At 69.5% G+C, this 110,543-nt stretch carries 110 protein-coding genes and 1 tRNA gene (1 of these 111 cut by a window edge); 49 read left to right on the top strand and 62 right to left on the bottom strand.

From position 1 onward, the window contains the following. A protein-coding gene (locus tag GV015_RS19060; RefSeq protein WP_162852301.1) for a hypothetical protein crosses the window boundary here: on the top strand, nucleotides 1–57 show its 3' portion. 99 nt of this gene lie to the left of the window's left edge; the window shows 57 of its 156 coding nt (coding positions 100–156); the start codon falls outside the window, past its left edge; its stop codon occupies nucleotides 55–57. Nucleotides 58–80: 23 nt separating this feature from the next. After that, nucleotides 81–551: a RidA family protein gene (locus GV015_RS17415; RefSeq protein ID WP_079706877.1), complete on the top strand. Its 471-nt coding sequence runs from the start codon at nucleotides 81–83 to the stop codon at nucleotides 549–551. A 76-nt stretch (nucleotides 552–627) separates the two neighbouring features. Here the strand turns inward: GV015_RS17415 and acs are convergent, their stop codons facing one another. Next, nucleotides 628–2,619: an acetate--CoA ligase gene (gene acs, locus GV015_RS17410; RefSeq protein WP_159879661.1), complete on the bottom strand. Its 1,992-nt coding sequence runs from the start codon at nucleotides 2,617–2,619 to the stop codon at nucleotides 628–630. Between the two features lie 411 nt (nucleotides 2,620–3,030). Here acs and GV015_RS17405 point away from each other — a divergent pair, with 411 nt between their 5' ends. Both GV015_RS17405 and GV015_RS17400 read left to right on the top strand, forming a co-directional pair. Further along, nucleotides 3,031–3,675, top strand: a complete 645-nt coding sequence (locus GV015_RS17405; protein WP_159879659.1) for a SatD family protein — start codon at nucleotides 3,031–3,033, stop codon at nucleotides 3,673–3,675. Continuing rightward, nucleotides 3,672–4,469, top strand: a complete 798-nt coding sequence (locus tag GV015_RS17400) for a hypothetical protein (RefSeq protein ID WP_159879657.1) — start codon at nucleotides 3,672–3,674, stop codon at nucleotides 4,467–4,469. The genes GV015_RS17405 and GV015_RS17400 overlap by 4 nt, the downstream gene beginning before the upstream one ends. 43 nt (nucleotides 4,470–4,512) lie before the next feature. Here GV015_RS17400 and GV015_RS17395 read toward each other — a convergent pair whose 3' ends face one another. From GV015_RS17395 to GV015_RS17385, 3 genes are read right to left on the bottom strand one after another with little or no spacing between them, the layout of a single operon-like run. Beyond that, a complete protein-coding gene (locus tag GV015_RS17395) occupies nucleotides 4,513–5,436 on the bottom strand; it encodes a ribokinase (protein WP_159879655.1) in 924 nt (307 codons plus the stop codon). Nucleotides 5,437–5,446: 10 nt separating this feature from the next. Beyond that, nucleotides 5,447–6,883 carry an MFS transporter gene (locus tag GV015_RS17390; RefSeq protein WP_371416578.1) on the bottom strand — a complete coding sequence of 479 codons (1,437 nt, stop codon included), beginning with the start codon at nucleotides 6,881–6,883 and terminating at the stop codon, nucleotides 5,447–5,449. Continuing rightward, the gene (locus GV015_RS17385) at nucleotides 6,880–7,827 is read right to left on the bottom strand and encodes a nucleoside hydrolase (protein WP_159879653.1); all 948 of its coding nucleotides are present in this window, start codon (nucleotides 7,825–7,827) and stop codon (nucleotides 6,880–6,882) included. Before GV015_RS17385 ends, GV015_RS17390 begins: the two co-directional genes overlap by 4 nt. Before the next feature lie 151 nt (nucleotides 7,828–7,978). Between GV015_RS17385 and GV015_RS17380 the strand changes: the two genes are divergently transcribed. The 3 genes from GV015_RS17380 (at nucleotide 7,979) to GV015_RS17370 (ending at nucleotide 11,265) form a co-directional block, all read left to right on the top strand. After that, complete coding sequence (locus GV015_RS17380; protein ID WP_371416577.1) at nucleotides 7,979–9,058, top strand: LacI family DNA-binding transcriptional regulator; 1,080 nt, start codon at nucleotides 7,979–7,981, stop codon at nucleotides 9,056–9,058. Nucleotides 9,059–9,169: 111 nt separating this feature from the next. Next, nucleotides 9,170–10,204: a TadA family conjugal transfer-associated ATPase gene (locus GV015_RS17375; RefSeq protein ID WP_159879651.1), complete on the top strand. Its 1,035-nt coding sequence runs from the start codon at nucleotides 9,170–9,172 to the stop codon at nucleotides 10,202–10,204. After that, nucleotides 10,201–11,265: a type II secretion system F family protein gene (locus GV015_RS17370; protein ID WP_159879649.1), complete on the top strand. Its 1,065-nt coding sequence runs from the start codon at nucleotides 10,201–10,203 to the stop codon at nucleotides 11,263–11,265. Before GV015_RS17375 ends, GV015_RS17370 begins: the two co-directional genes overlap by 4 nt. Before the next feature lie 46 nt (nucleotides 11,266–11,311). Here GV015_RS17370 and GV015_RS17365 read toward each other — a convergent pair whose 3' ends face one another. Next, nucleotides 11,312–11,875, bottom strand: a complete 564-nt coding sequence (locus tag GV015_RS17365; protein ID WP_236555521.1) for a hypothetical protein — start codon at nucleotides 11,873–11,875, stop codon at nucleotides 11,312–11,314. Further along, nucleotides 11,872–12,222 carry a PadR family transcriptional regulator gene (locus tag GV015_RS17360; protein WP_079706884.1) on the bottom strand — a complete coding sequence of 117 codons (351 nt, stop codon included), beginning with the start codon at nucleotides 12,220–12,222 and terminating at the stop codon, nucleotides 11,872–11,874. The genes GV015_RS17365 and GV015_RS17360 overlap by 4 nt, the downstream gene beginning before the upstream one ends. 175 nt (nucleotides 12,223–12,397) lie before the next feature. Here GV015_RS17360 and GV015_RS17355 point away from each other — a divergent pair, with 175 nt between their 5' ends. From GV015_RS17355 to GV015_RS17345, 3 genes are read left to right on the top strand one after another with little or no spacing between them, the layout of a single operon-like run. Then, nucleotides 12,398–12,610, top strand: coding sequence for a DUF4244 domain-containing protein (locus GV015_RS17355; protein WP_079706885.1), 213 nt, complete (start codon nucleotides 12,398–12,400; stop codon nucleotides 12,608–12,610). 45 nt (nucleotides 12,611–12,655) lie between these two features. Further along, on the top strand, nucleotides 12,656–12,967 hold the full coding sequence (locus GV015_RS17350) for a TadE family type IV pilus minor pilin (RefSeq protein ID WP_159879647.1): 312 nt from the start codon (nucleotides 12,656–12,658) through the stop codon (nucleotides 12,965–12,967). Continuing rightward, nucleotides 12,964–13,386 (top strand): Rv3654c family TadE-like protein, encoded by a 423-nt coding sequence (locus GV015_RS17345; protein ID WP_159879645.1) that lies wholly within the window; start codon nucleotides 12,964–12,966, stop codon nucleotides 13,384–13,386. Before GV015_RS17350 ends, GV015_RS17345 begins: the two co-directional genes overlap by 4 nt. Before the next feature lie 19 nt (nucleotides 13,387–13,405). Here the strand turns inward: GV015_RS17345 and GV015_RS17340 are convergent, their stop codons facing one another. Continuing rightward, nucleotides 13,406–13,651, bottom strand: coding sequence for a hypothetical protein (locus GV015_RS17340; RefSeq protein ID WP_064294660.1), 246 nt, complete (start codon nucleotides 13,649–13,651; stop codon nucleotides 13,406–13,408). 161 nt (nucleotides 13,652–13,812) lie between these two features. Here GV015_RS17340 and topA point away from each other — a divergent pair, with 161 nt between their 5' ends. From topA to GV015_RS17305, 7 genes are all read left to right on the top strand, one after another. Next, the gene (gene topA / locus GV015_RS17335; protein WP_159880371.1) at nucleotides 13,813–16,668 is read left to right on the top strand and encodes a type I DNA topoisomerase; all 2,856 of its coding nucleotides are present in this window, start codon (nucleotides 13,813–13,815) and stop codon (nucleotides 16,666–16,668) included. Continuing rightward, nucleotides 16,665–17,300, top strand: a complete 636-nt coding sequence (tmk, locus tag GV015_RS17330) for a dTMP kinase (protein ID WP_159879643.1) — start codon at nucleotides 16,665–16,667, stop codon at nucleotides 17,298–17,300. The genes topA and tmk overlap by 4 nt, the downstream gene beginning before the upstream one ends. A gap of 177 nt (nucleotides 17,301–17,477) precedes the next feature. After that, a complete protein-coding gene (locus tag GV015_RS17325) occupies nucleotides 17,478–18,611 on the top strand; it encodes a DNA polymerase III subunit delta' (RefSeq protein ID WP_079706890.1) in 1,134 nt (377 codons plus the stop codon). A gap of 9 nt (nucleotides 18,612–18,620) precedes the next feature. Next, nucleotides 18,621–20,243 (top strand): alpha/beta hydrolase, encoded by a 1,623-nt coding sequence (locus tag GV015_RS17320; protein WP_159879641.1) that lies wholly within the window; start codon nucleotides 18,621–18,623, stop codon nucleotides 20,241–20,243. 19 nt (nucleotides 20,244–20,262) lie between these two features. Beyond that, nucleotides 20,263–20,898, top strand: a complete 636-nt coding sequence (locus tag GV015_RS17315) for a TetR/AcrR family transcriptional regulator (RefSeq protein ID WP_175117477.1) — start codon at nucleotides 20,263–20,265, stop codon at nucleotides 20,896–20,898. Nucleotides 20,899–20,933: 35 nt separating this feature from the next. Beyond that, a tRNA-Thr gene (locus tag GV015_RS17310) sits at nucleotides 20,934–21,009 on the top strand. A gap of 114 nt (nucleotides 21,010–21,123) precedes the next feature. Beyond that, the gene (locus GV015_RS17305; RefSeq protein WP_159879639.1) at nucleotides 21,124–21,630 is read left to right on the top strand and encodes a DUF6301 family protein; all 507 of its coding nucleotides are present in this window, start codon (nucleotides 21,124–21,126) and stop codon (nucleotides 21,628–21,630) included. 22 nt (nucleotides 21,631–21,652) lie between these two features. Here GV015_RS17305 and GV015_RS17300 read toward each other — a convergent pair whose 3' ends face one another. Further along, nucleotides 21,653–23,077: an MFS transporter gene (locus GV015_RS17300; protein WP_159879637.1), complete on the bottom strand. Its 1,425-nt coding sequence runs from the start codon at nucleotides 23,075–23,077 to the stop codon at nucleotides 21,653–21,655. Between the two features lie 173 nt (nucleotides 23,078–23,250). Here GV015_RS17300 and GV015_RS17295 point away from each other — a divergent pair, with 173 nt between their 5' ends. Further along, nucleotides 23,251–24,120, top strand: coding sequence for a helix-turn-helix transcriptional regulator (locus GV015_RS17295; protein ID WP_371416576.1), 870 nt, complete (start codon nucleotides 23,251–23,253; stop codon nucleotides 24,118–24,120). A gap of 17 nt (nucleotides 24,121–24,137) precedes the next feature. After that, complete coding sequence (locus tag GV015_RS17290; protein WP_159879633.1) at nucleotides 24,138–25,106, top strand: aldo/keto reductase; 969 nt, start codon at nucleotides 24,138–24,140, stop codon at nucleotides 25,104–25,106. 68 nt (nucleotides 25,107–25,174) lie between these two features. On the opposite strand, the gene GV015_RS17285 is transcribed toward GV015_RS17290, so the two are convergent. The 4 genes from GV015_RS17285 to GV015_RS17270 form a co-directional block, all read right to left on the bottom strand. Next, nucleotides 25,175–26,182 (bottom strand): hypothetical protein, encoded by a 1,008-nt coding sequence (locus GV015_RS17285; RefSeq protein WP_159879631.1) that lies wholly within the window; start codon nucleotides 26,180–26,182, stop codon nucleotides 25,175–25,177. Nucleotides 26,183–26,368: 186 nt separating this feature from the next. Beyond that, on the bottom strand, nucleotides 26,369–28,006 hold the full coding sequence (locus tag GV015_RS17280; RefSeq protein ID WP_159879629.1) for a PAS domain-containing sensor histidine kinase: 1,638 nt from the start codon (nucleotides 28,004–28,006) through the stop codon (nucleotides 26,369–26,371). 282 nt (nucleotides 28,007–28,288) lie between these two features. Then, nucleotides 28,289–29,356, bottom strand: a complete 1,068-nt coding sequence (locus tag GV015_RS17275) for a hypothetical protein (RefSeq protein WP_159879627.1) — start codon at nucleotides 29,354–29,356, stop codon at nucleotides 28,289–28,291. A 263-nt stretch (nucleotides 29,357–29,619) separates the two neighbouring features. Beyond that, complete coding sequence (locus tag GV015_RS17270) at nucleotides 29,620–30,162, bottom strand: hypothetical protein (RefSeq protein WP_159879625.1); 543 nt, start codon at nucleotides 30,160–30,162, stop codon at nucleotides 29,620–29,622. A 186-nt stretch (nucleotides 30,163–30,348) separates the two neighbouring features. Between GV015_RS17270 and GV015_RS17265 the strand changes: the two genes are divergently transcribed. Continuing rightward, nucleotides 30,349–31,032, top strand: a complete 684-nt coding sequence (locus GV015_RS17265; protein ID WP_159879623.1) for a suppressor of fused domain protein — start codon at nucleotides 30,349–30,351, stop codon at nucleotides 31,030–31,032. Between the two features lie 61 nt (nucleotides 31,033–31,093). Here GV015_RS17265 and GV015_RS17260 read toward each other — a convergent pair whose 3' ends face one another. The 6 genes from GV015_RS17260 to GV015_RS17235 all read right to left on the bottom strand — a co-directional run bounded on the left by GV015_RS17260 (nucleotide 31,094) and on the right by GV015_RS17235 (nucleotide 38,331). Continuing rightward, nucleotides 31,094–32,479: a glycoside hydrolase family 32 protein gene (locus GV015_RS17260; protein ID WP_159879621.1), complete on the bottom strand. Its 1,386-nt coding sequence runs from the start codon at nucleotides 32,477–32,479 to the stop codon at nucleotides 31,094–31,096. A 92-nt stretch (nucleotides 32,480–32,571) separates the two neighbouring features. Further along, nucleotides 32,572–34,185: an ABC transporter substrate-binding protein gene (locus GV015_RS17255; protein ID WP_159879619.1), complete on the bottom strand. Its 1,614-nt coding sequence runs from the start codon at nucleotides 34,183–34,185 to the stop codon at nucleotides 32,572–32,574. Nucleotides 34,186–34,256: 71 nt separating this feature from the next. Further along, nucleotides 34,257–35,234, bottom strand: coding sequence for a carbohydrate ABC transporter permease (locus tag GV015_RS17250; RefSeq protein ID WP_159879617.1), 978 nt, complete (start codon nucleotides 35,232–35,234; stop codon nucleotides 34,257–34,259). Between the two features lie 7 nt (nucleotides 35,235–35,241). Then, nucleotides 35,242–36,210, bottom strand: coding sequence for a sugar ABC transporter permease (locus tag GV015_RS17245; RefSeq protein ID WP_159879615.1), 969 nt, complete (start codon nucleotides 36,208–36,210; stop codon nucleotides 35,242–35,244). Further along, nucleotides 36,207–37,244: a LacI family DNA-binding transcriptional regulator gene (locus GV015_RS17240; protein ID WP_159879613.1), complete on the bottom strand. Its 1,038-nt coding sequence runs from the start codon at nucleotides 37,242–37,244 to the stop codon at nucleotides 36,207–36,209. The genes GV015_RS17245 and GV015_RS17240 overlap by 4 nt, the downstream gene beginning before the upstream one ends. Before the next feature lie 94 nt (nucleotides 37,245–37,338). After that, nucleotides 37,339–38,331, bottom strand: coding sequence for a hypothetical protein (locus GV015_RS17235; protein ID WP_159879611.1), 993 nt, complete (start codon nucleotides 38,329–38,331; stop codon nucleotides 37,339–37,341). A 128-nt stretch (nucleotides 38,332–38,459) separates the two neighbouring features. Between GV015_RS17235 and GV015_RS17230 the strand changes: the two genes are divergently transcribed. Beyond that, nucleotides 38,460–38,978, top strand: a complete 519-nt coding sequence (locus GV015_RS17230) for a hypothetical protein (RefSeq protein ID WP_159879609.1) — start codon at nucleotides 38,460–38,462, stop codon at nucleotides 38,976–38,978. 83 nt (nucleotides 38,979–39,061) lie between these two features. Here GV015_RS17230 and GV015_RS17225 read toward each other — a convergent pair whose 3' ends face one another. After that, on the bottom strand, nucleotides 39,062–39,424 hold the full coding sequence (locus GV015_RS17225) for a MerR family transcriptional regulator (protein WP_159879607.1): 363 nt from the start codon (nucleotides 39,422–39,424) through the stop codon (nucleotides 39,062–39,064). Nucleotides 39,425–39,507: 83 nt separating this feature from the next. On the opposite strand from GV015_RS17225, the gene GV015_RS17220 reads away from it, so the two are divergent. Next, nucleotides 39,508–40,119, top strand: a complete 612-nt coding sequence (locus tag GV015_RS17220; protein WP_159879605.1) for a DUF998 domain-containing protein — start codon at nucleotides 39,508–39,510, stop codon at nucleotides 40,117–40,119. On the opposite strand, the gene GV015_RS17215 is transcribed toward GV015_RS17220, so the two are convergent. Further along, complete coding sequence (locus tag GV015_RS17215; RefSeq protein ID WP_159879603.1) at nucleotides 40,100–41,215, bottom strand: hypothetical protein; 1,116 nt, start codon at nucleotides 41,213–41,215, stop codon at nucleotides 40,100–40,102. The genes GV015_RS17220 and GV015_RS17215 overlap by 20 nt on opposite strands. Before the next feature lie 93 nt (nucleotides 41,216–41,308). Between GV015_RS17215 and GV015_RS17210 the strand changes: the two genes are divergently transcribed. After that, nucleotides 41,309–41,938: an isochorismatase family protein gene (locus tag GV015_RS17210; RefSeq protein WP_159879601.1), complete on the top strand. Its 630-nt coding sequence runs from the start codon at nucleotides 41,309–41,311 to the stop codon at nucleotides 41,936–41,938. Between the two features lie 14 nt (nucleotides 41,939–41,952). On the opposite strand, the gene GV015_RS17205 is transcribed toward GV015_RS17210, so the two are convergent. Genes GV015_RS17205 through GV015_RS17175 form a run of 7 tightly spaced genes read right to left on the bottom strand, consistent with a single transcriptional unit; the run spans nucleotide 41,953 to nucleotide 48,685 of the window. Beyond that, nucleotides 41,953–43,461 (bottom strand): ABC transporter substrate-binding protein, encoded by a 1,509-nt coding sequence (locus GV015_RS17205; protein ID WP_159879599.1) that lies wholly within the window; start codon nucleotides 43,459–43,461, stop codon nucleotides 41,953–41,955. 55 nt (nucleotides 43,462–43,516) lie between these two features. Next, nucleotides 43,517–44,389: a MurR/RpiR family transcriptional regulator gene (locus GV015_RS17200; RefSeq protein ID WP_159879597.1), complete on the bottom strand. Its 873-nt coding sequence runs from the start codon at nucleotides 44,387–44,389 to the stop codon at nucleotides 43,517–43,519. Continuing rightward, the gene (gene phnE / locus GV015_RS17195; RefSeq protein ID WP_159879595.1) at nucleotides 44,370–45,245 is read right to left on the bottom strand and encodes a phosphonate ABC transporter, permease protein PhnE; all 876 of its coding nucleotides are present in this window, start codon (nucleotides 45,243–45,245) and stop codon (nucleotides 44,370–44,372) included. Before phnE (GV015_RS17195) ends, GV015_RS17200 begins: the two co-directional genes overlap by 20 nt. Continuing rightward, nucleotides 45,242–46,075, bottom strand: coding sequence for a phosphonate ABC transporter, permease protein PhnE (gene phnE / locus GV015_RS17190; protein ID WP_159879593.1), 834 nt, complete (start codon nucleotides 46,073–46,075; stop codon nucleotides 45,242–45,244). Before phnE (GV015_RS17190) ends, phnE (GV015_RS17195) begins: the two co-directional genes overlap by 4 nt. After that, a complete protein-coding gene (gene phnC / locus GV015_RS17185) occupies nucleotides 46,072–46,896 on the bottom strand; it encodes a phosphonate ABC transporter ATP-binding protein (protein WP_159879591.1) in 825 nt (274 codons plus the stop codon). Before phnC ends, phnE (GV015_RS17190) begins: the two co-directional genes overlap by 4 nt. A 39-nt stretch (nucleotides 46,897–46,935) precedes the next feature. Next, nucleotides 46,936–47,946, bottom strand: coding sequence for a phosphate/phosphite/phosphonate ABC transporter substrate-binding protein (gene phnD / locus GV015_RS17180; RefSeq protein ID WP_086474191.1), 1,011 nt, complete (start codon nucleotides 47,944–47,946; stop codon nucleotides 46,936–46,938). A gap of 31 nt (nucleotides 47,947–47,977) precedes the next feature. Beyond that, nucleotides 47,978–48,685 (bottom strand): HAD family hydrolase, encoded by a 708-nt coding sequence (locus tag GV015_RS17175; protein ID WP_201299408.1) that lies wholly within the window; start codon nucleotides 48,683–48,685, stop codon nucleotides 47,978–47,980. Between the two features lie 150 nt (nucleotides 48,686–48,835). Between GV015_RS17175 and GV015_RS17170 the strand changes: the two genes are divergently transcribed. Further along, nucleotides 48,836–49,453 (top strand): amino acid deaminase, encoded by a 618-nt coding sequence (locus GV015_RS17170; protein ID WP_201299407.1) that lies wholly within the window; start codon nucleotides 48,836–48,838, stop codon nucleotides 49,451–49,453. Between the two features lie 6 nt (nucleotides 49,454–49,459). Here the strand turns inward: GV015_RS17170 and GV015_RS17165 are convergent, their stop codons facing one another. Both GV015_RS17165 and GV015_RS17160 read right to left on the bottom strand, forming a co-directional pair. Continuing rightward, nucleotides 49,460–50,020, bottom strand: coding sequence for a hypothetical protein (locus GV015_RS17165; protein WP_159879589.1), 561 nt, complete (start codon nucleotides 50,018–50,020; stop codon nucleotides 49,460–49,462). Nucleotides 50,021–50,103: 83 nt separating this feature from the next. Beyond that, nucleotides 50,104–53,223: a DUF11 domain-containing protein gene (locus GV015_RS17160; protein ID WP_159879587.1), complete on the bottom strand. Its 3,120-nt coding sequence runs from the start codon at nucleotides 53,221–53,223 to the stop codon at nucleotides 50,104–50,106. Nucleotides 53,224–53,398: 175 nt separating this feature from the next. On the opposite strand from GV015_RS17160, the gene GV015_RS17155 reads away from it, so the two are divergent. Together GV015_RS17155 and GV015_RS17150 are read left to right on the top strand one after the other, a co-directional pair. Further along, nucleotides 53,399–55,030, top strand: coding sequence for a LuxR C-terminal-related transcriptional regulator (locus tag GV015_RS17155; RefSeq protein WP_159879585.1), 1,632 nt, complete (start codon nucleotides 53,399–53,401; stop codon nucleotides 55,028–55,030). Between the two features lie 138 nt (nucleotides 55,031–55,168). Beyond that, nucleotides 55,169–56,005 (top strand): alpha/beta fold hydrolase, encoded by an 837-nt coding sequence (locus GV015_RS17150; protein ID WP_159879583.1) that lies wholly within the window; start codon nucleotides 55,169–55,171, stop codon nucleotides 56,003–56,005. Between the two features lie 63 nt (nucleotides 56,006–56,068). On the opposite strand, the gene GV015_RS17145 is transcribed toward GV015_RS17150, so the two are convergent. The 4 genes from GV015_RS17145 to GV015_RS17130 are packed head-to-tail and all read right to left on the bottom strand — an operon-like array spanning nucleotide 56,069 to nucleotide 60,634. Further along, nucleotides 56,069–57,406, bottom strand: a complete 1,338-nt coding sequence (locus GV015_RS17145; protein ID WP_159879581.1) for a glycoside hydrolase family 32 protein — start codon at nucleotides 57,404–57,406, stop codon at nucleotides 56,069–56,071. A gap of 53 nt (nucleotides 57,407–57,459) precedes the next feature. Beyond that, nucleotides 57,460–58,293 carry a carbohydrate ABC transporter permease gene (locus GV015_RS17140; protein ID WP_064294695.1) on the bottom strand — a complete coding sequence of 278 codons (834 nt, stop codon included), beginning with the start codon at nucleotides 58,291–58,293 and terminating at the stop codon, nucleotides 57,460–57,462. 8 nt (nucleotides 58,294–58,301) lie between these two features. Next, the gene (locus GV015_RS17135; protein WP_159879579.1) at nucleotides 58,302–59,252 is read right to left on the bottom strand and encodes a carbohydrate ABC transporter permease; all 951 of its coding nucleotides are present in this window, start codon (nucleotides 59,250–59,252) and stop codon (nucleotides 58,302–58,304) included. Continuing rightward, a complete protein-coding gene (locus GV015_RS17130) occupies nucleotides 59,252–60,634 on the bottom strand; it encodes an extracellular solute-binding protein (RefSeq protein ID WP_085512355.1) in 1,383 nt (460 codons plus the stop codon). Before GV015_RS17130 ends, GV015_RS17135 begins: the two co-directional genes overlap by 1 nt. Before the next feature lie 150 nt (nucleotides 60,635–60,784). On the opposite strand from GV015_RS17130, the gene GV015_RS17125 reads away from it, so the two are divergent. Together GV015_RS17125 and GV015_RS17120 are read left to right on the top strand one after the other, a co-directional pair. Then, nucleotides 60,785–61,825: a LacI family DNA-binding transcriptional regulator gene (locus tag GV015_RS17125; protein ID WP_159879577.1), complete on the top strand. Its 1,041-nt coding sequence runs from the start codon at nucleotides 60,785–60,787 to the stop codon at nucleotides 61,823–61,825. Between the two features lie 37 nt (nucleotides 61,826–61,862). Beyond that, nucleotides 61,863–62,780 carry a carbohydrate kinase gene (locus tag GV015_RS17120; protein WP_159879575.1) on the top strand — a complete coding sequence of 306 codons (918 nt, stop codon included), beginning with the start codon at nucleotides 61,863–61,865 and terminating at the stop codon, nucleotides 62,778–62,780. A gap of 19 nt (nucleotides 62,781–62,799) precedes the next feature. Here GV015_RS17120 and GV015_RS17115 read toward each other — a convergent pair whose 3' ends face one another. Next, on the bottom strand, nucleotides 62,800–63,432 hold the full coding sequence (locus GV015_RS17115) for a MerR family transcriptional regulator (protein ID WP_159879573.1): 633 nt from the start codon (nucleotides 63,430–63,432) through the stop codon (nucleotides 62,800–62,802). 69 nt (nucleotides 63,433–63,501) lie between these two features. Between GV015_RS17115 and GV015_RS17110 the strand changes: the two genes are divergently transcribed. Beyond that, complete coding sequence (locus GV015_RS17110) at nucleotides 63,502–64,002, top strand: DUF4188 domain-containing protein (protein ID WP_159879571.1); 501 nt, start codon at nucleotides 63,502–63,504, stop codon at nucleotides 64,000–64,002. 24 nt (nucleotides 64,003–64,026) lie between these two features. Then, complete coding sequence (locus GV015_RS17105) at nucleotides 64,027–64,545, top strand: DUF3592 domain-containing protein (RefSeq protein WP_079002951.1); 519 nt, start codon at nucleotides 64,027–64,029, stop codon at nucleotides 64,543–64,545. Here GV015_RS17105 and GV015_RS17100 read toward each other — a convergent pair. Together GV015_RS17100 and GV015_RS17095 are read right to left on the bottom strand one after the other, a co-directional pair. Beyond that, the gene (locus GV015_RS17100) at nucleotides 64,536–65,159 is read right to left on the bottom strand and encodes a hypothetical protein (protein ID WP_159879569.1); all 624 of its coding nucleotides are present in this window, start codon (nucleotides 65,157–65,159) and stop codon (nucleotides 64,536–64,538) included. The genes GV015_RS17105 and GV015_RS17100 overlap by 10 nt on opposite strands. A gap of 46 nt (nucleotides 65,160–65,205) precedes the next feature. Beyond that, entirely contained in the window at nucleotides 65,206–66,474 is a 1,269-nt protein-coding gene (locus GV015_RS17095; RefSeq protein ID WP_064294702.1) for an ammonium transporter, read from the bottom strand. A 178-nt stretch (nucleotides 66,475–66,652) separates the two neighbouring features. Between GV015_RS17095 and GV015_RS17090 the strand changes: the two genes are divergently transcribed. Beyond that, nucleotides 66,653–66,964, top strand: a complete 312-nt coding sequence (locus GV015_RS17090; protein ID WP_159879567.1) for a GNAT family N-acetyltransferase — start codon at nucleotides 66,653–66,655, stop codon at nucleotides 66,962–66,964. Nucleotides 66,965–66,971: 7 nt separating this feature from the next. On the opposite strand, the gene GV015_RS17085 is transcribed toward GV015_RS17090, so the two are convergent. Together GV015_RS17085 and GV015_RS17080 are read right to left on the bottom strand one after the other, a co-directional pair. Then, nucleotides 66,972–68,315: a BNR-4 repeat-containing protein gene (locus GV015_RS17085; RefSeq protein WP_159879565.1), complete on the bottom strand. Its 1,344-nt coding sequence runs from the start codon at nucleotides 68,313–68,315 to the stop codon at nucleotides 66,972–66,974. A gap of 469 nt (nucleotides 68,316–68,784) precedes the next feature. Next, the gene (locus GV015_RS17080) at nucleotides 68,785–70,056 is read right to left on the bottom strand and encodes an HNH endonuclease signature motif containing protein (protein WP_159879563.1); all 1,272 of its coding nucleotides are present in this window, start codon (nucleotides 70,054–70,056) and stop codon (nucleotides 68,785–68,787) included. 356 nt (nucleotides 70,057–70,412) lie between these two features. Here GV015_RS17080 and GV015_RS17075 point away from each other — a divergent pair, with 356 nt between their 5' ends. Next, complete coding sequence (locus tag GV015_RS17075) at nucleotides 70,413–71,003, top strand: DUF805 domain-containing protein (RefSeq protein WP_159879561.1); 591 nt, start codon at nucleotides 70,413–70,415, stop codon at nucleotides 71,001–71,003. Nucleotides 71,004–71,092: 89 nt separating this feature from the next. Here GV015_RS17075 and GV015_RS17070 read toward each other — a convergent pair whose 3' ends face one another. Beyond that, complete coding sequence (locus GV015_RS17070; protein ID WP_159879559.1) at nucleotides 71,093–71,551, bottom strand: VOC family protein; 459 nt, start codon at nucleotides 71,549–71,551, stop codon at nucleotides 71,093–71,095. Between the two features lie 98 nt (nucleotides 71,552–71,649). Between GV015_RS17070 and GV015_RS17065 the strand changes: the two genes are divergently transcribed. Beyond that, nucleotides 71,650–72,657, top strand: coding sequence for a YafY family protein (locus GV015_RS17065; protein ID WP_159879557.1), 1,008 nt, complete (start codon nucleotides 71,650–71,652; stop codon nucleotides 72,655–72,657). Here the strand turns inward: GV015_RS17065 and GV015_RS17060 are convergent. The 9 genes from GV015_RS17060 to GV015_RS17020 form a co-directional block, all read right to left on the bottom strand. Then, nucleotides 72,611–73,198 (bottom strand): DUF1349 domain-containing protein, encoded by a 588-nt coding sequence (locus GV015_RS17060; RefSeq protein ID WP_159879555.1) that lies wholly within the window; start codon nucleotides 73,196–73,198, stop codon nucleotides 72,611–72,613. The genes GV015_RS17065 and GV015_RS17060 overlap by 47 nt on opposite strands. A gap of 56 nt (nucleotides 73,199–73,254) precedes the next feature. Next, nucleotides 73,255–73,737: a hypothetical protein gene (locus tag GV015_RS17055; protein WP_159879553.1), complete on the bottom strand. Its 483-nt coding sequence runs from the start codon at nucleotides 73,735–73,737 to the stop codon at nucleotides 73,255–73,257. A 111-nt stretch (nucleotides 73,738–73,848) separates the two neighbouring features. Further along, the gene (locus GV015_RS17050; RefSeq protein WP_159879551.1) at nucleotides 73,849–75,426 is read right to left on the bottom strand and encodes a glycoside hydrolase family 32 protein; all 1,578 of its coding nucleotides are present in this window, start codon (nucleotides 75,424–75,426) and stop codon (nucleotides 73,849–73,851) included. A gap of 82 nt (nucleotides 75,427–75,508) precedes the next feature. Next, nucleotides 75,509–76,951, bottom strand: coding sequence for a glycoside hydrolase family 32 protein (locus tag GV015_RS17045; RefSeq protein WP_159879549.1), 1,443 nt, complete (start codon nucleotides 76,949–76,951; stop codon nucleotides 75,509–75,511). Between the two features lie 10 nt (nucleotides 76,952–76,961). Then, a complete protein-coding gene (locus GV015_RS17040; protein ID WP_159879547.1) occupies nucleotides 76,962–78,002 on the bottom strand; it encodes a LacI family DNA-binding transcriptional regulator in 1,041 nt (346 codons plus the stop codon). Next, a complete protein-coding gene (locus GV015_RS17035) occupies nucleotides 77,999–78,913 on the bottom strand; it encodes a carbohydrate ABC transporter permease (RefSeq protein ID WP_159879545.1) in 915 nt (304 codons plus the stop codon). Before GV015_RS17035 ends, GV015_RS17040 begins: the two co-directional genes overlap by 4 nt. Continuing rightward, complete coding sequence (locus GV015_RS17030; protein WP_056013507.1) at nucleotides 78,910–79,791, bottom strand: carbohydrate ABC transporter permease; 882 nt, start codon at nucleotides 79,789–79,791, stop codon at nucleotides 78,910–78,912. Before GV015_RS17030 ends, GV015_RS17035 begins: the two co-directional genes overlap by 4 nt. Before the next feature lie 70 nt (nucleotides 79,792–79,861). Then, nucleotides 79,862–81,223 (bottom strand): ABC transporter substrate-binding protein, encoded by a 1,362-nt coding sequence (locus tag GV015_RS17025; RefSeq protein WP_236555520.1) that lies wholly within the window; start codon nucleotides 81,221–81,223, stop codon nucleotides 79,862–79,864. A gap of 81 nt (nucleotides 81,224–81,304) precedes the next feature. After that, nucleotides 81,305–82,795 carry a glycoside hydrolase family 32 protein gene (locus GV015_RS17020; protein ID WP_159879543.1) on the bottom strand — a complete coding sequence of 497 codons (1,491 nt, stop codon included), beginning with the start codon at nucleotides 82,793–82,795 and terminating at the stop codon, nucleotides 81,305–81,307. A gap of 139 nt (nucleotides 82,796–82,934) precedes the next feature. Here GV015_RS17020 and GV015_RS17015 point away from each other — a divergent pair, with 139 nt between their 5' ends. From GV015_RS17015 to GV015_RS17000, 4 genes are all read left to right on the top strand, one after another. After that, nucleotides 82,935–83,210 carry a hypothetical protein gene (locus GV015_RS17015; protein ID WP_159879541.1) on the top strand — a complete coding sequence of 92 codons (276 nt, stop codon included), beginning with the start codon at nucleotides 82,935–82,937 and terminating at the stop codon, nucleotides 83,208–83,210. 135 nt (nucleotides 83,211–83,345) lie between these two features. After that, on the top strand, nucleotides 83,346–84,329 hold the full coding sequence (locus GV015_RS17010) for an intradiol ring-cleavage dioxygenase (RefSeq protein ID WP_159879539.1): 984 nt from the start codon (nucleotides 83,346–83,348) through the stop codon (nucleotides 84,327–84,329). Between the two features lie 56 nt (nucleotides 84,330–84,385). Continuing rightward, nucleotides 84,386–84,577, top strand: a complete 192-nt coding sequence (locus GV015_RS17005; RefSeq protein WP_079706953.1) for a twin-arginine translocase TatA/TatE family subunit — start codon at nucleotides 84,386–84,388, stop codon at nucleotides 84,575–84,577. 15 nt (nucleotides 84,578–84,592) lie between these two features. After that, a complete protein-coding gene (locus GV015_RS17000) occupies nucleotides 84,593–85,048 on the top strand; it encodes a Sec-independent protein translocase TatB (RefSeq protein WP_201299406.1) in 456 nt (151 codons plus the stop codon). Here the strand turns inward: GV015_RS17000 and GV015_RS16995 are convergent. Next, entirely contained in the window at nucleotides 85,029–86,615 is a 1,587-nt protein-coding gene (locus GV015_RS16995) for an MFS transporter (RefSeq protein WP_236555519.1), read from the bottom strand. The two genes, GV015_RS17000 and GV015_RS16995, sit on opposite strands and share 20 nt — an antisense overlap. A gap of 236 nt (nucleotides 86,616–86,851) precedes the next feature. Here GV015_RS16995 and mmuM point away from each other — a divergent pair, with 236 nt between their 5' ends. Next, nucleotides 86,852–87,751 carry a homocysteine S-methyltransferase gene (gene mmuM / locus GV015_RS16990; protein ID WP_236555518.1) on the top strand — a complete coding sequence of 300 codons (900 nt, stop codon included), beginning with the start codon at nucleotides 86,852–86,854 and terminating at the stop codon, nucleotides 87,749–87,751. Here the strand turns inward: mmuM and GV015_RS16985 are convergent. Together GV015_RS16985 and GV015_RS16980 are read right to left on the bottom strand one after the other, a co-directional pair. Then, complete coding sequence (locus GV015_RS16985) at nucleotides 87,748–88,557, bottom strand: SDR family oxidoreductase (RefSeq protein ID WP_159879536.1); 810 nt, start codon at nucleotides 88,555–88,557, stop codon at nucleotides 87,748–87,750. The two genes, mmuM and GV015_RS16985, sit on opposite strands and share 4 nt — an antisense overlap. A 54-nt stretch (nucleotides 88,558–88,611) precedes the next feature. Continuing rightward, a complete protein-coding gene (locus tag GV015_RS16980; protein WP_159879534.1) occupies nucleotides 88,612–89,199 on the bottom strand; it encodes a TetR/AcrR family transcriptional regulator in 588 nt (195 codons plus the stop codon). 32 nt (nucleotides 89,200–89,231) lie between these two features. On the opposite strand from GV015_RS16980, the gene GV015_RS16975 reads away from it, so the two are divergent. Continuing rightward, on the top strand, nucleotides 89,232–90,257 hold the full coding sequence (locus tag GV015_RS16975) for a DMT family transporter (protein WP_159879532.1): 1,026 nt from the start codon (nucleotides 89,232–89,234) through the stop codon (nucleotides 90,255–90,257). Here the strand turns inward: GV015_RS16975 and GV015_RS16970 are convergent. Both GV015_RS16970 and GV015_RS16965 read right to left on the bottom strand, forming a co-directional pair. After that, on the bottom strand, nucleotides 90,175–90,792 hold the full coding sequence (locus tag GV015_RS16970; protein WP_159879530.1) for an FMN-binding negative transcriptional regulator: 618 nt from the start codon (nucleotides 90,790–90,792) through the stop codon (nucleotides 90,175–90,177). The genes GV015_RS16975 and GV015_RS16970 overlap by 83 nt on opposite strands. Before the next feature lie 7 nt (nucleotides 90,793–90,799). Next, nucleotides 90,800–91,714, bottom strand: a complete 915-nt coding sequence (locus GV015_RS16965; RefSeq protein ID WP_159879528.1) for a DMT family transporter — start codon at nucleotides 91,712–91,714, stop codon at nucleotides 90,800–90,802. Here GV015_RS16965 and GV015_RS16960 point away from each other — a divergent pair. Beyond that, entirely contained in the window at nucleotides 91,713–93,125 is a 1,413-nt protein-coding gene (locus GV015_RS16960; RefSeq protein ID WP_159879526.1) for a PLP-dependent aminotransferase family protein, read from the top strand. The genes GV015_RS16965 and GV015_RS16960 overlap by 2 nt on opposite strands. A gap of 21 nt (nucleotides 93,126–93,146) precedes the next feature. Here the strand turns inward: GV015_RS16960 and GV015_RS16955 are convergent, their stop codons facing one another. Continuing rightward, nucleotides 93,147–93,632 carry a pyridoxamine 5'-phosphate oxidase family protein gene (locus GV015_RS16955; protein ID WP_064294726.1) on the bottom strand — a complete coding sequence of 162 codons (486 nt, stop codon included), beginning with the start codon at nucleotides 93,630–93,632 and terminating at the stop codon, nucleotides 93,147–93,149. A gap of 283 nt (nucleotides 93,633–93,915) precedes the next feature. Here GV015_RS16955 and GV015_RS16950 point away from each other — a divergent pair, with 283 nt between their 5' ends. The 4 genes from GV015_RS16950 to GV015_RS16935 all read left to right on the top strand — a co-directional run bounded on the left by GV015_RS16950 (nucleotide 93,916) and on the right by GV015_RS16935 (nucleotide 95,628). Then, on the top strand, nucleotides 93,916–94,224 hold the full coding sequence (locus GV015_RS16950; protein ID WP_079706962.1) for a hypothetical protein: 309 nt from the start codon (nucleotides 93,916–93,918) through the stop codon (nucleotides 94,222–94,224). An 81-nt stretch (nucleotides 94,225–94,305) separates the two neighbouring features. Beyond that, the gene (locus GV015_RS16945; protein ID WP_201299405.1) at nucleotides 94,306–94,638 is read left to right on the top strand and encodes a biopolymer transporter Tol; all 333 of its coding nucleotides are present in this window, start codon (nucleotides 94,306–94,308) and stop codon (nucleotides 94,636–94,638) included. A 100-nt stretch (nucleotides 94,639–94,738) separates the two neighbouring features. Beyond that, the gene (locus tag GV015_RS16940) at nucleotides 94,739–95,389 is read left to right on the top strand and encodes a DUF2975 domain-containing protein (RefSeq protein ID WP_159879524.1); all 651 of its coding nucleotides are present in this window, start codon (nucleotides 94,739–94,741) and stop codon (nucleotides 95,387–95,389) included. Continuing rightward, a complete protein-coding gene (locus GV015_RS16935) occupies nucleotides 95,389–95,628 on the top strand; it encodes a helix-turn-helix transcriptional regulator (protein ID WP_159879522.1) in 240 nt (79 codons plus the stop codon). Before GV015_RS16940 ends, GV015_RS16935 begins: the two co-directional genes overlap by 1 nt. 18 nt (nucleotides 95,629–95,646) lie before the next feature. On the opposite strand, the gene GV015_RS16930 is transcribed toward GV015_RS16935, so the two are convergent. Genes GV015_RS16930 through GV015_RS16910 form a run of 5 tightly spaced genes read right to left on the bottom strand, consistent with a single transcriptional unit; the run spans nucleotide 95,647 to nucleotide 100,814 of the window. After that, a complete protein-coding gene (locus GV015_RS16930) occupies nucleotides 95,647–96,675 on the bottom strand; it encodes an iron chelate uptake ABC transporter family permease subunit (protein WP_236555517.1) in 1,029 nt (342 codons plus the stop codon). Next, a complete protein-coding gene (locus GV015_RS16925; protein ID WP_236555516.1) occupies nucleotides 96,672–97,727 on the bottom strand; it encodes an iron ABC transporter permease in 1,056 nt (351 codons plus the stop codon). The genes GV015_RS16930 and GV015_RS16925 overlap by 4 nt, the downstream gene beginning before the upstream one ends. Next, on the bottom strand, nucleotides 97,724–98,659 hold the full coding sequence (locus GV015_RS16920) for an iron-siderophore ABC transporter substrate-binding protein (protein ID WP_159879520.1): 936 nt from the start codon (nucleotides 98,657–98,659) through the stop codon (nucleotides 97,724–97,726). Before GV015_RS16920 ends, GV015_RS16925 begins: the two co-directional genes overlap by 4 nt. 56 nt (nucleotides 98,660–98,715) lie before the next feature. Further along, a complete protein-coding gene (locus GV015_RS16915; protein WP_159879518.1) occupies nucleotides 98,716–99,567 on the bottom strand; it encodes a siderophore-interacting protein in 852 nt (283 codons plus the stop codon). A gap of 50 nt (nucleotides 99,568–99,617) precedes the next feature. After that, on the bottom strand, nucleotides 99,618–100,814 hold the full coding sequence (locus GV015_RS16910) for an MFS transporter (protein WP_159879517.1): 1,197 nt from the start codon (nucleotides 100,812–100,814) through the stop codon (nucleotides 99,618–99,620). Nucleotides 100,815–100,935: 121 nt separating this feature from the next. Between GV015_RS16910 and GV015_RS16905 the strand changes: the two genes are divergently transcribed. From GV015_RS16905 to GV015_RS16895, 3 genes are all read left to right on the top strand, one after another. Beyond that, on the top strand, nucleotides 100,936–101,301 hold the full coding sequence (locus GV015_RS16905; RefSeq protein ID WP_159879516.1) for a MerR family transcriptional regulator: 366 nt from the start codon (nucleotides 100,936–100,938) through the stop codon (nucleotides 101,299–101,301). 40 nt (nucleotides 101,302–101,341) lie between these two features. After that, nucleotides 101,342–102,295, top strand: a complete 954-nt coding sequence (locus GV015_RS16900; RefSeq protein ID WP_159879515.1) for an alpha/beta hydrolase fold domain-containing protein — start codon at nucleotides 101,342–101,344, stop codon at nucleotides 102,293–102,295. A gap of 136 nt (nucleotides 102,296–102,431) precedes the next feature. After that, nucleotides 102,432–104,204, top strand: coding sequence for a glycoside hydrolase family 3 protein (locus tag GV015_RS16895; RefSeq protein ID WP_159879514.1), 1,773 nt, complete (start codon nucleotides 102,432–102,434; stop codon nucleotides 104,202–104,204). Between the two features lie 451 nt (nucleotides 104,205–104,655). Here GV015_RS16895 and GV015_RS16890 read toward each other — a convergent pair whose 3' ends face one another. Together GV015_RS16890 and GV015_RS16885 are read right to left on the bottom strand one after the other, a co-directional pair. After that, nucleotides 104,656–105,678, bottom strand: a complete 1,023-nt coding sequence (locus GV015_RS16890) for a LacI family DNA-binding transcriptional regulator (protein ID WP_159879513.1) — start codon at nucleotides 105,676–105,678, stop codon at nucleotides 104,656–104,658. Nucleotides 105,679–105,703: 25 nt separating this feature from the next. After that, on the bottom strand, nucleotides 105,704–106,780 hold the full coding sequence (locus tag GV015_RS16885) for a carbohydrate kinase family protein (protein WP_159879512.1): 1,077 nt from the start codon (nucleotides 106,778–106,780) through the stop codon (nucleotides 105,704–105,706). A 125-nt stretch (nucleotides 106,781–106,905) separates the two neighbouring features. Here GV015_RS16885 and GV015_RS16880 point away from each other — a divergent pair, with 125 nt between their 5' ends. Both GV015_RS16880 and GV015_RS16875 read left to right on the top strand, forming a co-directional pair. Further along, complete coding sequence (locus GV015_RS16880; protein ID WP_159879511.1) at nucleotides 106,906–107,748, top strand: class I fructose-bisphosphate aldolase; 843 nt, start codon at nucleotides 106,906–106,908, stop codon at nucleotides 107,746–107,748. Further along, nucleotides 107,745–108,923 (top strand): Gfo/Idh/MocA family protein, encoded by a 1,179-nt coding sequence (locus tag GV015_RS16875; protein ID WP_124769758.1) that lies wholly within the window; start codon nucleotides 107,745–107,747, stop codon nucleotides 108,921–108,923. Before GV015_RS16880 ends, GV015_RS16875 begins: the two co-directional genes overlap by 4 nt. A gap of 888 nt (nucleotides 108,924–109,811) precedes the next feature. Here the strand turns inward: GV015_RS16875 and GV015_RS16870 are convergent. Further along, nucleotides 109,812–110,138 carry a GIY-YIG nuclease family protein gene (locus GV015_RS16870; RefSeq protein ID WP_159879510.1) on the bottom strand — a complete coding sequence of 109 codons (327 nt, stop codon included), beginning with the start codon at nucleotides 110,136–110,138 and terminating at the stop codon, nucleotides 109,812–109,814. Between the last annotated feature and the right edge of the window lie 405 nt (nucleotides 110,139–110,543).

The raw sequence follows: 110,543 nt of genomic DNA, 5'->3' as shown, positions 1-110,543 counted from the left end.
GTCACCGGTCCGGAGGGCGGGCTCGTCGCCTACCTCAAGCGCCCCATCGCTGACTGACCCGACGTCCCGGAGGAACCCCCATGTCCCAGATCGCCGACCGACTCGCCGAGCTCGGTATCACCCTGCCAACCGTCGTCCCGCCCGTCGCCGCCTACATCCCCGCGGTGGTCTCCGGCGAGCACGTCTTCACCTCGGGCCAGCTGCCCATGACCGACGGCAAGCTCCCCGCCACCGGCAAGGTGGGTGAGGGCGACGGACTCGTCTCGCCTGCGGACGCCAAGACATACGCCCGGACGTGCGCCCTCAACGCGCTCGCCGCGGTGGAGAGCCAGATCGGTTCGCTCGACCGCGTCACCCGCATCGTGAAGGTCGTCGGCTTCGTCGCCTCCGACCCGGCGTTCACCGGCCAGCCCGGCGTCATCAACGGTGCGTCAGAGGTCCTCGGCGAGATCTTCGGCGACCTCGGCGTGCACGCCAGATCCGCCGTCGGCGTCGCCGTGCTCCCGCTCGACTCGCCCGTCGAGGTGGAGCTCATCGTCGAGTTCGCGTAGCGCCTCCCCGCGCCACATGCACGAGAGCCGGACGGAATGACTGATTCCGTCCGGCTCTCGTGCTTGGAGCATCGGGTTACGTGCTCTTCACCATCTTGTCGGTGATGATCTGCATGACCGTGGTGTCGGCGAGCGTCGTGGTGTCGCCCACCTCGCGGCCCTCGGCCACGTCGCGCAGGAGACGGCGCATGATCTTGCCCGAGCGCGTCTTCGGCAGTTCGTTCACGAGGTAGACCTCGCGTGGGCGGGCGATCGGACCGATCTGTTCGCCGACCCAGCTGCGGAGTGCCCCGGTGATGTCCGCGAGTCCGGACGCCTGCTCGAGGTGGGACTCCTTGATGATGACGAAGGCGACGACCGCCTGCCCGGTGGTCTCGTCGGCCGCACCGACCACGGCGGACTCGGCCACCATCTCGTTGGCGACGAGCGCCGACTCGATCTCAGCGGTCGAGAGTCGGTGCCCGGAGACGTTCATGACGTCGTCGACGCGGCCGAGCAGCCAGACGTCGCGGTCCGAGTCGAGTCGGGCGCCGTCGCCGGCGAAGTAGAACGGGCCGCCCTCGACGTCCCAGAACTTCTCCCAGTAGGTCTCCTTGAACCGCTCGGGGTCGCCCCAGATGCCGCGGAGCATCGACGGCCAGGGCTCGGTCACGACGAGGAGTCCGCCGCCGCCGGCGCCGACCGCGTCACCGGCGTCGTCGACGACGTCGATGGCGATGCCCGGGATCGGGACCTGCGCGCTACCGGGCTTCGTCGACGTGACACCGGGAAGGGCCGACACCATGATCGCCCCGGTCTCCGTCTGCCACCAGGTGTCGACGATCGGCGCGAGCTTGTTGCCGATGATCTTGCGGTACCACATCCACGCCTCGGGGTTGATGGGCTCACCCACCGAGCCGAGCAGGCGGAGTGACGACAGGTCGAACTGCTTCGGGATCTTCCGCCCGAGCTTCATGAAGGAGCGGATCGCCGTCGGAGCCGTGTAGAAGATGCTCACGCCGTACTTCTCGATGATCTCCCACCAGCGTCCCGGGTGCGGGGCGTCCGGCGTGCCCTCGTAGAGCACCTGCGTCGCGCCGTTCGCGAGGGGTCCGTACGTGACGTAGCTGTGACCGGTGATCCAGCCGATGTCGGCCGTGCACCAGTACACGTCGGTCTCGGGGTGCAGGTCGAAGACGTTCTTGTGGGTGAACGCCGTCTGCGTCAGGTAGCCACCCGAGGTGTGCAGGATGCCCTTCGGCTTCCCGGTGGTGCCGGAGGTGTAGAGGATGAAGAGCGGCTGCTCGGCGGGGAACGGCTGCGCGTCGTGCTCGGGTTCGGCGTCGGCGATGGCCTCGTGCCACCAGAGGTCGCGCCCGGCCGTCCAGTCGACCTCGTTCTCGCCGCGACGGACGACGAGCACGTGGTCAACGGTCGCCTGCTCGGGCAGCTCGCCGCGGCTCGCGAGCGCCGCGTCGACGGCGGGCTTGAGTGCGGAGACCTTGCCCTTGCGGTAGCCGCCGTCGGCGGTGATGACGAGCTTGGCCTCCGCGTCGTCGATGCGGGAACGCAGGCTGTCCGCGCTGAACCCGCCGAAGACGACCGAGTGGACCGCGCCGATGCGCGCGACGGCGAGCATCGAGACGATCGCCTCCGGGATCATCGGCAGGTAGATGGCGACCCGGTCGCCGGCTTCGACGCCGAGGCTGGTGAACAGGTTGGCCGCGCGCTTGACCTCTGCCGTGAGCTCGGCGTAGGTGATCGTGCGGGTGTCGCCGGGCTCGCCCTCCCAGTGGAGGGCGACGCGGTCGCCGTTGCCGGCCTCGACGTGCCGGTCGAGGCAGTTGTAGGCGACGTTCAGCTCGCCGTCGTCGAACCAGGTCGCGAAGGGTGGGTTCGACCAGTCGAGGGTCTTCGTGAACGGCTTGCTCCACGTGAGCAGTTCGCGGGACTGCTCGGCCCAGAAGGCGAGCCGGTCACTCGACGCCCGCTCGTAGAGCTCGGCGCTGGCGATCGCCTGCGCGGCGAACTCCTCCGACGGTGGGAATCGTCGGTCTTCGTGCAGCAGGCTGTCGATCTGAGTGCTCATCGTGTGTGTCTCGCTCCCTTGCGAATCCGCGTTCCTGACTCGACCTGCCGAGGCGGGTCGAGTCCGTGCCATGCACGAGCGTAGCGCGTTCTCGGTTGCGGGTTTGTCACTCATCCGAACAAATTCACGGGCCCAGTCTGTGAATGATCTGGGCATGGTAGGGAAACCACTCGATCTGGGGTCGTCTGAGTGCTTGTGTTCCCCGTTCACTGGCGTACACTTGGACCCGGCCGAATACACATTCGTGCATGCAGTGCCAGCGATTCCCCCCAATCCGGCACTGTAGAGGCGGCACCCATTCCCCCCAATGGGTGCCGCCTTCTTCTGTCTCCGATGTCGGCCGCAGGCGGCCGCTGGTGAGTATTCGAACATTGCTTATAGTTCTGCCACTATCAGCTCTATGCTTCTGGGATGACCGATCTCTTCTTGGCCGTCGTCGTCGACATCGTCGGTTCCCGCCGTCTCGACGATCGCACCCGCGCTCAGCGTGCGATCCAGGACGTCTTCCTCCAGGTGGAGGCCACCTGGCCCGCCGAGCAGCCGCTGCGTCCCACGGTCGGCGACGAGTTCCAGGTCGTGTACGCGGACGTCGCGACCGCACTGCGGGCCACCACCCTCGCGCGGCTCCTGTTCCCCGCGGAGGTCGACTGTCGGTTCGGCCTCGGCTGGGGCGAGGTCACGGACATCGACGCCGGGCAGGACGTGCTCATCCAGGACGGTTCCGCCTGGTGGCGGGCCCGAGCCGCCATCGACGAGGCGCATCGGCGGGAGGACAAACGTCAGCCGTACCTGCGATCGTGGTTCGAGGGCGAATCGCCCCAGGACGGAGACGCCATCGTGAACGCACTCCTCACCCTGCGCGACCACACGATCGATCAGATGCGGAACCCCCGACAGCGACAGCTCGCCGCGGGTGCACTCCTCGGCCGGTCGCAGGAGTCGATGGCGGCCGACGTCGGCATCTCGCAGTCCGCGGTGTCGCAGAACCTGCAACGATCAGGCGGCGCCGCGCTCGTCTCGGCCCTCGACCTGCTCGCCGGAGCGCCGATTCGATGATCACGGCCGTCCTGCTGCTCATGATCGGGGTCGCCGACATCTGTCGTGGACTGATCCGGGGCCCGCGCTGGTCGCCGGCCATCGGGCTGATGGCGGTCTGGCTGTTCGCCGTGTTGGGGCTCGGGCTCGACTGGTGGTGGCCGACACTGACCGGCCTCGTCGCCCTCGGGTGGATGGTGACCATGCCGTCCTCGGACACCTCGCGACCGCGCGGACTCTGGCCCGTGCTGCTGCTCGGTCTCCTCGTCGTCGCCGCCACACTCGTGTTCGGGGCGGGAGGGACGGCCGACAGCCCCGCTGCACAGGTCTACGCGGGCTTCCACCTCGGCGTGCTGCAGGAGGTGCCCCTTGCCCTCGCCGTCGCAGGCGGGTCGACGCTCGTCTTCCTCATGCGGAGCAGCAACCTCATCGTGCGGGCGTCGCTGCGCCGCGCGCGTGAGGACGATGAGCCGCAGCCGACCGCGACGCCCGCCTCCGCCTGGACGGTCAAGATCCGCGGTCGAGAGTTGGGGAGCGTCGAGCAGGGCGGCACGCCGCTGCGTCCGACGACGCAGCTGCTCGGCGGCCGACTCATCGGCCCGCTCGAACGCGTCTTCATCGTCGTCCTCGCGCTGAGTGGCACCGGCATGGTGATCGCCGCCCTCGTCGCGGCCAAGGGCATCGTGCGCTTCCCGGAGATCTCCGAGGACCGTGGTGTCGGCGGCAAGGCGGAGGAATTCCTCGTCGGCAGCTTCACGAGCTGGGCGATCGCCGCTGCTGCGGTGCTCTACCTCTGGGTGATCGCGGCCGGGTGAGACGCCACGGGGTCCCGCGTCGATCGACGCGGGACCCCGTGTCTCATCGCTGCTCGAGGAACGCTGCGAGCTGCTCCTGGTCGGGGTACGACGCCTGGGCGCCGGCCCCGGTCGCCGCGTAGCTGCCGACGGTCGAGGCGAATCGAGCCGCGTCGACGAGCTCGTCGCCGGCAGCGAGTCGCAGCGCGAGGGCGCCCATGAACGCGTCGCCGCAGCCGGTGGTGTCGACGGCGTCCACCGTCGGCGACGGCACCGACGTCGGGGCGGCCTCGCCGTCGATCACGACACTGCCCGCGGCCCCGGTCGTGACGACGGCTCGTCGGATGCCGTGGCTGCGCAGCGCCGTGGCGGTCACCTCCCACCCGGCCTCCTCCGGGTCGACACCAGCGAGGTCGGCCGCCTCGTGCTCGTTCACGAGGAGGACACCGGTCGCCTGGAGGAGCTCCTCCGGCACCGGACCGTAGGGGGAGAGGTTGAGGAGCACGAGCGCGCCGGCCGCAGCGCCCCGCCGGGCCGTCTCGAGCACGGTGTCGATCGGCACCTCGAGGCACAGGCAGACGACGCCGGCACCGTCGAGCGCCGTCCACGCCTCGCCGATCAGATCCGGCGTGAGGGTGCCGTTCGCCCCAGGCGACACGATGATCGTGTTCTCCCCGGCGTCGTCGACGGTGATGACCGCGGTGCCCGTCGCGACGTCGTCACGTCGGGCGATCCGGGTGACGTCGACCCCGGAGCTCGACAGCGACTCGAGCAGGAGGGACCCGTGCGCGTCGTCGCCGACCGCGCCGACCATGGTGACGTCGCCGCCCAGTCTGCCCGCGGCGACCGCCTGGTTGGCGCCCTTGCCGCCGGGGATGACGGCGAGTTCGGATCCCGTGAGTGTCTCCCCGGGCTGCGGGAAGCGTGCCGTGCGGACGACGAGGTCCGCGTTCAAGGACCCGACGACGACGATGCGTGGACTCTGCATGGTGACCTTCCTAGGCTGCCGAGGCGGTCTCGGCCGGGCGGACCTCGGCGCCCGCGGGCTTCGGGATGAGGAACGACACCAGCAGGGCGACCGCGGTGATGCCCGCGCCGACCAGCATGGCACTCGTGTACCCGGCCGTCGACGTCCCTCCGGCGGGTGCGACGGCGATCTGGACGGCGGGGAGGACGACGAAGCTGAGCCCGGCGCCCAGGTTGAAGGCGCCCGCGTTCAGTCCGGGCAGGAAGCCCGGGTTCTCCTTCGGCGACAGGACGATGCCCAGCCCGTTCAGCATGATGTTGCCGATGCCCGCGTAGGTCGCACCGATGAGGACGGTCGTCGCGATGAGGACGGGGAGCGAGTGCACGCCGACGAGCGCCATGACGACGATCGAGACGATGCTGCCGATGAGGCCGATGCGGAGCACGTTCAGGTAGCCGAGCGTAGGCGCGAGACGACCGGCGAACGGGCCGACGAGCCAGCCGACGAGGGCGTACGGCGTCAGGAACGCGAGGGAGGCGAGGTCGGCCTCCATGCTGAATCCCGCGTCGGCGTTCTGGGCGATCGAGGTGACGAGGCCGTTGGCGACGGCGAAGACACCGGTCATCGTGAGCAGCGTCGTGAGCAGGAGTGCCCAGGTGCTCCGCTGGCGGAGGTACTTCGTGGCGACCAGCGGTTCGGCGACGCGGTTCTCGACGGTCCAGAAGATCGCGAACGCGACGAGGGCGAGGACGATGAACCCGCCGACGAGCAGCCAGTTCGCCGCTGCGAGCTTGCCGGCCTCGTTGAACGCGGTGAGCAGGGCGGCGATCGACACGACGAGCGGGAGCACGCCCCACCAGTCCATCCTCGTGCCCTTCGAGGGCTGCGAGTTCGCGGCCCACAGGACGACGAAGACGATCGCGACGGCTGCGACGACGGCCATGGTCCAGAAGACGGACCGGAAGCCGTGGTTCGTGACGAGCCAGCCGCCGGCGAGGGCGTCGATCCCGGCGATGCCGCCGTTGACCGCGGTGATGAGGCCCATCATGGCGCCGTACCGCTTCGGGTCGGTGACCTCGGCGCGCAGCATGAGCAGGGTGATGGGCACGACCGGCCCGGACACGCCCTGGATGATGCGGCCGGCGAACAGCATCTCGACGTTCACGGCGAGGGCTGCGACGACGGTGCCGACGAGCATGATGACGAGCATCCCGGCCAGGACACGCTTCCGGCCGATGATGTCGCTGAGGCGGGGGAGGAAGACGGAGAACAGTGCGGCGGTGGTGAAGAACATCGTCTGCGAGAGGCCGATGGTGGCGTCGTCGGTCTGCAGCTCACGCGCCATGCTCACGAGCGCGGGGCTCAGCATGCTGGCGTTCAACTGGAAGGCGACGCAGGCGGCGAGCAACGCCGTCATGAGGGCGCCGATGCGGACGGCGGGCTTCGTGGAGTTCAGGAGGTCGCTCACAGCTCGATCTCCCCGATGTTCTCGAGGGCGTCGGTGACGAGGCCCCAGAAGCGTGCGTGGTCGAGTTCGGTCGCGGCCCAGGTGCTGCAGTCGTCCGGAGCCGGGCTGCGGAAGTCGGCGACCGTCATGCCGAGGGTGAGCGTGCCCGTGAGTTCGATGTCGATCGGCACTTTGACGGTCCGCACGATCGTCGGGTCGATCACGTAGGCGACCGCGCACGGGTCGTGCACGGGCGGACTGTCGAAGCCCTGCGCGTCCTTGTAGGTGGTGCCGAAGAACTCGAGCAGCTCCTCGACGAAGCGTGCCGGGCCGGTGCCGATCGCAGCGATCCGCTCGACGACCTCCGGGGTGGCGAGGGCCTGGTGCGTGAGGTCGAGGCCGACCATGACGACGGGCCAGCTCTCGTTGAAGACGATGTGCGCGGCCTCGGGGTCGATCTTGATGTTGAACTCGGCCACCGCCGACCAGTTGCCGACGTGGTACCCGCCGCCCATGAGGACGACCTCCTTGACGCGCTCCACGATGCGCGGCTCCTTGCGGGCTGCGAGGGCGATGTTCGTCAGGCCGCCGGTCGGGACGAGGGTGATCTCGCCCGGCTCGTGCGACATGACGAGGTCGATGATGAGGTCGATCGCGTGACGGTCGTCGAGGGTGATCGTCGGTTCGGGGAGGACGGGGCCGTCCATGCCCGATTCGCCGTGGATGTCCGGCGCGTTCTCGAGCGGGCGCACGAGCGGGCGGTCGGCACCGGCGGCGAACGGCACGTCGGTGATCCCGGCGATGCGGGCGACGGCGAGGGCGTTCCGGGTGACCTTCGGCAGCGTCTGGTTGCCGACGACGGTCGTGACGGCGAGCAGCTCGATCTCGGGGTTGCCGTGTGCCAGGAGGATCGCGATCGCGTCGTCGTGGCCTGGGTCGCAGTCGAGGATGATCTTGCGGGGCATGGTTCTCCACATCGTTGGGGTGCTGGGGGAAGCGGGCAACGCCGCACGTAAAGCGCTTCAGGTCCGCCGGGAGCAGCCTACGTCAAGCGCTTTAGGTTCGCCAAACCGGGTCGTTCGGCCCAGGGTTCCGCGGCCCCGATACGATCGACGGGTGCCCCTCGAACCGAACGATCCCCAGCCACGCGCCGCCCGTCGCGTCACGGCGGCGATGGTGGCGGAGCGGGCCGGGACGTCGGTCGCGACCGTGTCGCTCGTCGCCAACGGCAAGGATGCCGGGCACGTCTCGGCACAGAACGCCGAACGGGTGCGCCAGGCGATCGCGGAGCTCGGCTACGTCGCCGACCACGCCGCGCGGGCGCTCGCGAGCGGGTCCAGCAACCTGGTCGTCTTCGTGACGCCGGATGCGTCGAACCCCTATTTCGGTGCGGTGATCCGCGGGCTCCGGGCCGGCCTCGGCGACGCGTACCAGTTGCTCGTGTCGGTGACCGGGGAGGGCGACGTGCCGACGGCGGCGGCGCTCGGCCGACTCGCGGCCCTCCGACCGGCCGGGGTCGTGGTCGATGCGCCGAGCGAGGCCTTCCTGGACGAGCTCCGGCTCGACACCGCGCTCGTGTTGCTCGACGCACCCCGCCTCCCGGCGACGACGGCGGAGGCAGCGTCCGGTGCCGTCGTCACCGACCGACGCGCCGTCTCCGTCGACTTCGACCTCCTCGGCGGTGTCCGAGCGCTCCTCGACCACCTCCACGTCCTGGGCCACCGGCAGCTCGGGTACCTCGGTGGGCGGACGGCGACGGACACGTTCCTCCTGCGTCGGCTGCTGCTCGAGCGCGAGGCTGCCGTGCGCGGGATGCGGGTGCACGCCGACGATCGCGCGGAGAGCATCATCGACCTCGAAGCGGCGGCCGCGGCATTCGTCGACAGCTGGCCGCGGTGGCGCGACTCCGGGGTGACCGCGCTGGTCTGCGCAACCGACACGCACGCGTACGGGGTGCTGCAGTCGGCGCGGGCGATGGGCATGCCGGTGCCGGGGGAGCTCGCGGTGGTCGGGTTCGACGACCTGGCGTCGTCGGTGGTGAGCGACCCGCCGTTGACGAGTGTGCGGTTGCCCGGTGAGGCGCTCGGTCGCGCAGGCGCCGAGCAACTCCTCGCCCGGATCGAGGGCCGGACGGTGGCACCCGCCCCGGTGATCGCTGCGGACCTCGTCATCCGCGCCTCGACGATCGGTCGCTGAGGCGCGTCGACGTCCATCGAGGCCGCTCCACAAGCGAGGTCGGTCGCGTGAGCTTGCGAGGTCCGCGCCTCCGCGCCTCGGCGTTCGAGCCAGGGCTTCTACGCTCGCCGCATGTCCGATCGCTTCGTCGTCTCCGTCCCACCCGATGCCGCCTCTCCTGATTCTCCGGAAGCGACGGTCGACGCCGAACCCGCTGGTGCAGCCGAGTCGCGCGGGGTCACGGCGCTCGCCGACTTCGGGGCTCTTGCTCCCTACCTCGCCGATCCGGGGGTCACCGACCTCTTCGTCAACGGTTCGTCCGGCCTCTGGCTCGACCACGGTGCCGGGCTCGTCCGCGAGGTGGGGTGGCGCTCCGATGAGGCGACCATCCGAGCGCTCGCGGTGCGCCTGGTGGCGAGAGGCGGGCGGCATGTCGACGAGGCGACCCCGTGCGTCGACGTGCGTCTGCAGGACGGGGTGCGGGTGCACGTGGTCCTCCCGCCGGTGTCGACCCGGGGGACGTTGCTGTCCATCCGGGTGCCGCGGGACGAGGCGCTGGGGTTCGATGCGCTGCAGGCCGCTGGGATGTTCCCGGCGGCGGTCGCCGAGCTGCTGCGCGAGGCCGTCGCCGCTCGGACGAACATCCTCATCACCGGTGCGGGTGGCTCCGGGAAGACGACGCTGCTCGGCGCCCTGCTGGGCCTCGCCTCGCCCGTCGAGCGGCTCGTCGTGATCGAGGACGTCGCGGAGTTGCGGATCCTCCACCCGCATGTCGTCGCCCTCCAGTCGCGCCAGGCCAACCTGGAGGGGGCCGGCGGCATCGACCTCGAACGCCTCCTGCGCGAGGCCCTCCGCATGCGTCCCGACCGGCTCGTCCTCGGCGAGTGCCGGGGGCCCGAGGTGCGCGAGCTGCTGTCGGCGCTCAACACCGGGCACGACGGTGGTGCCGGCACCCTCCATGCGAACTCCGTGACCGACGTGCCCGCCCGTTTGGAGGCGCTCGGTGCGCTCGCCGGCATGAGTCAGGAGGCCGTCGCCCGTCAGGCGACGAGCGCGATCGGACTCATCGTGCACCTGGCACGGCTCCCGGTCGGCCGGCAGGTGGTCGCGGTCGGCCGCCTCCTGATCGACGAACACGATCGCCTCTCCGTCGAGGAGTTACCGTGACCTGGCTACGGGTCCTACGGCGGGTGCTCGCCGCGCTTCCCGGTGCGGCCCAACCCGATGACGACGGCCCGGCACGCGTGGCGCGCACCACCCGTCGTCTGGCCGTGCTGCTGGGTGCCGGCGTCGCACCTGGCAGCGCTTGGAGGCATCTGGCCCTGGAAGCGGACGCCGATGCGCGAACGCGATCAGCGGCGGGGTCCGTCGGCCTCGCGACGGATGAACCGGACGACGAAGCCGGCCCGACGAGCGATCATCGGGCCGACGCGGCGGTGCTGTCAGCGGTGGCCGATGCTGCAACGCACGGCGGCGACCTGCCGGCGGCGATCGCCGCCATCGCTGATCAGGAGACGGGTGCTGGCGCGCGCACAGCCTGGGCGGGCCTGGCAGCCGCTTGGCAGGTCGCTGCGATCAGCGGCGCACCACTCGGTGTCTGTCTGCGGGACCTCGCCGGGTCGCTGCGCGAGTTGGACCGCATCGGTCGCGACGTCGGCACAGCGCTCGCCGGACCGTCCGCGACGGCGAGGCTGGTGCTCTGGTTGCCGCTCGTCGCCGTCCTCCTCGGGATGGCCCTCGGCTTCGACACACTGCGGACGCTCTTCGCGACGCCTCCTGGGCTCTGCTGTCTCGCGGCGGGCGTGGCGTTCCTCATCGTCGGTGCGCGCTGGAGTTCGGCGCTCAGCGCACGGGCGGCCAGGCGCGACCCCGCACCGGGGTTGTCGCTCGACCTCGTCGCGGTGGCGATGGCGGGTGGGGGAGCGGCGCCGGCGGCCCGGTCGATGGTCGAGGAGGCGTGCGAGCGGTTCACCGTCCCCTACGACGGTGCCACGATCACGAGCGTCCTCGCGCTCTCTGCCAGGGCCGGGATCCCCGCCGGTGAGCTGCTCCGCAGCGAGGCGGAGCAGCAGCGTGATCAGGCGCGGTCCGACGGCGAGCGGGCTGCAGCCATCCTCGCGACCCGCCTCATGATCCCGCTCGGGGTCTGCATCCTGCCGGCCTTCCTCCTCGTCGGTGTGGCTCCGCTCCTCCTCAGCGTGGTCACGTCGACGACGCTCGGGTTCTGACGATCCGGTCGACGCGGACCTGCCTTGCTCCGATCGCGAGACTGCTTCAGCCGCGGGAGCGTGGGAGTGCGCGCCAGCAGCGTGCACCGATGAGCACGGCGACGGCGATGATCACGATCGGCACGAGGATCCACGCGACGTCACCGGACCAGCCGACGCCGATGCCATCCTCGTTGGCGAAGGCGAGCACGTCGACGAAGAAGAACCGTGCGTGCGCTTCATCGAGCGTCGACTGCTCGACCACGGCGAGCATCCCGAGGGTGAACAGGGCGAACGAGAACCAGTAGGCGAGGATCGCGACGCCGCCCCAGATGACCCCGATCGACCAGGTCGGTCGCAAGCGGGCCGGGTCGTCGGCGTAGCGGGCGGCCAGAGCGCGTGGTGAGCCGAGGTCGGCCACGGCGATCGTCATCGGTCGCCGATCGACCGAGAGCTCGTCCCGGAGTGAACGGATGATCGAACGGCGTTCCCGCCCCGTGACCACGGCCTCGAGGTGCCAGTCGAGGCGCTGCAGGTACGAGTCTCGTCGCCAGCGGTCCGCGACGCTCAGTCCGCGTGCAGCGCGCTCGGCGAGCAGGTCGTCCGCTGTGGGGCGCTTCTGGTCGATCATGCTGATGCTCCTTCAGGGTCGATTCCTCGTTCGGCGATGTCGGTCATCGCCCTCCAGCGGGCGATGGCGTCGAGCCTCGCCGCGTCTCCTCGTTCGGTGATCGCGTAGTACTTCCGTGCTGGTCCGCCCGAGGAGGCGACCCGACGCGCGGTCACCAGTCCGTCGCGTTCGAACCGGCTGAGGACCGGGTACACGACGCCGGTCGCCAGGTCGGCCAGCCCGAGGGCTCGGAGCCGTTCGACGAGCTCGTACCCGTAGGTCTCGCCGCGGTGCACGGTGGACAGGATGAGCATCGGCAACACGCCCCGGAGGAGTTGCGAGTCGCGCGCCGCCAGCTGTTCATCCATGACTATTACTCAAGCATGAATAGCCACTGGGTGCAAGGCGAGTTCGCTCCACAACCGGCCGGTCGACGCGGCCCGTCGCCGACGTCGGCTCCGCTCGCGCGTCGCTGGACGCGGTCGCCGAACATGGAGGTGTTCGTGCCACGAGCGCAGCACTCCGGTGCGGGGAAGGAACATCATGATCACGATCGGTCGTCGAGTCGAGCAGCGTGTCACGCGCGAGGTGCGGCGCGTCCTGCGGGACGAACGAGGGTCCGCCACGGCGGAGTACGCGGTGGCCACGATGGCGGCCGTCGGGTTCGCCGGGCTCCTCGTCGCCATCCTCCGCGGAGACGAGGTGCGGGGCATCCTCACCGACCTCATCCGACGAGCCCTGACGGCGAACGGTTGAGCCGTGCGGCTGAAGGTACCGACGTGCCGTTCGGAGGAAGGCGCGGTGACGGCGGAGTTCGCTGTCGTCGTCCCGGCCGTCGTCCTCGTGCTGGCCATGGGACTCTCCGCGGTGCAGGTGGGGCTGACCCAGCTCCGTGCGACCGACGCAGCGGCCGACGCCGCCCGGAGCCTGGGGCGAGGCGACGACGCCGGGACCGCGGCGGGTCGGGTCGCGCGCGTCCTGCCGGGGGCCACCATGACGAGTGGCGTGGAGGGCGACCTCGTCTGCGTGCGCGTCGACGCCGTCGGCGGGTCCGGCCTGGCCGGCGTCGTCCCGGTGTCGGCATCCTCATGCGCCATGGGCGGCGGCCGATGAGCGTGAGGTGGCGCCACCTGGTCCTCCGCGCGGCGCGAGACCTGCGCGACGAGACCGGAGCAGGGTCGGTTCTGGCGGCAGGCATCCTCGGGGCGCTGGTCGCCGTCCTCCTGGCGACGCTGCCCGTCGTGACGTTGTTCGCCGCTCATCAGAGAGCGGCCAACGCGGCTGACGCAGCCGCGTTGGCGGCAGCCGACACCGCGTCCGGTCGTCTCCCAGGCTTCCCCTGCGAAACTGCTCGCATGGTCGCGGCGCGCAATGCGGCGTCGCTCGGCACCTGCAGTGTGGAGGGCGTCACCGTCCTCGTCGACGCCACTGTCGACACGGCCTTCGGCGCCATCACGGTCGCCGCGAGAGCCGGACCTCCTCCGGAGGCGTCCGGCGCCGTCGTCGGGGTGCCCGCGACCGCCACCTATTAAGAGGTAGCGGTGAGAACGGTCAGCCCTGACCGGAGTCGGTCGTGAAGACCGCCTCCAGGAAGCGGTAGTCGACGGCGCTCGGGGCGCCGGAGTCGTCGTACTCCTCGCCGGTCGTCCGGGCGTATCGGTAGACCTTGCCGGCGGTGCCGCTCGGCACGTCGACGGTGGGCGTCGGTGATCCGTGGTCGCTGAGTCGGGCGCTGATCGTCTTGCCCTCCAGCGGACCGTCGGTCAACTTCACGGTGTAACTCGTCTGGGTACTCATGGCAGACATTCTGCTCCGAACGCCGCAGAACGCAAGGGGATGGACACGCGCGCGGCCGCCCCACGATTGGACAAGCCTGCTGTGCACGTGTGTATGGTGTGCCTGATGGAAGGAGCCTCGTGGCAGGCAAGAAACTCGTGATCGTAGAGTCACCGACCAAGATGAAGTCGATCGCCGGATATCTCGGTGACGACTACGAGGTGCTGTCCTCGGTCGGTCACATCCGCGACCTCATCGAGCCGAAGAACCTTCCCGCCGAGCTCAAGAAGGGCTCGCTCGGCAAGTTCTCGGTCGACGTCGACAACGGCTTCGAGCCGTACTACGTCGTCTCCGACGCGAAGAAGAAGACCGTCGCGGACCTCAAGCGCGCACTCAAGAACGCCGACGAACTCCTCCTCGCGACTGATGAGGACCGCGAAGGCGAGGCCATCGCGTGGCACCTCCTGCAGGTCCTGCAGCCCAAGGTCCCCGTCAGCCGCATGGTCTTCCACGAGATCACCAAGGACGCCATCCTCGCCGCGAAGGACAAGACGCGGCCCCTCGACACCGACCTTGTCGACGCCCAGGAGACCCGCCGCATCCTCGACCGCCTCTATGGGTACGAGATCTCGCCCGTGCTCTGGCGCAAGGTCGGCCCCGGGCTGAGCGCCGGACGCGTGCAGTCCGCCGCCACGCGACTCGTCGTCGACCGGGAGCGCGAGCGCCTCGCCTTCCGCGCCGCGTCCTACTGGGACGTCATCGCCCGCTTCCTCCCCGAAGCAGACGCCACCGGAGCACCCTTCACCGCACGTCTCGTCCGGCTCGACGGCGACCGCGTCGCCACCGGCCGCGACTTCGACGACCTCGGACAGCTCAAAGGCAGTGCCGTCCCGCTCGACGAGCAGCGGGCCACGGCGCTCGCCGCAGCACTCGAGCAGTCGAAGGCGACCGTCCTCTCCGTCGAGTCCAAGCCGTACTCCCGCCGGCCGGCGGCGCCCTTCACGACCTCCACGCTCCAGCAGGAGGCCGGTCGCAAGCTGCGGTTCTCCGCTCGCCAGACGATGAGTGTCGCGCAGTCGCTGTACGAGAACGGTTACATCACGTACATGCGTACCGACTCGCCCTCGCTGAGCAAGCAGGCGATCGACGCGGCGCGGAAGCAGGCTGCTGCCCTCTACGGTGCCGAGACGGTGCCCGACAAGCCGCGCCTGTACAGCGGCAAGAGCAAGAACGCGCAGGAGGCGCACGAGGCGATCCGTCCCTCGGGCGACACGTTCCGCACGCCGTCCTCGCTCGCGTCGACCCTCCGTGGCAACGACTTCAAGCTGTACGACCTGATCTGGAAGCGCACCGTGGCAAGCCAGATGGCCGACGCGAAGGGCTCCACGGCGACGATCACGCTCGAGTCGAAGACCGACGTCGGCCGCGCCGAGTTCACCGCGTCCGGCACCGTCATCACCTTCCGTGGCTTCCTCGCCGCCTACGAAGAGGGCCAGGACGAGGACCGCAACTCCCAGGACGACGCGTCCGAGGCGAAGTTGCCGCCCCTCACCGAAGGCCAGCAGCTCGGCATCGAGGACCCGGAGGCGAAGGGGCACGAGACCTCGCCGCCCCCGCGCTACACCGAGGCCAGCCTCGTGAAGCGGCTCGAGGAGCTCGGCATCGGCCGACCGTCCACGTTCGCATCGATCATCTCCACGATCATCGATCGTGGCTATGTGACGCAGCGCGGCCAGGCGCTCATCCCCAGCTGGGTGGCGTTCAGTGTCGTCCGTCTCCTGGAGGAGTACTTCGAGGAGCTCGTCGAGTACGACTTCACCGCTGAGATGGAGAACGACCTCGACCGGATCGCCGGTGGCTCGGTCGACCGCGTCGACTGGCTCAAGGGCTTCTACTTCGGCGACGATTCGGGTCGCGGCCTGCGTCAGGTCATCGACAACCTCGGCGACATCGACGCCCGCCGCATCAACTCGATCGTCATCGACGACGGGGTCACGCTCCGCATCGGCAAGTACGGCCCGTACCTCGAGGTCACGCCCGACGGTCCGCCGCCGGCCGAAGGAGAGGAAGCCCCGACGCCGCGTCGGGTCAACCTCCCCGAGGACCTCGCGCCCGACGAGCTGACGCCCGCGAAGGCGCACGAGCTCATCGACGCACCCGTCGTCGGCGATCGCGTCATCGGCGTGAACCCGACGACCGGCAAGGAGATCGTCGCGAAGGACGGACGCTTCGGCCCGTACATCACCGAGGTCGACCCGGAGCCCGAGGCGGAGCTCTCCGTCGACACGGCGACCGGCGAGGTGACCGAGCCGGCAGCGGGTGCCAAGAAGAAGGCTCCCGCCAAGAAGAAGGCGGCGGCCGAGAAGCCGCGCACCGCATCGCTCTTCAAATCGATGGACCTCGCGACCATCGACCTCGAGACCGCGCTCAAGCTCCTCGACCTGCCTCGCGTCGTCGGTGCCGATCCTGAGTCCGGCGAGGAGATCCTCGCGCAGAACGGGCGCTACGGTCCGTACCTGAAGAAGGGCACCGACACGCGGTCGCTCACCTCCGAGGACGACATCTTCGCGGTCGACCTCGCCGGTGCGGTCGAGCTGTTCGCACAGCCCAAGTACGGAGCCCGGAAGGCGTCGAGCGCCCTCAAGGAGTTCGAGGCCGACCCCGAGAGCGGGAAGCCGATCAAGATCAAGGACGGCCGTTTCGGCGCCTACGTGACGGACGGCGTGACCAACGCGACGATCCCGCGTGGCGAGGAGGTCGACGACGTCGACTTCGAGCGAGCGGTCCAGCTCCTCGCGGACAAGCGTGCGAAGGGCCCGGCGAAGCCGAAGGCCGGTCGCAAGGCTCCCGCGAAAAAGGCACCTGCGAAGAAGGCTCCGGCCAAGAAGACCGCCGCCGCGAAGACGGGGACCGCCAAGACGGCGGCCACGAAGTCCGCGACGGCCACGTCGACCGCCCGTTCGGAAGCGGCGAAGAAGGCTGCCGCGACCCGCGCCGCGAACAAGGCGGCTGCGGCGAAGGCCGACGCCGTCACGTGAGCGGGGGAGGACGCCCCCGGGGCCTGTTCATCACCCTCGAGGGCGGCGACGGCGTCGGGAAGTCGACGCAGGCGCGACTCCTGAGCGACTGGTTCGAGCAGCAGGGGCGGACGGTCGTCCGGACCCGTGAGCCGGGCGGCAGTGAGCTCGGTGTCGAGATCCGCGAGATCGTGCTGCATCACCGGGGCGACATCAGCCCGCGTGCCGAGGCCTTGCTCTACGCGGCGGACCGCGCACACCACATCGCCACCGTGGTGCGCCCGGCCCTCGCGAGGGGCGAGGTCGTCCTGCAGGACCGGTACCTCGACTCGTCGGTCGCATATCAGGGCAGCGGACGCGTGCTCGACGCCGAGCAGATTCGCGGCATCTCGCTCTGGGCCGCCGAGGACCTCCTGCCCGACGTGACCGTGCTCCTCGACCTGGACGTCGCCGTAGCCCGCGGTCGTCTCGACAACGCCAACAAGCGGTTCGACCGGCTCGAGGCCGAGGCGCAGGACTTCCACACCCGGGTGCGGCAGTCGTTCCTCGCCCTCGCGGCCGCGGAGCCCGAGCGGTTCCTCGTCGTCGACGCCGCGCTCCCGCCCGAGCAACTCGCCGCCGAGATCCAGGCCCGCATCGCGCCGCTCCTCTGAGCGCACCCCACTCCGGTTCCTGAGCCTGTCGAAGGGCACACCCTTCCGGTCCCTGAGCCCACACCGTTCCGGCCACTGAGCCCACACCGCCCTGTCCCTGAGCCCACACCTTCCGGTCCCTGAGCCTGTCGAAGGGCCCCGCCGGCTCAGGTCGGTACCGCCCGGTATCGTAGAGGCATGGCTTCCTGGACCGACTTGACGGGTCAACGCGACGCGATCGAGCTCCTCCAGTCGGCGTCGGACCCGGTCACGCCCAAGGGCCTCACCCACGCCTGGCTCATCACCGGGCCGCCCGGTTCCGGCCGGTCGACCCTCGCCTATGCGTTCGCCGCCGCGCTCCTCAGCCGCGAGCCCGGGGGCGACGACATCACCCGTCGTCAGGTGGAGGCGCGCACCCACCCCGACCTCTCCGCCTTGAGCACCGACCGCGTCATCATCACGATCGACGAGGTCCGCGACCTCGTCCGGAACGCCTACCGCGCGCCGTCTGTCGGTCGCTTCCGCGTCATGGTCGTCGAGGACGCCGACCGCATGACCGAGCGCACGTCCAACCTGCTGCTGAAGTCGCTCGAGGAACCGCCGAGCAGCACGATCTGGGTGCTGTGCGCGCCGAGCGAGGCCGACCTGTTGCCCACCATCCGGTCGCGCGTCCGCTCGGTCCGCCTCGGCGTCCCCACCATCGACGACGTCGCCGAGCTGCTGGAACGGCGCGACGGTGTTGCACCTGAACTCGCTGAACGCGCCGCCCGCGAGGCGCAGAGCCACGTCGGCATGGCCCACCGCCTCGCGACCGACCCCGGCGCGCGGCAGCGTCGTGAATCCACGCTCCGTGCCGTGCTCGACATCCGGAGTGCCGGCCAGGCTGTTGTCACCGCTGGCCGCCTCCTGGAGCTGGCGGGCGACGACGCGAAGGCGTACACCTCGTTGCGCGACGAGGCCGAGCGGGAGAGCACGCTGCGCTCACTCGGCGTCGAGCCCGGTCAGTCGGTGCCGCCGGCCCTCCGCTCGCAGGTCCGGGCGATGGAGGAGGACCAGAAGCGGCGCGCCACCCGAAGCCTGCGCGACGGGCTCGACCGGATCATGGTCGACCTGCTCTCGCTGTACCGCGACATCGTGCTCCTGCAGCTGGGGCACGACGCCACGATCATCAACCGTGAATTGCGTCCGGAACTCGAGGAAGCCGCTCGCCGGACGACGCCTGCGGTTACGATCGAAACCTTGGAGGCGATCTCCGTCGCCCGCACACGAATCGAAGGGAACGTCGCCCCGGCGCTGGCCTTGGAGGCCATGCTCGTGTCGGCGGTCCGGTAGGGAGCCTCTGTGACTTCGCCCAGGCAGCAGCCGTCGGACTCGACGGGATCGACCGGTGCACCCCGTCGCAGGGGTCCCGGTGCGCGCCGTACGGCGCGGGTCGCCCTGGTGGCCGGTCTCGCGGTCGCGGCGCTCACCCTGAGCGGGTGCGTGACGGCCTTCCTGCCGCCGAAGGCCGCCGAGCCGACGGCGTCGTCCTCGCCGGCGACGAGCGACGTCGACGCCGAGCTGAAGCCCTTCTACGAGCAGAAGCTCGACTGGAAGACCAACGGCTGTGCCGACGGCTTCGAGTGCGCCACGGCGAAGGCGCCCATCGACTGGGACAACCCCTCGGACGGCGAACTCTCCCTGGCGCTCGTGCGTCACCAGGCGACGAACGGCAAGCCGATCGGTTCGCTCTTCATGAACCCCGGCGGCCCGGGTGGTTCCGGCTACAGCCTCGTCGCCGACAGCCTCGATTTCGCGGTCGACAAGGACCTCCAGGAGAACTTCGACGTCGTCGGCTTCGATCCCCGCGGTGTCGGCAAGTCGACGCCGGTGACCTGCCTGACCGACTCGGAGATGGACGCGTACCTGTACGACGTGACGCCGGGCAAGCGCGGCTCCGACGAGTGGATCGCCGCGAACGAGAAGGCCGCGAAGGACTTCGGCGACGCGTGTGCGGAGGAGACGGGCAAGATGCTCGAGTTCGTCGACACGCAGAGCGCTGCGAAGGACCTCGACATGCTGCGCGCGGCCGTCGGCGACAAGCAGCTCTACTACCTCGGGTACTCGTACGGCACCTTCCTCGGCGCGACCTACGCGGAGCTCTTCCCGAAGAACGTCGGCCGACTCGTGCTCGACGGTGCGATCGACCCGTCGACGTCGAACTTCGAGGTCGTCAAGGAGCAGGCCAAGGGCTTCGAAAGTGCTCTGCGTGCCTACCTCGAGGACTGCATGACGGGCAAGGACTGCCCGTTCAAGGGTTCCGTCGACAGCGCGATGACCGAGATCAAGACGCTCCTCGACGAGGTCGACGCGAACCCGATCCCCGGCGACGACGGACGAGAGCTGGGCGGCAACACCCTGCTGACGGCGATCATCTACCCGCTGTACCAGGCCGATGCCTGGCCGTACCTCAGCCAGATGTTCGACGAGGTCATGCAGGGCGGGACCGACATCGCGTTCCAGTTCGCCGACGGCTACAACGGTCGCAGCGAGTCCGGTAAGTACGCCGACAACCAGACCGAGGCGTTCAACGCGATCAACTGCCTCGACTACAGCTACGACGACGACAAGACCAAGATGGCCGACGAGGCCAAGCAGCTCCAGGAAGCGGCTCCCGTGATCGGCGAGTACATGGCCTACGGTGACACGTTCTGCGCCAACTGGCCGTACCAGACGCGGACCGAGCGTGGGGAGATCCACGCGAAGGGTGCTGCGCCGATCCTCGTCGTCGGGACGACGAACGACCCGGCCACGCCCTACGTCTGGGCGCAGAACCTCGCGGAGCAGCTCGACAAGGGTCAGCTGATCACCTACAAGGGTGAGGGTCACACCGGCTACAACAAGGGCAGCGACTGCGTGAACCAGGCGGTCGACCAGTACCTCATCGACGGCACGGTGCCGTCGAAGGACCCGATGTGCAGTTGACGGCGGGATCCTGATGACCATGACGGCGCCGGCTGAACTCGGGCTCCGCGAGCGGAAGCGGCTTGCGACGCGTCGGGCGATCCAGCACGCGGTGTTGACGCTCGCGAGTGAGCAGGGGCTCGAGAACGTGACAGTCGAGGAGGTGAGCCGTCGGGCGGAAGTCTCGCCGCGGACCTTCTTCAATTACTTCGGGACGAAGGAGGAGGCGCTGATCGGCGACATTCCGCTGATCCCTGACGGCGACGCCCTGCACGCCTTCCTCACCGCCGGACCTGCCACCGACGTGCTCACCGATCTGGGGGAGCTCCTGGCCCGGACTGTCGGTGACGCCGACGAGGACGTCGAGATCCACCATCTCCGTAAGGACGTACTGCGCGACCACCCGCACCTGCTGGGCGCGCGGATCGCGAGTATGCGCGGCTTCGAGGAGGGCCTCTACAAGGTCGTCGAGCGCCGGGTGCTGAACGACGACCCGACGCTCGCGGAGGACGCCGAGGCGCTGTTCGACCGCTGCTGGATGGTGACGATGGTGGGCTTCGCCGGCCTGCGTCATGCCTGGCGCTGCTGGGCCGATGCCCCGACGCCAGGGTCCCTCGCCGAGCGGATCCGTCGTTCTTTCGCCGAGCTGTACACGACGGTCCAAAAGCTGCGCTAACATGGATACTCGTGCGCCGGGCGACCAGCGCACGCGCCGCCCTAGCTCAGTCGGCAGAGCATCTCACTCGTAATGAGAAGGTCAAGGGTTCGATTCCCTTGGGCGGCTCCATCAGCATCACCCGGCCGTTGCCCTGGAACACCCAGGTCAGCGGCTGTTCTGGTTTTCGGAACGCTTCCTCGTCCGCCGCCGAAGCCGGTGCGGAGACAGCCGTAGGATGACCGGATGGATGCACTCGCCAGAGCCACGGACGCACAGATCGATGCCGTCTGCGAGGCGTTCACGTCGGTGTCGTGGCCGCTCGGTCGCGACGACTTCAAGGCGCTCGCGGAGCGTCTCGGGTGGCAACTCAAACTGGAGACGTCGAGCGGTGTCCAGCACCGTTCCGGGTATCCCGTGAACCTACCGACTGTTCGTTCGCTCGTCGCAGATGAAGCGATCGCCCAGGTCGTGATCGCGGTCTCCGACAAGAGCGACGACCCCGGCGCGCTGCGGAGCGCCGCTCAGGAGTTACAGTCGGCGCTGAGCGCGCACCTTGGTCAACCCTCCGGCTCCCAGGCCGGCGACCCGTACTGGGAACTGGCGAACGGCGGCAGGATCTGGCTCAAGACGGTTCCCAAGAAGGTGCTGCTCGTCGTCGAGGGGCAGCGGTTCGCCGACGTGGAGCGGAGCGAGGAACGCCTGGGCATCGACCCTTGCCGCACGCCGGGCGCCGGTGACGACACTGACTGATCCCGTCTGGTCGACTGCGGTGTCATGACGACCCGTCCGCCGGCCTGACGAACACGCTCGCGATCGCGGTGAGGAGGATGAGCGCCGCGGCGATGACGAGGCTGAGTCGCAGCCCGGCGATGAAGCCCGTCGAGCCGGTGAGGAGCGCCCCGAAGACCGCGATGGCGACCGCACCGCCGAGTTGGCGGAAGGTGTTGAAGACCGCACTCGCGGTGCCGGCGCGCGATGCCGGGACGCTGGCGAGCACCACGGAGGTCACCGGCGGCATCGCCACGGAACCTCCCGCGGCGGTGAAGCACGCGAAGACACCCACCCAGATCGGCGACCCCAGGTGCGCGGTGGCGACGGTGCCGACGAGCCCGACCACCATGAGGAGCAACCCCGCCACGATCGGCACGCGCACCCCGAAGCGGTTGGCGACGGTGCCACTGACGATGTTGCCGACGACGGCGAAGAGGGCCGACGGGAGGAACACCAGGCCCGCGAGCAGCGGCGGCAGCCGGAGCTGCTGCTGCAGGAACAGACTCAGGACGAACACGGTCCCGAAGTTGCTCACCATGAACGCGAATCCGACGGCGAGGGCGATGCGCATACCGCTCGATCGGAACAGATCCAACGGCATCATCGGGTGCGCGCTCCTGGCCTGGATGACGAGGAAACCGACGATGCCGACCAGCGCGACGCCGAGGCTGGCGACCGCGACGGGACTGGCGAACCCGTCCGCCCCGCCCTCGATGAGTCCGAACACGAGCGCCGTCGACGCGATGAGCCAGACGAACTGTCCGGCCCAGTCGAACGGCTCCGGCCGGGACGGGGATGATGCGACCGTCCGGAGCAGGAGGAGCATCATGATGCAGACGGGCAGGTTGATCGCGAACACCAGTCGCCAGTCGAGCGTCGTCAACGCGCCGCCGAGGACCGGCCCGAGCGCGGTGGCGACCGCGCCGCCGACCGCCCAGATGCCCAGGGCGCGAGCGCGCTCGCGAGCTCCTGGGAACGCCTCACGGATGAGCGCCATGGACGCCGGCAGCATCAACGCCGCACCGGCGCCCTGCAGCGCTCGAGCGGCGATGAGGACACCGATCGACGGGGCCACTGCACACGCGATCGACGTGACGAGGAAGACGGTGATGCCGACGCCGTACGCCCGCTTCGCACCGAACCGCTCCGAGAGGTTGCCGGCGAGGAGCAGGAGGGCCGCGAACAGCACCGTGTAGGCGTCGATCACCCACTGCAGCGATGCCGTCGTTCCGCCGAGGTCTCGCGCGATGCTGGTGAGCGCGATGGTGACGATGAGGATGTCGAGGGTGATCAGGAAGAACCCGAGCGCAGCCAGCAGCAGCGTCAGGCTTTGTCGCGGCTTCCGGCCTGCACGGTCGGCGAGGCCGTCGTCCGAGGTCGGTGATGACACGCGGTGTGCTGCCGCGTTCCCGTGGTCGATCTGCATCCCTCGATCACACACCACCGGCGACGAAGCAGGGATACTCCGCCAGGGCACGTCTCAGGGCGGCGCGAGCACGGGAGACGCTGCGTGCCTGCCCGGACGGCCTCCACGAGGTCGAGGATGGGTGTCCTGCGGGAACACCCCAGCGCCGGAGGCCGCGTCATATCGTTGTCGGCATGGACAATCGAGACGAGGTGCGCGAGTTCCTGACGACCCGTCGGGACCGACTCACGCCAGAGCAGGTGGAGCTGCCTGGCGGGACGAACCGACGCGTGCCGGGGCTGCGTCGCACCGAGGTCGCGATGCTCGCCGGAGTGAGCGTCGAGTACTACTCGCGCCTCGAGCGCGGGAACCTCTCGGGGGTGTCGGAGGCGGTCCTCGACGCGATCGGCGCCGCACTGCGGTTGGACGACGCGGAGCGCTCCCACCTCACGGACCTCGCTCGGGCGGCGAACGAATCGCCGATCCGGGCCCGCCGACGGTCTGCGCCGGCCGGCGTGCGGCCCGGTATGCAACTCGCCCTCGACTCCATCACCGCAGGCCCGGCGTTCGTCCGGAACGGCCGGATGGACGTCCTCGCCGAGAACGCACTCTTCCGCGCGCTGTACGCCGATCTCTACGCGCTCCCGGAGCGCCCGGTGAACCTGGCTCGATTCGTGTTCCTGCACCGCGACCTCGCGGAGGCGTTCTACCCGAGCTGGTCGACCTCGGCCGACATCAACGTCGCGATCCTCCGCACCGAGGCGGGGCGCAGTCCGCACGATCGGGCCCTGCAGGACCTGGTGGGTGAGTTGTCCACGCGCAGCGAAGAGTTCCGCGTCCGTTGGGGTGCGCACAACGTCCGCCATCACACGTCCGGCGAGAAGGTGTTCCATCACTCGGTCGTCGGCGAGCTCCGCATGATCTACGAGGCGATGGAACCGATGGATCAGCCCGGCCTGAACTTCCTGATCTACAGCGCCGAACCCGGCTCACCGAGCGAGGAGTCACTCAAACTCCTCGCCAGCTGGGCGGCCACCTCCGAACACCCCTCGCCCCACCACTGACCCAAGGAGCACCAAGCATGGAGTACACCCGCCTCGGAGCGACCGGCCTCCGCGTCAGCCGCCTCGCACTCGGTTGCATGACCTACGGCGATCCGCACCGCGGACTCCACCGTTGGACCCTGGACGAAGCGGCGTCCGCGCCGTTCTTCCGGCAGGCGGTCGAGCTGGGGATCACGTTCTGGGACACCGCGAACGTCTACCAACAGGGCAGCGGTGAGGAGTACGTCGGACGCGCGATCAAACGGTTCAGTCGCCGTGAGGACATCGTCCTCGCGACGAAGGTCTCGGGGAGGATGCATGACGGGCCCGGGGGATCGGGACTCTCCCGAACGGCCATCCTCGAACAGGTCGACGCGTCGTTGCGACGACTCGGGACCGACCACATCGACGTGTACTACGTCCACCGTTTCGACGAGGAGACGCCGGTCGAGGAGACGATGCAAGCGCTCGACGACATCGTCCGCGCGGGGAAGGTGCGCTACCTCGGCGCCTCCTCCATGTACGCCTGGCAGTTCGCGAAGCTGCAGACGGCCGCAGCGGTCAACGGGCTGACGCCCTTCGTCGCGATGGAGAACCAGTACAACCTGCTGAAACGCGAAGAGGAACGGGAGATGATCCCGATGTGCGCGGACACCGGAGTCGGCCTCACGCCCTACTCGCCGAGCGGCAAAGGACGACTCGCCCGGCCGCGCGGCGCAGCCACGGACCGCTCGAACATCGACGAGGTGGCGAAGGCGTTCGACACCGACGCCGACGGCCCGATCATCGACGCCGTCGAGGAGATCGCCGTCGAGCGAGGGATCCCGATGGCGCAGGTCGCGCTGGCCTGGGTCCTGCGGAACCCGACGGTCGCAGCTCCCATCATCGGTGCCACCAGACCGGCACATCTCTCGGATGCCGCCGCCGCGCTGGACGTGCAGCTGACCGACGACGAGGTCGCCAGGCTCGAATCCCCCTACGTGACGCAGGCGCCCTTCTGGTGGTGAACGCCGTTCGGTCCGGGCGCCGGTGAGGACATCAGCTGATCCCGTCGGGTCTTCTGCTGCGGTGCCGCTCAGAGCGTCGTGATCCGCAGGGTGCTGGCGTATCCGTCGACAAGCGCAACCGACTGCTTCCAGTAGGCGTCCTCGATCGCGGCGTCGACCTTCGCTTCCACGCTGCCGTGCTCGTCAGGCAGCAGGAGCAGGACGGTGCCTCGGCGGGTGCTGGCAACGGCCTGGGCACCCGGACTCGACTGGACGACACTGTCGATCAGCCGGCTGACGAGATCGTTCGCGTGCGCCACGCCGTAGGCGTCTTTGACCACGGTGAGATCGACGATCTCGATGGAGTGGACCACAGAACCCGGGTGATCACGATGGAGCGCCCAGAGCCGACGGACCGTCGTGAAGCAACCGGGTCCTCCGCTCGCCCGCCGGCTGGAGAGCTCTTCGATTCGCAGGAACACCAGGACCAACGTGGTGACGACGACGAACACCAGGTTGATCACCGTCGTGATCTCGGTGTTGAAGTACCGCTCGAACACATCGCCACGGGGGCCCTGGAGACCGAAGACGACGGCGCGCGCACCGCTGTAGGACGCGTGGAGTGCGTGCACGATCGTCATCGCCCAACTCACCCGGAACGACCTGAAGAGACCCCTCCGCGATTCGACTGCGGTCAGCGCGGCGAAGAGGCTCAGGCTCAGGAGTTTCGGGACGACCCCCGCCCAGTTCGGACCCCGGGACTCGGGCAGGAACGTCAGGATCATGACGATCAGCACCACCGTGACGACCAGCCCGAACCGGATCCGCCGGCCGTTGAACGCCTGGCAGCCCAGCCAGACGAACCCGACAGCGCCGACCATCGCGCCGTTCCCCACCGCCACCACCAGGGGCGGATGCCCCAGCCCCGTCGCGGCGAGGTAGGAAGCGGTGCACAGGACGGCGAGCATGGAAGCGGTGAGCCAGAGGTTGATGTACCGGCCGGAGAGCGACTGACGGCTGTCGACGACGAACAACAGCGCACACGACCCGGCAACCAGCACGGATACGGCGAGCAGGACGAAGGTCTCGGAATTCATCGGTCCTCCGCATCGTCGCGCCTACCCGTTTGGCCAGCACTCTAGTCCTCCCACCACCTTCGTTGTCCAGAGCTGGAGGGGCATCGCTCGCACGCTCACGGCAAGACTGCTCCGGGAACGGTCAACGGTCTCCGACCGTTCGTCGACGCGCACTGCGCCGCCGTGCCGAACGCCTCGTCGGTGGCGTCAGGCGGCCGAATGCTTCCGACGGGCCAGTGGCAAGCGGACGATGAAGGTCGTCCCGGGGTCACCGGTGGCGAACGCCTCGATCGTGCCGCGGTGCGCCTGCGCGATGGATCTGGCGATGGTGAGTCCGAGGCCCGATCCGCGGATCGTCTCCTCGCGCACGTTCCCGGCTCGGTGGAACCGTTCGAAGACCCGGGTGAGTTCGTCCGTCGGGATGCCGATGCCCGTGTCGGTGACGCGGATGATCGCATCCACGCCGTCCGAGCGCACGCTCAGGAAGATCTCGCCGGCGCGGGTGTAGGTCACCGCGTTGTCGAGCATGATCGAGAGCAACTCCCGGAGGCGTGCTCGATCGCCGACGAGCTGCAGCGTCGGCACGGCAGCCGTGCGCAGCTCCACGCCGTCGGGCAGGCCGAGTCGTCGTCGCTCGTCGGCCGCCTCCAGGACGATGGCGCTGAGGTCGACGGGTTCGTCGGTGATCTCCAGGTGGGGTGCGCTCGCTGCGAGGAACTGTTCAGCCAGACGCCCGAGATGATCGGCGCTCCGACGGATGACGGCGAGCTGGGCCTGCACCCGGGGTGCGATGTCCGTGTCGTCGTCGAGCATGTCGAGGTACCCGAGGATGCTCGTGAGGGGTGTCCGGAGCTCGTGGCTGAGGCTCGTGAGCGACTCGGTGCGCATCCGGACGGCTTCGGTGAGCTCGGTCACGTCCTGTCCGACGAGGAGCGCTCCGTTCGGTTCGCCGTCCGCGCCACTGACCGATCGGCCATTCGCGACGAGGGCTCGTTGCTTGCCGGGAGGCCCCACCCAGTAGAAGAAGTCGCGGACGTCCTGTCCGTCGAGGACCCGCACGACCGGTTGGTCCTCCGTCGCCAGCGGGGTGATGCCGTCCGCCGCCCAGATGAAGCGGGCGCCCCCGGTCGACGCGTCGTAGCCGGCCAGCGTCGCGAGTTCGACGGCGAGTCGGTTGTTGAGGATCTGGTCTCCGTGTTCGTCGAAGAAGACCAGTCCGACGTTCACCTCGTCGGCGACGGTGCGGAGCATCAGGGCCAGCCGGTTCTGCCCCTCCATGGCTTCGACCTTCGCCTCGCCCTCGGCCCGCACGCTCGCCTGAGCGCGTTCGAACCGTTGCGACTGCAGGCCGACGGCGATGATGACCAGCACCAGCAGCAGGGTGAGCGCGACGAGATCACTCTGGTCCTGCGCGCTCTCGGGACCCTCGCCGTACAACAGGCTGGGCAGCCAGATGACGAGCACGCTCCCCACGAGAGCGAGGACGACGCCGAGGCGTCCGAAGCTGTAGGACAGCCAGAGCACGGGGAAGGCGAGCAGGACGATCGAGGCGCCGAGGACGGGGGACACCGCATGGTTCACGAATCCCACGACGGCGAGGTCGGCGCTGACGAGGGTGAGCGCCCACGGGCGCGCGATCCGCTCCCACGGAAGCGCGAGTGTCGCGACGAGCGCGAGTCCCATGACGGCCCAAGCCAGTTGGAGCTCGGTGACCCGGAGGACGGCCGGACTGGTGGTGCCGACGATCGCCGTGACGATCCCCACGCCCAGCGCCAGCGGACCCTGACTCCGGCTCAAGAGGCCGAACCGGGGGTGGTGCTCCGTGCCTTCGATCCAGCGTGGCATCGGGCCTCCCAGGTGTCCCGCCCGGTGTCGGGCCAGTTCACTGTATCGCCGCCGTGATCGATGGCGGCTCCCTTGATCCGCCCTCATACGACGGCCTATGTGCTGGACGCGTCCGCCTCCGTGGCCGCGTCCGAGCGACCGATGCCTACACTCGTCGCATGGGCTTCTTCCGACGCAAATCCCAGCAGCCACCGACGCCGCTCGCCGCGACCGAGCCTACGGTGGGCGGGCCCGACGGACCCGACGACCTCGACGACCTCGACGAGCGGGGATGGGACGCCGTCACGCAGGCGGTGTCGCAGCACTATCCGGGTGCCCGCGAGTTCCATGTCGCCTACTCACCCGGTCGCGCTTCAAGAAGCAGGCCTCGAGGCGCTCGACGTGCTTTCGTGAGTTGGCGCGTCGTATTCTCGCGACATGGTCTGCGGGCATAGGGCTCGTAGAGGCCGCTTGAGTACTTGACGCCATCAGCTTGCGGATTGCCTCGTAGAGATCGTCCTGCACAAGCCCATCGAAGTTGACGGAGTCCAGCGGTAGCACCACACCATTCGAACCCATCCCTCCTCCACGTGGTTCGATCGTGTTCATAAAAGTGCTCAGATGCTTGTCAGCTGTAACGAACACCACGGGCCCCGGCAACGGTCCATAGAGCGGGGTGGCTACCGCCAGTCGCGTGTAGGTGAGGTCGAAGCTCGTGTTCCAAGCAGCGTCCAAAGTCTGTGAGAAACCTACTTCGTTCTGGAGCTTCATGATGCTGAGCGCAAGCGCCCTTCCTTCATGCGTCCCAGCGATGAGGAGGATCGCAAGCATCATCTCCCTCGACCCTCGACAACGCGTCTCATTGGCAACCCGCTCCACGGCGCGTAAGCCTCTCGCGGGAACTGGATCGCTCAGGTACGACCAGTACGCCTGCAGAACCAAGGCGTAGGACGGGAGGAGGTAATTTTCTGTCACAGTGCCGAAGAGACTCTCCGTCTGCTTCTGACGCTCGCCCTCGAGGTCGACACTGACCGGCTCTACATGTTCACCCGCCGCCCAACGCCGCAGCGAGTCTCTGTTCTCGTTCAGGAGCGACAGTGCATGTGCGGATCGCCGGTGGAAGTTCGAATAATCCGTCTCGCGGAACTCCCGCCTGATGTCTCCCTCGGCTGCGCCCAAGCCCGCCATTGCTAAAACCTCGGAGTCTCCAAGGCGAGCGAGGAGACCTCCTATCCGTTCACGGACAACCTCATCTCGAAACGCTGAGCCCCGTCTAGCGATTGAGTCAAGACTAGCCGTGACATTTGCATCCAGCATTACTGACCCGATCGGACCTGAGCCACGTGGGAAATAGGTGTATTCATGTGTCATGCATTGATCCGTTCGGGTTCCAGCCAACCGTAGATTGTTTCAATCTACTCGGTTCGTTGCACTGCCGGCGCGGCCAGGATTGACTGTCTTGCCTCAGGTGGGCGGCCGAAGGATCACTCACAGTCGACACGACCGATCTTGAGCTGGAAGTGTTCGCCCGGCTTATGTCGCCGAAAAATTGCCCTTCCAAGCGCCCTCCAGCGATTCGAGAATGACGTTCTAGTCGAAGTTGCGACACTGGCCAACCTGCACCTGCGGTCAGCCTAAGACGCAGCCGTCGGGGGCGACTGGCTCGGGTCTCCCGCATGCAGTTTCAGCTCTCGACGGGCTGCTGTGTAGAAGGCCTCACGTGCGCCCTGTGCTGCTTCATACTCACGTTCCACGATGTCCGAGGACGTAGATTCAGTTCCGTTTGCCCACTTGTGGAATGTCCACGCAAAACCGTGCCACTCGCGAGCAGCAGCAATCACCTCCGAGCCGCCGATGACCATGACCGCTTCTAGTCGCTCGCTTCGATTGTTCTCGTCAATGTCCAACAGAGGCAGTCCGAGCTCGCGGGAGATCGGTGTAAGCGTTGGGCTGAGTCCCATTCCACCCAGAATGCTCCGGGATCGGATGATCGACTTCTTGACGCTTGATGCGTACTCCGTATAGATCTCCCGCTTCGTTTCATCCCAGCGCATAATCTCCTCGCGTTCCCAACGAGATCGCTCGATTCGCTGGGTTGCGAAGTAGGTTCCCGCGGCCCCGACCATGACAGCTGCGATGGTGATGAGTCCTTGGATCACAAGAGCAAGAGAGTCCATGCCCGTGAATATATCGGCAGGCGACTTCGACCATCTGCCCCCAATTGTGGCGATCGATCAACACGAGGACCTTCTCGGAGTGAAACCGGGCCGCTCGGCGGACATGGCTGGCCGGTCGAGGGTTTGTTCAGCGGGATCCGCGCTAGCACTGACGCAGTGCCTGCGACCGATGCCTACACTCGTCGCATGCGCTTCTTCCGACGCAAGACCGAGCAGCCACCGACCCCGCCCGCCGCGACCGAGCCTGCGGCAGGCGGGCCCGACGGACCCGGCGACCTCGACGACCTCGACGAGCGTGGATGGGACGCCGTCACGCAGGCGGTGTCGCAGCACTACCCGGGTGCCCGCGAGTTCCATGTCGCCTACTCGCCGGGACTGCACTTCGGGTCCGCTCTGCAGGGGTGTTCGGCACTGCCGGGACCCGACCACTGGTTCTACGTCACCTACGGGCTCACCGAGCTGTGGGGCAAGGACTCCGACGATCCGACGACCAGCGGTTTCGGGTACGAGCTCACGATGCGCGTGCGCCGGTCTCCGGCCGACGAGACGCCGCCTCAGTGGCCGTACCGCGCGCTGATCGTCCTCGCGCAGTACGTGCGCAGTGGGCCGCAGGAACTGTGGCTGGGGGATCGGATCCGACTCGCCGACGGCGTGACCGACGATCCCGACGGCACCCTCACGACCCTCGCCGTCACCGCCGACCCGGTGGTCGCTCCCATCGAGACGCCGAACGGCCGGGTCGCCTTCTGGCAGGCCGTCGCGCTGACCGACGCCGATGTCGAGGAGGCGAAGCGGTCGACGACGGACGAGGTGCTGGACGGCCTCGCAACGGGCGACCCGCTCCTGATCATCGACCCGGAGCGCCGCTGAGCCGTTGCCGGGGTCGAGCGGCCACGCAGTGTCGGTGAGAGACCGCGTCCGAGCCTGACGTTCAGTCCCGTTCGTCGATGTCGCCGCGGTGGAGACGGCTGAACGGCGCTTGCGGGAAAACCTGCTCGGTGAACGTCACTCGGCCGTCGCCGACGAAGACCTCGATCAGGTAGGCGTCCACGATGATCGTCAGTTCGACGCTGGAGCCGGTGTCGGCGGGGAGTGCGGCCCAGTCGACCGAGGGGTATGTCGGGTGGAAGGTCGTGTTCCCGGAGCTGGTGCGGTCGCAGCTGATCCTGCGCTCCGAGCCGTCGACACTGATGACGAATCGCTCGTCGGTGGTCGTCTCAGGGGTCAGCGTCAGGGTCGTCCGGACGCCGTCGGTGCAGGGGACCGTCACCTCGAAGCGGGTCACCTCGTCACCCGGCAGCACCGGCGCCTGCACCACGTGGACCCGCCCGTCGGTGGCCCGCACGAGTTCGATCTCGCGAGCGAGGGACATCGCCGACCGCCACGGTCCCGTCGGCGTCTCATTGGCGTACTCCCAGTTGCTCGCCCAACCGATCATGAGCCGCCGGCCGTCCGGAACATTGCTGAACGAGACCGCCGCATAGTAGTCGCGGCCGAAGTCCAACCAGTCGTAGTCGGAGGGGTCGAGTGAATCGCTGAGACGCTCGGCGGTGAAGACCCGTCCGTCGAAGTCACCGATGAAGTACTGCGTGCCGGAACCCCCGGCGATCGCTCCCGGGTTGAGGCTCACGACGAGGACCCATCGGGTCTCGTTCGTCCCGCGGATGCGGAGCGGGAACAGGTCGGGGCACTCCCAGACGCCGCCGACAGCGTGCGCCGGCCCGAAGTGCGAGGCGAGTGCCCAATCGATGAGGTTCGGCGACGTGTAGAACCCGATGCGGTGCTCCACGGGATCGGCGACGACCATGACCCAGTGACCACCGTCACCATCGCCATGCCAGAACACCTTCGGGTCCCGGAACTCGCTCGACCCGATGTCGAGGACGGGGTTGCCGGCGTAGCGCGTCCACACCGCACCGCCGTCGGTGCTGAACGCCAGTGCCTGGGCCTGGGAGCCCGGGTCGTCGTCGGTCCCGTGCCGAGCGGCCGTGTAGATCGCGACGAGTGCCGGTCGTTCTCCCGACGCGAACCCTGCCGTGTTGCGATGGTCCACGACGACGCTTCCGGAGAAGGCCATCTCGCCGTCCTCCTCGGGGATGGCGACGGGGCGGTGCTCCCACGAGAGCAGGTCGGTGGAGACCGCGTGTCCCCAGGCGATGTTGCCCCAGGTGGAGCCGCTCGGGTTGTTCTGGAAGAACAGGTGGTACTCACCCTCGTAGAACACGAGCCCGTTGGGGTCGTTCAGCCAGGTCGACTCGGCGGTGTAGTGGGCTGCTGGACGAAGGGACTGGGGGGTGGTGGTCGAGGGCGTGGTCATGGTGCTCCTGACGGAAGTCGGTCGGTGTGCGGGCGGTGGATCGGTGTGCTGTCGGGGCCTCGGGGGCGACGCGGACGTCGCCCCCGAGGGGGCTACTCGCCGCCGGCCTGGAAGCGGTCGTAGGCCTGCTGGTAGGTGGCGATGACGTCGTCGATCCCCATCGAATCGAGCTGCGTGACGTAGCCGTCCCATTCGTCGTCGACGGTGCCGTTCACGATCCAGCTCGCGAACTTCTCCTTCACGAGCGTGTTGATGTCGGTCACCGCGAAGGACGTGGCATCGAGCTCGTCGTTCGAGAGCATGACCGGCGGGTACGCCTCGTTGGCTTTGAACGGTGCGTAGAACTCGTTGACGAGGTCCTGACGTTCCTTCGCGCGCGGCTCCGGCGCGACGACGGTCTCGAAGTCCTCGGTCGTCGTGATCTTCGGTCCGCCCGGGGCCACCTTCTGACGTCGCTCGCCTTCGGCCTCCCCGGCGGGTGCCGGGATCTGGACGAGGACACCGTCGGCGTTCTCCTCGAGGGTCACGCCGATCGGGCCCCAGTTCACCTGGGCGCTCATGGTCGGGTCGAACAAGCGGTCCGCCCAGCGCATCGTCGCCGCGGGATACTGGTTGGCGCGGGTGATCGCCATGGCGCCGCGGTTGATCTCCTGGTTGTTCGCGACGCTGGCGAGCTTCTCTCCACCGACGCCCTCGAGCACGCCGAGCATCGCGTAGTCGCCCATGCGGTTGTCGCCGACCATCTCCTTGAGCTCCCACCAGAAGAAGGAGCCGAGGACCGCGGTGTCGGCCTTGCCCTTCGAGAGGTAGGCCAGGTCGTCCTGCGAGAACGACTCGGGATCGATCAGGCCGTCGGCGTACCAGTCGGACAGGGCCTCGACGCCGGCCCGGTAGCCGTCGGTGTTGGCCGTGAACTCGACCTCACCGTCACGCACGATGCGGTGGTCGTTGTTCTCGGGCTGGCCGCCGAGGGCCGCGATGAGGTCGTTCGGGTTGGCGCAGAAGGAGTCCGTCCGGAACGAGAGCGGGATCTCGTCGGCCTTGCCGTTGCCGTTCGGGTCCTGCGTCCTGAACGCCTCGAGGGCGGCGTGGTACTCGTCGATCGTGCTGGGCATGAGCAGCCCCAGCGCGTCGAGCCAGGCGGTGTTGATGTAGAGGAAGTTCGGGTACTGCAGGATGCCGAGCTCCTCGACGGAGGGCAGCGTGTAGATGTGGCCGTCGGACGCTGTGATCGCCGCGCGGATGTCGGGGCGGTCCTCGAGGATGCCGGACAGGGTCGGCGCGTACTCCTCGATGAGGTCCTCGAGGGGCAGCAGGGTGCCGTTCTCGCCGTTCTGCACGATCTCGGCGTCGGTCAGTCCCGAGTTGTAGAGGACGTCCGGCAGCTCATCGCTGGCGAGCATGAGGTTCTTCTTCTCGGCGTACACCTGCTCGGGCAGGTTCTTCCAGTCGATGGCGATGTTGGTGTCCGTCTGCCACTGCTGGACGAGCTGCATGTCGCCGTAGTTCGGGGCGAGCGCGGACTTCGTCCCGCCGAACGACAGGGTGAGGGTGTCGTCGACGATCGGGAGGCCGGTCTGGTTGAAGCCGAAGTCGTCGGACTTGTCCGCGACCTCGGTGGAACCTCCGCCGCCGGTGCAGCCGGCGAGGAGCAGGGCGCCACCGGCCGCGAGTGCGGTCAGTGCGCTGAAACGACGGTGTCTCATGATGGTCTTCCTTCTGTGATGGTGCAGGGATGGTGGTGCGGCTGGGGTCTGCGTCGCGGAGGCGCGCACGATCAGCTCTTCACGGCGCCGAGGAGGGCGCCCTTGGTGAAGTGCTTCTGCATGAAGGGGAGGATGATCAGCAACGGGATGCTGGAGATCACGATCATCCCGTACTTGATCAGTTCCCCGATGCGCTGCGCAGCAGCGTAGGAGTCGAGCCCGCCGGTGCCTCCGGCGGAGGTCACCTCGGACTGGATGAGGACGTTCCGGAGGACGAGCTGGAGCGGGTACTTGCTCTCGTCGTCGAGGTAGATGAGGGCGTCGAAGAAGGCGTTCCAGTTCGCGACGAGGTGGATCATGATCATCAGGAAGATGAGCGGTTTCGACAGCGGTAGGACGATCTGCAGGAAGAACCGGAAGTCGTTCGCGCCGTCGAGCTGGGCCGCCTCTCGGAGCTCCGCCGGCACGTTGTTCTCGAAGAACGCCCGGGCGATGATGAGGTTCCACACGCCCACTGCGCCGGGGAGCACGACGGCCCAGACGGTGTCGAGCATGCCGAGGTCGCGGACCACGAGGTACCGTGCGATCAGGCCGCCGTCGATGAACATCGTGACGATGAAGAACAGCATGAAGGCGGTCCGGCCGTACAGGTCCTTCCTCGACAGCGCGTAGGCACCGCAGAGGATGCAGATCACGCTGATGGCGGTGCCCAGGACGGTGTACAGCACGGAGTTCGCGAAGCCACGCCAGATGGTCGCGTCCGCGAAGATGCGGGCGTACCCCTCCGTCGTGAACCCCTGTGGCCAGAGCCAGACGTTGCCGTTGAGGATCTCGGCCGGTTCGCTGAAGGAGGCGATGACGATGAAGTACAGCGGATAGATGATCGCGGCGATAGCGAGGACGAGCGTGCCGATCGCGACGACGTTGAACAGCGGGTCGGCGAGGCGTCCGCGACGATCGGGACGGACCGGCGGCGGGCCCGGGTGCACGGGCCGTCGGGCGGCGCGTCGTTCGGCGGGCTTGGGCGGGGTGGAGATCGTGTGCGTCATCGCGTCATCACCAAAGGCTCGATTGGCCTGCTCGCCTGGCGATCCAGTTGAAGGTCAGGAGCAGCACCAGGTTGATCAGGGAGTTGAAGAGGCCGATCGCGGCCGAGTAGCTGAACTGCGCCTGCTGCAGTCCCGCCTTGTAGACGTAGGTCTGGATGACCTCCGAGGTGGGGAGGTTCAGGTCGGTCTGCATGAGCAGGACCTTCTCGAACCCCAGGTTGAAGAGGTTGCCGATGGCGAGGATGAACAGGATGGTGATCACCGGCAGGATCCCGGGGATGTCGATGTGGCGGATCCGCTGCCATTTGTTCGCGCCGTCGACGCGGGCCGCTTCGTGGAGCGCCGGGTCGATCGCCGTCAGGGCGGCCAGGTACACGATCATCGAGAAGCCGGCGTTCTGCCAGATGTCGGAGCCGATGTAGAGCGGACGGAACCAGTCGGGCGAGCCCATGAAGAAGATCGGTTCGCCACCGAAGGCCACGAGCGCGTTGTTGACGATGCCGGCCCGCGGCGAGAACAACAGGTGGATCATGCCGACGACGACGACCACGGAGATGAACGAGGGGGAGTAGAGCACGGTCTGGGTGAACTTCTTGAACCGTTCGCTCTGCAACTGGTTGACGATCAGCGCGAGGATGATCGGCACCGGGAACGCGATGAGCAGACCGAGACCGTTGATCGTCAACGTGTTGGCCAGCAGCCGCTCGAACTGGAACGACTCGATGAACCGCGTGAAGTGCTCCAGGCCGACCCAGCGACTCCCGGCGAACCCGTCCGCAGGGTTGTAGTCGCGGAAGGCGATCTGCGCGCCGTACATCGGCCAGTACTTGAAGAGCAGCACCGAGACCGTCGCCGGGAGGAGTAATACGTATAACTGCCAACTCCGCAGCGCGCGGTTGACGTGTTCGCGAGGCCCACGTCTCGGCCTGATGACGCGCTGCTTCGCGCTGGGGTGGGGAGGTGATGCAGTGGTCATGATGGCACCTTCGCCTTCGACACCGATCCGCGGAGGATCAGTGAGCATTCGATCGGGGTTCTGCTGGGCTGTTCGCCGCCGCCGGCGAGCAGGATCTCGAGTCCGGTGCGCGCCATCTGCTCGTAGGGGAGCTCGACGGTGGTCAATCCGGGGTCGAGATAGGGCGCGATCATCTCGTGGTTGTCGAAACCGACGATCGCGCAGTCGTCGGGGACGCGGAGTCCGAGCCGCTCGATGGCGCGGTACGCACCCCAGGCCGTCCGGTCGTTGCCGCAGAAGATCGCCGTCGGCCGGTCCGTTGCGGAGAGCAGTTCGGCGGTGATCGCCAAGCCGTCCTCGACGATGCCTGAGCCGTGCCGGATCCACTCCGGGCGCTCGGTGAGGCCCGCGTCAGTCAGTGCCCGACGGAACCCCGCCAGGCGGCCGATGCCGGCGGGCAGGTCGCTGTCCTCGTCCTGGATGTTGATCATCGCGATGCGGGTGTGGCCGGCCTCGATGAGGTGACGGGTGGCCGCGTAGCCACCGAGTTCCTCGTCCGGGAAGACGCTCGGAACATCGCCCGCGCGGTCCTGTGCATTGACGATGACGGTCGGGATGTCCCCGAGGGATGCGGGGAGGTCGAGCAGGCGGTGGTACATCGACGCGTAGACGACGCCCCGCACGCGGTACGACCGCATCATGTCGATGGCCGCCGCCTCGAGGCCGGGTTCGTTGTAGGTGTCGACACTGAGGATCACGTTGCCCGTCTCCCAGGCCGAGAGCTGGGCGCCCTTCAAGAGCTGGCCCGCGAACGGTGCGCTGGCGACCTCGTCGGAGATGAAGCCGATCATGCCGGACTCACCGCTGCGCAGTGACTTCGCAAAGGCGTTCGTCCGGTAGTCGAGATCGTTCACGGCGTCGAGAACCCGATTGCGTGTCGCCTCGGCGACACGATTGCCTTCCACGTTGTTGAGCACGAGGGACACGGTGGCCTGCGAGACGCCCGCGCGCTCGGCGACCTGCCACATGGTGACCGTCTGCGTCTTCCGTGCCAAGGTGTCCTCTTCATCGAGTGGGTTAATCGTATGACCTGATGCTAGACGGCTCGGCGGCCCGTTGCAAGCGCTCCGCAGTGCCGACGCACGTCGGTCAGCGCAGCGTCGGCGGAAGACCGCGCGAGATCCGCAGCTTCTGGGCCCGCCGCTCGACGACGTAGTACCGCCACGCGATCGGGGTGAAGAGCATCTCGAATCCGAGGAAGAACCACTCCACCGGACCGAGCGGGTGGTCGTCCGGGTTGCTCGCGAGGAGGCCGTTGGCCTGGGCGATCCCGACACCGATGAGGACGAGGATGAACACGTTGAGCACGGTCAAGAGGAGCGCGATGAACAACAGACCGCCCGCCGAATTGACCGGTCGGACGATACTGCCGACGTCCCCCTTGTAGACGCCGTACTCCTCGGCGGTGAGGCCTCGGCGCTTCGCGTCCTCCGATGACAGCTCGTCGTAGAAACCCTGCTTCCGGGCCGGACGGGGTGCGAGGGGCGCGCGTGTCATACGGGGTTTCGGCGGGGCACGGAAGAACCGGACGACGCCGAGGACCAGGACGCCGAGGGCGAGGATGACACCGACGATCATCGTGAACGTGACCGTACGGATGGCCTCCCTGGGGGCGTCCACCGATCGCAGGGCGACGATGAGGAGTACCGCGGCGACGATGATGACGGGGATGGTCACGAGCGGTGCCACCCAGGTGCGGTGCCGACGCGTGCGAACCACGCCGAGGGTCGGCGTGTTCGTCGGCGGCCCGCCCTGAACCGCCGCCGACCAGGTCTGCTGCGGCTGCATCGGCCCACCAGGCACCCACTGCGCTTGCCGGGCGGCCTGCCTGGAGCGGTACTCGCGCTCGGCGCTGCGTGCGACAGTGAAGCGCCACCATGCGGCGGGTGTCGCCGCGACTGCGAGGAACAACCATGCTCTGGACCCACCCGTCCCAGCCCGTTCGGCGATGAAGTCCCCGAACCCGGCGACCATGACGATCACCGACACGATCGTGAGCCCGATGGCGACCGCGAGCAGGACGCCGGAGGTCCGTCGAGGCTCCGGTTCATCGCCGGGGAGTGGGTTCACGTTGGCGCTCATGGATACAGTCTGACGCCTTCCGGCGCCAGGGCCCGAGGGCCCGCCTGCGCCGGGGACCTTTCGGACGGCCCACGGGTGCGGCAACATGGATGGCGCCGACTCGCAGACCGTTGAAGGGGACCTCGTTCATGACCGCACCGCACGGCAGCCGACTCGCCTTCGTCTGGGGCTCCGCCCTCCTCGTCGCCGGCCTCCTCGCCGGATGCTCTGCACCGTCCAGCGGGGACCGCGACTCCACGGCGCCGTCGTCGACCCCCACCGCTACTGCGACCGCCGACGTCGCGGACGGGCCCGCCGACTACACGGCGTTCTGCGCGGCCAACCGCGCGGCGGCGACCGCGAAGTCGGGCACCGTCGGCGAGGACCTCGAGGCCGTGCAGGCGCAGGTCACGACGATCCGCGACCTCCTGCCGCTGGACGGCGTGAGCGCCGAGGTCGCAGCCGGCGCCGAGGTCTTCGCGACGTCCGCTGAGGAGACCGCAGCGATCCTCGCCGAGTTCCCGGCCGACAGCCTCGTCTCCGACGTCGGGCTCGACCCGAGGTTCACCGAGTCGCAGGCCGTGCAGAGCGCCGCGACCGACCCGGACTATCAGGCGTTCATCGCCTGGACCATCCAGACCTGCGGATTCGACACCGCCGGCGAGTGAGCCGGCCCTCCGCCCGACAGACGACACCGCCCGCCGACGGTGCCGCCGTCACCACGTCTGCGCGATGATCGCCTCGGCGACCCTCACCCCGAGCTCCGATCCGACTCGGACAACCCGGCGATCGCGGCCCGCACCGTCTCGCGCCCGCGTGAGAGTTCCTGCATCCGCTCCTCGATGACCTCGAGATGCTCCCGCAACAGGTCCACACGCTGCGAGACGGGCATGGTGTCCCAGTCGCGCATGCGATCCCGCATCTCGTCGAGCGAGAAGCCGGCCGCCCGACCCGCCTGGATCAGTTCCAGACGCCGCACGGCGCTCGGCCCGTAGTCGCGATACCCGTTCGCGCGCCGTTCGACCTGCCCTGGGCTGAACATGTCGCGCTGCTCGTAGAAACGGATCGCGGACGTCGCCAGACCGGTCCGTCTCGCCAGCTCACCGATCCTCATCGGAGTCCTCCTTGACCTTCAAGTGACTTGAATCTCTAGCCTCATGGACGGAAGCCCGTTCCACAACGTCCTGAAGGGTCATCATGTCTCAACCGATCTTCGTCCTCGCCTCCGTCCTGTTCGGATGTCGACTGCTGCTGCTGATCGCCCTCCATGTCGTGCCCGGCGGGATCCACCCCGTCCGAGACACCGTGAGCGACTACGCGGTCGCCGACTCGCGCACCACGCGGACCCTCGCGACCGTGTCCTCCTGGAGTGCGGCTGCCGCCTGGGCGGCACTGGGCGCAGGCGTGTTGACCGACGTGTCCCTCGGCGACAGTCGGCTCGGTGTCGGCGGCTGGCTCCTCGTGCTCGGGGGCCTGCTGGCGGCGATGCCGTTCGTGCCGACCGATCGGACGGGTTCCTCGACGACAGCGGGCGGAAGGGTGCACCTCCTGTTCGCCATCGCTTGGTTCACCCTCGGGTACTCGACGATCAGCCCGCTCGGACGCCTGCTCGGTGGAGCGCCGGGCGCCGTCCTGGGCGTCCTCGATCCGATCGCCGCCGTCGCGCTCGCCGCCCTCGTGGTCTCACTCCTGGTCCGGCCGCTTCGTCCGCACACCTTCGGCTTGGCCGAACGCGCGTTCATCCTCGTCGTGACGGTCGCGCCGCTCATCGCGAGCGTCGGTCTCGCCGCTACCGGGTCTGGGCGATGATCGCCTCAGCGACCGTCTGCGCGCCGTCGCCGGAGCTGACGGCATAGAACGTCTCACCGACGGTGAGGTAGAGCGGCGACCGCGGACCGTCCATGCGGCGCGCGACGAGTGCCGACTCGCCGTCGACCGCGCCTTCGAGGGTGACCGGCTCGAGCGCCGCCGCCATGTCGGGCTGGGCTGCCAGCTCGTCGATGATCGTCGCGCCGTCGCGCACGACCAGGATGTCGGTGTACCCGAAGCCCTCGGCGAAGAGTTCGCAGCTGAACGCACCGACTCGGGCGCTCGCCGCATCCTCCAGATCGCCGATCGGCTGTGCCCGCGGATCGATGACGGTGTAGGTGGTGGTGGCCTCGCCATATTGCAGTGCGGAGACGATCCCGGCCTCGTCCAGCCCGCCGTCGCAGGTCGCGTCGCCCTCGCGCGGCGCGAGCGCGGGCCAGGCGAGCTGCGCCTCGGAGGCGGGCTCCACCGTCGTGAAGGTGGTCTCCGCCGCCGTGGCGAGGTTGTCGAGGACCTCGCCCGCCGGCGTGCCTTCGAACCGGCTGCCGGTGGAGGTCAGTCCGGAGGCGGTGATCGACAGCTCGACCCAGGCCGAGCCGACGGGCGCCGAAACGCGCCACCCGGTCTCGCCCGACGAGGTGGTCGCCTCGACACCGGCGATCGTCCTCGTGTCCTCGGACGGTGTGTCGCCGGCGTAGGGCGGCGCCCAGTCGTCGGCAGCGCCCGGCAGGATCTCGATCGAGAGGTAGGCCCAGTCGCCCGCTCCGTCGCCGATCATCTGCTGTCCGGCGCCCACCCGCCAGGAGCAGGCGAGCCCGCCGGCCGCCGTCAGGACGGCCAGATCCACGGCGTCGGACGGCTGCACGGCCTCGACGACGTCCGCCGGTTCAGCGGCGAGGACGCCGGCGACGGTGTCGAGCGATGCGAGGTCGCTGCACGCGAGGAGGTCGGCCGACGCCGGGCTGCTCGGCGCATCGGAGGTCGGCGACTCGTTCGGCGTCGCGGATGATCCGCACGCCGACGCCGACAGCACCACCATCACGGCGAGCCCCGCGCTGATCCCGACCGACCGCATCCCCGCACCCCTGATCCCCATGCGCCGAGACTATCGGTGGCGCGCGCCGAACGCTCACGGGGGAGGATGGAAACGGCGTCGTGCCGATGCCATCACCGAACCGAGGAGTTCCCTGTGACCACGACCCGCCGCGCCCTGATCCTGATCGACGTCCAGCAGGAGTACTTCGCCGGTCCGCTCGCGATCCAGTACCCGCCGCGCGAGGAGTCGATCCTGCGGATCGCGACCGCCATCGAAGCGGCGACGGCAGCAGGAATCCCGGTCGCTGTCGTCCAGCACTCATCGGGCAGCGGGGCTCCGGTCTTCGACCCGGACACGAGCGCGTTCGAGCTCCACCCCGAGGTCGCCCGCCGCGCGCAGCCGTCGTGGAAGCCGGTCGTGAAGGAGTACGGCTCGGTCTTCGCCGGGACGGACCTCGAGGCATGGCTGCGCGGTCAGGGCGCGGACACCGTGACGCTCGTCGGGTACATGACGAACAACTGCGTCATCGCGTCCGCGGCGGGCGCCGAGGAGATCGGGATCGACGTCGAGGTGCTCTCCGACGCGACCGGCGCGATCAACCTCGAGAACGCGGCCGGGTCCGTCGACGCGAAGACGGTGCACACGACCCTCATGGCGCTGCTCGACTCGAACTTCGCCGCGGTCGCGACGACGGCCACCTGGACGCAGGCCCTCACGGACGGCAGGGCGCTGCCGAAGGACGACCTGGTGTCCTCCGCCACGCGCGCCGCCGAGCGCGACTAGCATCCCGCCGCCGATCAGTCGGTGACGGCGACGTCCCTGAGATCGAGGTGCTCGCTGACGAAGTCGGTGGGGAAGCCGGTGACGCCGTCGTGTACGACAGTGAGGGTGATCCCGGTGTAGAGCCAGTCTGCGGCGTGGTCCTTCGAGACCAGCGCTGCGGCTTCGCGGAGTCGTTCATCGGCGACCTCGGGGTCGGTCGCAGCCCTGGCCTCGGCGACCAACGACTGCACCGACGGGTTGTCGTAGCCGAAGTAGTAGTCCGGGTCCGCCCAGTGCTGGACGTCGCGTGCCTCGACGTGGTTCACGAGGCTGAGGTCGTAGTCGTGGTTCGTGTAGACGTCGTTCAACCAGGTGGGGAACTCGACGCTGTCGACCGTGAGGGTGACGCCGATGGCCTTGAACTGCGACACCAGGACGTTGGCGGCGGCGGTGCCGTAGTGGTTCGGGACGGTGAGCGTGAGTGCGAGGTCTTCCTGGCCGGCCTGGGCGAGGAGCGCCTTCGCCGCTTCCGGGTCGTAGCTCACGACGTCACTGAGGTCCTCGTAGCCGGGGTCGAGCTCCGGGATCGGTCCGTACTGCAGGGCGGCGGCGCCGCCGACGGCCTCGATGATCGCCGCGTGGTCGATGGCCGTGCGGAGCGCCTGCCGGACGAGGGGGTCGTCGAGCGGTGCGCGCTGGTTGTTGAAGGCGAGGGTGTACTTGTCGGTCGTCTTCCCCTCGACGATCGTCAGGCCGTCGGCACGCTCGACCTGGTCCCGCAGGTTCGCGTCGAGACCGATCTGCACGTCGACCTCGCCCGCGAGGGTCGCGTTGACCGCCGAGGATGCATCGGGGATGTAGCTGAAGACGACCTCCTTCACCTTCGGCGCGTCACCCCAGTAGTCGTCGTTCCGCTCGACGGTGATGCTGTCGCCCTGCTTCCAGGACGTGAGCGTGAACGGGCCGGTGCCGTTCGCCGTCGTCGACAGGTCGTTGTCCGCCCCGGCCTGGAGGACGAGTCCCGCACGACCCGTCAGCGCCCACAGCAGGTCGGAGTCGGGGGAGCTGAGCTGCAACCGGACGGTGTGATCGTCGACCGCCGTGACGGTCTGCAGCTGCGCCAGGTCGAGGTGGTCGACGAACGCCGCGTTCTGCTGCACCTGCGTGAGCGAGTCGACCACGTCGGCCGCGGTGAGCGGAGCGCCGTCGTGGAAGGTCACCCCGTCGCGGAGGACGAAGGTGTAGGTGAGCCCGTCGGCGCTGACCTCGTGGCGCTCGGCGAGGGTGTCGATGATCTCGTTGTCCGGTGTGCGCGAGACCAGCCCCTGGTAGACGTTGTCGATGAGGACCTGTTCGAGTGCGACGCCGGAGGTCGTGCGGATGTTCAGGTCCGACGGCTCGAGGACGAGGCCCACGCGGAGCGTCGCGTCGGTGTCCGCGGTCGGCGTCGTCGCCGGGCCAGCGCAGCCGGTGAGGACGAGGAGTGACCCGGTGGCCGCGATCACGGCGGTGAGGAAGTGACGACGCAGTCGGTGACGGGGCATGGAGAATATTCTCGCGGATCCCGGCACCGCGCCGAGCCGGTCGGCCCGACCCGGGTCAGTCCGAGGCGTCGTCCGACAGCGAGCCGCTGATGACCGCGAGCGTCGCCGACTGGGCGCGCTGCGCACGATCGCCACGTCGGCCCACGAGCAGACCGACCACGGATTCCGTCACGAGCATGATGGCCGCCCGGGAGGTGTGCACGAGTTCGTCCCGGAAGGTCGCGTCGATGGGAGCGACCACGAGCGCGACATCGGCGAGTTCGGCGACGGCCGAGCGCGGGAAGGAGGTGATCGCGAGGACGGTCGCGCCACTCGCCCGAGCTGCCGCGGCCACGTCGACGGACGCCCGGTTCGCGCCCGAACCCGACAGGACCAGACACGCCGCGCCCGGGCCGAGGTGGGTGGCCGCGATCTGCTGCCCGAGGGTGTCGGGCAGGTACTCGGCCGGCCGGCCTGCGGAGATGAGCCGCATCGCCAGATCGGAACCGAGCGGTGAGGAGAGCCCGTTCGCCGCGATGAGCAGTCTCGGTGCCTCGTCGAGCACACGGACGAACCGTTCGAGCGTCTCCTCCGTCATCGCCGACGTCGTCTGGCCGAGGCGACCGGCGAAGTGGTCGATGGCACCGCGGAGGGTGCCGAGCATTGAGTCGTCGCCATCGTCGCGGGCGATCGGTGTCCCGAGCGCGACCTCGCGGGTGAGGGCGACCCGCAGCTGCGGGTAGCCCTCGTACCCGAGCGATTGCGCGGTGCGGATGACGGTGGCGCGGCCGACGCCGGCGAGGTCGGCGACCTCTTGGGCGGTGCGCTCGATGCTCGCCTCGATGTCCTCGGCCACCGTCTCGGCCACCCGGCGTTCGCTCGGCTGGAGCGACGGCGCGAGCATCGCGATCCTGGCCGTCGGCGGGGCGTCAGCGGACCCTGTCCACATTGCGGCTCCTCGTCGTGCGGGCGGGAAGGGTGGTACGGGTGGTGCGGGCGATGCCGGGGCCCCGGGTGATCCGGCGTCGGATGGCACCCGAGATCGCGTCCATCGTCATGGTCACGACGACCACCACGATCAGCAGCATCCCGACTGTATCCCACTGGCGATAGTTGGTGTAGTTCGCCAGCATGCTGCCGATTCCGCCCGCGCCGACGAGCCCGAGGACCGCCGAGGTGCGGATGTTGATCTCGAACCGGTAGAGCGCGAGCGACAGCAGTGCCGGGGCGGCGGCAGGCCAGAGCGCCCAGCGCGTCACCTCGGCGGTACCGCCACCGGCAGCGCGGACGGCCTCCGAGGCACCCTCCTGCACGGACTCGATCGTCTCGTAGACCCACTTCCCCTGGGTGCCGATGCCGGCGATCCCGAGGGCCAGCGCGCCCGTGAACGGAGTCAGCCCGGTGATCGTGAGCAGGATGAGGGCGATGATCACCTCCGGGACCGCGCGGATGACGGCGAACACCCCACGCAACGGCAGCCGCAGCCAGACCGGACCGACCGACCCCGCGGCGAGCATGCCGAGCGGGATCGACACGAGGACGCAGAGGATGGCCCCGATCCAGGCCATCGAGATCGACCGCCACATCTCGGTGAGCGCCCGCGGCAGCTTCTCCCAGTTCGGGCTCTCGAACATGAGCCCGCCGAAGTGCACGAGCTGCGCCGGGACGGTGCCGAGGTCGCGCCAGTCGATCGGCAGGCCGGCGGTCGCGGCGATGACGACGATCCCGACGGCGACGGCCGCGAGGGTCGGGACGAGTCGCGAGGGACGGCGGGGGAGCAACGTGTTCGGATCGTTCGCGGTCATACGAGTCGCCTTCGCAGCAGGTTGGACGCGACCTCGATGAGCACGACGACGACGAGGATCTCGAGGACGATCACCGAGACGTCGTCGTAGGCGTAGAACGCCCGCCGTTCGTCGAGCAGCCGACCGATGCCGCCGGCGCCGACGATGCCGAGGATGGCGGAGATGCGGACGTTGAGCTCCAGGGTGTACAGCCACTGGTTCGCGAACAGCGGCCAGACCTGCGGGAGGACGGTGACGCGGTTGATCTGCGTGTGCGTCCCACCGGCGGCCGTGCCGGCTTCGATGTACGGGTGGTCGGCGGAGTCGATCGCCTCGGAGACGAGTTTGACGATGATGCCGAGGTCGAAGAGGAAGAGCGTCAGGAGGCCGGGCAGCGCACCGACGCCGACCATGGCGACGAGGATGGTCGCGTAGACGAGGTCGGGCACCGCGCGGACGACGTTGACGATCGCGCGCAGGATGCGACGCGACAGGCCGTTCGGGTTCGTCGGGGCCGCCGCCCACAGCGTCAGCGGGACGGACAGCAACGCAGCGGCCACCGCACCCACGAGCGCCATCTGGAGCGTCTCGAGCATGGGTTGCACCGTGCGCGGCAGGAAGGCGAAGTCGGGTTGGAAGAGCTGGAGGAGCAGACCGGAACCGTTGTCCCAGTGGGAGACGAGCGCGCCGAAGTCGAGCTGCACGCCGCCGATCGCCGGGAGGCAGGTGGCGATCGTGAAGGCGGCCACGGCCCCGATGATGAGCGCGGTCCGCAGTCGGGTGCTCGGCCTGGGCGGGAGCTGCCAGTCGGTCCCGGACGGCGGCTTCGCGTCGGTCCTGGTCGCCGTCATCGGTCCAGCCGATCGTCGGGCTGGATGGGGCGACCGTAGATCCGCTCGAAGTCCGCCTCGGTCGCGTCGGATGCGGAGCCGTCGTAGACGAGTTCGCCGTCGCGGAGCCCGATCATGCGGGTCGTGTAGGTGCGGGCGAGGTCCATGAGGTGGATGTTCACGAGCACCGTGAGACCCGTCTCGGTGTTCACCCGACGCAGGTCGTTCATCACCGCGTGCGCGGTCGGCGGGTCGAGGCTCGCGACGGGCTCGTCGGCGAGCATGACGCTCGGCTGCTGCGTGAGGGCGCGGGCGATCGCGACCCGCTGCTTCTGCCCACCGGAGAGCTGCGCCGCGCGGGTCCAGACCTTGTCGAGCATGCCGACCGACTGGAGCGAACGCAGGGCGAGCTCCCGGTCGGTGGCGGTCGTCAGGCCGAGGAGGTTCCGGTACGTCGGGGTGCTGGCGAACCGGCCGACGAGCACGTTGCGGTACACGCTCGTCCGGTCGGCCAGGTTGAAGCCCTGGAAGATCATGCCGACGTGCCCGCGCAGACGACGGAGCTGCCGGCCGCGCAGACCGGTGACGGTGTGCGGCCCGACGGCGACGGTCCCGCTCGTCGCCGGCACGAGGCCGTTGATCGTACGGATGAGCGTCGACTTGCCGGAGCCGGAGAGCCCCACGACGGAGACCATCTCCCCGGCGGCGATGTCGAGGGAGACGTTGCGGAGCGCCTTCGTGCCGTTCGGGTAGGTGACCGAGACGTCGTCGAGACGGATGGACCACGACGCGGAGGCCGCGAGCTGGGCTCGGGCCTCCGCGCGATGCTGATCAGTGTTCATGCACCGGATTCCTGGAGAGGGTCGATCGGTTGGAGCGGGTCAGTTCGAGAACTGGTCGAGGATCTCGCCGTAGCGGGTGATCTCGTCCGGTGCGGTCTTGTCGGTCCAGCCGGAGAGGCCGACGAGGTCGAACATGACCTTCTTCGCCGCATCGGAGGAGTCCGCGTAGCCCGCCATGAGCTTGGTGAGCTGCTTGGTGAGGTCGGCCGGGAGCGACTTCGAGACGGCGACGCCGCCGTTGGGGATCATCTCGGTGTACGCGAACGCGACGACCTTGTCGGCGACGTCGGGCGCCTCCTTGAGGACGGTCGTGCGCGCGTCCCAGTAGCCGAACGAGACCTCGGCGTCGCCGTTGTAGACGGAGAGGACCGCGTTGTTGTTGCCCTCCACCGGGACCTGGGTGATGTCGGCGTCCGTGTCGATGCCGGCGTCACGCATCGCGACCACGGGGTACTGGTACCCGGCGGGCGAGGTCGCGGCCTGCAGGGCGACCTTGGTGCCCTTCGAGATCTTGTCGAGGGCCTTCAGCGCGGCCGGTCCTGCACCGGTCGCAGCGTCTGCACCGGGCTCGATGCCGTTGCAGTACGAGAGCGGGGTGTCGCTCGCCGCGTAGGTGACCATGACCGGCGCTTCGGCGCAGTACTTGTCGGGGTTGTTCGTGTAGGCGACCGACGCGTACGAGGTCGCGCCGAAGCGGACGTCGCGCAGGACGAGGTTCGCGTCGTAGCGCTCGGTCGCGTTGTAGAGCGAGCCGGCGTCGGTGATGATGACCTGTGCCTGGTCGCTGCCGAGGGCCTCGACGGTCGCGGCGTAGTCGGTCGCGACGACCCCGTTGACCTCGATGCCGAGGTTCTCCGACAGGTAGCTGGTGAGCGGGTCGAGTGCTTCGGCGAGGTCCTCGCCCTCCACGGACGGCACGAGCGAGATGGTGATGGAGTCGGGCCAGGACGCCGTGCCCGTGGCCGACGGGGACGAGGCGGCGGGGCTGCAGCCGGCGAGGGCGAGGGCGGCGACGGCCGCGACGCCGGTGAGGAGCAGGGTCTTGCGCATGTTCGGGATGCCTTTCGAGGGTGGAGGGTGATCAGGAGGCGGACGGAGCGGGAGTGGAGGTCTGGGAGGCGTCGGGGTGGCGCGATGCGGCTGCGGCCCAGGCGATGATCTGGTCGTACAGGTCGGCGAGTGAGCGCCCACGCATCGTGGCTGTGGCCGTCGAGCGCTCGAAGGTCGCGCCGACGAGGGCGGTGTCGGCGCCCAGCTCGGCGGCGGGAGCGAGGTCGTTCTCGACGATGTCGCCGACGGCGAGGACGGGGCCGGCGGCGAGCGCGTCACGGATGAGCGGGACGAGGCCCGCCGGCTTCCCGACGGTGAAGTGCACGGCGTCGAACGCCTCGGCGACGCCCCAGGACTGGAGGAGCGCTGTGATGCCGTCGCCGGGGGCGTTCGTGGCGAGGACGAGTCGGGCGTGGGTGCCCAGCGTCTCGAGGAATGCGGGCAGGCCGTCGGGGGAGTCGACCGCCGCTTCGCTCGAGCCGAGCAGCGCGCGCGAGTCGTCGTAGGACGCGCCGATGACGTCGGCACCGACGCCGGCTTCGCGGGCGATCCGGGTCACGGCGTCGTACCCGTCGCGGGCGTCGGTCTCGCCGGTCGTGAACGCGGCGAGGGCGGCCTCGGCGCGCATCGCGAATCCGGTGTCGCCGGTGCGCTCGGCGATGGCGCGGGCGAAGGCCGTGATCGGCCCGTCGCCGAGGGCGAGGGTGCCGTCGAAATCGAAGAGGATGGTGGGGGCCACAGGCGCTCCTTCTGAGCGTGTCGTTCACACGGCCGCTCCTGCGGACGCTGCGTCCATCATGGACGGCGAGTGTGGACGCAATCACCATGGCGGGTGAACGGCGGGTGAATTCACCGACGCACGAGCCGCCTATGCTGTGGTGCTGTGATGATGACGGAGCTCGCGCGACGAGCAGAGACCGAACCCTCGACCGTGCTCGAGGAGCACTCCTGGTTGGGTGCGGCGATCGACGAGGACACGGTGGCAGGCCGGTTCGCCTCGTGGGGTGCGTCGACCGTCATCGACGAGCACACGGGCGGGCCCGTGATCCCACGTGCGCTGTTCGAGGCGCTGCATGCGCGCGCCGGCCTCGCCGCGGCCTGGCCGGTCGGGAACGCCGGGCTCCTCCACGTCTACGGCTACCTGCTCTCGGCGGTCCCGACACCCTACGGGTTGAAACGCGACCGCTGGCTGGACGGAGCGCTCGCGCGCGCGTTCGGGCTCCCTGACGACGAGTTCGTCCCATGGGCCCGTGCGTCGTCCCTGCTGTCGCGGGTGACGGCGGCCGCGCAGGACCTGCTCGCACGACCGGTACGGATGGCCGACGGCCCGTCCGGTCGGATGGTTCTGGGGCTCGGCGATCCGACGGACACCGACGCCGTCGCGCTCGTGTACGGCATCGACGAGCGCCTGATCACGACCTTCCCGGTCGCCTCCGGTGCAGCGCTGCTGGAGGAGTGGGACGCCGACCCCGACCGCCTCCGGTGGAATGCTGCGGCTGCAGGCTGACGCGGATCAGGCGTCGGAGGATCCTCGGCGGACGTCCCGGCGACGCCCTGATCGCACGCCGGATCGGCGGAGGCGCCCGGCGACGAGACCGGCCAGCTCCATCGCGAGGACGTAGCTCACGACGCGGACCGCGAGCAGCACGATGACGAGCACCGGTGAGACGAGATCGGGTGAGATCACCGCGAAGGACAGCGCCCAGATCGCGACGCCACCGGCCGCGGCCGCAAGCCAGGTCGTCGTGCGGGCGGGGTGCCGTCGGCGGGCGAGCACCAGGTCGATCGCCGCCGCCGGGACGACGAGCGCGACGATGATCGCCGGGCCGAGGGCCGTGACGGGCAGCGCGAGGAGCCCGGTGACGGCTGCGGTGAGCACCGTCGCACCGGGGACGCCCGTCCAACGCCTGGCGAGCATCGGCATGACCATCGTGACGGCGGCGATCGCGGCGTAGAGCACGGGGTTGAGCACCGCGGCGGTCGACGTCAGCGGGCTGACGAGGAACAGGATGACGGCACCGACGGCGCCGAAGGCCGCGCAGCGGAGCAGGGTCGTGGTGGTCGCGGTTCTCATGGCCTCAACAGGCTAGTGGTGGTGGAAGGACGACGGGCGGGCCGAGCCCGAAGGCTCGACCCGCCCGATCGGTCAGTTCCGGGTCAGCGTCCGGTGACGAGGCGGCGTCGGATGACGAGCCCGGTACCGAGCAACAGCAGGATCGCCGCCCCGACCGCCAGTGGTGCGACGGTCGTTCCGGTCGAGGCGAGCACCGGACCCGGCGTGCTCACGGTCGCCGTGGACGGGTCGGAGGTGAACGACTCGCCGCCCGGCGTCGTGCCGGTCCCGAACGCGGTGTTGCGGATCGAGCCCGCGTTCAGGTCCGCTTGGGTGACCGTGTAGGTCGCGGTGCAGACGACCTGGAGCCCGGGGGCGAGGAGCGCCGTGCCCGTCGGGCAGGTGATCGCGGACAGCGTGCCCGTGCCGGTGAAGTCACCTTCCTGGACCGCGACGTCACGAAGGGTGACGTTGCCGGTGTTCGTCACCTCGAACGAGTAGGTGATGACCTGTCCCGCAGTCGTGGCCCGCTCGACATCGGCCGTCTTGACCACCGAGAGGCCGGGGACGGGCGGCGACGGGATCGTGACCTCCGATGGCGGCGAGACCGGCGGCACACCGTTCACACTGCTCGGCGGCGTCGCCGTCGCGGTCGCCGAGTTCGTGATCAGGCCCGCGTCGACGTCGGCCTGCACGACCGTGTAGGTGGCCTCGCAGGTGATCGTCGCGCCCGGTGCCAACGAAGCGGCTTCGGCCGGGCAGACGACGTCGGACAGCTCGCCGGCGCCGGAGAACTCCCCTTCCACCACCGTCGGGTTCGTCAGCGTGACGTTCCCGGTGTTGGTGAGGAGGAAGGAGTAGGTGACGACCTGGCCGACCGCGAGGCCGTCCTGGGCCACCGCATCGGCCGACTTCACGACCGTGATGGCGGGTGTCGCCGGGAACGCGACGGTGGTCTCCGACGGTGGCGAGACCGGGGGAGTGCCACCGTTCGGCGGGGTGCCGGTCGCGGTCGCGGTGTTCGTGACGGATCCCGCGTCGACGTCGGCCTGGGTCACCGTGTAGGTGGCCTCGCAGGTGACGGTCGCGGCGGGAGCGAGCGCACCTGCCGCGGGCGGGCAGACGACGTCGGAGAGCTCACCGGTGCCGGTGAAGTCGCCCTCGTCGACCTGGACGTCGGTGAGGGTGACGTTGCCGGTGTTGGTGACGAGGAACGAGTAGGTGACGTCCTCGCCGGCGTTCGCGACCGTGGTCGGCGTCGCGGACTTCGCCACCGTGATGGCGGGCGCTGCGGGGAACTCGACCGTGGTCTCCGACGGCGGTGAGACCGGGGGAGTGCCGCCTGCCGGCGGGGTGCCGGTCGCGGTCGCCGAGTTGGTCACCGAGCCGGCGTCGACGTCGGCCTGCGTGACCGTGTAGCTCGCCTCGCAGGTGACGGTCGCCGCCGGGGCGAGCGAGCCGGCTGCGGCCGGGCACACCACGTCGGAGAGCTCGCCGGTGCCGGTGAACTCGCCCTCGATGATCGAGACGTCGGTCAGGGTGACGTTGCCGGTGTTGGTGACGAGGAACGAGTAGGTGACGTCCTCGCCGGCGTTCGCGACCGTCGTCGGCGTCGCCGACTTCGCGACGGTGAGCGCCGGGGCCTGGGCCACGCCCGGGATGGTGACCTCGGACGGCGGTGAGACCGGTGGCTGGCCCTGCGGCGGGGTCCCGGTCGCGGTGGCCGAATTGGAGACGGTCCCGGCATCGATGTCGGCCTGCGTCATCGTGTAGGTGGCCTCGCAGGTGACGGCCGCCGCGGGGGCGAGCGTCGCCGCTCCCGGCGGGCAGACGACGTCGGAGAGGTCACCGGTCCCGGTGAACGCGCCCTCGTCGACCTGGACGTCGGTGAGCGGCACGTTGCCGGTGTTGGTGACGAGGAAGGAGTAGGTGATCTCGTCGCCGACGGCGTACTCCGCAGCAGCGGGTGACGCGGACTTCACGACGGTGATCGCGGGAGCCTGCGGCACGAACTCGACCGTGGCGTCGGCCGGCGGGTTGAGGCCCACGCTCGTGATGTTGTCGGGACCGTTCGTGAACGTCCCGGCGACGGGCGACGTGACCTCGACGGTGACGGCGCAGGAGGTCATGCCCTGGCTGAGGTTCCCGGTGACGTCGATCGACGAGCCGCCCTCGGGCGCGGTGACCACACCCGACGGGCAGGTGGTCGAGGCGTCGCCGTCGGCGATCGTCAGGCCGGCGGGCAGCGCGTCCGTGAAGGACCAGCCGTTCTTCGCCGCGAGCTCGTCGGTGTTGGTGATCGTGAGGGTCAGCGTGGACGTCTCACCGGCGACGACGCTCGCCGGGCTGAACGACTTGTCCAGCTGCGGGGAGACGTCGAGCACCTGGATGTTGTCGAAGGCGTGGTCGTTGCCGGCCGTGCCGCCGCCGGTCAGGTTGCGGGCGACGATGCCGACGGTCGCCCCGGGGAGCAGGACGGCTCCCGGCGAGACGTAGGTGCCGACGCGGACGTTCTCCGCCCCGGCCGCACCGGTCGCCGGCGCGGTGACGGAGCGGGAACCGGCTGCGGTGCACCCGTTGACGGCACCGACGGAGTGCGCGTCGCCCTGGTCGTCGGTGAGGAAGAACTCGAGGACGGGCTGCTGCGACGCGTTGCAGGACACCGCGGCGAGGTCCACCGAGGTCGTGAGGAACCGGCCGGCGCTTGTGAGCGCGATCGGGTCGACGGTCGCGAACTCGACCGCGTTCGGCGGGTTCATGGTGAGGTTCTGCTGAGACGTCCAGGCGCTCACGGAGTGGTTGGACGTGTCGCCGGCGCCGAGGGCCCAGGCGAGCTGCCGCGTGCGTCCTTCACCGGACGCCGATTCCGCGAAACACTGCGGCTCCGCTGACGAGGCGAAGCTCGTCACGTTGCCGTTGCACTGGGCATGGTCGCGCCAGGAGGCGTCCGCGGTGTAGCGCGTGCCGTCGGCGCCGACGTAGTCCTCGATGTACGTCGGCGACGTCGCTCCGTTCTCGAAGTCCTCGGCGTAGACGATCGATCCCGACTGCGGCGTCCCCGGCGTCCCGGGCAGCGCCTGCGCGCTCGAGCCGACCCCGACGAGCGAGAGCGCCGACAGGACGGTCACCCCGATGATCCCCATGGTCGCGCGAGCGGCGGACGGTGCGCCCCACCGGTTCCGCCACCGTGCGCGGTGACTCCTTCGACCCGTGTGCTGCTGCATGTGTGTTGCCTTCCCCGTGAAGCGGCGGTGCGCCCGCCGAAAACCTGGCCCCAGCTGAGGGGCCGAGGATCAGTAGAGCGGCAACCCCGACGCGTTCCGGGCGGATCGGCCAAAGACCACCCCGCATCCTGCCCCGGGTGTTCCCCGACAGGTGAGGGTCACCTAGGGTTGACCCGTGCACATCGGTCGGAATAGGTACTTTCCCTCCCTCGGGGCGGGGTTCCTCCACCCCACGGACGTCGCCCCGGTCACCCGTCTCCTCACCACGGCCATCCAGGAGGAGGACTGGGACACGGTCGTCTCGGTGATCGAGTACGAGTGGGGGATCCTCATGGCGCTCGACCTCGCGACGCTCGACCGTGCGCTGCAGGCGCTCCCGGCGCGCGTGCTCTCGAACCACCCCATCGTCTTCGCCGTCCGGGAGATCCGGCTCAACATCCGTGGGGAGACCGACGCACTCGACCAGTCGGTGGGGCGGTTCCAGCTCCCGACCGATCCCGACGACCTCCGGGACCGAGCTCGCACCGAGCTCGCGCGCATCAGCCTGAGCGCATCGACGGCGTTCATGATCGCCTACCGCGTGCACGGTCGGCACCAGCGCGCGTTGCACTACGCGCGGATCACCGAGGAGCTCGCGCGACGGGCCCGCGTGCACCGCCCGACCGAGTTCGCGCCCCGCGTCCCCACCGCCCTGTTGCAGGTGGGGATCACGAAACTGCTCGTAGGTGACCTCCACGAGGCGAGCCTCGTGCTCCGCGAGGCGTACGAGCTCCGACACGAGTCGTGGGACGGCCGGAACGGCGGTGACGCCTCCGGCAAGCTCGCCCTGCTCTACGCGGTGCGCGGCGAGATCGTGGAGGCGGACCGCTGGCTCGAGCGCCACGACGACGGGGGCGGCGCGCACGGGTGGATGGTGCCGCTGGTCCAACTGTCGGGTGCCATCGCCCGGGCCTTGATCGCCATCGCCCGCGTCGACCGGGCGACGGCGGAGGCGGCGCTCGCGACGCTCGAGCTCCAGGTCAACCGCGAGCGGTCCTGGGCGCCGTTCATCACCTACGCGCAAGCGCAGCACGCACTCCTCTGGGGCGATCGACGGGCGGCGCTGCAGCTCATCGAACGCACCCGCGTGTTCGCCGGTCGCAGCCTGCGTCATGCCGGGTCGGAGCGACTCCTCGACGCAGTGGAAGCGTCACTCCTCCTCGCCCTCGACCGTCCGACGGAGGCCAGCGTCCTCCTCGACGGCCGTGACCGGAACGCCCACACCGCGGCGGTCGCCTCGCGGCTCGCGCTCCTGACCGACCGCAAACCCCTCGCGCGGGAGCTCGCAACCGCCGGGCTCGCAGAGGAGCACATCGACGCCGGTGCGCAGACGGAGCTGCTCATCACCTCGGCGCTCGCCGACGACTCGGACGAGGACGGTCGGCGGCATCTCCTGCAGGCGATCGCGACGACGGCGCGGACCGGGATGCTCACACCGTTCGTGGTCGCGCCGCGCAGGCCGCTGCGACACCTCCTCGGCACGATGTCGCCCAGCGAGACCCATGCGCGGATCGAGCGGACGCTCGCCTCGAGTCCCGAGCCGACGCCGGAGACCGTGCAGCTCGTGGAGCTCACCGCCACCGAGCGTCGGATCCTCCAGCTCTCCGCGGAGGGCCGGACCCGGCAGGACATCGCGCAGGCGCTGTACGTGTCCGCGAACACGGTGAAGTTCCACTTCCGGAACGTCTACCGGAAGCTCGGTGTCGACTCCCGCGAGGACGCGCTGGCCACCGCACGGCGGTTGGGGCTGCTCCCGACCGAGCGGTGAACGTGCCGGGTCGCCACGTCGCCGGAGTCTTCATCGGATAGGACATCGCCTCGCGGTTCGCAAGCCCCCATCCGCTCGCGGCACTCCCTCCGAAGCTGGTCTGAGTGGCCGCGACCTGCGGCCCGGGAGAGGAACGCCATGTCGGAGATCACCGCACACCACGGCCTGCTGAAGGAGACGAAGCTGCACGTCGACGACACCGGCGGCAACGGACGCCCGGTCGTCCTCATCCACGGGTGGCCGCTGTCGGGCGAGTCGTGGAGGGAACAGGTCCCGGCCTTCGAGGCCGCCGGCTACCGTGTCATCACCTACGATCGCCGCGGCTTCGGTCGCAGCGACAAGCCGCTGACCGGTTACGGCTACGACCGGCTCACCGACGACCTGCAGGCCGTCATCGAAGCCCTCGACCTGCGCGACGTGACGCTCGTCGGGTTCTCGATGGGTGGCGGCGAGGTCGCCCGGTACTTCACCCGCCACGGTTCGGAGCGCATCCACAGTGCGGTGTTCGCCTCCGCAGTGCCGCCCTACCTGCTGCAGACCCCCGGCAACCCGGACGGTCCGCTCCCCGTCTCCGAGGCCGCGAAGATGACCGCAGGTCTCACGGCGGACCAGGACGCGTTCTACGACCAGTTCACGACCGACTTCTTCTCGGTCGACGGCGAGCTGAAGGTCACGGAGGAGCAGCGTCAGGAAGCCCTCGCGCTCGCGCACCAGGCGTTCAAGCCCGCCGCGCTCGAGGCGATGGCGTCGTTCGCGAACACCGACTTCCGCGACGACTTGCCGAACGTCACGGTCCCGACGCTCGTCATCCACGGCGACAGTGATGCGACCGTCCCCTTCGAGGGCTCCGGTGCACGGACGCACGCGGCGATCCCGACGTCGACGCTGTATGTCGTCGAGGGTGCGCCGCACGGCGTCAACGTCAGCCACGCGGAGGAATGGAACGAGGCCGTCCTGGAGTTCCTCGCGAAGTAGGTCCGGCGACTGCACGCGGTGACGCGCGGCGCATTCCGTGCCGCGCGTCACCGCGTTTCCGGGTCAGTGGGATGCCGACACGCCGCCTGCCGTGGGGAGGGCCAGCGACCAGGCGTCGGCTCGCACCCCCGCGTCCTGCCGCACGGCGTATCGCTCGCCGTCGGCCGGATACGCCCGGAACGTCTGGGCGGGGTGCCCGGTGTGGTGGATCTCGACGATGGACGCGTCGATGAGGATCCGGACCTCGTCACCCTCGGCCAGCTCGCCCCGCCAGATCAGCTGCGTGTCCGAACCCGCCAGCGCGAGGGAGGCCGCGCCTGCACCCGTGAGTCGCACCTCCGCCTGATCAGGGAGTTCCGCCGCATCGACGACCTCGGCCCGGAGTCCCGTCAGTTCCCGCGCGGGGACCAGCTCGACCTCGTCGCCGCGGACCACGAGCTCGCGCGGGAACGTCAGCATGCCCGACCAACCCTGGTCGTCGGTGTCCGCCTGCGTCCGGCCGCGCACGCCGTCGGGGGCGATCTCCTGGGCCCAGCCCCAGAGGAGCACCCGCTCCGGCTGGCCGTCCGAACCGTCGGACTGCACGGCCTGCGGTGCGTAGAAGCTCGACCCCTCGTCGATGATGCCGGTCCGCCGGGCGCTGAACACGGGTCGCCCCGTGGCCTCGTCGAGCTCCATCGAGCCCAGGACCCAAGCCACCCCGCGGTGCGGCTGGCCGTCGAGCCACAGCGACACCAGCAGCACCCAGTCGTCGCCGACGCGCACGAGCTGCGGGCACTCCCAGCCTTCGCACGGAGCGAGCTCCGAGACGACCGGCGCCTCGGCCGTCAGCAGGTACCCCTCCTCGGTCCAGGCGTCGAGGTCGTCGACACCGCAGAGGAGTAGTGCGCCACCGACGTCGGAGCGGCCGGCACCCTGGATCGCCCAGCGGCGCCCACCCAGCTCGAAGACGAACGGGTCGCGTACCATCGTCACGCGCTCGTCCGCGGGGAGCGAGGCCGCGACGACACGTTCGCCGCTCCAGTCCTGCGCATCCGCCGAACCGTGGACGACGACGACCTCCGAGAACCCGTGTCGATCACGCGCGCCCGAGTAGACGACGGCCGGCCGGCCCTGGTCGACGACCCCGACGCCACTCCAACAGCCGAAGCCGTCGGTGGTGCCCGGCCGGGGCGCCAGGGCCACCGGGTGCTCCTCCCAGGCGAGCAGGTCCGGCGAGCTCACGTGACCCCAGTGGATGTCCTCGTGCCGGGCCGACCCCGGGTTGTACTGGAAGAAGACGTGCCAGCGACCGTCGACGAACATGATGCCGTTGGGGTCGTTCAACCACCCGGCCTCGGGTCGTGGGTGCAGCAGTGGGAAGCCGCGGTCGAGGACGTGCGTTGCGTGGAGGCCGGTCATGGCTTCCTTTCGGTTCGAGATCAGTCGGATCGAGGGGAGGGCGGTGGTGCTGGTCACTTGCTGACGCCGGCGGTGAGCCCTTCGCGCAGCGGCTTCTGGCCGAAGACGAAGACCAGCGCAGCCGGGATCATGGACAGGACGACACCGGCGAGGACGGTCGCGACCGACCCGGTGCCGAGATTGCCCTGCAGGGTCACGAGCCCGAGCGGGAGGGTGAAGTTCTGCTCGCTGATCGTGAGGATCAACGGTCGGAAGAACTCGTTCCAGTGGTAGTTGAACGCGAGGATGCCGACGATCGCGAGGCCCGGGGCGGCGAGCGGCAGGTAGATGCGGAAGAAGATCTTCCACGGTCCCGCCCCGTCGATCTGCGCCGCCTCGGCGAGCTCCGGCGGCAGCCCCATGAAGTACTGCCGCATGAGGAACGTGCCGAACGCCGTCGGGATCATCGGGATGATGAGCGCGAGGAGCGTGTCGGAGAGTCCCATGCCGCGGATGAGCATGAACACGGGGACGATCGTCACCTGCATCGGCACCATCATCGTGGCGAGGATGAGTCCGAACAGGATGCGCTTGCCGCCGAAGTCGAAGCGCGCGAACACGTAGCCGGCCATGGCCGCACTGAGCATCTGTCCGGCCGCGATGAGGAGCGTCACGAGCGCGCTGTTCCAGGTGTAGAGCAGGATCGGGATCTTCTGGAAGACGTCGATGAACGCGCCCGGGCCGAACTCGGTCTGCCCGGTGGCGACGTTCGCCGGGGTGAGCGCCGTGATGAGCGTCCACACCACCGGAGCGAGCGTGAGGAACGCGGCGATGACGAGGACGAGGAACTTCCCGGCCGTGGCGAGTCGGCGGCGTGATGAGTCGGGGGTGACTGCTGCGATGGACATCTGGGACCTCATCCGTAGAAGACGAAACGCTTGCTCAGTCGGAACTGCGCGGCGGTGACGAGCATGATCAGGAGCGTCAGCACGATGCCGATCGCTGCGGCGAGACCGAAGTCGAGCTGCTGGAACGCGGACTCGTAGATCACCATCACCGCGGTACGGGTGTCGTCTCCCGGCCCACCTCGCGTGAGGACGTACGGCTGGTCGAAGATCTGCAGGGCGCTGATGATGGCCATGACGGACGCGACGAGCATGGTGGGGCTCACGAGGGGCAGGGTGACGTTCCGGAACTGGCTCCAGCCGTACGCGCCGTCGAGCGACGACGCCTCGTAGACCTCGCGCGGGATCGCGGCGAGTCCGCCGATGAACAGCAGGAAGGTGAACCCGAAGTTCTGCCACACGTACACGAGGAGGACGACGATCTTCGCTCCGAACCCGGTCGTCAGCCAGCCGATGTTCTCGACGCCGAAGAGCCCGAGGAACTCGTTGACGAGGCCGAACTCCTGGTTGAACAGGTACGACATCACGAGCGACACGGACGCGGCCGACAGCACCAACGGGAAGAACAGCGCGGAGCGGAAGAAGGTACGCAGCCATTCCGGCATGCGCGACTGCACGAGGATCGCGAGGAGGAGCGCGACGGCGAGCTGCAGCGTCACCGCAATTACGACGAAGCCGACCGTGTTCAGGAAGGACACGCGCACCGTCGGGTTGGCCGCGAGGTCGACGAAGTTGCCGACGCCGACGAACTCGGGTGCCGAGATGATGTCCCACCGGAAGAAGGCGAGGACGAACGACCCGATTATCGGGACGAAGCTGAAGAGTCCGAGGCCGATGAGCGTCGGGGCGAGGAACACCCAGACGAGCAGCCGGCTGCCGCGAGGGGCCTGCTTGCGCCGTCCGGTCTTGGCCTCGGGCGGGACGACCAGTGCCCGGGTCGCCGTCGGTGACTGCAGTGCCATCATCGTCCCTTCAGCGCGAGTTCGAGGTCTCGCTGCATCGTCTCGAGGCCGCGGCGGACGCCGTTCGGGCCGTTCGTGATCGTGCCGACCACGTTCTTGATGAGGGCCGACTCCACGGCCGCCTGCTGAGGCGGTGCGGGCATCGGGCCGGTCGTCGGGAACCGGTCGAGGGTGTCGTAGAAGACCTCCCAGTGCTTCGGGCCGATGTCACCGCCGTACAGCTCGGCGTTGAGCGAGCGACGGGGCAGCGACGAGTCGGGCTGGCTGTGCGCGATCGACATGCCCTCGACGGAGATGCAGTACTTCATCCACTCCCACGCCTCGTCCTTGCGTTCGGAGGTCTGCATCATCGCGTAGCCGCCGGCTCCGAACTGGTGGCGTTGTCCGCGCATCTTCGGGAAGTAGGTGACGTCGTACTCGTCGTCGCCGAGGCCGGCGTCGTTGAGTCCCTTGACCCAGAACCCGCCGGCCGGCGTCATGCCGACCGAGCCGCGGGAGAAGAGCGAGACGAGCTCGTTGCCGCCGCCCTGGGCGGGGTTCGCGGCGATGCCCTCGGAGACCATGCGCTGCAGGACCTCGAAGCTCTCGACGGTGCGGTCGCTGAGCGCGTCGGCGTTCTCCCACAGGTACCCACCACCACGAGGGGTCTCGTTCGGGTAGAACTTCGACCACATCCAGTCGCCGCCGGGTGCTTTCTCCTCGGTGAGGAAGCTCGTGTCGTTGATGTACAACCAGGGCACGACGCCGCCCCAGAGTCGGTTGTTCCAGAAGTACGGCAGGAACGATCCGGGGGCGCTGGCCTGCATGGTGCGGCCGACGGTGAAGAAGTCGTCGACCGACCAGTCGTCGCGCGGACGCTCGAGGCCGGCCCGCTCGAACGCGGAGGTGTTGTAGTACATGTTCGCCGCGTTGAAGTTGTCGGGCAGTTGGAACAGGTTGCCCTTGTACATGAACGACTCGATGAGCGAGGGGTTCACGTCGTCGAAGTACTCCTGCAGCTCGGCGGCGTCGCGCTGCACGTACTCGTCGATCGGGTGGGCGAGGCGCTCGGCGAACAGCTGGGTGCCCTCCGTGGCGACCGACACGATGTCCGGCGGGGTGCCGGCCGCGACCATCGTGAGGATCTTCGCGAAGAAGTTGCCCCAGTCCTGGCCCTGGATCGCGATGATCCGGACGGGGATGTCGGGGTGCAGCTTCTGGAAGCCGTCCACGAGCGACTGCCGGGCGGCGGCGTCCTGGGCGGTGCCGAAGAGGGCGACGGTGAGGGCGTCGTCACCTCGGCCGGGGATGTCTCCGCCGGTGAGGCGCGGCCAGGAGATGGCCGTGCCCGCCAGACCGAGACCGAGCAGGGCGAGTGCCGCCCTGCGACTCAGATCAACCACGTTGTTGCTCCTGCGAAATCGGGGCCGACCGTTCGCAGGGCGCGGACGATGAGCCGTGAATGGAGGTGCTGAACGGATTCAGCAGTCGAAACATAACACAGCTCCGCGCGATATGCTGAACTGATTCAGCAAACCGCACGAGGGAGTGTCATGTCCACGCAACGCCGCCGCACGACCCTGGCGGACGTCGCGGAGCGCGCGGGCATGTCCAAGGCCGCGGTGAGCATGATCATGAACGACCGCCCCGGTTCCCGGCTGTCCGCGGACGCCGTCGAGCGGGTCCGCGCCGCCGCAGCGGAGCTCGACTACCGCCCGAACCCCGCGGCCCAGGTGCTGCGCCGCGGGAAGACCAGGACGATCGGGTTCATCTCCGACGAGGTCACGCTCACCCGGCACGCCTCAGGGCTCATCGGCGGCGCGCTCGAGGTGTCGAAGGCCCATGACCACACGATGCTCATCGCGGAGACCGAGGGGATCGAGGGCGGCCTCGCCCGCGCCTTCGAGACGATGATCGACCACCGCGTCGACGGCATCCTCATCGGCCTCCTCGGCGCCCGCCTCATCGACCTCCCCGCCACCTCGACCGGTGTTCCCGTCGTGGTGCTCAACGGAGCGTCCTCCTCGGGACACGCGAACGTCCTGCCCGACGAACGAGCTGCCGGGTACGCGGTCGCGAAGCGGCTCGTCGACGCGGGTCACCGACGGATCGGCGTGGTCGGCGACCTGCCGCAGGACGTCATCAACGATCCGCGACAGACGGCGACGGTGGCACTCCGCTTCGCGGGCATCGCCGCGGCGTTCGCGGAGGCCGGGATCGAACCTGCTCGGGTCGACATCGTCGAGTGGCAGCCGGAACCGGGCTACGAGGCGACGGCCACGCTCCTCGAGCGCCACCCGGACGTCACGGCGATCCTCGCCGCGAACGACGGCGTCGCCTTCGGCGCCTACCAGGTGCTGCTCGAACGGGGGCGTCGGATCCCGCAGGACGTCTCCGTCGTCTCCTTCGACGACGAGATCCTCGCCGGCTACCTGCGCCCGGGCCTCACCACCGCGCGGCTGCCATACCAGGAGATCGGCGCGCTCGGAGCCTCGATGCTCCTCGGCCAGCACGCCCTCGGGCACGAGCTGGTCACCATGCCGATCATCGAGCGCGACTCGCTCATCGCCGCGGTGTCGACCGCCGCCGGCTGACGCCACCCGACCCTCGCACCCAGCAGAGAGAGATGCCATGCACGCAGCCCCCACGACCGACGTCCTCATCGCCGGCGAGACCCTCATCGACATCGTCCGACGGCTCGACGGGACGCAGGCGGAGAGCCCCGGCGGCAGTCCGGCGAACGTCGGGATCACCCTCGGTCGGTTGGGCCGTGCCCCGGCCCTGGTGACCCATGTGGGCGACGACGAGCGCGGCGCGGCGATCCGCTCCTGGCTCGACGCGTCCGCGGTGACCCTCGTGTCGGCTCCGACCGGTCGGACGTCCACGGCTCAGGCGACCCTCGACGCCGAGGGGGCGGCCACCTACGAGTTCGACCTCTCGCTCGATCTGGAGGCCTCGGGTGCGCCGGACGCCGCCGTCGTCCACACCGGCTCGATCGCCTCGGTCCTCGAGCCGAGTGCCGACCGCCTGCGCGAGCTGGTCGAGACGCGTCGTCCCTCGGCGCTCATCACCTACGACCCGAACATCAGGCCATCGCTCATCGACGACGCGGCCCGCGTCCGCCAGGCGGCGCTCGACTGCATCGCGCGCGCCCACGTCGTGAAGGCGAGTGACGAGGACGTCGCGTTCCTGCTGCCCGGTGTGGCACCGGTCGACGCAGCTCGAGAATGGGTCGCGGCCGGGCCGGGACTCGTGGTCGTGACGATGGGTGGTGACGGGGCGGTCGCGGTCAGAGACGGTTCCGTGCTCGAGATCGAGACGCCGCGGGTGCAGGTGGCCGACACCGTCGGTGCCGGCGACACGTTCATGGGTGCGCTGATCGACGGACTGCTGACCGCCGGTATCGCTGGGCCCGGGGCCGAGGAGCGACTTCGCGAGGTGTCCGACGAGGTGCTGCAACAGCTGCTCGACCGCGCCGCGCGGGCCGCGAGCATCACGGTGTCACGGCCAGGAGCGAACCCGCCCACCTCGGCGGAACTCGACGCCTGAGGCGCACGACGTCTGCGCGTCAGGACGACTCGGACGGCGGGAGTTCCGTCCCGGCGAAGCGCTCCGACGACACCACCTGCTGGGCCGCCCGACGGAGGGCGAGGATCAGCGGCTCGGTGAGCACGGTGCCGAGCACGATGTACTGCACCGCGAGCTCGGGTGAGTCCGCCGGGATGCCGTCGATCTCGGCTTCGGCGATGCTGCGCGCTGCGTCGACATAGCGGTCGAGGACTGCGGGTGGCACGGTGAAGCCAGCTCGTTCCAGGGTGTCCAGGGCTCCGGCCAGGCCGGCGAGGAGTCCGGGATCGCATTGCGCCTCGATCCCGCCGAGTCGTTCGTAGAGCTCCAGTGCGCGGGTCGTGTCGACCGGACCACTCGGGCGCGGGGTGACGGCGGTGTGGGCGACGCCGAGGAGGTCGTACGGACCCGCCGGCGGTGAGTCGAGCGCGGCGACGACGTTCCGGGTCTCCGCGATGCTCACGCCGGCGGTGAGCAGTGCGCGGATCACGCGGAGCCGGGACACGTGGGCGTCGCCGTAGCTCGCTTGGGTCGCCGAGGTGCGCTCGCCCTCCGGAAGGAGTTGCTCGCGCAGGTAGTACTTGATGGTGGCCACCGGCACCTCGGACACCGCCGCGAGTTCCGAGATCCTCATGCTGTCCTCCTCGTCTGGATAGTGCTACTATCCAACTTGGATAGCGTCACTATCGAACAGGAGCAGTCTATGTCACGCGTCGTCGTCGGCCGAATCACCCATCGTCACGAGGGGGAGCTCGTCGTGTTCCACATCGGGATGACCATCAACCAGTGGTGGCGGGTGGACAAATGGCTCCCGATCTTCGGTGACATGCCGCGGATGCTGCAGGAGCTCATGTCCGACCCGGAGTCCGGGCTCCTCGGTTCGCACATCCTGCTTGGTTCCAGCGGCCCGTACCTCGTGCAGTACTGGTCGTCGATCGACAAGCTCTACGCCTACGCGTCGGCACCGGCCTCCGCCCATCGGCCTGCCTGGTCGCGGTTCAACAAGCGCGCCCGGTCTGCTCCGAAGGCCGTCGGCGTCTGGCACGAGACGTTCCTCGTCGACCGCGCCGAGAGTATCTACGTGTCGACGCCGTCCATGGGTCTCCCCGCGGCGACCGAGGCGGTGCCCGTCGGGGCACGGCAGCAACACGCGCGACAGCGGTTCGCCGACGGCCGGACCGGTGCGTCGGAGGCGCCGGCCTGACCGCTCGTGTGTTGAGATGGGCGGGTGGACCTCCAGAAGCAACCTGCCGCCGCGGCGTCGCATCCCACCCGCAACCGTCTCGGCGTCGTCGCGCTGATCCTGGGCATGCTCCTCGTCGGTCCGGTGATGATCGCGATCGGCGTCGGCCTCCGGCTTGCGGACGACCAGTTGCTGGAGACGGGGACGCGCACTACCGGCACGATCACCGAAGTGCAGGACGGTGTCGAGGCCTCCGACCTGGATTTCCGGGTCGACTACCGGTCCACCGACGACGTCGTGCACTCGGTGTGGGAGTCCTGGGACATCAGCGACCGGCCGTCCGTCGGCGACGAGGTCGTGATCGTGTACCGGGCGACAGACCCGGGTGCGGCGGTCGTCGAGGGCTATGGGGGCGAGGGCGAGTGGATGACGGGCCTCGGAGCGGTCTTCACCGTCATCCTCGGGGGGACAGGCGTCATGATGCTGGTGATGGCCGCCCGTGGTAGGTCGGAGCGTGCCCAGGCGCGCCGTGCGGCGATCCAGGCTGCCGCCGGTCAGCGATAGCGCGGCGGAACCGCGAGGGGAGCGGAGACGAGGGCGGCACCCTGTGGGACCTCGCCATCGCCGCGCCGGATCGGACCGCGCAGGGCGAGGGTGATCCGCAGGCCGTCGGCGGGATCGTGCGTGGTGTCCGGCTGCTCGAAGCTCAGCGTCGGCGGGTCCTCCGAGGTGCTGTAGCTCAGCAGGATCATCGAGCTCGACCCCGAGGCCCGCAGCCGCGGCCTCGAGAGGCGCACGGAGGATTCGCGCACGGTCAGGACCTCGTCGCGGTGCAGGATGCGTCCGGGGCCGTTCAGCTCGTTCCCACCCGCGCGGACCGCGACCTGTGGGCCGGCGAAGCCGACGATCGCGTGGTTCATGTCGTCGGGGGCGGCGATGAGCCCGGCGGCGTCACGGAGCTCGACGACCTGCAGTCGCCAGCGGATGCGGCGGTCGACATCGGTGCTCGTCCAGACGTCTCGCACGCTTCCTCGGCCGCGGTCGAGTGGTTGCCGCACGAGGTCGGCGAACCGGACGAGCCGGGGCGGGCCCGGGTCGGCCGGTGGTCGTGACGCGACGTCGACGAGGACGAGATGAGCGGGGGTGGCAGCCGGTTCGGGTCCAGCTGCTCCGCGCATCTCGTCCTCGTCGGGTCGGGTCGGGCAGGTCGTTCAGGCCGGTGGATCAGGCCTTGGTGTCGACCAGGACGTATCCCTCTTCACCGTGGACCACGGTGTCGATGCCGGCGATCTCGTCCTCGTTCTTCACGCGGAAGCCGATCGTCTTCTCGATCGCGAAGCCGATGATGAAGGCGAGCACGAAGGAGTAGATGAGGACGGCGAACGCGGCGATCGCCTGGACGAGCAGCTGTGAAGCGTCACCACCCATGAAGAGGCCGGTGCCGTTGGCGAAGAAGCCGAGGTACAGGGTGCCGATGAGGCCGCCGACGAGGTGGATGCCCACGACGTCGAGCGAGTCGTCGAAGCCGAGCTTGAACTTCAGCTCGATAGCGAGGGCGCACACGACACCGGCGACGAGGCCGAGGACGATCGCCCAGATCGGGTGCAACGAACCGCACGCCGGGGTGATCGCGACGAGACCGGCGACGGCACCCGATGCGGCACCGACCGAAGTCGGCTTGCCGTCCTTGATCTTCTCGACGATGAGCCAGGCGAGCAGGGCTGCTGCCGGCGCCGCGATGGTGTTGACGAACACGAGTGCAGCGGTGCCGTCGGCCGCCAGTTCCGAACCGGCGTTGAAGCCGAACCAGCCGAACCAGAGCAGACCGGCGCCGAGGAGCACGAACGGCGGGTTGTGGGGGACGTGGACGCCCTTCTTGAACCCGACGCGGCGGCCGAGGACGAGCGCGAGGGCGAGGGCTGCAGCACCGGCGTTGATGTGGACCGCGGTGCCACCGGCGAAGTCGATGACGCCGACGCCGAAGACGTCCTGCAGGCCGTGCGTGATCCAACCGCCGTAGGCGAAGCTGCCGTCGTCGGCGAGGCCGAAGTTGAACACCCAGCTCGCGACGGGGAAGTAGACGACGGTCGCCCAGATGCCGGCGAAGATCATCCAGGAGCCGAACTTCGCGCGGTCGGCGATGGCGCCGGAGACGAGGGCGACGGTGATGATCGCGAAGGTGGCCTGGAAGGCGACGAAGGCGAGTGGCGGGTAGGCCGCTCCCTCAGGCGTCTCGAGGGCGGCGGTCAGGCCGATGTTCCCGGTGTCGATCGCCCAGGGGGCGACGGTGCCTTCGGAGCCGGGGAACGCGATCGCGTACCCGTAGAGCACCCAGAGGACGCCGATGAGGCCGAGTGCGCCGAAGCTCATCATCATCATGCTGATGACGCTCTTCGCCTTGACCAGGCCGCCGTAGAAGAACGCGAGCCCTGGTGTCATGAGCAGCACGAGTGCCGCTGATATCAGGATGAACGCTGTGTTTCCTTGATCCATTCGAGGTGCCTCTCCGCAGGGACGCGGCTGGAGCGCGTCGGGTGCGCCCAGCGTGACACCGGCGTGTTTCCGATGGCCTGTGCGCGTGTTTCCGGCACGTTGCGGAATCGGCCGCTGCGTAAACAGCACATGACGGATCGCTCGACGTACAGTGGGGGACGAACGGAAGGGAGCCCCGATGTCGACATCGAGCACACCCGAGGACGGCCCGCAGGTCGTCCGCAACGACGAGCGTCACGAGTACGAGATCCTCGTGGGGGAGCGCGTCGCAGGGATCGCCGGGTACCGGGAGGAACCGGGTCGCATCCTCTTCACCCACACCGAGATCGATCCGGACTTCGGTGGGCAGGGGCTCGGCAGCGTCCTCGCCGCCGCGGCGCTCGACGATGCGGTCGAGCGAGGACTGACGATCGTGCCGTACTGCCCCTTCATCCAGGCCTACCTCCGCAAGCATCCGAACTTCAGCGGCGAGGTGTCCTGGCCCGAGTGACGGCTCGTCACTCGGTGCGTGGCAGCCGGAGCAGGGCGGCCTCGCACCGGTAGTCCTGCGAGCTCGCCATGTCTCCGCGGAACCAGAGGAGCGAGACGGCCGAGGGGTCACCGGGCGGGACGATCGGCCGCAGGTTGTCGACGTCCGAGCGTTCCGTGACCGGCGTCCAGGCCCAGGTCGCCCCGCCGTCGTCGGTGCGACCGTGGAAGATCTCGTGGTGGGCGAGCGGTTGGTCGTTCCGCGGATCGACCGGCGTCGAGACGTAGAGCGAGTCGAGGTCGTCCGGGTCGATCGCCACGAGTCCGGTGTAGTCCTGCTCGTGCGGGAGGAGGCCGGGGCCGGCGAGGGCGAGCGGATGTACCTCCCAGGAGCCGCCGGGCGTCAGGCGGGCGAACAGGAACCGGTGGTCCAGGACGGGCCGGAGTCGTTCGGCCGCCTCGTCCGAGTGCGCTGGTCCGTCGTCGGCGCGGGCGGAGACGACGGCGGCCACGGTGCCGTCGGGGGCTCCTCGCACGTCGACGGTCCAGCAGTGGGAGAGCAGGTCGCCGGCCCAGCTACCGCCGTCGGGCATTCGTGAGCCGGCGGCGACGAGGGTGGTGAGCTCGACCTGCGATGGTGCGTCGCCACGCAACGGATGTGGGTCGACGACGGCACCGTCGGTTCGGTGGAGCCCGTCGGTGTCGAGGAAGCCGTGGTAGACGCTGTTGTCGTAGTCGCGCGGGTGGTGGTCGGTGGTGATGAGGTCGATGCGCCCGGGGGAGGAGACGTAGCGCGTGTAGCCGTTGACGTAGCCGACCTTCGGCCGGGTGAACAGCTTGCCGGCGTAGCTCCAGGTGTCGCCGTCGTCGTCCGACACGAGCGCGCACTGGTCGTCGTTGACGGCGCGGGCGAAGCAGTACAGACGGCCGTCGAGTTCGTGGAGGTTCGAGTACGTCACGCCGAGTCCGCCGGTGTGGGCGCTCCAGTCGAACGTGTGCTCGGGCCCCCAGCGGCGTGGGTCGTGTGGTTCGCTGATGCGCCAGCGGGTGAGGTCGTCGGTCTTGTGGCGGGTGTACATCGCGAGCCAGCGTCCATCGCGCCGCCGCCAGAATGCTGGGACATCGTGGTCGTCGGACTCCAGGCGTTCGTGCAGGACGACGATGTCGGCGGTGCCGGTGCTGAGGTCGACGACGGTGACCTCGACGTTGCCGCCGCGCTGCTCGCCGTCGACGCCGCCCGTCGACGCGATCGAGCCGACGACGAGGAGGTTCGAGACCGGATCGACGAGTGCGCGCTCGTCCTGGAACCAGCACCAGGCGGCGTTGTCGTTGACGACGCTCGGCGTGGTGGAGGTGTCGTTTCGGCGCAGCATCGCGACCTTCCGGGTGGGGTTCCGGACGAGGTTACCGGTGCGAGCGCCCGCTCGGCAAGCGCTTTCCAGGACGTGGTGCGGCTCGGAGCGCCCTCTGGCCGGCGGAGGTGCCGGGAGCACCCCGGGTGGGCCTCTTCCGCTCACCGAGGTGTCACGACCCGGCTGCCCTTCGACAGGCTCAGGGACCGAATCGCTCCCGGTGAGCGTCTCCCGCTCGCCGAGGTGTCACGACCCAGGTGCCCTTCGACAGGCTCAGGGACCCAGGCGTTCCCGGTGGACCTTCTCCGGTCACTGAGCCTGTCGAAGTGCCCACGAGGACGCCTCATCGTTCCGGGCACACCTCTCCCGGTCACTGAGCCTGTCGAAGTGCCCACGAGGACGCCTCATCGTTCCGGGCACACCTCTCCCGGTCACTGAGCTTGTCGAAGTGCCCACGAGGAACCCTTCGATCTGAGTACGCCGAGGCAAGTCAGAACGGTGCGGGATCCGGTTCCGTCCGATACTGCTTCCCATCGGGTGTTGTCCAGTCGAGCACGCCGCCGGGTCCGTGGTCGAGGTCCCACCCGGGGAGGTGCTTCATCCGGTGGTGATGTCGACACAGGCAGGCGAGATTGCCGACATCTGTTGCGCCGCCGTCCTGCCACGCGACCGAATGGTCGAGGTCACACGCTCGGGCTCGCCTGCCGCAGCCTGGCGCCCGACAGGTGCCGTCCCGAAGCCGCACCGCCCGTTGGAGGTCAGCGGGAACCCGGTACTGATTCCGCCCGACCGACAAGACCGCGCCGGTTTCCGGCTGGACGAGGATCCTGGTGAAGCTCGGTGCATTGACCGCGAGCCGGGCGGCGGTCTCGGGATCGATCGGACCGTAGCCGTCGAGCATGCCGGGTGCGTCGGAGACGCCGGCCATGCTGAGCGCCGGGACCGTGATCTGCACCGTGGGCTTGATATGCTCCTGGACCTCGATCGGGTGTGGGAGCACCGGGCTCGACATCACATCTTCCGGAGTCACGCCAGTGAGTGCGAGCGCCGCCAGGGCGTCGGCCTGCAGCTGGGCGCACGTGCGGGTGTCACCGGCGTTACGTGACTCCGCCGCGGCCGCCTCGATCCGCTCGGCGATGCCCTGCGCGATGGGCGCGGTGGTGAACAGGTGCACCCAGGCCATGCCATCGGCGGCCGGTTCGAACTCGACCCGGCGGTCGGCCTCGGAGCGGACCGCTCGGGCGGTGATCGATTCGGGGTGGAGGCGCTCGCGCAGGACACGGGCGCGTTGCCGGAGGTACGAGACGGTCGCACTCTCGGCGACCGGCAGCACCTGCTCGAGGAACACCGCCCGCCCAGCAGCAGGGACGTCGCAGAGCTGGTCGGTGATCACCTGCGCATGCCGCGCCGAGATACGGCCTGCCTCCAGCGACGCGAGCACGGCTGGTGCGTCGTTGACGAGACGTTCGGCGTCGTTCGTCGCACGCTGGATCGTCCGTTCCGGCGTCCGCGTCGCCATCGCGAGGGCCGCACACGTCGACCGGCGGGACAACTCCCGACGCTCGGCCGGCGGAAAGATCGCCGGGACCGTGACGTCCGCGAAGGCGTCGGCATAGGCGGCGGAGCGGGCCAGAAGGCGCGCTTTCCGGGCGTCCAGGACGGCCTGCTGGCGGTGGATCTCAGTCCACTCGTCCGAGAACTCCGCGAGCTGCGCGGCGTACTCGTCGCCTGCGCGGGTCGCGGTTGGGGTGGTCTCGGTCATGGAACAAGTCCATCATTGACCACTGACATTCCAGATGCCGAGTCAAGTTGGTTGGGGAAGTTCCTCGTGTGCCCTTCGACAAGCTCAGGGACCGGAGGGGGTTGCTCAGGGACCGGGAGAGGGTCGCCGGAGCGGGAGGTTCCTCGTTTGCCCTTCGACAGGCTCAGGGACCGGCGGGGGTTGCTCGGGCGCCGTAGGGGAGTGCTCAGTGATGGGAGGGGCCACTCAGGGGTCGGCAGAGGGATCATCGAAATGCCGCGGAGCATGCCCGAAGTCGGTCGGTGGCGCAAGTTGTTCTTGAGTGGTCATGTGTTATGCCAGGATCTCAGTACCGTGTACCTCGATCGAAAGACACCATGAGTTCCAACACCACCCCTGAATACCCCGCGACGCCGACGTACGGGCAGCCGTACGCGCCCGCTCCGATCCGCGGCGCCGCCTCCCCGGAGGATCTGACGCTCCCGCTGTACGGGGCGACCTTCCCGCAGGCCATCAAGCGCTACCTCCGCAAGTACGCGACCTTCACCGGCCGCGCCTCGCGGAGCGAGTACTGGTGGGCCACGCTGTTCGTCTTCCTCGTCGCGCTCATCCCGAACATCCTCTTCTTCACGGGCTTCCTGATCGGCGCGACATCGGCTGCCGCGCAGCGCGAGGCCGTCGTGTTCGACAGCAGCCCGGGCGCACGGACGTACTACACCCAGCCCGGCATCCTCGAGATCCCAGGGGCTGCTCCGCTGATCCTGACCGGTCTGGTGCTCCTCGGCCTCATCTGGCTGGCGACCATCGTCCCGAACCTGGCCCTCGCCTGGCGCCGCCTGCACGACGCCAACTTCCCCGGCCCGTTCTACTTCCTCTCGCTCATCCCGTCGGTCGGTGGCCTCATCCTGTTCGTCCTCTTCCTCCTGCCCTCGAAGCCCGAGGGTCAGCGGTTCGACACGGTGCGCTGAATCGCAACCTGACGACCGGAACGGGCCGGTGTGGACGTGATGTCCGCACCGGCCCGTTCTCCGTCCGCTCCAGGACGTGCGCGAACGCCTCAGCCTGCCGCCGCGACGTCGAGGACCCACGTGACGCCGAACCGGTCCGTCACCATGCCGAAGCCGGGGCTCCAGGCGGACGCTGCGAGCTCCTCGACGATCGAACCTCCGACGACGAGTCGGTTCCAGAACACCTCGACCTCCGCGAGCGTCTCGCCACGCACCGCGACGAAACAGGACTGCTCGGTGACCGTCGTCCCGTGCTCGCGGCGGGTCGTTCCAGTGCCGATCAGTGACGCCGCCGGAGCTCCGGGGCTGTCGTACGCCATCACCCGGAAGCCGTCCTCGGATTCGACCTGACCGAAGACGACCAGGTCGGCACCCGGGGCGTCCTTCGGCATCCCGAAGTCGCTGTAGCTCGCGATCGTCGTCCGCCCGCCGAAGACGGACTGGTAGAACTCCAGCGCAGCGCGGGCGTCTCCATGGAAGTTGAGGTGGGTCGTGGTCGTGATGCTCATGTGTGCTCCTCGAGTCGTGCCGGGCTCCTCCCGGTCGAGCACCACTGTCCCAGGCGTCTAGGACAGATCATGTCCTGCACTCGGACTACGCTCGCACCATGGCCTCACCGACCTCCAGACTCCTGCAGTTGCTCTCGCTCCTGCAGGCGCGGCGCGACTGGCCGGGTGCCCTGCTCGCCGACCGGCTGGACGTCAGTCACCGCACGATCCGACGCGACGTCGACCGGCTCCGCGAGATGGGGTATCGCATCGAGGCCACGATGGGGCCGGACGGCGGGTACCACCTCGACGCCGGGAGCGAACTCCCGCCGCTGCTCTTCGATGACGAGCAGATCGTCGCGCTCACCATCGCCCTCCAGACCGCCGCCGTCGCGGGATCCGGGTTCGAGGAGCCCGCGCTCCGAGCACTGACGACCGTGAGACAGGTCCTGCCGTCGCGGCTGCGGCATCGACTCGACGCCCTTGACGTCACCTCGGTGCCCCGAGCCGGCGACGGACCGACGCCGCAGGTGGCCGTGCCGGTCCTCCTGGCACTCTCCGCAGCCATCCAGGCGCGGGAGGTGCTCCGGTTCGGGCGATCCGACGGCGACCCGGAACCCCCTCGGCGCGTCGAGCCACACCACCTGGTCACCTCCCAGGGGCGCTGGTACCTCGTGGCCTGGGATCTCGACCGCGACGACTGGCGGATCTTCCGCGCCGACCGCATCGTGCCGAGGACGCCGACCGGACCGCGGTTCCCTCCGCGTGAGGTGCCGGGTGGAGACGTGCAGGCGTTCGTGGCGGCGAGGTTCAAGGGTTCAGAGCAGACTGACGCCTGGCCCTGTGTCGGCACCGTCGTGCTCCACCTGCCGTTCGAGGCGGTCCGACCGTTCGTCGGCGACGGCACCGCCGAGCCCCTCGGCCCGGACCGCACGCGCTACACCGCCGGCGCGTGGTCGTGGGTGGCGCTCGCCGCCTCCCTGAACCGCTTCGACACCGACGTCGACGTCGTCGAGCCGCCCGAGCTCGTCACCGCGTTCGCACAGCTCGCGGAGCGCAATGCCGCGACCGGGCAGACCGTCAGCCGTGGAGCGCGTCGTCCGGCGGACCGAGACGGACGGCGGTGAACCGCACGGTGAGACCGGTCCGCGTCGGGGCCGCGCAGAACAGTCCCGCCTCGACGTCGGCCTCCGGGTCGAGGTGGGCGACGCGGACCAGTCGCCAGTTCTCGTCGTCCACCCGCGCGCGCACGGTGACGGCGTCGCCGTCGCGGCTCGCGCGCACGGTGACCGTTCGTCCGAGCCAGTCGGGGACCGGTGCCACCGACCAGTCGGAGGTGCCATGCGTGACGACCGCGCCGAGCTGGGCGACCCCGTCGGACACCTCGACCCCGGCCTTGATCCACGTCGACTCGGAGGCGCGGAGGAACACGCCGGCTTGATCGAACTGCTCGGAGCCGTCGAGGACGAACGACACCTCGATCGCCGCCCGTCGCTGCATCGGCGCGATCAGCGCGTGCTCCGTGTCGTGGACGAAGCCGTAGGAGGTGTGCCGCCAGGCGTCACTGCCCTCGACGGCGGTGACGAGCAGGGAACCGTCCGGCTCCGTCGTCACCGCCGCAGGGGCCGTCGTCCAACGTCCGTGTTCGACCAGGTTCTGGAGATCCATCCGTCCATCCTGACGTATGGGTCGGCATGCGATGGCGCGAGAGTGCATTCGATCCTTCAGGCCGGCGACGTTTCTGCTGTGCCGCCGGTGCGGTGTCGCCTCGTCACGATCAGGTACACCGTCACGATGAAAACGACGTGGACGGCCGAGTTCGAGGCGCCGGAGGTGATCCAACCCTCGAGCCACTTCGCCGGACCCTGATTCAGGTCCAAGACGGAGAACCGTCCGACGAGGAGGGCGACGCCGACGGCGACCTGCACGAGCGTTCCCGTGCCGAAGCCGAGTCGCAGGAAGCGTTGCACGTCCGACCCCGTGGTCCCGCGCCGCATCAGGATCCACAGCACCGCTCCGCTCGCCACGGCGATCCCAAGCACCTGCAGCAGGCCGGCGTTCGGTTCGGTGACGGCCATCAGGGTGTTGCTGAGGTCGAACACCGCGCCACCGGCGAGACCGGAGATCTGGACCGACAGCACGCCGACCAGGGAGACGTAGACCAGGCTCAGCGCGAGCCCGATCGCGTACGACGCGGCGTTCTTCACGGGATCCCCATCTCCTGTTGTCCGGCGATCCCGCCGGAAGGAACGTCAAGCCTACCGAGCGCACCCGTCGGACGCGGTCGGGCACGGTCACCGTGCCCGACCGCGCTCGCCTCAGATCGCCGTGCCGAACTCGCGGATCGTGATCCCCGAGGCGGTCAGTGGGCCGCCATCGGTGTAGAGCGAGATCCCCGTGTCGCCCTCGGCGAAGTGCACCTGCTGCGAGACGACGGTGTGACCGGCGTCGACGAAGACCTCGACGCTCTGGGTGTCGACGAAGACCCGCAGGTGGACCGAGCGTGCAGCCGCGTCGATCGGTGCTGCGGCTCGCGTGTACGGCAGCAGCGAGAAGCCGGCCAGGTCGGACGGTGCGCGGTCGACGTAGAGCTCGGCCCCGGCCTTCCCGATGTTGGTGTGGCGGGAGCCGTCCGCCGAGCGCCCGACGGAGAGACCGACGTTGGACGCGGTGTCCCAGGTGAGGTCGAGCTCGATCTCGTACGCCCGGCCGCTCCAGGGCAGGACGGCGCTCCCGGTGACCGTCTGGTCCGGGAGGGAGACGGTCGAGGTCGCATACCCGGCCAGGGCGTCCACGGGTGAGCTGAGCAGGCTGTACCGACCACCGGACTGGGCCTCGAGTCGCAGCTCCCGGACGACGGAGTTCTGGCCGTTGTAGCCGTCCGAGGCGTCGGTGGGGACGTCGCGGGCCGCGTACTTCCAGTTGTTCATCCAGGCGATCGCGAGCCGGCGGTCGTCGGGCGACTCCGCCTTCGGCCAGGTGACGGCGGCGTACCAGTCCCAGCCCCAGTCCAACCACTGCGGCGTGAGGTCGTCGGCCGTGAACCGCGTCCCGTCCCAGGTGCCCGTCCAGTAGGCGTAGGTCATCGGCAGGCCGATCGAGTAGGCGTCCATGCTGGCGCCCAGCACCCAGTGCCAGCTGCCGTCACCCGCTCGCATCTGGAACAGGTCCGGGCACTCGATGCCGCCGAGGTCGTGGTTCGGGAAGTCGAAGTTGTGCTGCAGCTGCCAGGTCGTGAGGTCGGGCGAGGTGTAGAAGGCCGCGTAGCGCGCCCGGCCGATGACGCAGACCCACTCGTTCCTGGCCGCGTCCCAGTGGACCTTCGGGTCCCGGAACCATTCAGCGTTCTCGATCTCCGCCGTGGTCTGGGCGGCACGTCCGTCGGTGTTCACGATCACCGGGTCGGGGAGCATCGTGAACGTGAAGCCCCCGTCCGTCGACCAGTAGAGGTACTGCTCCTGGTACTTCCGGACGCCGTCCGTGGGCTGCGTCGCGAGGGCGATGACCGCGCCCGCCCCGAAACCGGCGGTGTTCGCGGTGTCGACGACGGCGGATCCCGACCACACCGGGAAGTCCGGTTGCAGCGGCATGACGGTCCCGTGGTGGGTGAAGGCGACGCCGTCGGTCGTCGTCGCGTGATCCCAACCGCCCGGGCCGTTGTTCTGGCCGGAGTGCAGGTAGTACAGCTGGTACGCGCCGTTCGTGAACACCGGTCGTTGCGGGTCGCAGAGCCACCCCGACGGCGGCGTCATGTGGAACACCGATCTGAGGGAGGCCTGCGCCTGGGCGGTGGTCTGCGCCTGGGCGGCGAGGGGCGTGCCGGCACTCACGAACAGGGCGAGCGCCCCGAGGCCGGCGCCCTGGAGGACGGTCCGGCGGGAGAGGTCGTGCGTCATTGCGGTTCCTTTCGTCGATGCCGCGGGCGCGCCGAAGGCACCCGTGGCGGGGATGGTGCTGGATCGTGCGGTGGAAGAACGGTCAGGCGAGCGCGTGCACCTGGTCGGTGGCGGGCGCCCGGTCGAGGACGGCGACGGCGACCGAGACGGGACTGGCGCGTTCGCTCGCGAGGGTCAGCGTCGGTCGTCCGCTCCCGAGGAGGACGAGGTCGGAGACGGTGGCGAGACCGCCGTCGACGAACAGCTCGAGCAGCGGGCCGTCGAGGCTGAGGATGAGCCGCGCCGAACGGTCGCCGGCGAGCGGGACGATGCTCGTGGAGGCGAAGTCGGGGTGCACCGTGTCCATGGCACCGCCCGACCGGGTGACGGCGAGTGACGACGACGTCGGGTCATGGACGATGAGGACCGCTCCGCCGGTGTCGGCCGTCAGTCGGAGCCGCAGCTCACCCGTGATCGACGGATCCCAGCGCAACTCGACCACGCCGTCGCCATCGAGCGCCAGGTCGACGGCGTCCGAGGACAGGGCGACGGTCGTCGGTTCGATCGCGGCCAGTCGTTCCCGGACGAAGGCCGGCGGCTCCTGCACGAGTCGCGGCTGGCCGTCGACCGTGGTCAGGGACAGGCGTCTGGGGAGCGACATCGCGCCCCGCCACGGCGAGGCGGGGAGGTCGGCCGCGTAGCGCCAATTGCTCATCCAGCCGAGGATCACCGCTTCGCCGTCCGGAGCGCCGTCGAACCCGACCGCCGCGTAGAAGTCCCGACCGTGGTCGAGCCGCTGCAGCTCGGCCCGCTCAGGCGTGAACACCGAGCCGTCGAAGTCGCCGACGAGATAGCTCATCGACGACCCGTCCGGGTCCTGCGCGTCGCCGATCGGGTTGGTGCTGAGGAGCAGGACCCACCGGAGCTCGTCCGGGCGGCCGTCGACCGCGAGCGGGATGAGGTCGGGGCACTCCCACACGACGCCGGTGGGACCGAACGGACCGACGGTGCTGACATGCTCCCAGGTTCGGAGGTCGGTGGAGGAGTACACGAGGACCTGACGCTCCACGGCTTCCACCGTCAGCATGATCCAACGGAAGCCCGCGGCGTCCTCGTACCGGATGATCTTCGGGTCGCGGAACGCGTGCGAGCCGCGGTCGAGGATCGGGTTCTCCGGGTCGCGCTGCCAGGTGAGCCCGTCGTCGTCACTGGTCGCCCGGGACTGCGCCTGCCGACCGTCGGTGGACACGCTCGTGTAGTACGCCGTGAGGCGTCCGCCGGGACCCGCGGCGACCACCGATCCCGAGTACACCTGCTCCTCGGTGGTGTACCGCAGGGCGACCGGATGCTCGTCCCAGTGCTGCAGGTCGACGCTCGAGGCGTGACCCCAGCTCATGTTGCCCCAGTCGCCACCCTCCGGGTTGTACTGGAAGAAGGCGTGCCACCGCCCGCGGTGGAAGACCAAGCCGTTCGGGTCGTTCATCCAGTTCCGCTCGGGCGTCAGGTGGAAGCGGGGCCGTGGAAGGGCGTGCTGTTCGTCGTGCACGGTCGCACCCTCAGACGGAGTGCCGCGGGACGGCCGGGCAGGCGATGAGCTGCGGCCCGGCGGGCAGCGTGGCGTCGAGACCGAGCAGCCGACGGACACCGGCAGCCCCGAGCTCGTAGTGGGGGAGGGCGACCGTCGACAGCGGTGGCCGGAGGTGGGCGGCGATGACGTCCTGGTTGTCGAACCCCATGACGGCCATGTCGTCGGGGATCCGCAGTCCGTGCTCCCGCAGTCCGTCGTAGAGGCCCATCGCGACACGGTCGTTGTGGCAGAACACCGCGGTGGCGCCCGAGTCGACGACCTCGGCGGTCGCCGCGTACCCGCCCTCCTGCTCCGGTGAGGCCGGGAACACGAGGGCGTCGTCGAAGGCCACCCCCGCCGCCTGCAACGCCGAGCGGTACCCGGCGAGCCGGCCGGTCTGTGCCGGTGAGGGGGTCGTCGTGTTGACGAACGCGATCCGTCGGTGACCGGCCGCGAGCAGCGCCTCGGTCGCGGTCCGCCCGCCCTGCTCCTCGTCGGGGACGACGGCCGGGAGCCCGCTGCCGGCGGCGTAGCAGTCGACGAGCACGGTGTCGGTCTGGAGGAGCGCCTCCGGCACGGTGATCTCGTGGTGGAACCAGGTCGAGTAGAGGATCCCGCGGACCTGGTGCTCGAGCATCATCGCGATGGCCTCCTCCTCGGCGGCCGTGTTGCCGTCGGTGTTGGCGACGAGCAGGACGTAGCCGTGGCGCCACGCCTCGTCTTGGGCGCCGTGGATGATCTGGCCGGCGAACGGGGTCGTCGCGATCGCGTCGGCGACGAGGCCGATGAACCGTGAGTGCCCCTGGGACAGCGTCTTCGCGAGGGCGTTCGGCCGGTAGCCGAGCTCCGCCACCGCCTCGTGCACCCGACGTTTCGCGTCCTCGCCGATCCGCGACCCCGGCTTGTCGTTGACGACGTGCGAGACGGTCGCCACGGAGACGCCGGCGGCCTTCGCGACGTCGCGCATCGTGATGCCCGAGGTGTTCTTCGGGTGGTCCGCGCCGGGCTTCGGCTGGTCGGTGCTGCTCATCCCTTGGTCGCTCCGCTCTCGAGGCCGCTGATCATCGCTTTGTTCAACACGAGGAACACCAGCAGCAGCGGTGTGACCGTGACGCAGACGGCGGCGAACGTCGCCGTCCAATCAGTGTTCCCCATCGCCCCGATGTAGTTCTGCAGGCCGAGCGGGATGGTCTTCAATCCGTCCGAGAGCACGAAGGTGTTCGCGAAGATGAAGTCGTTCCAGATGAAGATGCTGTTGACGAGCACGACGGTGATGATCGTGTTGACCGAGAGCGGGAAGGTGATCTGGCCGAAGATCCGGTACGGACCCGCCCCGTCGAGCGACGCGGCCTCGTACATCTCCCTCGGGATGTACTCGTAGAACGACGAGAACAGGTACACCGCCATCGGCAGGGCGAACGCCGCCAGCGGGATGATCATCGACAGGTGGGTGTCGAGCAGGCCGACCTGCGAGTAGTCGATGAACAGCGGGACGAGCGCGATCTGCACGGGCACGATGATGCCGAGGAGGAACAGGCCGCGGACGAGCCCGCTGAACCGGAACCCGAGGACCTGGAGCGCGTACGCCGCCATCATGCCGGCGATGACGATCAGGACACTCGACCCGAGGGTGACGATCAGGCTGTTGACGATGTTCAGCCCGAGGTTGCCGGTTGAGAACGCCCGCGCGTAGTTCTCGAGCGTCCACTCGGACGGTAACGCGAAGGGGTTGCCACCGGCGAAATCCGCCGCCGTCCGGAAGCTCGTGAGCAGCAACCAGACGAGCGGGTAGACCTGGACGAGCACGATCGCGACGACGGTCACGGTGAGGATCGTCCGCTGCACCCGCACGCGCGGGGTGTGCCGGAGTTTCCGCTTCGGTGTCGGCGCTACTGGGGGCGCAACGTGTTCGGTCGGCCGGGCGGGGAGGGTGGCGGTCATGACTTGTCCTTCCGTCGGAGCAGCAGGAAGATGAGGCCGACGGCGACGAGACACTCGACGACGATGAACATGGAGATCGCGCTGGCGTAGCCGTAGTCCGTGTGGACGAACGCCGTCTTGTACATGTACGTGGTCAGCAGCTCGGACGACTGACCGGGACCGCCGTTCGTCAGCAGGTACGGGATGTCGAAGCCACGGAGGGCGAAGGTCGTCGCCATGACCGTCGTCGTGATCCACACCGGCCGGATGTACGGGAAGCGGATCCGCCAGAAGATCTGCCACCAGGAGGCGCCGTCCAGCCTGGCGGCCTCCTCGAGGTCGCGGGGTACGGCCATGAGGGCGGCGTAGATGATGAGCATGTACAGGCCGGTGAACCGCCAGCCCTCCGGGATCGACACGGCCGCGAGGACGGTCTGCACGTTCGACAGCCAGGCCGTCTGGAGGTCGCCGAGGCCGACCCACGCGAGCAGCTGGTTGATCAGCCCGACCGGTTCGAGCGCGTACAGCCGCTGGAACAGGATGGCGATCGCGACCGTGGAGATGACGGCCGGCAGGAGGTAGAGCGTCTTGACGAGCTCGCGGGCCCGGGGGAGGGCCGTGAGCAGCCCGGCGACGAGGAGCGCGCCGCCGAGCTGGAGCACCAGACAGATCGCGAGGTAGCCGAGGGCGTTGCCGAAGGAGGTCCAGAACACGTCGTCCCGCGTGAGCATCTTGACGTAGTTGTCGAGTCCGACGAACGCCATGTCCGTGATGCCGTCCCACGAGAAGAGGCTGAGGAACAGCGACTGCACGATCGGCAGGAGCACCGCGACACCGTAGAGGACGAGCGGCGGCACGAGGAACACGAGCACCGACAGGGTCGACCGGCGGGGCAGCATCGAGGTGGACATCGGCTTCCGCCGCCGCGGTGGGCGGGCCGGTGCCGCGCCCACCGCGCTCTGGGTGAGCTCAGTCATCGACGTTCTCCGTGAGGGCCGCATCCATCGTCGTGATGAACTCGTCCGGCGTGATGTCGCCCTGCACGAGCAGGGTCAGCTCCTGCTGGAGTCGGGTGTTCGTGGCCGGGTCGAGCTGGGTGTCCCAGGGCATCGCGATCGCCGGTCCGACGCCGTCGGCCTGCGCCACGGAGCTCGCGTACAGCTCGGTCGCGTTCGCGGGGACGGTGGTCTGCGCGGAGGTCGTCGGCGACAGCGCGCCAGTCGCCGCGTAGAGCTCCGGGTAGCGCTCGAGGGCGAATGCGAGGAAGTCGCGCACGAGCGGGTCGTACGTCTTCGCGTTCACCGCCATGCCGATGCCGGAGGGGGTGACGTACTCGTTGTCGGCCGTGACGGCACCGTCGATGGTCGGCAGCGTGAAGGTGCCGACCGCGTCACGGACGCCGGGGTCGAGCGCATCCGTCGCGAGGTTCGAGAGCTCCCAGGTGCCGATGTTGTAGACCGCGGCCTTCCCCGAGGTGAAGAGCGCCTGCGCGTCCGCGTAACCGGTCGAGGAGAAGCCCTCCTGGAAGCAGCCGGCCTGCCCGAGGTCGTACAGCCATTCGGCCGCGGCCTTTCCTGCCGGGTCTGAGAAGGATGCCTTCCCGGCCTTCAGGTCCTGGATGTACTCGGGACCCGCCATCCGGAACGGGTAGTAGGCCATGTAGCGCTCGAGCGGCCACTGGTCCTGACCGTCGAGTGCGATCGGGGTGACGCCCTTGGCGCGGAGCGCCTTGCACATGGCGGGGAAGTCGTCGAGCGTGGCCGGGACGGTCACGCCGGCGTCCTCGAGCAGGGAGCGGTTGTACCAGAAGAACTCCAGCTGGAACTCGAACGGCACCATGTACAGCGAGCCGTCGTCGAACCGCTGGTAGTTGAGCGCCGCCTCGCGGTAGGAGTCGGCGAGCCCGAGGTCCTCGAGGAGCAGGTCGACGTCGACCATCCGGCCCTGCTTCGCGAGCTTCTGCGCGAACGGGGTCGCGTCGGTGTCGAAGAGCTCGGGGAGCTTGTTCGCGGCCGCGAGGGTCTCGTACTTCTGGATGTAGGACGGGCGGTCGGGCGTCGTGATGAGGTTCAGCGAGAAGCCGGGGTGGTCCTTCGCGTACTCGTCGGCGATCTGCTCCATGGCGGTGATCACCCCGCCGTCGGCCGGGCGGGAGAGCAGCCACGAGATCTCGCGGGGGACGATGTCGCCCTTCGGGTCGACGTCGGTCGGATCCGTGGCACTCGATCCGCCGGCACAGCCGGAGAGGGCGAGTGCTGCAGCGGCGACGAGCGCCACGAAGGCGGTGTTGCGGGTGGGGCGCATGGTGCGGGGGCGTGCGGTGGTTGGCATGGTCGGAATCTCCGTTGATCGATCACAGGTGGGTACGGGTGTGCGGGTGGTGGTGCAGCAGGGTGGAGCGTGGTGTCGGGATCAGGACGTGGTGCTGGTGAGGAGTCGGTGTGAGGTGGGGGCGTCTTCGGAGTCGCCGCCGTCGCGTTCCAGGAGCGTGCACGCCTCGACGGTGACGGTCCCTTCACCGACGAAGACGCCGACGCGACCGCTCGGTCGGTCGTAGAGGCGCGTGCTGAGGACGACCGCGTCGTCGACGGTCGCGACGCAGAGGTCGCCGTCGACGATCACCTCGAGCTCGTGCAAGCCGGGGGCGAGGTGGCAGGGGCGTTCGAGTTCGACGACGAACGGGACGTCGCCCGAGATCTGCCACTGCTCCGTGCCGGTGCTGGAGCGGGGCCAGCGGTCGAACACGAGGCGGTCGCGCTTCGGCTCCAGGCGCAGGACGTAGCCCTCGTCGCCGTCGTCGCTCGCCCGGAGGAGGACGCCGCACTCGGTCGTGCCGGGGGCGATGTCGAACCGGGCGACCAGTCGGAAGGAACTCGGTGCGTCCACGGCCGACAGGGCGTCGCCGTACCCGTCGGGGGCGCTCAGGACCGTGCCCGGGGCGACGACGGTGTCCGTCGGCTCGTCGGCGGGCGCGAAGGTGTCGCGGAGTTCGGTGGGCGGATGGAAGGCGAGGGTGCCGTCGGCACGCTGCTCCGCTTCGAGGACCGACATGGTGCCGGCCCACTGCCAGGCGCCGGCGTCGTGGGCTCCCTCACGCGAGGCGATCCAGCCGAAGAAGAACCGGCGTCCGTCACGGGCGGCGGACTTCGCCGCGTAGTAGGCGCGTCCGTCGAGTGTGTCGTGCTCGGGGACGAGCCAGGGTCCGTGCAGGGTGCGCGACATCCGGTAGCGCGTCGTGAACGACTCACTGAACTCGGAGTACACGAGGTACCACCAGTCGCCCCACTGGAAGACCTCGGGGCACTCGTGGGCGATGTAGCGGCGCGGGTCCCAGAACGGCTCGACGGGTTCCCAGGTCGAGAGGTCCGTGGAGGTGCACTGGGCGATGACGCCGCGACGCCGTTCCGGGCCGTGTGCGTGTCGGGCGGTGATGAGCATCCGCCAGACGGCCGCGTCCTCGTCCCAGAAGACGAAGGGATCCCGCCAGTCGGCGGTCTCATATCCTGCGGTGGCGCCGAAGGTGTCGGCCTCCCGGCGCTCCCAGGTGCGCATGCCGTCGGTGCTGATAGCGTGCATCACCACTTGCAACGCCAGACCGTCGGCACCGCGGCGGTCGGGGTTCTGACCCGTGTAGAAGACGTGGTGGGCGCCCTCGGGGCCCCGGACGATGCTGCCGGTGTAGACGTTGAAGTCCGGTGCGGACGGTCCGCCCGACGCCAGCGCCTCACCGAGGTCGTCGACGTCGACGAGGTTCCGGGTGGTCACGCGATGCCATGGCATACCGATCTTCGGCATGCGGCGTGACTCGTGCAGGTAGAGCAGGTGGAAGACGCCGTCCTCCTGCCAGGGGATGATGTCTCCGACCCATGCGCCGTTCGGCTGGTGGAACCCTCGTTGGTTCATGACGTCCTCTGCAGTGAGTGGTTAATCGGTTACGCAGTTACCGTAGCGGGACGCCGAGAAGGTGGTCAAGCGGTTAAGCAAAGTTAAGCAGCTCGATCGTCAACTTGCCTCATGTGACATTCGAACGTATGTTCGACACATGCCCCGCCCGCGTCCGATCCGCCTCGACCACGACACGTGGCTCGTGATGCGGAACGACCCGGTGATCCCGAAGGCGGTCATCGAACGGCGCCGCGATCGGGGTGGTGCCGACGCGTACTTCGTCATCGCCTGGGACATCGATCCGCTCAAGCGGGTGTTGATGAGTGTGCAACCGAGCCTGGAACGCGCCGACGCCCTCGTGCGGTACGACGTACCGCGCACCACCTCCGACCGCGACGGACCACCCAACGGGCTCAAGGCCACCCCGCGCTGATCCGCGGGCTCGGCAACCGCCCAGCAGACCCATCGACGACGTATGGACGGCTCATAGGGAGCCCATAGCCGGCACGCGGATGCTCGTCTCACCACCGATCGAGACCACCGATCGCAGACGAAGGCGAGGCGCACCATGAGCAGGATCCCGACACCCGAGACCACCCCGGACGGCCCGGCCTACGAGGGCCGCCTGCTCGATCGGGCCGACGAGGAGGTCGTCGACCAGGGCGTCGCGTTCGACCTCGGGACCCTCGTCAGCCGACGCACGGTGCTGAGTCTCGTGGGTGCCGGGGTCGGGGCCGTCGCGCTCGCCGCCTGCTCCACCGGGGCGTCCGGCAGCAGCAGCACGGGCACGGGTGCCGCGAGTTCCGGCACGAGCACCGCGACGGCGACCGGCGACCTCCCATCGGGCGAGATCCCCGACGAGACCGCTGGCCCCTACCCGGGCGACGGCTCGAACGGAGCCGACGTGCTCGAGGAGTCCGGCATCGTCCGCAGCGACATCCGGTCGAGCATCGGGTCCGGGACCACCGCGAGCGGGGTCCCCATGGCCCTCTCGCTGACCATCCTCGACATGGCGAACGGTGACGCCCCGTTCACCGACGTCGCCGTGTACGTCTGGCACTGCGACGCGTCGGGCGGCTACTCGATGTACTCCGACGGGATCGAGGACGAGACCTACCTCCGCGGCGTCCAGGTCGCCGAGAGCTCGGGGACCGTCTCGTACACCTCGATCTTCCCGGCCTGCTACTCGGGCCGGTGGCCGCACATCCACTTCGAGGTGTACCCCACGGTCGCGGACATCTCCGACTCCGCGAACGCCATCGCGACCTCGCAGGTCGCCCTGCCGCAGGCGGCGTGCGACACCGTCTACGCGCTGTCCGGCTACGACGGTTCGAGCGGGAACCTCGCCCAGGTGAGTCTCGACGACGACAACGTCTTCGGTGACGACGGCGGTGCCCTGCAGCTCGCGACGGTGACGGGCGACGCGACCTCGGGGTACCAGGTGGCGCTCACCGTCCGGGTGGACACCACGACGACGCCGACCGCCGGTGCCGCTCCGTCCGGCGGTGGCGGGGCTGGCGGCGGCGGAGGAACGCCGCCGAGCGGGCGCTGACCGCGCCACCTCCACGCACTCCTGTCCCGACCCGTATCGACCCGAAAGGCCCCGTCATGGGATTCCTGCAGAACCTCACCGGCTGGCACGCCCTCATCGTCCTCGCCGTCATCCTGCTGTTCTTCGGCGCGGCGAAGCTCCCGAGCCTCGCCCGCAGTGTCGGGCAGTCGGCGCGCATCCTGAAGGACGAGGTGTCGGGCGACGCAGACACTCGCGCCGACACCCGCGCCGACACCCCTGCCGCCTGATCATCGGAGCGCATCGTGTTCGGACTCACCATGGACAAGCTGATCGTCATCGGCATCCTCGCGGCCGTGCTCATCGGCCCGAAACAGTTGCCGGTGTACGCCGAGAAACTCGGGGTGCTGGTCCGCACCGTCCGCGACCTCGTCGCCACGACCAAGGCGCGAGCCGCCGAGGAACTCGGACCGGAATTCGACCCGACCGAGTGGAAACGCCTCGACTCTCGACAGTTCGATCCCCGACGGATCATCCAGGAGGCGCTCGTCGAGGATCGTGGGTCGGTCGCGCAGCTCGAGCCGTCGACGGCGTCGGAGGTGCAGGTGGAGCCGTCCGTGCCGTCTGCCTCGGCGAAGCCGGTCGCGAGCGGCGGCTGGCAGGCCGCGCTCCTCGAACGGGTCGGACGCGACGGGGCGGATGCGCACCGCGCACCCGCCCCGATCGCGATCGACGAACCCGCTAGCCGAGGGGCGTCGTGACGCGTCCGTCCTGGCCGTCCGCCGCGGCACCGGTGGTCGACGCGGGCGGCAGGATGTCGAGCGGCATCGTGTGGGTGTCGATGAGCGGGTTGTCGTCCTGCCCCTTGACGAGTTCCACCGCCTCGGCCTTCGTCTCGACCGTCGGCACCGAGCCGATGAGCGGGCGACGAGCCGTCTCCCGCATCGTGAGCACGCCGACGCCCGCCACCGCCGCGAAGAACATGATGTAGAACGCGGGCATGAAGGTGTTGCCGGTGAGCTGGATGAGGAACTCGCTGAACAGCGGCGTCGTGCCGCCGAAGAGCGAGACCGACAGGTTGTAGGCGATCGCCATCGCGCCGAAGCGGGACGCCGTCGGGAAGAACGCCGGCAGCGAGGCCGCGGACGGTCCCGCCCACAGCGCGACCGGGGCGGCCACCATGAAGAGGGCGATGAAGATGGCCCAGATCTCACCGATCTGCATGACCGCGAACGCCGGCACCATGAGGGCGAGGGTCGCACCGACGGCCATGAGGTAGACGGGCTTGCGGCCGAGCTTGTCGGACATCCGGCCGACGAGCGGCAGGCAGGCGGACATGATGAGCAGGACCGGGATGGTCGCGACCGCCGCCGTCAGGTTGGAGACGCCGACGTCCTTCTCGAGGTAGGTCGGCATGTAGCTCGTGAGCGCGTAGCCGGCGGTGTTCGTCGCGGCGACGATCGCCATCGCGATGAGGATCTGGCGCCAGAAGTGACGGAAGATCCCGAAGACGCCCTGGCGGGCCATGGGGTCCTCGTGCTCCGCCTCGATGCCGCCAGCGGTCTCGGCGACCTCGTAGGCCGGGGTCTCGGGGATCTTGAGGCGGAACCACACCGCCACCGCACCGAGCGGTAGGGCGATGAGGAACGGGATGCGCCAACCGAACTCGGTCATCGCGTCGGGGCCGGCGAGGCCCTCCGCGATCAGCGTGGTGAGGGCGACGGTCCCGGCACCGGCCGCGAAGCCGACGTAGGACCCGACGTCGAGCCAGGAGGCCCAGAACCCGCGGCGACGGTCGGGTGAGAACTCGGCGACGTAGGTGGAAGCGCCGGCGTACTCACCACCGGTCGAGAAGCCCTGGATCATCTTGAGGAGGTACAGCGGGGCGATGGCCCACAGCCCGATCTGGGCGGCGGTCGGCAGTACGCCGATGAGGGCGGTCGCCGCGGCCATCATCGACATCGTGAGGAAGAGGATCTTCTTCCGGCCGATCTTGTCGCCGAGCGGTCCGAGCACGAGCCCACCGAGCGGACGCACGAGGAACGACACGGCGAAACCGAACAGGGTGACGAGGATGCCGGCCTCAGGAGGGAGTCCCTCGGTGAAGACGACGGTCATCGTGACCGCGAGGTAGCCGTAGATGCCGAAGTCGAACCACTCCATGAAATTGCCGACGACGGTGCCTGAGATGGCGGTGCGGATGCGCGACCGCTTCACGACGAGGACGTCGTCGACGCGGAGACGCCTGGTCTTGCGGGCCGGCTTCCGGCCGGTTTTGGGGGAGGGGGATGCGGGGGACGATGATGCCGCGTTGTCGCTGGAGTTCACAAGCAGTACTCGTTTCCTGACAGTCGTGTTGAATCATTCGGCACTCGCGTAATCGCTCAGTGCCCGAGAAATGCCGGAGGATCGCCATGCTGCACTGGCACGGAGCTCGGGGAGCTGCACGTCGGGTGGCGGGTCGTTCTCGGGGAGAACGCGTCCTCTCGGCTCTGGACGGGTATAGACAATACCAGGTGTCCAGTGGCGCCCCTCCCCGCGGTGGTGCGGGCACAATGGACGGCATGGATCTTCGGCGCGGTGTCTGGACCCTCGACGGCGGTCTCGGAACGCTGCTCGAGGCACGAGGGCACGACCTCTCCGACGCGCTGTGGAGCGCGCGTCTGCTCCTTGAGCATCCGTCGGCGATTCTGGCTGCTCATCGGGAGTTCTTGGCCGCCGGTGCGCAGATCGCGATCACCTCGTCGTACCAGGTCGGGTTCGAGGCGTTCGAGCGGATCGGCATCTCGGTTCAAGAGACCGAACGGCTCCTGCGATCGAGCATCGAGCTCGCGCGTGCGGCGCGCGACACGCGGTCGGAATCGGACCCCGACGGCCCGCTCCTCGTCGCCGCGTCGGTCGGTCCGTACGGTGCGACGGTCGGCGACGGCTCGGAGTACGAGGGTGCCTCCGGTCTCAGTCGGACCGAGCTGCGGCAGTGGCACGAGCGACGTCTGGCAGTGCTGGTCGACGCGGCCCCCGATCTCCTCGCCCTCGAGACCATCCCGACGCTCGACGAGGCGACGGCGCTCGCCGATCTGGTGCGGGGTTCGGGCGTGCCGGCATGGTTGTCGTTCACGGTGGACGGCGGTCGTCTCCGCTCGGGCGAGCCGATGGCGGAGGGCTTCCGACTGGTCGAGGGGATCGACGAGTTCCAGGCCGTCGGTGTCAACTGCTCGCACCCGGACGAGGTCCTCCCGGCTATCGCCGCCGCGCGGTCCGTGACGGACAAGGCGGTGGTGGTCTACCCGAACTCCGGCGAGCAGTGGGATGCCGGCGCCCGCTGCTGGCGCGGAGCCGCCGGGGTCGGCGAGGTGGAGGCCTGGCTGGAGGCCGGGGCGACGATCATCGGCGGCTGCTGCCGGATCATGCCGGCCGACATCGCCGACATCCGTATGCGGATCGGCCGGGAGCGACGCCCCTAGCCGACGTTGAACCCGCCGTTGCTCGAGAGCACCTGGCCGTTGATCCAGGAGCCCGGGGCTGAGAACAGGAAGCGGACGAGGTCGGCGGTGTCGGACGGCGTTCCGAGCCGGCCGGCGGGCGTCGCCTCGGTGCCCCAGCGACGGATGTCGTCGGTCATCCAGCCTGTGTCGATCGGACCCGGGTTGATGACGTTCGCCCGCACCCCGCGGTCGCCCAGCTCCACCGCCGCAGCGGTCACGATGCGGTCGAGCGCGCCCTTGCTCGCCCCGTAGGGGAGGTTGTGCACGGTGTGATCGCTCGTGAGGGCGACGATGCGACCGGCCACCCGGGGCGGTGCCTCCTGCACGGGGAGCTGTTCGGCGAAGGCCTTGATGAGCAGCCACGTCGCGCGCGCGTTCACGGCGAAGTGACGGTCCCAGCTGTCGAGGTCCGTCGTGAGGATCGAGCTGTCCACCGACTCGCAGTGCGACATGACGAGCCCCGACACGGGACCCAGCTGCGTCGCCCGCCCGACGAGCTCGGCCGGGAACGCCGGGTCGGCGAGGTCGCCGAGCACGAGCTCGACGGTCACGCCGAGCGCACGGCACTCGTCGGCGATCGACTCGGGGTCGTCGGGGGTCCGCTCGTAGCCGACGCGGTCGTCGTAGGGTCGCCAGGCGTTGAGGACGAGGTTCCAGCCGTCCGCGGCGAGACCGGTGGCGAGCCCTGCGCCGATCGAGCGGCGGCGCCCGACCCCGGTGACGATGGCGATGCGGTCGGTGCTGTTCTCGCGGTCGGCGGCGGTGGCGTCGTCGGTGAAGTCCATCCCGAGACCCTACGCGATGTCGGGTTGTCGGCGACAGACCGGCGCCGGCTCCGGTCAGGCGGCCAGGAGCCGACCGGCGATCGCACGCGCGGTCTCGAACGGTTCGCGGAAGGTGCGCATCCCGACCGTCACGATGGCGCCCTCGTACAGCAGCATGAGTTCGCGGGCGCGCGCCCCGGGGTCCGACAGGCCGGCTTCGGTGATGAGCTCGGCGAAGCGGTCGAGGAGCCACTGCTTCTGTCGGGTGACCTCGGGGAGGACGAGGCCGCTCGTCGCGTGGTCGGGGATCTCCGCGCGGGCGTTGACGGCGCTGCAGCCCTTGGGGCTGTTGTCGTCCGACCAGCCGATCGCCGCGTCGAAGATCGCGAGGACCCGGTCGATGCCGGGTTCCGGGTGCCGGGCGAGGAACTCGTCGACCCAGACGCGCCAGCGGGCGTCGCGATGCTGCAGGTAGGAGAGCACGAGGGCCTCCTTGCTGCCGAAGCGGTCGTAGAGCGTCTTCTTCGTGACGCCGGCCGCCTCCGCGATGGTGTCGACGCCGACCGCGTGGATGCCGTTCTCGTAGAAGAGCACGGAGGCGGCGTCGAGCACGCGTCGGGCACCCGGCGTGAGGGGTGCGAGCTCTGGAGTGTGGACCGTCATGCGAATACTATACCAGTCTGTATACTGCCGGGATGAGTAAACAGATCGGTATACCTGTGGTTCGTGCGATCCGCGCGGTCATCGTCCCCCTCGCGGCGATCGGGTTCGTCCTCGCGTGGAGCTCCGGGTTCATCGTCGCGAAGATCGGAACCGAGGACGTGCCGGTGCTCACCGTGCTCCTCTGGCGGTTCGTACCGCTCGCCGTGGGGCTCGCGATCGTGCTACTGCTCAGCGGGCAGTGGCGGAACGCCACCCGGGCACAGGTGCGGTCGCAGCTCGTCATCGGCCTGTTCGCGCAGTTCGGCTACGTCGTGTTCGTCTACGCCTCGGTCGCCGTGGGCATCTCGACCGGGACGACCGCGCTCATCGACGCCGTCCAGCCGCTCGTCATCGCGGCGCTCGCCGGACCGCTGCTGCACGTGCGGGTCCCCGGCGCTCAATGGTTGGGGCTCGGGATCGGCGCAGTCGGGGTGTTCCTCATCGTGCAGTCCCAGTTCGGCGCCTCGGACGCACCGCCGATCGCCTACGCCCTGCCCGCACTGGCCATGGTCAGCCTCATCACCGCGACGATCCTGGAACGGCGCTCGCCGCACCGAGCCCCGGTCCTCCTCACGCTCACCGTCCACGCGACGGCGACCATGGTGCTCCTCGCCGTGCTCGCCCTCGCGACCGGTGAGGCGGTACCGCCGGGCGACGCGACCTTCTGGCTCACGACGCTCTTCCTCGCGCTCGTCCCGACGCTGTCGGCCTACGGGCTCTACTGGTGGCTGCTGCGTCGCATCGGGGTCACGGTCCTCAACGCGCTCCTGTTCCTCGTCGCGCCGACGACCGCCGTCGCGGGTGCGCTCCTGTTCCGGGAGCCGTTCACGCTCCTGACGGCCGGCGGGTTCCTGCTCAGTGCGGCGGGCGTCGCCCTCGTGCTCGTGAGCGACGCCCGCGGTCGCGTCGATGCCCGTCGGGTCAGGGCCCGTCCGGTCAGTGCCCCTCCGGCTGACGATCCTGCTGACGGCGCATCTCCTCGGCCAGTGCCGGATTCCGCTCAGCAAGGTGCGCGGTGATGTCGTCGACCACCTCGGGCGTCTTGTTCTGACTGAGCTTCGCACGGGCGTCGAAGCGGGTCACGCGCATCCGGAGGCCGACCGTCCCCTTCGCTGCGCGCCGGGTGCCGGCCTCGTCCTGGGACAGGTGGCGGCCGTCCGGTCGGTGGTTCTCGAAGTGGTCGGTGAGTCGCGAGAGCATCTCGTAGTTCTCGTCCTCGCTGAGGACCTCCGGCGTGCCGTACAGGTGCGCGGTGACGTGGTTCCACGTCGGGATCAGCTGGCCCTCCGGGTACCAGCTCGGCGAGACGTAGTCGTGCGGTCCCTGGATGATGACGAGGATCTCGTGCTCGCCGAGCTCGTGCGAGTGCTCGTCCGGTCGGCCGAAGTGGCTGACGATCGACAGCTCGTCCCGGTCCTCCTCGAGGATCGCCGGATAGTGGGAGGCGACGAGACCGGTGCTCGCGGGCGAGACGAACGTCGCCCACGGGTGGTTGCGGATGAGGCGCTTGACCTCGTCGACGTCGGTCATCAGGTACGTGGGGGTGTGGCGCATGGTGGGGTCACTTCCGGTCGAGACGGGTGCGGACGGCGAGGCCGGCGCACAGGATGACCGCGAGCCCGCCGAGCACGGTGGCCCAGTCGAGTCGCTCGCGGAGGATGAGGGCCGCCCAGGCGATGCTCAGCACCGGCTGGACGAGTTGGATCTGGCTGACCCGGGCGATCGGGCCGATCGCGAGTCCGCGATACCAGGCGAAGAAGCCGAGGAACATGCTCACGACGCCGAGGTAGCCGAACGCCAGCCAGCTGCCGATGGCTGCGGTCGGCGGCTGCTGGACGACCGACAGCGCCGTGAGGGCGACCATGAGTGGTGCTGCCACGACGAGCGCCCAGGAGATCGTCTGCCAGGAGCCCAGCTCCCGGGCGAGCAGTCCGCCCTCCGCGTAGCCGACGGCGGCCGCGACGACGGCACCGAGCAGGAGGAGGTCCGACCAGGCCATCGGCGCGAGGCCGCCGTGCTGCACCGAGGCGAAGACCATCGCCGCGACCGCGCCCGAGCCGGCGAAGATCCAGAAGCGACGCGTCGGGCGCTCGCCGCCCCGGAGGACGGCGGCGACCGCCGTCGCCGCCGGGAGGAGGCCGATCACCACGGCGCTGTGACCGGCGGGAGCGGTGGTCAGCGCGAAGGAGGTCAGGAGCGGGAATCCGACGACGACACCGCCGGCGACGATCGCGACGCGCGCCCACTGCATGCCGGTCGGTCGCCGCGCTCGCAGGGTGGCGAGCGTGATCGCGGCGAGCAGGGCTGCGACGACCGCGCGCCCGGAACCGATGAAGAGCGGCGAGAGCCCGACGAGTGCGACCTTCGTGACGGGGACCGTGAACGAGAACGCCAGGACGCCGAGGAAGCCCCAGCCGAGCCCGTTGCGGGATAACACTCGCGCCGGCGCATCGATAACGCTACTCTTTGGACTCATGGACAACGATAGCACCGGGCGGATCGTCGCCGCCATGACCGCTTGGATCGCAGCGGCACCTCCGGGTGCACGCGTGCCCTCCAATCGGGCGTTGACCGCCGAGTTCGCAGCGAGCCCCGTCACCGTGCAGAACGCGATGCGCCAGCTCGCCGGGCGAGGACTCATCGAGAGTCGGCCGGGCGTCGGCACCTTCGTGCGGGCGGCTCGTCCGGCGCGGTCGGTGGACTACGGCTGGCAGACCGCTGCGCTCGGCGCGCTGCCGTGGCGCTCTGGCGCGCTCTCCTCGGCGCAACGGTCGGTCGCACCCGCCGCGATCGCGATGCACTCCGGATACCCCGCCCGAGAACTGTTGCCTGAACGGCTGGTCCGCGCCGCGCTCGCGCGTGCCGCCCGCACCGACGCGGCGATGACCCGATCACCGGCGGCCGGCTCGCCGGAGCTCCAGGCGTGGTTCGCAGCCGACCTCGCGGCAGCCGCACCGCCCGGGGTCACGCCGCCGACCGCGCGGGACGTCATCGTGATCTCCGGCAGCCAGAGCGGACTCAGCTCGATCTTCCGGGCGCTCGTCGGCCCGGGGCAACCCATGCTCATCGAGTCGCCGAGCTACTGGGGTGCGATCCTCGCGGCCGAGCAGGCGGGCGTGACGCTGGTCCCCGTGCCGACCGGCCCGGACGGACCGGACCCGGACGTCGTGGAGCGCGCGTTCCAGGACACCGGTGCGCGGGCGTTCTACGCACAGCCGACCTTCGCGAATCCGACCGGCGGCCGCTGGTCGCCGGAGACGGGGGTCGCGATCCTCGAGACCGTCCGGCGGCACGGCGCGTTCCTCATCGAGGACGACTGGGCGCACGACCTCGCGATCGACGTCGATGCCCGGCCGCTCGCCGCGCTCGACGACGACGGACACGTCATCTACCTGCGGTCGCTGACCAAGAGCGTCTCGCCGGCGCTCCGGGTCGCCGCCGTCATCGCGCGGGGGCCCGCCCACGACCGGATCCTGGCCGACCTGGCTGCCGAGTCAATGTACATCAGTGGGGTCCTGCAGGCCGCAGCCCTCGACGTGGTCACCCAGCCCGGGTGGCGGTCGCACCTCCGTGGTCTGCGACCGCTCCTCCGGGCCCGGCGGGACCTGCTCGTCGCGAGCCTGCGCGAGCACGCCCCGACGGCGCACCTCGAGCGGCTGCCGCTCGGTGGACTGAACCTGTGGCTGCGGCTCCCGGAAGGCACCGATGTGCCGCGCGTGGTCCGCACCTGCGAGAGCCGTGGGCTCATCGTCTCCGACGGCACCGAGTGGTTCCCGGCGGAGCCCGCGGGGTCCTACCTCCGGGTCAACTACTCCGGCGAGGACGCGGGTCGCTTCGATGAGGCGGCCCGCATCCTCGGCGGTGTCCTGGCGGACGAACGCGCCTGACGGTGTCCAGGCGACCGTTCGTTACAGGTCGAGCTTCGCGTTGTCGCCGCCGTCGTAGGTCTCGCCGGTGACCTTCGACTTCACGAACGCGACGGCGGTCGCGATCTTGCCGCCGGGGCTGTCCCAGTACTCGGCGCTGTCGGCCGAGAACTTCAGCAGACCGACGCGCGGGTCGGAGGGGCCGTCCGGGAACCAGGCCTCGACGACGCTGTTCCAGAGCTCTTCCAGCTTGGCGTGGTCCTCGACGAGCTCGGCGGTGCCGGCGAGCGACACCCATGAGCTGTCCGAGCTCAGCGTGACGCCTGCGTTCGGGTTGACGTCGAGCTGCTGGACGGCGGAGGCGTCCTTGCCGACGATGAACCATAGGTCGCCGTCGAACTCGCGCTCCTGGACGGTGAGCGGGTGGGCGACGAGCTTGCCGTCGAGGTCCACCGTGGTGAGCATCGCGAAGCGGAAGTCCGCGAGCAGCTTGTTGAGGGTCGTGTAGGGGTCGGTGTCTCCGGCCATGGGGGTCTCCTTCGTCTCGTCGACCGGCCCGTCGGTGTCGGGGTGCCGGTCTGCGTGGCTCGCAGCCTACGACTCGCGGCTCCGACCGCACCTGGATGGTGCCGACCGTTGACGCGAGGCGGATCTTCTGCTCCTGCGGCGACTCCGGTCGTCGTGTCCGGTCGCCGACTCCAGTCGACGTCTCCAGTCGCCCCATCGCACATCTCGTGCGCGAGCGCCATGCTCCCGCCGTTCCCGGGTCCGCTCACTACCCTGGACTCTTCACCACCGTAGGGAGAGACACATGAACACCTCATCGCTCACGAACCAGATCAACGAGGCGCTCGCGGCACTTGGCGGCGGTCCGTTCCTCACGACGAAGACCACCGAGAAGGACGCCACGACCACGGTCACCGGCACCCTCGGCGACAGCGAGATCCACATCGACTTCATCGAGGAGGGCAACGGCACCGAGGCCGAGAAGGACCACACGGTCGTCGTCCGCGACGCCTCGGGCAAGCAGATCGGCGAGGGACGAGGCGACTCGACCTTCGCCGACGCCATCTCCGCCTTCGGCTGGGCGGGCGTGCTCGACGCCGTCAAGAACGGCTGATCGCGTCGTCATGACCTCCAGGGTCCGGTCTCGTCCGCATTCGCGGTGGGCCGGGCCCTGCGTCGTCTCCGGGAGGCACCCGTGACGCCGCGATCGGACGACGGGCCGGTGGCGGACGAGCACTGGTTCGTCGTGAACGGCAGGCGCTGGCGCCGGACGGATCCGAGTCTGCCGTCGGAGCTCGTCGCGTCCCTGCAGTCCCATCTCGGCCGCGGGCGCTCCGGCGTCGGCGTCGCGAAGCGGGCGGGTGACGACAAAGCGGTCGCTGCTGCCCGCCGTCGCGTCGGCCTCGCCAAGCACGGGCTCGGTGAACGCGGCCCGAAGTGGTGGGAGGAGCCGGCGGTTGATCGACTCGAGCGCGCCGAGGCGGCGCTGCGTGAGCTCGAGGCGCTCGACGAGTCGCCGCCCGGATGATCCGGTCGGGTGGACGTGCTCTCCGCCCCCTCTTGCGTTCTGATCGGTCTTGGCATATCGTTTATCGATACCAACGACAATCGATATGGATGTGATGATCATGACCGAGTCCACCGATCGCCCGACGCCGTCCGCCTTCGACCACGCGGCCTGGCAGGCTGCGAAGACCGAGCGCTCCAACCGCAACGACCTCGTGTCCGTGCTCGGTGCCGCCGTCGTCGCGGCAGGGGCTGTCGTCGTCACGCTCGTCCTCCGGCTGCTCGACGTCTTCGGCACCGACGGGACCCGGGTGCCCGTGTTCTTCGACGCCGTCGACGCAGTCCTGCCGGGTGCGGCAGGAGCCGGCGCCTTCACGATCGACCAGGGTTCGGTCGTCGTGGCCGACCTCCCCGTGGTGACCTTCGTGTGCGTGCTGCTCGCCGCGATCCTGCCGGCGATCGCGAACCTCGTGGTCATCGTCTGCGCGTTCCGCTTCTTCCGCCGCCTGCTGCGTGGCGATGCCTTCGCGCCCGGGAACGCACGGCTGCTCTCGATCGCCTCCATCGCCATCCTCTGCGGGTGGATCGCGGACACCTGGTTCGGCACGATGGCGTCCAACGGCGCGCTCGCGGCCGCGACCGACGGCGCCGTCGAAGGAACCCCCTACCCGCTCACCTGGATCCCGTTCTTCGTCGCCATGGCGGTCGGCGGCCTCGCGATCGCGTTCCGCGCCGGTGAGCGACTGCGCGCCGACACCGAGGGGCTCGTCTGATGGTGCCGGCGCCCGAGGAGGACATCGCGACCGGCGTGCACTGCAACCTCGACCGGTTGCTCGCCGACCGTGGTCTCACCCTCGCCCGGCTCAGCGAGCTCGTCGGGGTGAGCGTGGTGAACCTGTCGGTGCTGAAGAACGACCGCGCGAAGGCGATCCGGTTCTCGACGCTGACGGCGATCTGCCGGGTGCTCGACTGCACGGTCGGCGAACTGCTGGAGCTCGACGACGCCCGCTGAGTGGTCCGGTACCGACCGTCAGCGCCGGCGTTCCCGGAGCAGCAACTGCGTGAGGTACAGCCCGCCGACGACCACCGTGACGACGCCGACCGGGACCGTCAGCGGGATCAGGTGCTGGGCCACGAGGTCGGATGCGAGGAGCAGGACGCCGCCGACGAGCCCCGTCGCGACCAGCGGGATGCCCGGCGAGCGGGTCAGCCGGCGGGCGATCTGCGGAGCGGCCAGGGCGATGAACGCGATCGGGCCGGCGACCGCGGTCACCGCGCTCACCAGCGCGACCGCGAGGCCGATGAGGATGGCGCGTTCACGGGTGAGGCGCACCCCGGTCGCGGCAGCCACGTCGTCACCGAGTTCGAGCTGGCGGAGCGCGCGGGCGGCGAACGGCAGGACCGCGAAGAGCACCACGAGGCACGCGAGTGCCGGCCAGACGACGGTCGCGGTCGCGGTGTTGAGCGTCCCCGCGCCCCAGGCCGCCGCGAAGAGCGCGACGTCGAGGTCGGCCCGGAGCAACAGCCAACTGTTGAACGCGGCGAGCATGGCCGAGACGCCGATGCCCACGACGATGAACCGGAAGCCCGACAAGCCCTGGCGGAGGGCCAGGATGAAGATCGCGACCGCGGCAGCCAGACCGCCGAGCAGCGACCCGGCCATCAACGCCGGCCAGCTGCCGCCGAGGAGGAGGAGCGCGACGAGCATCCCGGTGAACGAACCGTTCGCGAGGCCGATGATGTCGGGGCTCGCGAGCGGATTCCGGGTGAGCGTCTGGAAGATCGCTCCCGAGACACCGAGCGCTGCGCCGAAGCCGATCGCCGCGAGCACGCGGGGCAGTCGCCAGTCCAGCACGACCGTGCGGGCCAGGCCGTCGACGCGTCCGGTGAGGACGCCGATCACCTCGTCGGTGGTCAGCGGGTAGTCGCCGAGCGCGAGACCGGCGATCCCCGCGACGACGATCGCCAGGAGTGCGGCGGCGCAGACGAAAAGGGCTCGTCGTGCCGGTCGGCGCCCGGTGATCGGACCGGCGGTCACCTGTTCCCGTGTCGTGCTCACAGTCCCGAGGCCGTTCTGCGTCGGGCGAGCGCGATGAGGACGGGCGCCCCGACGAACGCGGTCACGAGCCCGACGGGCATCTCACCTGGGAGCACCGCGATCCGTCCGACGACGTCGGAGCCCAGCACGAGGACGCAGCCGACGAGGACCGAACCCCCGAGGATGCGGCGCTGATCACTGCCGACCGACCAGCGCACGAGGTGGGGCACGACGAGGCCGACGAAGGCGATCGGCCCGGCGATCGCGGTGGCGCCGCCGGCGAGCAGGGTCACCGCGGCGAGCACCAGGATGCGGCTGCGCGTGACGCTGACGCCCTGTGCTCTGGCGACGTCCGGGCCGAGGGCGATCGCGTTCAGGCTCCGCGCGCTCGCCGCGGCCAGGACGAGCCCCACGGCGAGGAAGGGGAGGACCGGCACGACGACACCGAGGTCGCGTTCGAGCAGGCTGCCGGCGTTCCAGCCGCGCATCCGGTCGAACGCGTCGGGGTGGGTGATGGCGATCCCCGTCGTCAGCCCGGCGAGTACGGCACCGAACGCGACACCCGTGACGGTGAGGCGGGCGGTGGAGGACTGCTCACGCCCGCCGGAACCGATCGCGTACACGACGAGGGTGACGACGAGCGCCCCACCGCAGGCGAGCCAGGCGATGTCGCCCGGCGCTCGGACACCGAGGAACGCCAGGCCGACGGCGACCGCGAAGCCTGCCCCGGCGTTGACGCCGAGGATGCCGGGGTCGGCGAGCGGATTCCGGGTGAACGCCTGCATGAGCGCGCCAGCGACGCCGAGGGCCGCACCGACGGCCAGCGCCGCGACCGTGCGCGGCACCCGCTGATCCCACACGACGAAGTTCGCCTCGTCCGAGCCCGTGCCGAGGAGCGCCGCACGGACGTCATCCGGAGCGATCGGGTTCGCGCCGACGAACAGCGACAGGAGGACGGCGACCGCGAGCGCCGCGACGCCCGCGAGCAGTGGGATGAGCGGGCGGTGTCGCCGCGGCGCCCGCCGTCCCACCGAGGTGTCGCTGACGTTCAGGATCGCGGTCGGCTTCGTCACGACCCGTCGGAGAGCAGCCGGTCGAGGTCGTCGAGGACGGCCATGCCGCCGAGGGGGCCGACGCCGGTGATCCAGAAGGACTGGTCGACGAGGTGCAGCTCGGGGAAGGCGTCGGTGTTTGCGGTGAGGGAGGCGGGCAGCGTCGAGGTGTCGTCGGGATCGACGCTCGTCACGAAGACCTGGTCGGCCTTCGCTTCAAGCACGCGCTCGGGGGAGAGGTCGAGGGAGATGTCCTCCCAGGCGTGTTCGGGCGTCGTGAACCCGGCGCACTCGAGGGTGCTGCCGGCGAAGGAGGTCGGGCCGTAGAGGGTCAGGACACCGTCGCGGGGGCGGATCAGCTGTGCCGTCTTCCCGGCGGTGTCGTGCTCCTCGGCGATCTCCGCGCAGCGTGCGTCGTAGGCGTCGAGGAGTTCGTCCGCGCCGTCCGGGTCACCGAGTGCTTCGGCGACGAACTGCACGTTGTCGCGCCAGGGGTCGGTCTGCGTCGCCATGAACACGGTCGGCGCGATCTCGGACAACTGGTCGTACAGGGCGGAGTGCCGTGATTCGGTGCCGATGATGAGGTCGGGCTTCGCGGCGGCGATCAGCTGCACGTTCGGCTCCGCCACGGTCCCGACGGTGGGGATGTCGGCGGCCTGCTCACCGAGGTAGGCGGGGACGCCGGCGGTCTCGTTCAGCACCGCTGCGCCCACCGGGGTGATGCCGAGCGCGACGGTCGTGTCGAGCTGCACCGGTTCGAGGACGACGACCCGCTTGGGTGCGTCGGGGATGCTGGTCTCGCCGTGGGCGTGCTCCATGACGTGCGTCGCGCTCGTCGCGGTGTCCGAGGGGGTCGAGGCGCTCGAGCTGCTGCAGGCTGAGAGGCCGAGGGCGGCGATGGAGAGGGCGGCGACGGCGACGAGACGTCGACGATCGGCGAGGAGGAGGGGCACGGATCACCTTTCGAACGGGTCGCGGCGGATGCGACCGAGTAAGGCAAGCATAACCTTCATTCGGGTGTGGCTCTGGGGCGGGCGTTCCAGTAGCCCTGCCCGTGGACGCGCTCCGGGTCGATCCCGTGGTCGGTCGTCGCAGCGCGCAGGAGGGGGATCCGGGTGCTCTCGGTCACCAGCCAGGCGGCGAAGCCGGTGCCCAGAGTCGCCGCCGACGACCCGTGTGTCCGGAGCCACTGTTCGACGCCGGCGACGAGCGCCTCACCGCCCGCCTGCCCGGCCCGTTCATGGACGTCGACCGTGTGGCGCTCGAGCAGCGGCCCGAGCAGGGCGGTGTCGGCGGGGTCGCCGAGCTCGAGGAGGACGTGGGCGCGGACGTGGTCGTCGAGAGAGCGCAGGATCCCGTGGACGGCGGGGAAGGCCGTCTCGTCGGCGGCGATGAGCACGGTCGTCGCAGTGCCGGGCGCCCACTGGACGCCGTGTGTCGGGTCTCCGCGACGGACGTCCGGACCCGAGACGAGCAGCCGGTCGCCCACCCGCGCGCCGAGCGCCCATCGACTGGCCGGGCCGGCCGGCTCGTGGATGAACACGTCGAGGTCGACCTCCTGCTGCGCCGGCCTGACGCGATGGGCCGTGTAGCTGCGCATCACCGGACGGTCCGCCGGTGGGAGTGCGCGCCAGGCCCTCCGCCACGCGTACTCCGGCAGGCCGTCGTGGAGTCCTTCCGGGTACGCGCCGTCGTCTCCCGGCAGCAGGATCTTGATCCGCTGGTCCCGCTCGTACGGGGCGAAGTCGGCGAGCGAGGCACCGGTGAGGGTGAGGCGGAGGAAGCCGGGGGACAGCCGTTCCGTGCGGTCCACGACCGTGTCGAACAGGATGTTCGGCGAGTGGAGGAACGGGACGGGCATCGCATCGAGTCTAGGAGGATCAGGCGCTGGCGTGCCGGGTCCTCCGTCGTTCACCCGCGGCGGATGGCGCGTGCGATCACGGCGCAGAGGGGGATGGCGACGACGGTCAGCGCGGCGGCGGCCGGGAGGAGCAGGGCCGGGCCCCAGGTGCCGAGGATGATCCCGCCGACCGCCCCGCCGGTGGCGATCGAGCAGTTCCACACCGTGACGAGCGCCGACTGGGCTGCGTCAGCAGCGTTCCCGGCGACCCGGGCGATCGCCACCTGGAAGAGCACGGAGTAGGCGCCGAAAGCGAGCCCCCAGCCTGCCGCGGCGGTGAGGAGGACGACGACCGGCGGATCCCAGGCCACGACGGCGAGGCCGACGGTCCCGAGGAGAGCGGCCGTGAGGATGGTCATCCCGAGGCGCAGGTTCGCCAGCCGTCCAGCGCCGAGCGTGCCGACGACCGACGCCACACCGAAGGTTGCGAGGAGCACCCCGAGCGGCACGGGCGTCCCGCGGGAGGACAGGACCGGTGCGAGGTAGGTGTACGCGATGTTCTGGCCGATGATGCAGACGGCGAGGGCGACGAGGATCGTCACGACCGCGGGGATGCGGAGCGCCGCACCCATGCGCGTCGAACGCCCGCGGGCGCTGCCTGCCACGCGAGGAGCGACGACGACCGCGAGCACGCCGAGGAGCGCGGTGGTGGCGGCGACGATCCCGAACACCGCTCGCCAACCGAACTCCTCACCGAGGACCGCGCCGGCCGGGACGCCGAGTGCGAAGCCGAGTGTGGCACCGGACAGCACGACGCCGAGCGTGGAGCCGAACCGCTCAGGGGTGGTGAACCCGCGCGTGTACCCCGGGAGCATCGCCCAGACGACGCCGGCCACGAGCCCCGCGACGAACCGGGTCGCGAGATGCGTGAGCAGCTCGGGCGCGACGGCCGTGCCGGCGTTGGCGAGCGCCGAGACGATCAGGGCGAGCAGTACGACCGTCCGGCGGTCGAGCTTCGCGAGCGCACGGCTGAGCGGGATCGCCGCGACGATGCAACCGAGTGCGAAGACGGCGACGCTCTGGCCTGCGATCGACTCCGAGACGCCCAGGTCGGCGGCCATCGCGGGGAGGACCCCGGCCGGGAGCACCTCGGTGAGGAGTGTCACGAATCCGACGGCGGCGAGGAGCAGCGCGGTCGGGAGGGGAGAGCGGGTTCGGGTGGCAGGAGGGGGCGTGGATCGTGCCGTGCGCAAACTGTCGGTGGTCATGTCGGTGAGTCTCCCGGCCTGCCACTGGTGGCAGGGTCAAGTCGACGAGGGTGCGCCGGGAATATCCGCCCGGCACCGACGGCTGCTCCAAGAGGACACAACTCGGTCGAAGGGGTCTTGCATGCGCATCGGCGAACTGGCGGCGGCCACCGGGAGCACGCCGCGGCTGCTCCGGTACTACGAGGAACAGGGGTTGCTGCGCCCGACCCGCTGCCCGAACGGGTACCGCGAGTACGGGGAGCACCTCGTCGCGAAGGTGCAGCGCATCCGCGAGCTGATCGCCGTCGGCATGCCGACCGCGCTCATCCTCCAGGTCCTGCCCTGCTTCGAGGACGACGACACGATCTACCAGGTGACGCCCTCGGCGGAGGTGCTGGAGCGGTTGCTCGAGCATCGCGAGCGACTGGATGCGAAGCTCGGCTGCATCCAGGAGAGCCGGGACGCCATCGACGTCTACCTCCACCGCGTCGGCGGCATCGTGGTCTGAGTCGGCTGAGTCGGGCGAGTCTGCTGGGTAGGCTCGGCGCATGTCACTCGATCCGTACTACCGCGACCGCCTGAGCCTCTTCGACGGGTTCTCGAACGCCGATCGCGCTGCCGCCGGTGGGACCCTCGACGAGGAGTTCCAGGAACGACTCATCGCATACGGTGACGACGGGCCGTGGAGCCCACCGAGCGACGTGGTGATCACCGACGAGGTCGTCGACGGTCCGCACGGCACGGTCCCGATCCGACGCTACGTCCCGGCCGACCCCAGTGGTGTCGCCCTCCTCTGGGTGCACGGCGGCGGCTTCGCGGCGGGGACGCTCGACTGGCCGGAGGCGCACGTCGTGAGCGCCGAACTGGCGGCGCGAGCTGGTGCCGAGGTCGTCTCCGTCGACTACCGACTGGCGGACGGCACGACGCGATACCCGGTGCCGCTCGACGACGTGCTCGCGGTCTGGGAGCAGCTCGACGACGAGCGGTCGGCCGTTCCCGGTGCGCGGACGGCCATCGGTGGGGCCAGCGCCGGAGCGGCCCTCGCGCTCGCCGCGTCACTCCGCAGCGATCGACGTGCGGACGCCGTGCTGCTGGCCTACCCGTTCCTGCACGCCGTCGTGCCAGCCCTGCCCGCGGACGTCCTGGCCGAGATGGCGGTCCTCCCGGACTTCATGCGGTTCCCGACCGAGTCGATCGACTGGATGGTCGGGAACTACGTCGGTCGGCTGGAGGACGTGCCCGAGCTCGCGCTGCCGGGAATCGTCCCCGTGACCCCGGACCGCCCGCCGCTGTCGGTCCTGCTCTCGGAGTTCGACGACCTCCGGCCGTCGGGGGAGCTGCTCATCGCGGCGTCGGAGGCCGCCGGTGCTCCCGTCCGCAGTCGGCTCGAGCCAGGCGTCCTCCATGGCCACCTCAATCGCCATCCGGTCGCGCCAGGCGTCTCCCCGTCGCTGGACTGGCTGGCCGACGGGCTGCGCGCCATGGGGAATCACGCCGACTGAGTCTTGCGTGATCCTCGTCAGCGGGCATACTGGAGTCACGCTCCGTTCCCGAACGGAGTTCGGTTTTCGCTTCCGGCTCGCCCGAGCCCGGGTGATCCCGACGCCGCCCCACTCACTGACGAGAAACGGACCACCCATGAGCGAGCATGAACCGGCGCTGCCCTACCGCGACGCGAGCCTGCCGGTGGAGGACCGGGTGGAGGACCTCCTCGGACGGATGACCGTCGCAGAGAAGGCCGGCATGCTCTTCCAGACGATGATCGCCCCGGGGCCCATCGACGAGGCGAACCCGCACATGGGACTCGCGAGTGGCGAGCACATGATCGGCGAGCAGCTCATGTCCCACTTCAACGTCCTCGGCACCGCGCCCGACACGACGGCGCTCGCCGAGTGGACCAACGCCCTGCAGGAGCGCGCGTCGCGCACGCGACTCGGCATCCCGGTCACACTGTCGACCGACCCGCGCAACCACTTCACCGACAACGTGGGGACGGCGGCCCGCGCGGGCGCCTTCTCGCAGTGGCCCGAGACGCTCGGCCTCGCGGCGATCGGATCGGTCGACCTCGTCGAGGCGTTCGCCGACACCGCGCGGCAGGAGTACCTCGCCGTCGGGATCCGGCTGGCGCTCCACCCGCAGGTCGACCTCGCGACCGAGCCGCGCTGGTCGCGCATCGGTGGCACGTTCGGTGAGGACGCCGAGCTCAGTGCCGAACTCGTCGCCGGCTACATCCGAGGGTTCCAGGGTGCCGAACTCGGGCCGCAGTCGGTCTCCACGATGACGAAGCACTTCCCTGGCGGTGGGCCCCAGCTCGACGGGGAGGACCCGCACTTCGCCTACGGACGCGAACAGGTGTACCCCGGCGACAACTTCGACTACCACCTCATCCCGTTCCGAGCCGCGATCGCCGCCGGAGCCGCGCAGATGATGCCGTACTACGGGATGCCCGTCGGGACCGAACACGAGGAGGTCGCGTTCGCCTTCAACCACGGGATCATCACCGGGCTCCTCCGCGAGGAACTCGGCTTCGCAGGCGTCGTCTGCACCGACTGGGGACTCGTCACCGACACGTCGATCATGGGGCAGGACATGCCCGCGCGCGCCTGGGGCCTGGAGCACCTCGACGAGCTGTCGCGGGTCGAACGCATCCTGCAGGCCGGTTGCGACCAGTTCGGTGGCGAGGCCCGACCCGAGCTCGTCGTCGAGCTCGTCGAGCAGGGGCGCATCACCGAGGACCGTGTCGACGCCTCGGTGCGCCGACTCCTGCGCGAAAAGTTCGTGCTCGGGCTCTTCGAGCAGCCGTACGTCGACGCGGGCGCCGCGAGTGGGATCGTCGGCCGCGCGGACTTCGTCGCCGCCGGCGAGGCCGCACAGCGCCGCGCGTTCACCGTCCTGACGAACGTGGAGGAGACGCTGCCGGTGCGCTCGCCGCGTCCGCGGTTGTACCTCGAGGGCGTCGATCCCGAGGTCGCGGGCGCGTACGGCGAGGTCGTCGCGGATCCGGCTTCGGCGGACGTCGCCCTCGTGCGCATGCAGACGCCGTACGAACCGCGGCCCGGCGGCTTCGAGGCCATGTTCCACGCAGGCTCCCTCGACATCCCGGCCGACGAGGTCGAGCGGTTGCGCGTGCTCGCGCTGACGGTGCCGACCGTGCTCGACATGCACCTCGACCGACCGGCGATCCTCACCGGGGTGGTGGACGCGGTCGCGGCGCTCGTCGCGAGCTTCGGCGGCAGTGATGCGGCGTTCCTCGACGTCGTCTTCGGTCGGGCGCTGCCGGAGGGCCAGCTGCCGTTCGACCTGCCGCGCTCGATGGCGGCCGTCGAGGCGAGTCGGTCCGACGTCCCCTACGACACCGAGGACCCGCTCTTCCGTTTCGGCCACGGCCTCACGTACCCCGCTGGTCGCTGAGCGCCCGTCCCCGGTCCCTGAGCTTGTCGAAGGGCGGTCCAGGTGCACCTCTCCCCGTCCCGGAGCACTTGTCCCGGTCCCTGAGCTTGTCGAAGGGCGGCGTCTTCTCGTGTGCCCTTCGACAGGCTCAGGGAGCGGTTCTCCGTGCGCGGTTTCTTCGTGCTCGAGGTCGCTTCCCCCGGTCCGTGAATGCCCCTCCGGTCCCGGAGCACCTCTCCCGGTCCCTGAGCTTGTCGAAGGGCGGTCCGGGTGCACCTCTTCCGGTCCCGGAGCACTTGTCCCGGTCCCTGAGCTTGTCGAAGGGCGGCGTCTTCTCGTGTGCCCTTCGACAGGCTCAGGGAGCGGTTCTCCGTGCGCGGTTGCTTCGTACTCGGGGTTCGCTTCCCCCGGTCCGTGAATGCCCCTCCGGTCCCGGAGCACCTCTCCCGGTCCCTGAGCTTGTCGAAGGGCGTCAGCGCTCGGAGCCGCGCAGCTCCAGACGCACGTCCAGCGTGTGGGTCACGGGCGGGCCCGCCTCGCCGGCGATGAGCGCCAGGAGGGTCTCCGCCGCGACCCGGCCCATGAGCGCCACGTCCTGCGCCACCACCGACACCGCCGGCGTCACGAGCGGTGCCGCCTCGAAGTCGTCGAACCCGACGAGCGGCAGCCGTCGGCCCGCCGTCGCGAACGCCTGCATGGCCCCGATCGCGGCCCGGTTGTTCGCGGCGAACACGGCGTCGACCTCGCCCGACGCCAGGAACCCCGCCACGACCGCCGCAGCGTCCTCGACGGAGTGTGCGCCGTCGGAGACGATCGGCTCGATCGGCCCCGTCCCCGTCGCGCCGCCGAGATCGGCCTCAGCCAGCGCCCGGTGGTAGCCGGCCAGTCGCTCGCGCATCGTGTACAGCTCGAGTGAGTCGCCGAGGAACGCGACCCGTCGTGCGCCCGCGGCGAGCATGGCCGCGGTCGCGCGGGTCGCCCCGCCCGCGTTGTCGGCGAGCACCGTGTGCACCTCGACCGACTCGAGCGGCCCGGTCGGTCGGTCGACGAGCACCATCGGGACGTGCACGACCGTGCTCGTCGCCCAGGCCGCGGTCGCCTGCCGTGGTGGCACGACGACGAGGCCGTCCACGCGCTGCGCGACCAGCCGGTCGACGAGGAGTCGGTGTCGGTCGGCGTCCTCCTCGGAGCTCGCGGACATCAGCAGGTAGCCGTGTTCGGTGCACACGCGCTCCACCGAGCGTGCCAACACGGAGTAGTAGGGGTTCGCCAGGTCGCTGATGATCAGCCCGATGACCTTGCTGGACCGCCCGGGCCGGATGCTCGCGGCCGCCAGGTTGTGCCGGTAGCCGAGGGCCTCGATCGCCGCGCCGATCCGTTCCGACAGTTCCTGGTTGATGTTCGTCGCGCCGTTCACGTACCGCGACACCGTCTTCAGCCCCACCCCGGCCGCCGCGGCGACGTCGTTCATGGTCGGGGGTCGGGAGCTGCGCATGCTCACCATCCTGGCGTATGCGAGATCACGCGATCGGCTCGTCCGCCCCCGCGACCGCGAAGAGCCTGCTGAGCCCGGGTCGCAGTCGGGTGATCTCGGCCGCCGTCGGACGGCGTCCCGCGATCGTCGCAGCGGCACTCGCGCCCGCGACTTCGGCGGCTTCCGCCGGTGCGGCACCGCGTGACATCGCGAAGAGCAGGCCGGCGGTCGAGGCGTCCCCGGCGCCGTTGGTCGACACGAACGTGGGTGCGGGGACGGGCGGCGCGACGAGGTCGACGTCGGCCCAGGCCTCGGCGAGCGGTGCGAGCATCCGTCCGCCCAGGCGCAGGCGGTCGACACCGGCGGCCCGGAGGAGTAGCCCGTCCTCGCCGGCCGAGATCGCCACGACGCCGGCACCCCAGGCGAGCAGGAGGTCCGCGAACGCCGCCGCTTGGGCCAGGGGCGATGCGCTGGTCCCGGCCGGGAGGCGGAGCGTGCCGAGGGCCGAACGCAGGTCGTCGACGCTCGGACTCACGATGTCGGTCAGCGGCAGGGTGCGCCGGAGGATCGCCTCCCAGTCCAGATGGCCGACGGCGCTCGTGGGGTCGACGACGGCGAGGTCCATCGAGGTGGTCGCGCCGTGTCGGTGGATCCGTTCGAGCAGCTTCGCGAGGGGCGCCGCATCGTCGGCGACGATCCCGGGGAGCAGCGGGGGATAGCCGAGGTGGACGAGGTCCGCGTCGCCGACGGCCAGGTGCTCGCCGGTGAACACCTCGTTGGCACCGGTGTGGTGCCAGAAGGTCCGGTCGAGGCCGACGGGCTCGACGACGACGCTGTAGGAGGTCGCGGCCCGGTCGGTGACCTCGAGCGCCGGGTGCAGCCGGTCGTGCGCGGCGATGCGTGACGCGACGATCGCGCCGAGCTCGTCGTCGCCGACGGTCGCGTGCAGGCGGACCGTGCTCCCGAGATCGGCGAGGGCGAGGCCGGTGTTCGCGACGCAGCCGCCGAGGGAGATGCGGAGCGGGCCGGTGTCGATGAGGGCGCCCGGATCGATGCGTGCGTTCGCGCTCAGCCCTGGCGACAGGTCGACGCAGATGTGGCCGGCGACGACGATCTCGCCCATGGACCCTCCGTTCTTCGCCCCGGGGGTGACCCGACGCAAGCTAGACAACGTTGTCTCAGGCCACTACTGTGACACACCGAGGGACGATTCGGAAACCCTCCCCGTCACGATCAGGAGCCGCCGCAATGTCGCTGTACCGCCTCAATCGTCTCTTCAACGCCCGATCAGGTCGCGCGCTCGACGTCGCCGTCGACCACGGGTTCTTCGGCGAGCGTTCGTTCATCACCGGCATCGAGGACATGGGCGAGGTCGTCCGCACCCTCGTCGCCGCGGGCCCGGACGCCGTCCAGCTGACCCTCGGCCAGGCCCGTCTCCTGCAGCAGGTCCCCGGCAAGGACAAGCCGGCGCTCGTCCTGCGGACGGACGTCGCGAACGTCTACGGCAACCCGCTCGACTCGATCCTCTACAGCCACCACGTGCCGCACGCGATCGAGGAGGCCGTCCGGCTCGACGCCGTCGCCGTGTGCGTCAACCTCATGCAGATCCCCGACCACCCCGAGGTCCGCGAGGCGAACATCCGCTCGATCATGGCCCTGCGCCGCGAAGCGACCCGGTACGGGATGCCGCTCATGATCGAGCCGCTCGTCATGCAGGACAACACGACGGCCGGCGGGTACCAGGTCGACGGCGACATCGAGAAGATCGTCACCCTCGTGCGCCAGGCGGTCGAACTCGGGGCTGACCTCATCAAAGCCGACCCGAGCAGCGACATCTCCGAGTACGCGCGGGTCGTGCAGGTCGCCGGAGACATCCCCGTCCTCGTCCGTGGCGGCGGTCGCGTCGACGACCGGACCCTGCTGGAGCGCACGGTCGCCGTCCTCGACGCGGGGGTCAGCGGCATCGTCTACGGCCGCAATATCATCCAGCACGGGCACCCGGCCGCCATCACCGCGGCACTCATGGCGGTGCTGCACGACGGGGCCGACGCCGATGCCGGCCTCGCGATCCTCGAGGCGGCTCGCGCATGAGCGCCGACCAGGTGACGGCCGACCGGGCGACGGCGGAGCGCGTCAACGTCGCGATCATCGGCGGTGGACTCATGGGGCGCGAGATCGCCGCGGCCATCCAGCGCTGGCCGGCACTCATCGACCACCCGGTGCGACCGCGACTGACGGCCGTCTGCGACATCAATCCGGCGGCGCTCGACTGGTTCGACGAGATCGACACCGTCGTCACGAAGACCACGGACTACCACGAGCTGCTCGCCGACCCGTCGGTGGACGTCGTCTACGTGGCCGTGCGTCACGACCTCCACGAGCAGATCTACACCGACGTCATCCGAGCCGGGAAGGGCCTGCTGGCGGAGAAGCCGTTCGGGATCGATGCGGCGGCCGCACAGTCCGTCCTCGCGGCGATGGCCGAGCACCCGGAGAGCTTCGTCCGGTGTTCGAGTGAGATGCCGTTCTTCCCGGGAGCGCAGCTGGCGATCGACTACGTGCGGTCCGGAGCGCTCGGCACGATCGTCGAGGCGCGCAACAGTTTCCTGCACTCGAGCGACATCGATCGGGGCAAGCAGATCAACTGGAAGCGCCAGACGCAGTTCTGCGGTGAGGCCGGTGTGATGAACGACCTCGGGATGCACACCTGGCACGTGCCGCTGCGGCTCGGCTGGGCACCCGAGAGCGTGTACGGGGTGCTGCAGAACATCGTCACCGAGCGTCCCGGTCCCGACGGTTCGCTCGTGCCGTGCGACACCTGGGACAACGCGGTGCTGCACAGCTGGGCGACCCACGACGGTGTCCGGTTCCCGCTCACGACCGAGACGAAGCGCATCGATCCCGGGCAGAAGAACACGTGGGAGTTCGAGGCGATCGGTCTCGACGGCGGGGTCCGGTTCAGCACGAAGAACCCGAAGCTCGTCGAGGTGTTCGCGGTGCGGGACATCCCGGGTGGCGGTCGGGAGCAGGTGTGGCAGCAGCTCGACGCAGGCAGCCAGTCGGTCTGGCCGACGGTGACCGGCCCGAACTTCGAGTCCGGGTTCTCCGACACGATCCTCCAGATGTGGGCCGTGTTCCTCGCCGAGCGGCACGGCTCCCTCGGCGACCGGTTCGGGGCGGCGCGCCCCGAGGAGGCGGCGCTCACCCACGACATCTACCGAGCGGCGATCCGCTCCCACGAGGAGGGTCGCGCGATCGCGCTGTGACGTGCGCATCGGCTGGGAGGCCACCCGGCCGTCTCCCAGCCGGGAGCGCGCGGGCCGGCCCCTGAGCTTGTCGAAGGGCGCTCCCTGTCCGCTCACCTGTCCTGTCCCTGCCAGCGCAACGAATCGGTCCCTGCCAGCCCAACCGATCGGTCCCTGAGCTTGTCGAAGGGCGGGCTCTGTCCGTGTGCCCTTCGACAGGCTCAGGGACCGGGGTCGGAGTCGGTCGTGTCTGAACGGTCGGTCCCTGTCCGCTCACTCAGCCGGTCCTTTGCCAGCCCAACCGTTCGGTCCCTGAGCTTGTCGAAGGGTGGGGTCTGTTCGTGTGCCCTTCGACAGGCTCAGGGACCGGGGTCGGAGTCGGTCGTTTCTGAATGGTTGGTCCCTGTCCGCTCACTCAGCCGGTCCTTTGCCAGCCCAACCGTTCGGTCCCTGAGCTTGTCGAAGGGTGGGTTCTGTCCGTGTGCCCTTCGACAGGCTCAGGGACCGGGGTCGGAGTCGGTCGTGTCTGAACGGTCGGTCCCTGTCCGCTCACTCAGCCGGTCCTTGCCAGCCCAACCGTTCGGTCCCTGAGCTTGTCGAAGGGTGGGTTCTGTCCGTGTGCCCTTCGACAGGCTCAGGGACCGGGGTCGGAGTCGGTCGTGTCTGAACGGTCGGTCCCTGTCCGCTCACTCAGCCGGTCCTTTGCCAGCCCAACTGATCGGTCCCTGAGCTTGTCGAAGGGTGGGCTCTGTCCGTGTGCCCTTCGACAGGCTCAGGGACCGGGGTCGGAGTCGGTCGTGTCTGAACGGTCGGTCCCTGTCCGCTCACCCAGCCGGTCCTTGCCAGCCCAACCGTTCGGTCCCTGAGCTTGTCGAAGGGTGGGCTCTGTTCGTGTGCCCTTCGACAGGCTCAGGGACCGGCCATCGGGTCCGTTCCGGGTTCTGGATCGCGCCATGCGGTGATCCGCGAGCAGCTGAGACGCGGGAGATCGTCGAACCGCCCGTCGATCACGGCCTGCTTCTTCGCCCGGCTCCACCCCTGAAGACGTTTCTCGATGAAGAATGCGTCGTCCACGCGGTCGTACTCGGCCGACCAGACGAGTGTGACGGGCAGTCGCTCGCGGGTGTAGGTCGCTCCGAGGCCGTCCATGTGCTCGGAGATTCGTCGAGCGAGGTCGATGGTGCTGCCGGTGTAGAAGGATCCGTCGGCGCATTTGAGGATGTAGACGTGGGGCATCCGGGAAGCCTCGCAGGACCTCGATCCTGTCGGTCTGCGCTGACGTCCGACGGTGGACGCTCTCGGATCACGGGGGAGTTGTGGAGGACCGTCGCTCGACCCTGCCGCTTCGCCCGATCGGTCCCTGAGCCTGTCGAAGGGGTGGGGTCTGTTCGTGTGCCCTTCGACAGGCTCAGCGGCCGGGGTTGGAGTCGATCGTTTTGTTCGCCCGTCCGTTCCGTCTTTGCCGGCGCAACCGTTCGGTCCCTGAGCTTGTCGAAGGGCGGGGTCTGTTCGTGTCCCCTTCGACAGGCTCAGGGACCGGGGTCGGAGTCGGTCGTTTCTGAATGGTTGGTCCCTGTCCGCTCACTCAGCCGGTCCTTTGCCAGCCCAACCGTTCGGTCCCTGAGCTTGTCGAAGGGTGGG

Source organism: Plantibacter sp. T3 (assembly GCF_902506515.1).
In the GTDB taxonomy this organism is placed as follows: Bacteria; Actinomycetota; Actinomycetes; order Actinomycetales; family Microbacteriaceae; genus Plantibacter; species Plantibacter auratus.
The sequence above is the reverse complement of the archived record's forward strand: the minus strand, read 5'-3'. Positions and strand labels throughout refer to the sequence as shown.

Excerpts from the sequence above, each read along its gene's own strand:
- GV015_RS17100 (WP_159879569.1), bottom strand. The coding sequence starts at position 65,159 with ATGCGCGGAGCAGCTGGACCCGAACCGGCTGCCACCCCCGCTCATCTC.
- GV015_RS17065 (WP_159879557.1), top strand. The coding sequence starts at position 71,650 with ATGGCCTCACCGACCTCCAGACTCCTGCAGTTGCTCTCGCTCCTGCAG.
- GV015_RS17215 (WP_159879603.1), bottom strand. The coding sequence starts at position 41,215 with ATGGGGATCAGGGGTGCGGGGATGCGGTCGGTCGGGATCAGCGCGGGG.
- GV015_RS16985 (WP_159879536.1), bottom strand. The coding sequence starts at position 88,557 with ATGGACTTCACCGACGACGCCACCGCCGCCGACCGCGAGAACAGCACC.
- GV015_RS17025 (WP_236555520.1), bottom strand. The coding sequence starts at position 81,223 with ATGCCAACCACCGCACGCCCCCGCACCATGCGCCCCACCCGCAACACC.
- GV015_RS17275 (WP_159879627.1), bottom strand. The coding sequence starts at position 29,356 with ATGACACATGAATACACCTATTTCCCACGTGGCTCAGGTCCGATCGGG.
- phnE (WP_159879593.1), bottom strand. The coding sequence starts at position 46,075 with ATGACGGCGACCAGGACCGACGCGAAGCCGCCGTCCGGGACCGACTGG.
- phnC (WP_159879591.1), bottom strand. The coding sequence starts at position 46,896 with ATGAACACTGATCAGCATCGCGCGGAGGCCCGAGCCCAGCTCGCGGCC.
- GV015_RS17125 (WP_159879577.1), top strand. The coding sequence starts at position 60,785 with ATGTCCACGCAACGCCGCCGCACGACCCTGGCGGACGTCGCGGAGCGC.
- GV015_RS16950 (WP_079706962.1), top strand. The coding sequence starts at position 93,916 with ATGAACACCTCATCGCTCACGAACCAGATCAACGAGGCGCTCGCGGCA.
- GV015_RS16970 (WP_159879530.1), bottom strand. The coding sequence starts at position 90,792 with ATGCGCCACACCCCCACGTACCTGATGACCGACGTCGACGAGGTCAAG.
- GV015_RS17400 (WP_159879657.1), top strand. The coding sequence starts at position 3,672 with ATGATCACGGCCGTCCTGCTGCTCATGATCGGGGTCGCCGACATCTGT.
- GV015_RS17265 (WP_159879623.1), top strand. The coding sequence starts at position 30,349 with ATGCGCTTCTTCCGACGCAAGACCGAGCAGCCACCGACCCCGCCCGCC.
- GV015_RS17075 (WP_159879561.1), top strand. The coding sequence starts at position 70,413 with ATGAGTTCCAACACCACCCCTGAATACCCCGCGACGCCGACGTACGGG.
- GV015_RS16935 (WP_159879522.1), top strand. The coding sequence starts at position 95,389 with ATGGTGCCGGCGCCCGAGGAGGACATCGCGACCGGCGTGCACTGCAAC.
- GV015_RS17365 (WP_236555521.1), bottom strand. The coding sequence starts at position 11,875 with ATGATCGACCAGAAGCGCCCCACAGCGGACGACCTGCTCGCCGAGCGC.
- GV015_RS16880 (WP_159879511.1), top strand. The coding sequence starts at position 106,906 with ATGTCGCTGTACCGCCTCAATCGTCTCTTCAACGCCCGATCAGGTCGC.
- GV015_RS17385 (WP_159879653.1), bottom strand. The coding sequence starts at position 7,827 with ATGCCCCGCAAGATCATCCTCGACTGCGACCCAGGCCACGACGACGCG.
- GV015_RS17325 (WP_079706890.1), top strand. The coding sequence starts at position 17,478 with ATGGCTTCCTGGACCGACTTGACGGGTCAACGCGACGCGATCGAGCTC.
- GV015_RS17090 (WP_159879567.1), top strand. The coding sequence starts at position 66,653 with ATGTCGACATCGAGCACACCCGAGGACGGCCCGCAGGTCGTCCGCAAC.
- GV015_RS16885 (WP_159879512.1), bottom strand. The coding sequence starts at position 106,780 with ATGGGCGAGATCGTCGTCGCCGGCCACATCTGCGTCGACCTGTCGCCA.
- GV015_RS16875 (WP_124769758.1), top strand. The coding sequence starts at position 107,745 with ATGAGCGCCGACCAGGTGACGGCCGACCGGGCGACGGCGGAGCGCGTC.
- GV015_RS17010 (WP_159879539.1), top strand. The coding sequence starts at position 83,346 with ATGAGCAGGATCCCGACACCCGAGACCACCCCGGACGGCCCGGCCTAC.
- GV015_RS17060 (WP_159879555.1), bottom strand. The coding sequence starts at position 73,198 with ATGGATCTCCAGAACCTGGTCGAACACGGACGTTGGACGACGGCCCCT.
- GV015_RS16960 (WP_159879526.1), top strand. The coding sequence starts at position 91,713 with ATGGACAACGATAGCACCGGGCGGATCGTCGCCGCCATGACCGCTTGG.
- GV015_RS17005 (WP_079706953.1), top strand. The coding sequence starts at position 84,386 with ATGGGATTCCTGCAGAACCTCACCGGCTGGCACGCCCTCATCGTCCTC.
- GV015_RS17170 (WP_201299407.1), top strand. The coding sequence starts at position 48,836 with ATGACGGAGCTCGCGCGACGAGCAGAGACCGAACCCTCGACCGTGCTC.
- GV015_RS17115 (WP_159879573.1), bottom strand. The coding sequence starts at position 63,432 with ATGAGGATCTCGGAACTCGCGGCGGTGTCCGAGGTGCCGGTGGCCACC.
- GV015_RS17020 (WP_159879543.1), bottom strand. The coding sequence starts at position 82,795 with ATGAACCAACGAGGGTTCCACCAGCCGAACGGCGCATGGGTCGGAGAC.
- GV015_RS17030 (WP_056013507.1), bottom strand. The coding sequence starts at position 79,791 with ATGCTGCCCCGCCGGTCGACCCTGTCGGTGCTCGTGTTCCTCGTGCCG.
- GV015_RS17315 (WP_175117477.1), top strand. The coding sequence starts at position 20,263 with ATGACGGCGCCGGCTGAACTCGGGCTCCGCGAGCGGAAGCGGCTTGCG.
- GV015_RS16905 (WP_159879516.1), top strand. The coding sequence starts at position 100,936 with ATGCGCATCGGCGAACTGGCGGCGGCCACCGGGAGCACGCCGCGGCTG.
- GV015_RS17280 (WP_159879629.1), bottom strand. The coding sequence starts at position 28,006 with ATGCCACGCTGGATCGAAGGCACGGAGCACCACCCCCGGTTCGGCCTC.
- GV015_RS16965 (WP_159879528.1), bottom strand. The coding sequence starts at position 91,714 with ATGAGTCCAAAGAGTAGCGTTATCGATGCGCCGGCGCGAGTGTTATCC.
- GV015_RS17230 (WP_159879609.1), top strand. The coding sequence starts at position 38,460 with ATGACCGCACCGCACGGCAGCCGACTCGCCTTCGTCTGGGGCTCCGCC.
- GV015_RS17015 (WP_159879541.1), top strand. The coding sequence starts at position 82,935 with ATGCCCCGCCCGCGTCCGATCCGCCTCGACCACGACACGTGGCTCGTG.
- GV015_RS17140 (WP_064294695.1), bottom strand. The coding sequence starts at position 58,293 with ATGTCCATCGCAGCAGTCACCCCCGACTCATCACGCCGCCGACTCGCC.
- topA (WP_159880371.1), top strand. The coding sequence starts at position 13,813 with ATGAAGTCGATCGCCGGATATCTCGGTGACGACTACGAGGTGCTGTCC.
- GV015_RS17255 (WP_159879619.1), bottom strand. The coding sequence starts at position 34,185 with ATGAGACACCGTCGTTTCAGCGCACTGACCGCACTCGCGGCCGGTGGC.
- GV015_RS16910 (WP_159879517.1), bottom strand. The coding sequence starts at position 100,814 with ATGACCACCGACAGTTTGCGCACGGCACGATCCACGCCCCCTCCTGCC.
- GV015_RS17270 (WP_159879625.1), bottom strand. The coding sequence starts at position 30,162 with ATGGACTCTCTTGCTCTTGTGATCCAAGGACTCATCACCATCGCAGCT.
- GV015_RS16975 (WP_159879532.1), top strand. The coding sequence starts at position 89,232 with ATGAGTAAACAGATCGGTATACCTGTGGTTCGTGCGATCCGCGCGGTC.
- GV015_RS17355 (WP_079706885.1), top strand. The coding sequence starts at position 12,398 with ATGATCACGATCGGTCGTCGAGTCGAGCAGCGTGTCACGCGCGAGGTG.
- GV015_RS17300 (WP_159879637.1), bottom strand. The coding sequence starts at position 23,077 with ATGCAGATCGACCACGGGAACGCGGCAGCACACCGCGTGTCATCACCG.
- GV015_RS17160 (WP_159879587.1), bottom strand. The coding sequence starts at position 53,223 with ATGCAGCAGCACACGGGTCGAAGGAGTCACCGCGCACGGTGGCGGAAC.
- GV015_RS17415 (WP_079706877.1), top strand. The coding sequence starts at position 81 with ATGTCCCAGATCGCCGACCGACTCGCCGAGCTCGGTATCACCCTGCCA.
- GV015_RS17080 (WP_159879563.1), bottom strand. The coding sequence starts at position 70,056 with ATGACCGAGACCACCCCAACCGCGACCCGCGCAGGCGACGAGTACGCC.
- GV015_RS17070 (WP_159879559.1), bottom strand. The coding sequence starts at position 71,551 with ATGAGCATCACGACCACGACCCACCTCAACTTCCATGGAGACGCCCGC.
- GV015_RS16980 (WP_159879534.1), bottom strand. The coding sequence starts at position 89,199 with ATGACGGTCCACACTCCAGAGCTCGCACCCCTCACGCCGGGTGCCCGA.
- GV015_RS17285 (WP_159879631.1), bottom strand. The coding sequence starts at position 26,182 with ATGAATTCCGAGACCTTCGTCCTGCTCGCCGTATCCGTGCTGGTTGCC.
- GV015_RS17290 (WP_159879633.1), top strand. The coding sequence starts at position 24,138 with ATGGAGTACACCCGCCTCGGAGCGACCGGCCTCCGCGTCAGCCGCCTC.
- GV015_RS17360 (WP_079706884.1), bottom strand. The coding sequence starts at position 12,222 with ATGGATGAACAGCTGGCGGCGCGCGACTCGCAACTCCTCCGGGGCGTG.
- GV015_RS16900 (WP_159879515.1), top strand. The coding sequence starts at position 101,342 with ATGTCACTCGATCCGTACTACCGCGACCGCCTGAGCCTCTTCGACGGG.
- GV015_RS17040 (WP_159879547.1), bottom strand. The coding sequence starts at position 78,002 with ATGAGCAGCACCGACCAGCCGAAGCCCGGCGCGGACCACCCGAAGAAC.
- phnD (WP_086474191.1), bottom strand. The coding sequence starts at position 47,946 with ATGCGCAAGACCCTGCTCCTCACCGGCGTCGCGGCCGTCGCCGCCCTC.
- GV015_RS17305 (WP_159879639.1), top strand. The coding sequence starts at position 21,124 with ATGGATGCACTCGCCAGAGCCACGGACGCACAGATCGATGCCGTCTGC.
- GV015_RS17165 (WP_159879589.1), bottom strand. The coding sequence starts at position 50,020 with ATGAGAACCGCGACCACCACGACCCTGCTCCGCTGCGCGGCCTTCGGC.
- GV015_RS17050 (WP_159879551.1), bottom strand. The coding sequence starts at position 75,426 with ATGACGCACGACCTCTCCCGCCGGACCGTCCTCCAGGGCGCCGGCCTC.
- GV015_RS17035 (WP_159879545.1), bottom strand. The coding sequence starts at position 78,913 with ATGACCGCCACCCTCCCCGCCCGGCCGACCGAACACGTTGCGCCCCCA.
- GV015_RS17395 (WP_159879655.1), bottom strand. The coding sequence starts at position 5,436 with ATGCAGAGTCCACGCATCGTCGTCGTCGGGTCCTTGAACGCGGACCTC.
- GV015_RS17295 (WP_371416576.1), top strand. The coding sequence starts at position 23,251 with ATGGACAATCGAGACGAGGTGCGCGAGTTCCTGACGACCCGTCGGGAC.
- GV015_RS17205 (WP_159879599.1), bottom strand. The coding sequence starts at position 43,461 with ATGCCCCGTCACCGACTGCGTCGTCACTTCCTCACCGCCGTGATCGCG.
- phnE (WP_159879595.1), bottom strand. The coding sequence starts at position 45,245 with ATGACCGCGAACGATCCGAACACGTTGCTCCCCCGCCGTCCCTCGCGA.
- GV015_RS16890 (WP_159879513.1), bottom strand. The coding sequence starts at position 105,678 with ATGCGCAGCTCCCGACCCCCGACCATGAACGACGTCGCCGCGGCGGCC.
- mmuM (WP_236555518.1), top strand. The coding sequence starts at position 86,852 with ATGGATCTTCGGCGCGGTGTCTGGACCCTCGACGGCGGTCTCGGAACG.
- GV015_RS16870 (WP_159879510.1), bottom strand. The coding sequence starts at position 110,138 with ATGCCCCACGTCTACATCCTCAAATGCGCCGACGGATCCTTCTACACC.
- GV015_RS17085 (WP_159879565.1), bottom strand. The coding sequence starts at position 68,315 with ATGCTGCGCCGAAACGACACCTCCACCACGCCGAGCGTCGTCAACGAC.
- GV015_RS16915 (WP_159879518.1), bottom strand. The coding sequence starts at position 99,567 with ATGCCCGTCCCGTTCCTCCACTCGCCGAACATCCTGTTCGACACGGTC.
- GV015_RS16895 (WP_159879514.1), top strand. The coding sequence starts at position 102,432 with ATGAGCGAGCATGAACCGGCGCTGCCCTACCGCGACGCGAGCCTGCCG.
- GV015_RS17145 (WP_159879581.1), bottom strand. The coding sequence starts at position 57,406 with ATGACCGGCCTCCACGCAACGCACGTCCTCGACCGCGGCTTCCCACTG.
- GV015_RS17150 (WP_159879583.1), top strand. The coding sequence starts at position 55,169 with ATGTCGGAGATCACCGCACACCACGGCCTGCTGAAGGAGACGAAGCTG.
- acs (WP_159879661.1), bottom strand. The coding sequence starts at position 2,619 with ATGAGCACTCAGATCGACAGCCTGCTGCACGAAGACCGACGATTCCCA.
- GV015_RS17405 (WP_159879659.1), top strand. The coding sequence starts at position 3,031 with ATGACCGATCTCTTCTTGGCCGTCGTCGTCGACATCGTCGGTTCCCGC.
- GV015_RS17250 (WP_159879617.1), bottom strand. The coding sequence starts at position 35,234 with ATGACGCACACGATCTCCACCCCGCCCAAGCCCGCCGAACGACGCGCC.
- GV015_RS17345 (WP_159879645.1), top strand. The coding sequence starts at position 12,964 with ATGAGCGTGAGGTGGCGCCACCTGGTCCTCCGCGCGGCGCGAGACCTG.
- GV015_RS17095 (WP_064294702.1), bottom strand. The coding sequence starts at position 66,474 with ATGGATCAAGGAAACACAGCGTTCATCCTGATATCAGCGGCACTCGTG.
- GV015_RS17225 (WP_159879607.1), bottom strand. The coding sequence starts at position 39,424 with ATGAGGATCGGTGAGCTGGCGAGACGGACCGGTCTGGCGACGTCCGCG.
- GV015_RS17200 (WP_159879597.1), bottom strand. The coding sequence starts at position 44,389 with ATGTGGACAGGGTCCGCTGACGCCCCGCCGACGGCCAGGATCGCGATG.
- GV015_RS17340 (WP_064294660.1), bottom strand. The coding sequence starts at position 13,651 with ATGAGTACCCAGACGAGTTACACCGTGAAGTTGACCGACGGTCCGCTG.
- GV015_RS16955 (WP_064294726.1), bottom strand. The coding sequence starts at position 93,632 with ATGGCCGGAGACACCGACCCCTACACGACCCTCAACAAGCTGCTCGCG.
- GV015_RS17375 (WP_159879651.1), top strand. The coding sequence starts at position 9,170 with ATGTCCGATCGCTTCGTCGTCTCCGTCCCACCCGATGCCGCCTCTCCT.
- GV015_RS17135 (WP_159879579.1), bottom strand. The coding sequence starts at position 59,252 with ATGGCACTGCAGTCACCGACGGCGACCCGGGCACTGGTCGTCCCGCCC.
- GV015_RS17120 (WP_159879575.1), top strand. The coding sequence starts at position 61,863 with ATGCACGCAGCCCCCACGACCGACGTCCTCATCGCCGGCGAGACCCTC.
- GV015_RS17245 (WP_159879615.1), bottom strand. The coding sequence starts at position 36,210 with ATGACCACTGCATCACCTCCCCACCCCAGCGCGAAGCAGCGCGTCATC.
- GV015_RS17110 (WP_159879571.1), top strand. The coding sequence starts at position 63,502 with ATGTCACGCGTCGTCGTCGGCCGAATCACCCATCGTCACGAGGGGGAG.
- GV015_RS17235 (WP_159879611.1), bottom strand. The coding sequence starts at position 38,331 with ATGAGCGCCAACGTGAACCCACTCCCCGGCGATGAACCGGAGCCTCGA.
- GV015_RS17220 (WP_159879605.1), top strand. The coding sequence starts at position 39,508 with ATGTCTCAACCGATCTTCGTCCTCGCCTCCGTCCTGTTCGGATGTCGA.
- GV015_RS17260 (WP_159879621.1), bottom strand. The coding sequence starts at position 32,479 with ATGACCACGCCCTCGACCACCACCCCCCAGTCCCTTCGTCCAGCAGCC.
- GV015_RS16940 (WP_159879524.1), top strand. The coding sequence starts at position 94,739 with ATGACCGAGTCCACCGATCGCCCGACGCCGTCCGCCTTCGACCACGCG.